Origin of the sequence: Segetibacter aerophilus, from assembly GCF_007991655.1 — a bacterium.
Lineage (GTDB): Bacteria > Bacteroidota > Bacteroidia > Chitinophagales > Chitinophagaceae > Segetibacter > Segetibacter aerophilus.
Genome location: NZ_BJYT01000008.1, coordinates 57672 through 173014 on the forward strand (window position 1 = coordinate 57672; position 115343 = coordinate 173014).

100 protein-coding genes, 3 tRNA genes, 1 pseudogene and 1 riboswitch (2 of these 105 cut by a window edge) are annotated in these 115343 nt (G+C 38.6%); of the genes and pseudogenes, 77 read left to right on the forward strand and 27 right to left on the reverse strand.

The window, feature by feature from the left end:
- The 4 genes from SAE01_RS11720 to accC form a co-directional block, all read left to right on the forward strand.
- Positions 1-180 carry the end of a DUF6766 family protein gene (locus SAE01_RS11720; protein WP_147203957.1) on the forward strand. 480 nt of this gene lie to the left of the window's left edge, so 180 of the gene's 660 nt are visible here — the last part of the coding sequence; its start codon lies off the left edge, out of view; the stop codon is at positions 178-180.
- Between the two features lie 243 nt (positions 181-423).
- Complete coding sequence (accB, locus tag SAE01_RS11725) at positions 424-921, forward strand: acetyl-CoA carboxylase biotin carboxyl carrier protein (RefSeq protein WP_147203958.1); 498 nt, start codon at positions 424-426, stop codon at positions 919-921.
- 113 nt (positions 922-1034) lie between these two features.
- Positions 1035-1529, forward strand: a complete 495-nt coding sequence (locus SAE01_RS11730; RefSeq protein ID WP_147203959.1) for a four helix bundle protein — start codon at positions 1035-1037, stop codon at positions 1527-1529.
- Positions 1511-2848, forward strand: a complete 1338-nt coding sequence (gene accC, locus SAE01_RS11735; RefSeq protein WP_147203960.1) for an acetyl-CoA carboxylase biotin carboxylase subunit — start codon at positions 1511-1513, stop codon at positions 2846-2848. The genes SAE01_RS11730 and accC overlap by 19 nt, the downstream gene beginning before the upstream one ends.
- A 245-nt stretch (positions 2849-3093) precedes the next feature.
- Here accC and SAE01_RS11740 read toward each other — a convergent pair whose 3' ends face one another.
- The 7 genes from SAE01_RS11740 to SAE01_RS11770 all read right to left on the reverse strand — a co-directional run bounded on the left by SAE01_RS11740 (position 3094) and on the right by SAE01_RS11770 (position 9772).
- Entirely contained in the window at positions 3094-3390 is a 297-nt protein-coding gene (locus SAE01_RS11740) for a hypothetical protein (protein ID WP_147203961.1), read from the reverse strand.
- A gap of 170 nt (positions 3391-3560) precedes the next feature.
- Positions 3561-5753: a glutamine synthetase III family protein gene (locus SAE01_RS11745; protein WP_147203962.1), complete on the reverse strand. Its 2193-nt coding sequence runs from the start codon at positions 5751-5753 to the stop codon at positions 3561-3563.
- A gap of 128 nt (positions 5754-5881) precedes the next feature.
- On the reverse strand, positions 5882-6802 hold the full coding sequence (locus SAE01_RS11750) for a hypothetical protein (protein WP_147203963.1): 921 nt from the start codon (positions 6800-6802) through the stop codon (positions 5882-5884).
- A 337-nt stretch (positions 6803-7139) separates the two neighbouring features.
- Positions 7140-7790 (reverse strand): response regulator transcription factor, encoded by a 651-nt coding sequence (locus SAE01_RS11755; protein WP_147203964.1) that lies wholly within the window; start codon positions 7788-7790, stop codon positions 7140-7142.
- A gap of 39 nt (positions 7791-7829) precedes the next feature.
- Positions 7830-8648: a sensor histidine kinase gene (locus tag SAE01_RS11760; protein ID WP_147203965.1), complete on the reverse strand. Its 819-nt coding sequence runs from the start codon at positions 8646-8648 to the stop codon at positions 7830-7832.
- Positions 8649-8662: 14 nt separating this feature from the next.
- Positions 8663-9202 carry a hypothetical protein gene (locus SAE01_RS11765; RefSeq protein WP_147203966.1) on the reverse strand — a complete coding sequence of 180 codons (540 nt, stop codon included), beginning with the start codon at positions 9200-9202 and terminating at the stop codon, positions 8663-8665.
- 177 nt (positions 9203-9379) lie between these two features.
- Positions 9380-9772, reverse strand: a complete 393-nt coding sequence (locus SAE01_RS11770; RefSeq protein ID WP_147203967.1) for a hypothetical protein — start codon at positions 9770-9772, stop codon at positions 9380-9382.
- Between the two features lie 311 nt (positions 9773-10083).
- On the opposite strand from SAE01_RS11770, the gene SAE01_RS11775 reads away from it, so the two are divergent.
- The 5 genes from SAE01_RS11775 to SAE01_RS11795 all read left to right on the forward strand — a co-directional run bounded on the left by SAE01_RS11775 (position 10084) and on the right by SAE01_RS11795 (position 14820).
- Positions 10084-10737, forward strand: coding sequence for a response regulator transcription factor (locus tag SAE01_RS11775; RefSeq protein WP_147203968.1), 654 nt, complete (start codon positions 10084-10086; stop codon positions 10735-10737).
- A gap of 224 nt (positions 10738-10961) precedes the next feature.
- Positions 10962-11630 (forward strand): response regulator transcription factor, encoded by a 669-nt coding sequence (locus tag SAE01_RS11780; protein WP_147203969.1) that lies wholly within the window; start codon positions 10962-10964, stop codon positions 11628-11630.
- A gap of 104 nt (positions 11631-11734) precedes the next feature.
- Positions 11735-12592, forward strand: coding sequence for an aminotransferase class IV (locus SAE01_RS11785; RefSeq protein WP_147203970.1), 858 nt, complete (start codon positions 11735-11737; stop codon positions 12590-12592).
- Positions 12593-12619: 27 nt separating this feature from the next.
- A complete protein-coding gene (locus SAE01_RS11790) occupies positions 12620-13930 on the forward strand; it encodes a cryptochrome/photolyase family protein (RefSeq protein WP_147203971.1) in 1311 nt (436 codons plus the stop codon).
- Between the two features lie 125 nt (positions 13931-14055).
- The gene (locus SAE01_RS11795; RefSeq protein ID WP_147203972.1) at positions 14056-14820 is read left to right on the forward strand and encodes an exodeoxyribonuclease III; all 765 of its coding nucleotides are present in this window, start codon (positions 14056-14058) and stop codon (positions 14818-14820) included.
- Positions 14821-14856: 36 nt separating this feature from the next.
- Here the strand turns inward: SAE01_RS11795 and SAE01_RS24490 are convergent, their stop codons facing one another.
- The 4 genes from SAE01_RS24490 to SAE01_RS11810 form a co-directional block, all read right to left on the reverse strand.
- A complete protein-coding gene (locus SAE01_RS24490; RefSeq protein ID WP_170234147.1) occupies positions 14857-15030 on the reverse strand; it encodes a hypothetical protein in 174 nt (57 codons plus the stop codon).
- A 215-nt stretch (positions 15031-15245) separates the two neighbouring features.
- Positions 15246-15665 (reverse strand): hypothetical protein, encoded by a 420-nt coding sequence (locus tag SAE01_RS11800; RefSeq protein ID WP_147203973.1) that lies wholly within the window; start codon positions 15663-15665, stop codon positions 15246-15248.
- Between the two features lie 206 nt (positions 15666-15871).
- Positions 15872-15943 (reverse strand) — tRNA-Met (locus tag SAE01_RS11805).
- 187 nt (positions 15944-16130) lie between these two features.
- Entirely contained in the window at positions 16131-16859 is a 729-nt protein-coding gene (locus tag SAE01_RS11810; protein WP_147203974.1) for a head GIN domain-containing protein, read from the reverse strand.
- A 93-nt stretch (positions 16860-16952) separates the two neighbouring features.
- A riboswitch (TPP riboswitch) is annotated at positions 16953-17053 on the forward strand.
- 59 nt (positions 17054-17112) lie between these two features.
- On the opposite strand from SAE01_RS11810, the gene SAE01_RS11815 reads away from it, so the two are divergent.
- A complete protein-coding gene (locus tag SAE01_RS11815; RefSeq protein ID WP_147203975.1) occupies positions 17113-19533 on the forward strand; it encodes a TonB-dependent receptor in 2421 nt (806 codons plus the stop codon).
- 349 nt (positions 19534-19882) lie between these two features.
- Here the strand turns inward: SAE01_RS11815 and SAE01_RS11820 are convergent, their stop codons facing one another.
- Genes SAE01_RS11820 through SAE01_RS11830 form a run of 3 tightly spaced genes read right to left on the reverse strand, consistent with a single transcriptional unit; the run spans position 19883 to position 22060 of the window.
- Positions 19883-20191 (reverse strand): rhodanese-like domain-containing protein, encoded by a 309-nt coding sequence (locus tag SAE01_RS11820; RefSeq protein ID WP_147203976.1) that lies wholly within the window; start codon positions 20189-20191, stop codon positions 19883-19885.
- Positions 20192-20208: 17 nt separating this feature from the next.
- Positions 20209-21039, reverse strand: a complete 831-nt coding sequence (locus SAE01_RS11825) for a PASTA domain-containing protein (protein WP_246113221.1) — start codon at positions 21037-21039, stop codon at positions 20209-20211.
- Between the two features lie 28 nt (positions 21040-21067).
- Positions 21068-22060 (reverse strand): D-alanine--D-alanine ligase, encoded by a 993-nt coding sequence (locus SAE01_RS11830; protein WP_147203977.1) that lies wholly within the window; start codon positions 22058-22060, stop codon positions 21068-21070.
- A gap of 239 nt (positions 22061-22299) precedes the next feature.
- Between SAE01_RS11830 and SAE01_RS11835 the strand changes: the two genes are divergently transcribed.
- Positions 22300-22626 (forward strand): hypothetical protein, encoded by a 327-nt coding sequence (locus SAE01_RS11835; RefSeq protein ID WP_147203978.1) that lies wholly within the window; start codon positions 22300-22302, stop codon positions 22624-22626.
- An 8-nt stretch (positions 22627-22634) separates the two neighbouring features.
- Positions 22635-22967: a hypothetical protein gene (locus SAE01_RS11840; RefSeq protein ID WP_147203979.1), complete on the forward strand. Its 333-nt coding sequence runs from the start codon at positions 22635-22637 to the stop codon at positions 22965-22967.
- A 137-nt stretch (positions 22968-23104) separates the two neighbouring features.
- Here the strand turns inward: SAE01_RS11840 and SAE01_RS11845 are convergent, their stop codons facing one another.
- Complete coding sequence (locus SAE01_RS11845; RefSeq protein WP_147203980.1) at positions 23105-23992, reverse strand: cyanophycinase; 888 nt, start codon at positions 23990-23992, stop codon at positions 23105-23107.
- 356 nt (positions 23993-24348) lie between these two features.
- Here SAE01_RS11845 and cphA point away from each other — a divergent pair, with 356 nt between their 5' ends.
- A complete protein-coding gene (gene cphA / locus SAE01_RS11850; protein WP_147203981.1) occupies positions 24349-26970 on the forward strand; it encodes a cyanophycin synthetase in 2622 nt (873 codons plus the stop codon).
- Between the two features lie 101 nt (positions 26971-27071).
- Positions 27072-27142, forward strand: a tRNA-Gln gene (locus tag SAE01_RS11855).
- Between the two features lie 45 nt (positions 27143-27187).
- On the opposite strand, the gene SAE01_RS11860 is transcribed toward SAE01_RS11855, so the two are convergent.
- The 5 genes and pseudogenes from SAE01_RS11860 to secA all read right to left on the reverse strand — a co-directional run bounded on the left by SAE01_RS11860 (position 27188) and on the right by secA (position 33386).
- The gene (locus SAE01_RS11860; RefSeq protein WP_147203982.1) at positions 27188-28375 is read right to left on the reverse strand and encodes a M20 metallopeptidase family protein; all 1188 of its coding nucleotides are present in this window, start codon (positions 28373-28375) and stop codon (positions 27188-27190) included.
- Positions 28376-28406: 31 nt separating this feature from the next.
- On the reverse strand, positions 28407-28856 hold the full coding sequence (locus tag SAE01_RS11865) for an SPOR domain-containing protein (RefSeq protein WP_170234148.1): 450 nt from the start codon (positions 28854-28856) through the stop codon (positions 28407-28409).
- Positions 28857-28866: 10 nt separating this feature from the next.
- Positions 28867-29535 (reverse strand): deoxyribose-phosphate aldolase, encoded by a 669-nt coding sequence (gene deoC, locus SAE01_RS11870; protein ID WP_147203984.1) that lies wholly within the window; start codon positions 29533-29535, stop codon positions 28867-28869.
- 61 nt (positions 29536-29596) lie between these two features.
- Positions 29597-29953: pseudogene (locus SAE01_RS24930) on the reverse strand (four helix bundle protein).
- A 100-nt stretch (positions 29954-30053) separates the two neighbouring features.
- Complete coding sequence (secA, locus tag SAE01_RS11880) at positions 30054-33386, reverse strand: preprotein translocase subunit SecA (RefSeq protein ID WP_147203985.1); 3333 nt, start codon at positions 33384-33386, stop codon at positions 30054-30056.
- A gap of 469 nt (positions 33387-33855) precedes the next feature.
- Here secA and SAE01_RS11885 point away from each other — a divergent pair, with 469 nt between their 5' ends.
- The gene (locus SAE01_RS11885; protein WP_147203986.1) at positions 33856-35487 is read left to right on the forward strand and encodes a carboxylesterase/lipase family protein; all 1632 of its coding nucleotides are present in this window, start codon (positions 33856-33858) and stop codon (positions 35485-35487) included.
- Between the two features lie 51 nt (positions 35488-35538).
- On the opposite strand, the gene SAE01_RS11890 is transcribed toward SAE01_RS11885, so the two are convergent.
- From SAE01_RS11890 to SAE01_RS11900, 3 genes are all read right to left on the reverse strand, one after another.
- Positions 35539-36051: a hypothetical protein gene (locus SAE01_RS11890; RefSeq protein ID WP_147203987.1), complete on the reverse strand. Its 513-nt coding sequence runs from the start codon at positions 36049-36051 to the stop codon at positions 35539-35541.
- A gap of 215 nt (positions 36052-36266) precedes the next feature.
- Complete coding sequence (locus tag SAE01_RS11895) at positions 36267-36464, reverse strand: cold-shock protein (protein ID WP_147203988.1); 198 nt, start codon at positions 36462-36464, stop codon at positions 36267-36269.
- 304 nt (positions 36465-36768) lie between these two features.
- The gene (locus tag SAE01_RS11900) at positions 36769-39198 is read right to left on the reverse strand and encodes a TonB-dependent receptor (protein WP_147203989.1); all 2430 of its coding nucleotides are present in this window, start codon (positions 39196-39198) and stop codon (positions 36769-36771) included.
- A 177-nt stretch (positions 39199-39375) separates the two neighbouring features.
- Here SAE01_RS11900 and SAE01_RS11905 point away from each other — a divergent pair, with 177 nt between their 5' ends.
- From SAE01_RS11905 to SAE01_RS11925, 5 genes are all read left to right on the forward strand, one after another.
- On the forward strand, positions 39376-39993 hold the full coding sequence (locus SAE01_RS11905; protein WP_147203990.1) for a polysaccharide deacetylase family protein: 618 nt from the start codon (positions 39376-39378) through the stop codon (positions 39991-39993).
- Between the two features lie 555 nt (positions 39994-40548).
- Positions 40549-43704 carry a SusC/RagA family TonB-linked outer membrane protein gene (locus tag SAE01_RS11910; protein ID WP_147203991.1) on the forward strand — a complete coding sequence of 1052 codons (3156 nt, stop codon included), beginning with the start codon at positions 40549-40551 and terminating at the stop codon, positions 43702-43704.
- Positions 43705-43731: 27 nt separating this feature from the next.
- Positions 43732-45282 carry a RagB/SusD family nutrient uptake outer membrane protein gene (locus tag SAE01_RS11915; RefSeq protein ID WP_246113222.1) on the forward strand — a complete coding sequence of 517 codons (1551 nt, stop codon included), beginning with the start codon at positions 43732-43734 and terminating at the stop codon, positions 45280-45282.
- Between the two features lie 288 nt (positions 45283-45570).
- Positions 45571-46365, forward strand: coding sequence for a TatD family hydrolase (locus SAE01_RS11920; RefSeq protein WP_246113223.1), 795 nt, complete (start codon positions 45571-45573; stop codon positions 46363-46365).
- 92 nt (positions 46366-46457) lie between these two features.
- Positions 46458-46544 (forward strand) — tRNA-Ser (locus tag SAE01_RS11925).
- A gap of 124 nt (positions 46545-46668) precedes the next feature.
- On the opposite strand, the gene SAE01_RS11930 is transcribed toward SAE01_RS11925, so the two are convergent.
- The gene (locus SAE01_RS11930; protein ID WP_147203992.1) at positions 46669-46854 is read right to left on the reverse strand and encodes a hypothetical protein; all 186 of its coding nucleotides are present in this window, start codon (positions 46852-46854) and stop codon (positions 46669-46671) included.
- A 759-nt stretch (positions 46855-47613) separates the two neighbouring features.
- On the opposite strand from SAE01_RS11930, the gene SAE01_RS11935 reads away from it, so the two are divergent.
- From SAE01_RS11935 to SAE01_RS12010, 17 genes are all read left to right on the forward strand, one after another.
- Positions 47614-48426 (forward strand): polysaccharide biosynthesis/export family protein, encoded by an 813-nt coding sequence (locus SAE01_RS11935; protein WP_147203993.1) that lies wholly within the window; start codon positions 47614-47616, stop codon positions 48424-48426.
- 12 nt (positions 48427-48438) lie between these two features.
- Positions 48439-50784, forward strand: a complete 2346-nt coding sequence (locus tag SAE01_RS11940; protein WP_147203994.1) for a GumC family protein — start codon at positions 48439-48441, stop codon at positions 50782-50784.
- 103 nt (positions 50785-50887) lie between these two features.
- Positions 50888-52249 (forward strand): lipopolysaccharide biosynthesis protein, encoded by a 1362-nt coding sequence (locus SAE01_RS11945; RefSeq protein WP_147203995.1) that lies wholly within the window; start codon positions 50888-50890, stop codon positions 52247-52249.
- 9 nt (positions 52250-52258) lie between these two features.
- On the forward strand, positions 52259-52909 hold the full coding sequence (locus tag SAE01_RS11950) for a CatB-related O-acetyltransferase (protein WP_147203996.1): 651 nt from the start codon (positions 52259-52261) through the stop codon (positions 52907-52909).
- Positions 52910-52926: 17 nt separating this feature from the next.
- The gene (locus tag SAE01_RS25145; RefSeq protein ID WP_307725114.1) at positions 52927-53538 is read left to right on the forward strand and encodes an acyltransferase; all 612 of its coding nucleotides are present in this window, start codon (positions 52927-52929) and stop codon (positions 53536-53538) included.
- Between the two features lie 843 nt (positions 53539-54381).
- Positions 54382-55014 (forward strand): hypothetical protein, encoded by a 633-nt coding sequence (locus SAE01_RS11960; protein WP_147203997.1) that lies wholly within the window; start codon positions 54382-54384, stop codon positions 55012-55014.
- Positions 55015-55044: 30 nt separating this feature from the next.
- The gene (locus SAE01_RS11965) at positions 55045-55830 is read left to right on the forward strand and encodes a glycosyltransferase family 2 protein (protein WP_147203998.1); all 786 of its coding nucleotides are present in this window, start codon (positions 55045-55047) and stop codon (positions 55828-55830) included.
- Between the two features lie 23 nt (positions 55831-55853).
- On the forward strand, positions 55854-56882 hold the full coding sequence (locus tag SAE01_RS11970) for a glycosyltransferase (RefSeq protein ID WP_262713367.1): 1029 nt from the start codon (positions 55854-55856) through the stop codon (positions 56880-56882).
- Between the two features lie 18 nt (positions 56883-56900).
- On the forward strand, positions 56901-57419 hold the full coding sequence (locus SAE01_RS11975; RefSeq protein WP_147204000.1) for a serine O-acetyltransferase: 519 nt from the start codon (positions 56901-56903) through the stop codon (positions 57417-57419).
- Positions 57420-57436: 17 nt separating this feature from the next.
- Positions 57437-58552 (forward strand): glycosyltransferase family 4 protein, encoded by a 1116-nt coding sequence (locus SAE01_RS11980; RefSeq protein WP_147204001.1) that lies wholly within the window; start codon positions 57437-57439, stop codon positions 58550-58552.
- Positions 58553-59188: 636 nt separating this feature from the next.
- Entirely contained in the window at positions 59189-59632 is a 444-nt protein-coding gene (locus SAE01_RS11985) for a glycosyltransferase family protein (RefSeq protein ID WP_147204002.1), read from the forward strand.
- On the forward strand, positions 59629-60111 hold the full coding sequence (locus tag SAE01_RS11990) for a glycosyltransferase (RefSeq protein WP_147204003.1): 483 nt from the start codon (positions 59629-59631) through the stop codon (positions 60109-60111). Before SAE01_RS11985 ends, SAE01_RS11990 begins: the two co-directional genes overlap by 4 nt.
- A gap of 276 nt (positions 60112-60387) precedes the next feature.
- Positions 60388-61443 carry a dTDP-glucose 4,6-dehydratase gene (gene rfbB / locus SAE01_RS11995; protein WP_147204004.1) on the forward strand — a complete coding sequence of 352 codons (1056 nt, stop codon included), beginning with the start codon at positions 60388-60390 and terminating at the stop codon, positions 61441-61443.
- A 685-nt stretch (positions 61444-62128) separates the two neighbouring features.
- Entirely contained in the window at positions 62129-64051 is a 1923-nt protein-coding gene (locus tag SAE01_RS12000) for an NIDO-like domain-containing protein (RefSeq protein WP_147204005.1), read from the forward strand.
- Positions 64052-64119: 68 nt separating this feature from the next.
- Complete coding sequence (locus tag SAE01_RS12005) at positions 64120-65199, forward strand: T9SS type A sorting domain-containing protein (RefSeq protein WP_147204006.1); 1080 nt, start codon at positions 64120-64122, stop codon at positions 65197-65199.
- A gap of 33 nt (positions 65200-65232) precedes the next feature.
- Positions 65233-65406, forward strand: a complete 174-nt coding sequence (locus SAE01_RS24495; RefSeq protein WP_170234149.1) for a hypothetical protein — start codon at positions 65233-65235, stop codon at positions 65404-65406.
- Between the two features lie 45 nt (positions 65407-65451).
- On the forward strand, positions 65452-66426 hold the full coding sequence (locus tag SAE01_RS12010; protein ID WP_147204007.1) for a hypothetical protein: 975 nt from the start codon (positions 65452-65454) through the stop codon (positions 66424-66426).
- A 315-nt stretch (positions 66427-66741) separates the two neighbouring features.
- Here the strand turns inward: SAE01_RS12010 and SAE01_RS12015 are convergent, their stop codons facing one another.
- Entirely contained in the window at positions 66742-67143 is a 402-nt protein-coding gene (locus SAE01_RS12015; RefSeq protein WP_147204008.1) for a hypothetical protein, read from the reverse strand.
- Positions 67136-67699: an archaeosortase/exosortase family protein gene (locus SAE01_RS12020; protein WP_147204009.1), complete on the reverse strand. Its 564-nt coding sequence runs from the start codon at positions 67697-67699 to the stop codon at positions 67136-67138. Before SAE01_RS12020 ends, SAE01_RS12015 begins: the two co-directional genes overlap by 8 nt.
- A gap of 728 nt (positions 67700-68427) precedes the next feature.
- On the opposite strand from SAE01_RS12020, the gene SAE01_RS12025 reads away from it, so the two are divergent.
- The 21 genes from SAE01_RS12025 to rfbA all read left to right on the forward strand — a co-directional run bounded on the left by SAE01_RS12025 (position 68428) and on the right by rfbA (position 92344).
- Positions 68428-69717, forward strand: a complete 1290-nt coding sequence (locus SAE01_RS12025; protein WP_147204010.1) for a nucleotide sugar dehydrogenase — start codon at positions 68428-68430, stop codon at positions 69715-69717.
- A gap of 118 nt (positions 69718-69835) precedes the next feature.
- Positions 69836-70618: a polysaccharide biosynthesis/export family protein gene (locus tag SAE01_RS12030; RefSeq protein ID WP_218029143.1), complete on the forward strand. Its 783-nt coding sequence runs from the start codon at positions 69836-69838 to the stop codon at positions 70616-70618.
- A 77-nt stretch (positions 70619-70695) separates the two neighbouring features.
- On the forward strand, positions 70696-73044 hold the full coding sequence (locus tag SAE01_RS12035) for a GumC family protein (protein ID WP_147204011.1): 2349 nt from the start codon (positions 70696-70698) through the stop codon (positions 73042-73044).
- A 67-nt stretch (positions 73045-73111) separates the two neighbouring features.
- Positions 73112-74239 carry a DegT/DnrJ/EryC1/StrS family aminotransferase gene (locus tag SAE01_RS12040; RefSeq protein ID WP_246113225.1) on the forward strand — a complete coding sequence of 376 codons (1128 nt, stop codon included), beginning with the start codon at positions 73112-73114 and terminating at the stop codon, positions 74237-74239.
- Positions 74239-74820, forward strand: a complete 582-nt coding sequence (locus SAE01_RS12045) for an acyltransferase (RefSeq protein ID WP_246113226.1) — start codon at positions 74239-74241, stop codon at positions 74818-74820. The genes SAE01_RS12040 and SAE01_RS12045 overlap by 1 nt, the downstream gene beginning before the upstream one ends.
- Positions 74817-75839 (forward strand): Gfo/Idh/MocA family protein, encoded by a 1023-nt coding sequence (locus tag SAE01_RS12050; RefSeq protein WP_147204013.1) that lies wholly within the window; start codon positions 74817-74819, stop codon positions 75837-75839. Before SAE01_RS12045 ends, SAE01_RS12050 begins: the two co-directional genes overlap by 4 nt.
- An 18-nt stretch (positions 75840-75857) precedes the next feature.
- Positions 75858-77186, forward strand: a complete 1329-nt coding sequence (locus SAE01_RS12055; protein WP_147204014.1) for an O-antigen ligase family protein — start codon at positions 75858-75860, stop codon at positions 77184-77186.
- Positions 77187-77216: 30 nt separating this feature from the next.
- Complete coding sequence (locus SAE01_RS12060; RefSeq protein ID WP_147204015.1) at positions 77217-78497, forward strand: lipopolysaccharide biosynthesis protein; 1281 nt, start codon at positions 77217-77219, stop codon at positions 78495-78497.
- A gap of 14 nt (positions 78498-78511) precedes the next feature.
- Positions 78512-80317, forward strand: coding sequence for an asparagine synthase (glutamine-hydrolyzing) (asnB, locus tag SAE01_RS12065; protein WP_147204016.1), 1806 nt, complete (start codon positions 78512-78514; stop codon positions 80315-80317).
- Positions 80318-80387: 70 nt separating this feature from the next.
- Complete coding sequence (locus tag SAE01_RS12070; protein WP_147204017.1) at positions 80388-81551, forward strand: glycosyltransferase family 4 protein; 1164 nt, start codon at positions 80388-80390, stop codon at positions 81549-81551.
- Positions 81551-82156 (forward strand): acyltransferase, encoded by a 606-nt coding sequence (locus SAE01_RS12075; RefSeq protein WP_147204018.1) that lies wholly within the window; start codon positions 81551-81553, stop codon positions 82154-82156. The genes SAE01_RS12070 and SAE01_RS12075 overlap by 1 nt, the downstream gene beginning before the upstream one ends.
- 1 nt (position 82157) lies before the next feature.
- The gene (locus tag SAE01_RS12080) at positions 82158-82979 is read left to right on the forward strand and encodes a class I SAM-dependent methyltransferase (protein ID WP_246113232.1); all 822 of its coding nucleotides are present in this window, start codon (positions 82158-82160) and stop codon (positions 82977-82979) included.
- The gene (locus SAE01_RS12085) at positions 82976-83875 is read left to right on the forward strand and encodes an NAD-dependent epimerase/dehydratase family protein (protein WP_147204020.1); all 900 of its coding nucleotides are present in this window, start codon (positions 82976-82978) and stop codon (positions 83873-83875) included. The genes SAE01_RS12080 and SAE01_RS12085 overlap by 4 nt, the downstream gene beginning before the upstream one ends.
- Complete coding sequence (locus tag SAE01_RS12090; protein ID WP_147204021.1) at positions 83851-84999, forward strand: glycosyltransferase family 4 protein; 1149 nt, start codon at positions 83851-83853, stop codon at positions 84997-84999. Before SAE01_RS12085 ends, SAE01_RS12090 begins: the two co-directional genes overlap by 25 nt.
- 262 nt (positions 85000-85261) lie before the next feature.
- Positions 85262-86002, forward strand: a complete 741-nt coding sequence (locus SAE01_RS12095; RefSeq protein WP_147204022.1) for a glycosyltransferase family 2 protein — start codon at positions 85262-85264, stop codon at positions 86000-86002.
- A 2-nt stretch (positions 86003-86004) separates the two neighbouring features.
- Positions 86005-86988 (forward strand): NAD-dependent epimerase/dehydratase family protein, encoded by a 984-nt coding sequence (locus tag SAE01_RS12100; RefSeq protein ID WP_147204023.1) that lies wholly within the window; start codon positions 86005-86007, stop codon positions 86986-86988.
- A 279-nt stretch (positions 86989-87267) separates the two neighbouring features.
- Positions 87268-88290 carry an MraY family glycosyltransferase gene (locus SAE01_RS12105; RefSeq protein ID WP_246113228.1) on the forward strand — a complete coding sequence of 341 codons (1023 nt, stop codon included), beginning with the start codon at positions 87268-87270 and terminating at the stop codon, positions 88288-88290.
- Positions 88291-88546: 256 nt separating this feature from the next.
- The gene (gmd, locus tag SAE01_RS12110) at positions 88547-89656 is read left to right on the forward strand and encodes a GDP-mannose 4,6-dehydratase (RefSeq protein WP_147204025.1); all 1110 of its coding nucleotides are present in this window, start codon (positions 88547-88549) and stop codon (positions 89654-89656) included.
- Between the two features lie 142 nt (positions 89657-89798).
- A complete protein-coding gene (locus SAE01_RS12115; RefSeq protein WP_147204026.1) occupies positions 89799-90734 on the forward strand; it encodes a GDP-L-fucose synthase family protein in 936 nt (311 codons plus the stop codon).
- A 124-nt stretch (positions 90735-90858) separates the two neighbouring features.
- Positions 90859-91416, forward strand: coding sequence for a dTDP-4-dehydrorhamnose 3,5-epimerase (gene rfbC / locus SAE01_RS12120; protein WP_147204027.1), 558 nt, complete (start codon positions 90859-90861; stop codon positions 91414-91416).
- 70 nt (positions 91417-91486) lie between these two features.
- On the forward strand, positions 91487-92344 hold the full coding sequence (gene rfbA, locus SAE01_RS12125; RefSeq protein WP_147204028.1) for a glucose-1-phosphate thymidylyltransferase RfbA: 858 nt from the start codon (positions 91487-91489) through the stop codon (positions 92342-92344).
- Positions 92345-92487: 143 nt separating this feature from the next.
- On the opposite strand, the gene SAE01_RS12130 is transcribed toward rfbA, so the two are convergent.
- On the reverse strand, positions 92488-93519 hold the full coding sequence (locus SAE01_RS12130; protein WP_147204029.1) for an ARPP-1 family domain-containing protein: 1032 nt from the start codon (positions 93517-93519) through the stop codon (positions 92488-92490).
- Between the two features lie 66 nt (positions 93520-93585).
- Between SAE01_RS12130 and gltX the strand changes: the two genes are divergently transcribed.
- From gltX to SAE01_RS12225, 19 genes are all read left to right on the forward strand, one after another.
- Positions 93586-95115, forward strand: coding sequence for a glutamate--tRNA ligase (gltX, locus tag SAE01_RS12135; RefSeq protein ID WP_147204030.1), 1530 nt, complete (start codon positions 93586-93588; stop codon positions 95113-95115).
- 116 nt (positions 95116-95231) lie between these two features.
- On the forward strand, positions 95232-95648 hold the full coding sequence (locus tag SAE01_RS12140; RefSeq protein WP_147204031.1) for a cobalamin B12-binding domain-containing protein: 417 nt from the start codon (positions 95232-95234) through the stop codon (positions 95646-95648).
- A gap of 37 nt (positions 95649-95685) precedes the next feature.
- Positions 95686-96462: an enoyl-CoA hydratase/isomerase family protein gene (locus SAE01_RS12145; RefSeq protein ID WP_147204032.1), complete on the forward strand. Its 777-nt coding sequence runs from the start codon at positions 95686-95688 to the stop codon at positions 96460-96462.
- Between the two features lie 144 nt (positions 96463-96606).
- Complete coding sequence (fumC, locus tag SAE01_RS12150; protein ID WP_147204033.1) at positions 96607-98007, forward strand: class II fumarate hydratase; 1401 nt, start codon at positions 96607-96609, stop codon at positions 98005-98007.
- 457 nt (positions 98008-98464) lie between these two features.
- Positions 98465-100435, forward strand: a complete 1971-nt coding sequence (locus SAE01_RS12155) for a KUP/HAK/KT family potassium transporter (protein ID WP_147204034.1) — start codon at positions 98465-98467, stop codon at positions 100433-100435.
- Between the two features lie 267 nt (positions 100436-100702).
- On the forward strand, positions 100703-101521 hold the full coding sequence (locus tag SAE01_RS12160) for a polysaccharide biosynthesis/export family protein (protein WP_147204035.1): 819 nt from the start codon (positions 100703-100705) through the stop codon (positions 101519-101521).
- Between the two features lie 41 nt (positions 101522-101562).
- Positions 101563-103965: a GumC family protein gene (locus SAE01_RS12165; protein ID WP_147204036.1), complete on the forward strand. Its 2403-nt coding sequence runs from the start codon at positions 101563-101565 to the stop codon at positions 103963-103965.
- Positions 103966-104067: 102 nt separating this feature from the next.
- Entirely contained in the window at positions 104068-104574 is a 507-nt protein-coding gene (locus SAE01_RS12170) for a UpxY family transcription antiterminator (protein WP_147204037.1), read from the forward strand.
- 21 nt (positions 104575-104595) lie between these two features.
- Positions 104596-105594, forward strand: a complete 999-nt coding sequence (locus SAE01_RS12175; RefSeq protein ID WP_147204038.1) for a Gfo/Idh/MocA family protein — start codon at positions 104596-104598, stop codon at positions 105592-105594.
- Positions 105594-106289 (forward strand): acylneuraminate cytidylyltransferase family protein, encoded by a 696-nt coding sequence (locus tag SAE01_RS12180; RefSeq protein WP_218029144.1) that lies wholly within the window; start codon positions 105594-105596, stop codon positions 106287-106289. Before SAE01_RS12175 ends, SAE01_RS12180 begins: the two co-directional genes overlap by 1 nt.
- Positions 106286-107086 carry an SDR family oxidoreductase gene (locus SAE01_RS12185; protein ID WP_147204040.1) on the forward strand — a complete coding sequence of 267 codons (801 nt, stop codon included), beginning with the start codon at positions 106286-106288 and terminating at the stop codon, positions 107084-107086. The genes SAE01_RS12180 and SAE01_RS12185 overlap by 4 nt, the downstream gene beginning before the upstream one ends.
- A gap of 49 nt (positions 107087-107135) precedes the next feature.
- Positions 107136-108305, forward strand: a complete 1170-nt coding sequence (locus SAE01_RS12190; protein WP_147204041.1) for a glycosyltransferase family protein — start codon at positions 107136-107138, stop codon at positions 108303-108305.
- A 178-nt stretch (positions 108306-108483) separates the two neighbouring features.
- Positions 108484-109233, forward strand: coding sequence for an FkbM family methyltransferase (locus tag SAE01_RS12195; RefSeq protein WP_147204042.1), 750 nt, complete (start codon positions 108484-108486; stop codon positions 109231-109233).
- Between the two features lie 45 nt (positions 109234-109278).
- The gene (locus SAE01_RS12200) at positions 109279-110319 is read left to right on the forward strand and encodes an N-acetylneuraminate synthase family protein (RefSeq protein ID WP_147204043.1); all 1041 of its coding nucleotides are present in this window, start codon (positions 109279-109281) and stop codon (positions 110317-110319) included.
- Positions 110320-110358: 39 nt separating this feature from the next.
- Positions 110359-111291, forward strand: coding sequence for an alpha-1,2-fucosyltransferase (locus tag SAE01_RS12205; protein WP_170234151.1), 933 nt, complete (start codon positions 110359-110361; stop codon positions 111289-111291).
- A gap of 28 nt (positions 111292-111319) precedes the next feature.
- A complete protein-coding gene (locus SAE01_RS12210; RefSeq protein WP_147204045.1) occupies positions 111320-112135 on the forward strand; it encodes a formyltransferase family protein in 816 nt (271 codons plus the stop codon).
- A complete protein-coding gene (locus SAE01_RS12215) occupies positions 112135-113091 on the forward strand; it encodes a polysaccharide deacetylase family protein (RefSeq protein WP_147204046.1) in 957 nt (318 codons plus the stop codon). The genes SAE01_RS12210 and SAE01_RS12215 overlap by 1 nt, the downstream gene beginning before the upstream one ends.
- A complete protein-coding gene (neuC, locus tag SAE01_RS12220) occupies positions 113078-114214 on the forward strand; it encodes a UDP-N-acetylglucosamine 2-epimerase (protein ID WP_147204047.1) in 1137 nt (378 codons plus the stop codon). The genes SAE01_RS12215 and neuC overlap by 14 nt, the downstream gene beginning before the upstream one ends.
- Before the next feature lie 31 nt (positions 114215-114245).
- Positions 114246-115343 carry the 5' portion of an ABC transporter ATP-binding protein gene (locus SAE01_RS12225; protein ID WP_147204048.1) on the forward strand. Its footprint extends 687 nt past the window's final position, so the window shows 1098 of its 1785 coding nt (coding positions 1-1098); its start codon is at positions 114246-114248; its stop codon lies off the right edge, out of view.

Consider the following 115343-nt stretch of genomic DNA (forward strand, 5'->3'; position numbering starts at 1 on the left):
GCAACTGAAACAGTTTGGCAATATTTATCGGGCTCGAGGCTTTGGTTTGAGTCTTTTCAAAATTGGCAGAGTGAGTTTTTATCGATCGTCGCGATTGTTCTGTTAAGCATTTATTTGCGTCAACAAGGATCACCACAATCTAAACCGGTTGATGCGCCTTTTTCTGAAACGGGTGAGTAATTAGTAAGTGGGTAGGCGCGATTTATCAAGGCCAGGATACAAGGTTGTTACAGATAGCGATGAAGCAATGATAGAATGTGCAGTATCCAATATTTGTGCCTTGTGTGTAAGCCTTGATTATTAAGGTTTAAAACAGATTGTTTTATCTTTTCAGTTGTATTATTTTAAAAATGGCTATTTTGCCTCCCGTTTCTTTAGAAAAAATATTGCGTTTACAATCTCAAAAACCATCAAACCGATTGTATGGACTTTAAACAAATCCAGGAATTAATTAAGATAGTTAATAGAAGTACTATAGGTGAGTTAAGTATCGAAGAAGGTGATTTCAAAATAACCATAAAGCAGAAGGAAGAACCTGTACCCGTGTACACGTCAGCACCCACTCAAAATTTCCAGCCTGCACCTCCCCCTGCACAACTATCTGCACCAACACAAACACCATCATCGCCTGCTGGTAATGGTTCAACAGGAGGACAGGAAGCCGCAACCAAACAAGCAGACAACCTGGTAACCATCAAAAGCCCAATGATCGGAACTTTCTATAGAAGCGCCGGTCCGGATAAACCTGCTTTTGTGAACATCGGCGATGAGGTAACAGTAGGTAAAACAGTTTGCATAATTGAGGCAATGAAACTCTTCAATGAAATTGAAAGTGAAATAAAAGGAACCATCGTAAAAGTATTGGTTGAAGATGCAAGTCCTGTAGAGTACGACCAGCCATTGTTCCTGGTAGAACCCTAATTGCAATGTCAAAATGAGTTGATGGCTCAATGTGAAAATTTGAGGGAGCAAAAAATGAGACTCTGCAAGCAACACTTCATCTACAATCGCCTTTATACGTACTAGCTCTCAACATGAAGAAGGAATTATTTGATAATAATCCTATTTTAAAATTGTCATTTGACTTTGCTCTTATGGTCATTGAATATTGTGAAGGCCTCGATAGCGCAAAAAAATATGTTATTGCACGGCAACTATTAAAATCGGGAACTTCGATGGGTGCAAATGCAATGGAAGCTCAAAATGCAGAAAGCAAAGCTGATTTTGTTCACAAAATGAAAATTGCTGCTAAAGAAGCGGAGGAATCACAATATTGGTTATGGCTTTGTCAGTATTCCAACGGTTACCCAGACTCTACCTTATTACAAAATAAGTTAGAAGATATAAATAAAGTTTTAGGAAAAATATTAGCAACATCTAAGGGAAAAAGTCCTTTTAGCTATTTTCTAAGTTTTTCCATTTTTTTAAAATTTGCTTCTTTGATTTACTCAATTCATCCATGGTGCAAATTGAGCCATTTTCAAATTAAGCCATTTTCAAATTTGCCTACATGTTTAAAAAGATTTTGATAGCAAATCGCGGAGAAATTGCTCTTCGCGTTATTCGTACCTGCCGTGAAATGGGAATTAAAACAGTAGCCGTTTACTCAACTGCTGATAAAGATAGCCTGCACGTAAAGTTTGCTAATGAAGCGGTTTGTATAGGAAAGCCACAAAGTGCAGATTCTTATTTAAATATTCCGCACATAATGGCAGCAGCAGAAATTACGAATGCTGATGCGATACACCCCGGTTATGGTTTTTTAGCCGAAAATGCAAAATTCTCTCAAATATGTGCAGACCACGGAATTAAATTTATTGGCCCTACACCTGCTATGATTAATGGCATGGGTGACAAAATAACGGCGAAGGAAACTATGATTAAAGCGGGGGTTCCCGTTGTTCCTGGTGGTGAGAGTTTACTGGAAAGTGTGGCAGAAGCTAAAAGTCTTGCAAAAGAAATAGGTTACCCGGTAATACTTAAGGCTACTGCAGGTGGTGGCGGTAAGGGTATGCGTGTGGTATTTGAGGAAAGCGAAATAGAAAAAGCCTATACAAACGCTCGTGCCGAAGCAGGTGCATCTTTTAAAAACGATGGTGTGTATATGGAGAAGTTCGTCGAAGAACCTCGCCATATCGAAATCCAAATTGCCGGTGATCAATACGGTACTGTGGCTCACTTAAGCGAGCGTGATTGTTCAATACAACGCCGACATCAGAAGCTGGTCGAGGAAAGCCCTTCTCCGTTTATGGATCCTGAACTTAGGCGCAAGATGGGTGAAGCTGCCATTAAAGCTGCCAGCGCCATTAACTATGAAAGTGTAGGAACAATCGAGTTTTTGGTTGATAAGCATAAAAACTTCTACTTCATGGAGATGAATACCCGCATCCAGGTAGAACATTGCGTGACCGAAGAAGTGATCAATTTCGATCTTATAAAAGAGCAAATAAAAATAGCTGCAGGTCATCCAATTAGTGGTCGCAACTATGAACCGCAGTTACACGCAATAGAGTGTCGCATTAATGCTGAAGATCCGTACAACGATTTTCGTCCAAGCCCCGGTAGAATTACAGTTTTACATCAGCCAGGGGGGCACGGAGTAAGGGTCGACAGTCATGCATACGCCGGCTATGTTATTCCTCCTTATTATGACAGCATGATAGGTAAATTAATCACGATGGCACAGACCCGTGAAGAGGCTATCGATACAATGCACCGTGCGCTCAGTGAATATATTATCGAAGGCATTAAAACAACCATTCCTTTTCACCTGCAGCTAATGAAGAATGAAGATTTCCGTAAAGGAAACTTCACCACTAAATTTCTTGAAGGCTTTACAATGGAGTAGGGGTTGCGAGTGTTATTTGTTATTGAACAAGCATCAGTTGTTAAATCAACATCGTTGTGTCACTCACTTGTACTTTGAAACAATTTGCGGCAATTATTGATATTATTAAAAAAGGAGACCAAATAGTCTCCTTTTCTAATAATTGTTTATTGTTAACTGCTACGCCTGTTTAGCAACCCTCATCGTATTTACTTCTCTTGTAACTTCATCGACTTTAATAATTTGTTCATCAGTAAGAATCTTTTTCAGCTTTTGATTTCTCTCTTCTTCAATAGGCTGTAGTTTTTTTTTTTCTCTTTATCTGTTGTCTGGGTATCAATTTTTACTGACCTACTTTTCAACTGGTAATCCTGTTGAATTACTACAACAGCGTTGGCCTCGTCGTCTGTTAACTTAAGTTCTGATTTAAGTTTTTCTGCCAATTTCTGTTTATCCACGGGGCTTGTACCACCACGATGCACCCCTCCAATAGTAAATTTTTGTGCAAATGAAGCACAAGCGCAGAAAGCTACAATTAGCAAAGTCAGAAAAGCTTTTTTCATAACGGGTGGGTTTTCTGTAACATCTTAAAAAGTCGTGCCGTTTTGATTGAATTACTGCCAGTAGGTTTAACGGAAATAAGCAGAATAGAAAAAGGCCTTTTTAGGGCCTTTTTCTATTTCGATCTAAAGAGCTTTACAAAGCTTGAAAAAATTAGCTAGGAACGAATCACTTATCTCAGAAATAGCAATTCGCGGTACTTTGGCAGAGTCCATTCTTCGTCCGCGACTAGTAGTTCTAATTTATCTACGTGATAGCGGATGACATCGAAATATTTATCTTTCACATCGGCATTATACGCAATTGCTTTTTCTCTTGTGTTTGTCATGTTGTTGCAAACTTTACGTGCTTCTACCATCGCATCTACATTTTCACGGATCGTTGAAATATGGTCGCAAATCTTCTGAAGCATATCTATCTGCGTTGCGTAGTTTTTTTCATCTACTCCGATATCTTTTAGTCCTTTAATGTTTGTAATAAGGGTGTTCTGGTATTTTATGGCGGCTGGCAAAATATGGTTTCCCGCAAGGTCACCTATCAAACGGGCTTCAATCTGAACAATCTTTATATATTTCTCCAGTTCAATTTCGTGCCTTGCTTCAAGCTCAGTGTGATTATAAACGCCGTTTTTTTGAAACAGACTTTTTGCTCTATCTGTCAGCATCGCATCCAGCGCAAGGGGAGTCGTTTTTACATTTGGCAATCCACGATTTGCTGCTTCTTTTTCCCACTCATCGCTGTAGCCATCACCTTCAAACAACACCTTTTTACTTTCAACAATATACTTTTGAATAACATGCATTAATGCAACTTCCTTCTTGTCACCTTTTTCAATCAGGCCGTCGACTTCTTTTCTAAAGTTGCGAAGTGTTTCAGCTATAATTGTATTTAATGTGGTCATTGCATTAGCACAGTTTGCCGAAGAGCCAACTGCACGAAACTCAAATTTATTTCCGGTGAAGGCAAAAGGAGACGTTCTGTTTCTATCAGTATTATCTAAAAGTAGTTCGGGAATGCTACGATGAAGGTCAAGCTTAAGGATGGCTTCATCCTGCTCGTCAAATTTCTCACCCACACGGCCTTCAATCTCTCCAAGCACGCGGCTCAGGTATTCGCCCGCGAAAACAGAGATGATAGCAGGAGGGGCCTCATTAGCGCCAAGGCGGAAGTCATTACCCGCACTTGCTATAGAAGCGCGTAATAAGTCAGCATAATCGTGTACCGCCTTAATCGTATTAACAAAGAAGGTCAGAAACATTAGGTTTGTCTTAGGCGTTTTTCCAGGAGACAAGAGGTTTACTCCTGTGTCGGTTGCAAGACTCCAGTTATTATGCTTGCCACTTCCATTGATGCCGGCAAATGGTTTTTCATGCAACAACACTTTTAGTCTGTGACGTTTTGCAACACGCAACATAACATCCATTAAAAGAGTATTGTGATCAACTGCAAGATTTACTTCTTCGAAGATCGGAGCACATTCAAATTGAGATGGCGCTACCTCATTGTGACGAGTGCGTAAAGGAATGCCTAGTTTATAGCTCTCTGTTTCGAAGTCTCTCATGAAAGCATACACGCGTTCAGGAATAGATCCGAAATAATGATCTTCCAACTGTTGCCCTTTAGCGGGAGAAGCACCGAAAACTGTTCTGTCAGAAAGTATTAAATCGGGACGTGCATTCGCGATAGCTTCATCGATGACGAAGTATTCCTGTTCCCACCCGAGGGTTGGAGTTACTTTAGTTATGTTCTTATCAAAGTAGTTACACACATCCACCGCAGCCTTGTCGATAGCAGCGAGCGCTTTCAATAATGGTGCTTTGTAATCAAGACTTTCGCCTGTGTAAGCAACAAAGATGGTAGGAATGCAAAGGGTTTTGCCGTTACCTATCTCCATTACAAATGCCGGGGAAGATGGGTCCCAGGCAGTATAACCACGGGCTTCAAACGTCGCCCTGATTCCTCCGCTAGGGAAAGATGAAGCATCAGGTTCCTGTTGAATTAAAGCCCCTCCATCAAATTCCTCAATCGCCGTTCCGTCACTTTTTAACGTGAAGAAACTATCATGCTTTTCAGCTGTCGTTCCAGTTAAAGGCTGAAACCAGTGAGTAAAATGAGTAACACCTTTGCTTTCCGCCCATGCCCTTATTCCGTTTGCTATCTGGCTGGCAACAGCTCTGTCAATCTTTCTTCCACCCCTAATACTTGTAACAAGGCTTTTATAGGCTTCGTCACTCAGGTACTCTCTCGCCGTTTTAATTGTAAAAACATTTTCACCAAAAATGGCGGTAACCTTAGTGCTTTGGTTCACCACCACTTCCGGAGCAGTGTTTTGGAGGCTTTTTATAGCATGAAATCGTAGGGACATGTTTAATATTTTTAATGCGCTGACAAAAAAACGCTTAATGCATAGAAAAAAAAATTTTTATTTTAAAGCGTTTCGGCTCGAAACTTAATTGCAATTATTGATTACAGTGAAAACCTGAGTAACAGGCTTTAATCCTTTTTCTTCGAGAAAGAGAAATTCGTGATACATAATAGAGGTGTTATGAGCAAGGGCAACACAACACTTCGATACCGTACAATGGCACCGGTAAAAGGGATGGTGTAGCCACAAATAAGTAAGACGGAAACGGAAAAAGCAAATAACCCAATTACAATGGGCGGAACTTTAAACGTTTTTGATAGGGATATAACAGAAACTAAAATTAGTACAGCGAGAAGAATAGTTTCAATGATGGCAGGTATATAACTGAGATTGGCAAACTCAGTTGGATGCGGTCTTAAAAAGGCCATATCCAAAGCACGAGGCAAGAACGAAATGAAACCCTGGATGGTTGGCTGTAAAGGATCGGTTGTTATTTGAGAACCAGCAGTCAACTGTAAAAATTCTTGTTGTTTAAGCGCCAGGTAAAGAGGCGGATTGATTGAAGGGAAAATGAGGGGAATAATAAAAAAACAGGCTAGCCCGGAAACATAAATGCCGGCAAAGATTTTCTTTTTATGGGTTGGATGTTTTTCGGCAATAATCCAGCAAAATATAAATGGCAACAATGCAAATAGTATGTAGTTCCTCAAAGAAAAAATAAGCAGGAATGAGAGTAGAATAAAGACGAGGTATTTTAGTGCGAAAGTTTCTTTGAGAAGTTTATAAAAGCAGTAAATGCAAACACCAATTGCAGAAAGAATAAGGCCGTCTTTATGAATGCCGCTGCACCAGAATAGTGTTGATGGCAGTAGGAAGAGACTACAAGTGATAACCCATTTCTTATTCGGATAAATAGAAAACAACACTTTAAATAGTGCTACAAGCCCAAACAAAAAGACAAAGTTGAAAAAGATAATATTGACGTAATAACTGTTGTTGCTTAGTACGTTAAACAATGCCATCATCTTTACCGGAAGATTACTCTTCAAATCATTCCAGTAAGTATTTTGCCCGCTAAAAATATTTCCACTATTGCTGTATCCATGCCGGAACAAATCATTAATAAAAGTGCGAGGTGATTTAAGTAGTAAACGTGTTTCCTCTAAGCTTAGCCTGTAAAATCTCCATGTGTCAGAAGTCGGATAGTATTTCGGTAAAGTATAAAATTTGGCATAAGCGATACCGGCCAGTATTTTAATTACAAAAAGAGTTATTAGTACGCCTTTCCCAATCTTTGAATTTCGGAAAAATGGAATGTAACAGATTATTAAAGAAAAAAGTAGAAGGTAGAATATGAATAGTGCAGTTTGCAATTAGTGGCGGCAATTATTCTATAAGGTTATTCTTGACTGCAAAGAAAACAAGACCAGCTGTATTTTTTAATCCAAACCTTTCCATTAATCGCTCTTTTATGCTTTCAACAGTCCGTGAACTGATATTCATTTTTTCTCCAATTTCCTGGCTTGTATATTCGAGGCAGATTAGTTCTAAAACTCCTTTCTCCCGTTCGCTAACTTCAACCTCATTGCTTAGAGAAGGGATAGACCTATTTTTGCTTTGCGATCTTTTTATTAGTATCCTGTTTACAAAATGGTTTAAGTAAAAACCTTTGTCAACTACATCTGTAATTGCCTTTTTAATTTCCACAGGGTCGGTGCTTTTTAATAAGTATCCATTTGCACCATTTTCCATTAGATGAATAACAAATTTTTCTTCTTCATGCATTGTAAGAACTATAACAAAAATATCAGGGTAGTGGAGACTTATGTATTTCGTTGTTTCAATTCCATCTTTTACTGGCATTCGCAGGTCCATCAGAATTACATCAGGTTTCGCTTCTCTGATGCCATCAAGTAGTTGCTGACCATTTTCTGCTTCTAAAACAAACTTTATATTACTATAGTGCCTTAGGGAAAGGATTACTCCTTTCCTGAAAATTTTGTGGTCGTCTGCTATCGCAACTTTTATTTCACCCATATTAATAAGATGTAACAACAAAAATGAAATAAGGGATACTTATTTCTCATCATATTCTTTAGGAATATCGATAGTTGCTTTATAAAATGATTTGGATGGATCCTGTTCAAATAGTATATCTCCATGTATAACCTTCAACCTGCTCTGAATATTCTTTAAACCCAAACCTGTATTGCTTTTTGACATCTTAATAAAGTCTTCATGCGTCAACCCTCTGCCATCATGATGCAGTCGTATAATCATATTATCTTCTCCATTGTGTTGGGTAAGATGAATAAAGCTCGAGTTGCTATGTTTTAATATATTATTTATCAGTTCCTGTATCACCCTAAATACTATCAACTCTTTTTCAGCTTTTAAACGAACCTTATAATCATGGAATCGGCAATTTACATTAATTGCTCCGGCTCCGTTTATCTTTTGGAAAAAATCGTTTACTGCACTTTCAAGACCAAAGTTTTTTAAGGTGGGCGGCATTAGACTATGGGAAATATTACGAACGAGTTGAATAGCTTCGTCGATTATTTGTTTAGCGCTAAAAATAGATTGTAACTGGGTCGCCTTGTCAAGATTGACCATATTTTCGGTGAGGTATAATCTTGCAGTAGCTAATAGAGGGCCCGCATCATCATGTAAATCGGCAGCAATTCTCTGACGTTCTTCTTCCTGCAGTTTTATTGACGCCCTAAGCAAAATTTTCTGTTGCTCAGATTCCATCTGCTGCATCTTCAATTGAAAACGGATGACCTTTCTTTGATGAAAAATAATGAAAGTGATAAGAGCAATTGCTAAGAAGAGCATCCCTATAGTACCTAAAAGCAGTGGAGTAGCGGTTACATCAGATTGTAAAAAGGTCATTTACTAGAGCCGCTTTAAGTTAGTATAAACTTTTGTTTTTCGATATTATCGTTTTTTCTGAAAAAAGCAATGCAAAGCAAAATACTTCTGATGATAGTAAATAAGTAATTGATGACATAGTAATTTTCCCGAACATCTGGCGGCAATGAAGAAAGGTATAATAAAAGGAAAAAGGTGCCTGCTGCGTTAACAAAAAAAGCTGCAACTATCCAAAAATTTGTGTAACGGTAGATAAACGCTTTATTCAATACAAATATTTGCTCGTAATAATAATAAATGGCAGTAGCCATAATGAAAATATTTTCTACTGTTACGCAGATCCAAAGAAATTCTTTTGGGGTATAGATGAAAATTTCAATAAACCAGAAAACGGTAAAAAATGCAATAAATGCGAGTAAAAGAGTTTTTACAATATTATTGGGTATGATCTTTCTGTAGAAGACGCAAAGAAAGACTGTTTCAATTAACGTGTAAATATTAAAAGAATAGGAATTTGGCTTGTGCGTCCATAGAAGATAAATGCCGTATAAATCAACAATTAAATTAATGATCAAAAGAAAAAAAATAACCCGTAAGCTTTTATCACTCTTCTTATTAAGAACAAGATAAAAGATTACGGGAAATATTTCTGAGATTACAGAAGCGTGTGTTATGAGTTGAGTTAGGCTGATCTTTTGGAGATTTGGTTCAAATATAAAAATATTTCTGAACCTTTAGCCCATTTCCTTAGACTACCATCCCTCTTGCTGAGGAACTCCTGTACTAAGCACTCCACCACCGGCTACAATACCTTTTTGTTTGTTCATTTCGCCGTTTGCACCAACAGATGTTACATTTAATATGTAATCGCCTTTCGAATTAACTCCTACAACCACTGGCTTAGGAAGGCCTAACTCATTAATGCCGTAAAGAATTGTTATTCCAACAGCGCCTGGTTGAGCTAGAATAGCTTCAATAATGTTGCGACCAAGGAAATGAGCGGATACCTCTTCCTGATTTTGATCGAAATAATTTTTCACCATCTTAGCGCCTTTTTCATAACCAATGTTTTCACCAGAATGAGCGGAAAAGCCTTTTTTCTGCTCGGCGATTTGGTTTGGGGCATAAGTTTTTGTGTTCATCATAGTTTGACTTTTTATGGGGTTCGGTTAAAAGAATTGAAGTACAATTTCCCAATTTGAAATTTTTCCACAAAGGGGATACTTTGTCAAGAAATCAGTAGTTTGCTAGAAGAGATTGAAAATTAAGTCTTTACAAGAAGGCCTTTTATAAAAAATGTAGTAAAAATACCTTTAGTTACCGTAAAAATACGGTAACAAGAAGCGTAGAACTTTCAATTAGTTAGAAACATCTACTCGCTATATTTGCGGTTATTCACCGAATCGCCGTCCGTATATAGGATCCAATTCCGTTAAAAGCATTAATAGTCTCAGTTGTGGAAAAAATAATTCAACTCGCCCTTGCCGACGATCACAAAATATTTCGAGATGGCATTCGAATGTCAATGAAGAACCGTGAGTTCATCCGGATCTTGTGGGAAGCTGAGGACGGCAAGGATATGATGCACAAACTGAAGCTTAAGAAACCTGACGTTTTAATAATGGATATCAAGATGCCTGAAACAGATGGGATCAGGGCGCTACAATTAATTAGGAAAGAATACGAAGATCTTAAGGTTATTATCCTTAGCATGTACGATGATAAGGAGACTATAACAAGGATGATGGAGTATGGTGCCAATGCCTATTTAACAAAAACGGCGGATGCCGACGAAATTTACAAGGCTATTATTTCATGCATGAATAGTGATTTCTATTTTAATGAACTGGTAAATTCGGTAGTACTGCTCAAGCTTCAGCAGAAGAAATCGGTAAGAACATTTTATCCAAGCGTGGTCAAATTCAACGAAAAAGAGCTAAAAATTTTAAAACTAATAAGTGAAGACAAAACTACAGAAGAGATATCGGAAGATGTTTTTTTGAGTCCGAGAACAGTTGAAACAATCAGGCAAAACATGAAAACTAAGGTGGGCGTAAAAACAATTGCCGGTCTTCTTATGTATGGAATGCGCAATCACCTCCTTGACTAAGATTACTACAAGGCGTTACTTTTTCAATAATAAGAATTGCTTTTTGACGTTTCAAAAAAAGTAGGTAGTCTTCTGTATTTTTTCTAACATTGCAAGTAGTATTATTACGATTAAATGACGGACAGATACTATAATCTCAAAGTTAATCGTTAGTAGTAAGTGCAATACCGCCCCAAGGTTTTTCTTAATTTCAAAATTTACTAATAAGATTATTTTCCCCATCGATGACTACAGACAGCAAGGATAAAATAAAAGTATTGATAACTGATGATCATGCTTTATTTAGAACCGGTGTAAAAGCTTCATTATCTCACTACCCTGATATAGAATTTATTGGAGAGGCGGAAAATGGAATGCAGCTACTTAATCTTGTAAAATTTCTTCAGCCAGACGTTATACTCCTGGACATACAAATGCCGATTATGGACGGCATTGCTACCTTGCCCGAATTAAAGAAAGTTTTACCTAATTCCAGAATCATTATGCTTACAATGAATGACGATGTAAGTATGATTAGTAAATTAATGGAGATTGGAGCGAACAGTTACCTTACAAAGAATAGTGACAGTGAGACTATTTATGAGGCAATAAAAACAGTACATGCTAAGGAGTATTTTTTTAACGAGTACACAAACAAGGCAATTCTTTCAGGTTTACGAAGCAGGAGAGTCGTTGAAATTCCAATGACTGATGATGCAGAACTGAGCGAAAAGGAAATGCAAGTCTTAAAACTAATGTGCGATGAAAAAAGCACAAAAGAAATTGCTGATATTGTAGAAATTAGTCCAAGAACTGTCGAAGCTATACGCGATAGGCTAAAAATAAAAACAGGCGCAAAAAGTACGGCCGGCCTAATTCTCTATGCTGTAAAGCATGGAATAGTAGAAGGATAATTTTGATTAACGAGCACTTTTAAGTAGGATTTTCTTTGCAAACCTTATTGCGACTTTTGTAACTTCCTTCTGTTCCACTCAAATAAATTTTTCCAACTCAATCGATGTCTCTTTTCTCAATTTGGAACGGAACAGTTGTAAAGGATGAGGAAATTTGTATTTCTGCGAACAATCGTTCCTTTAAATACGGCGACGGCTGTTTCGAGACAATGAAAGTGGTGGAAGGACAAATTTTATTATCTGACTTACATTTTCAACGGCTTTTTACTTCGCTAAAGCTTCTTCAATTCACCAGTAGTCAAGAATTTACCGCCCCCGAGCTCACTTCTCAGATTATTTACCTTTTAGAGAAAAATGGCCATCAAAAGTTTGCAAGGGTAAGACTAATGGTTTATAGGGGGAGCGGTGGATTATATGATGTAGAAGACCGAAATGCTTATTATATTATTCAAAGCTGGGCCGGTGATACAAGTTCTGATGTGTACAACGAGAAAGGACTTAAGGTCGCTGTTTTTTACGATGCGAAAAAAGCTGCTGATTTTTTTTCTGCTATTAAAAGCAATAACTATTTGGGTTATGCAATGGCAGCCATGTGGGCAAAAGACAATAGGTGCGATGATGCTGTAATAATGAATGGCTCTAACCGGGTTGCTGATGCGACCATCGCTAATGTATTTATTGTAGATGACGGTGTTATAAAAACACCATCTTTAAATGAAGGGTGCGTCGATGGTGTCATGCGTAGATACCTACTTAATTGTTTTCAAAAAGACTCTTTGCCTTATTCTCAAACTGAAATAACTCAAGAAAATCTTTTAAATGCGTCGGAAGTTTTTTTAACTAACGCAAACTTCGGCATAAGGTGGGTTCAGATGGTAAACCATACCAATTATAAGAACACCTTATCATCTTATCTGCATCAAAAGTTTATTGCACCTCTGTTTAAGAATGCAACTTTTTAAAGTAAAAGTTGTTGCTTAATCAAAAAAATGAAGCCGAGGGTAAACATTTTTTGGTTTAGAAGAGATTTGCGTCTCCATGATAATGCTGCTCTATATTACTCCCTAAAGGAAGGTACTCCTGTTTTGCCCATATTTATTTTTGATAAGTACATATTAGATAAGTTGGAGGATAAAGCAGACAGAAGAGTCGCTTTCATTCATTCAGCTTTAGAGGAGCTTCAGCAACAACTTTCGTCTCTTGGTTCAAGTCTTCTTGTATTGTACGGTTTTCCTAAAGACGTTTTTAATCAATTAATTTCTACATACACTATTGAAAAAGTGTATACTAACCACGACTATGAACCGTATGCTGGTGAACGGGATGGGGAAATCGACAATCTTTTACAAAGCAACAGTATTCCGCTGCTTACAAGTAAAGACCAGGTGATATTTGAGAAGGGTGAGATATTAAAAGACGACGGCTCGCCTTATACTGTTTTCACGCCTTATAGCCGAAAATGGAAAGCTGCTCTAAACAATTTTTTTCTGTCTTCTTATCCGAACGAAAAATACTTTCAAAATTTTTACAAAACCGAGCCTCACGCTGTTCCTAAACTTGAAACTTTTGGATTTAAAAAACTGACTCATCCTTTTCCCTCCAAAAGTCTTGTTGAAGAAATTTTAAAGAAGTATAGCGATACGCGAGATTTTCCGGGAGTTGAAAATGGCACGTCCAGACTAGGAGTTCATTTGCGATTCGGTACGGTAAGTATTCGAGAACTAGCAAAAACGGCAATAAGTCTTAATGATACTTACTTAAACGAACTGATTTGGCGGGAGTTTTATCAAATGATACTCTGGCATTTTCCTGAAGTTGGGCAAGGACGTGCCTTTAAGGAAGAATATGACAAAATAGAGTGGCGTAATAATGAAGCCGAATTTGAAAAGTGGTGTAAGGGAATGACCGGATATCCAATTGTAGATGCAGGAATTCGGGAACTTAATGCAACCGGGTTTATGCATAACCGTGTTAGAATGGTTGTCGCTTCTTTCTTAACCAAACATCTTTTAATAGATTGGAGATGGGGCGAAGCATATTTTGCCGCAAAACTATTAGACTATGAATTAGCTTCAAACAACGGCGGCTGGCAATGGGCAGCAGGAAGTGGTTGTGATGCAGCTCCTTTCTTTCGAATTTTCAATCCTCATTTACAAACAATAAAGTTTGATAAAGGTCTTGATTATATTAAAAAGTGGATACCGGAATTAAATGAGTTTACATATCCGCAACCAATAGTCGATCACGAATTTGCACGGAAAAGGGCGCTGGAAGTTTATGGAAAAGCATTAAAAAAGTAAAGCTAGAATTGTAAATATTTGTATTTGATGTTGAAGGGTCAATGGCTTAAAACACCAAAAATTTTTTCAATACCTCGTCATTTTGACTATTGCTTCCTCTAACTTTCACAATCATAAATAACGACATGCGGATACTGACTTATAACGTAAACGGAATTCGGAGTGCAATGCGAAAGGGTTTTATAGAATGGTTGGAAACTGACCCCGCAGATGTTATCTGCCTACAGGAAGTGAAAGCCCACAAGGGCGATATTGATATAGCCCGGATAGAGGCGTTAGGATTCGAAACGTATTGGTTTCTTGCTCAGAAAAAAGGATATAGCGGGGTGGGAATTCTGACCAAGATAAAGCCAGACAACGTTGTATACGGAAGCAAAATAGAACAAAGTGATTTTGAAGGCAGGGTGATAGGGGCTGACTTCGGCGACATCTCACTCTTCAGTGTATATTTTCCATCCGGTACCAGTGGCGAAGTTAGACAGGCTTACAAATACTGCTGGCTCGACGAATTTTTAGACTTTCTAAATGAACTCAAAAAAACAAGAAGCCAAATCATAATCTGTGGTGACTATAATATTGCCCATAAGGAAATTGACTTGCATAATCCAAAATCAAGTAAAAAAACTACGGGTTTCCTTCCTGATGAAAGAGCTTGGTTTGATAAGTTTTTAGCAAACGGATTTGTCGACGGTTTCAGGCATTTAAACAAGGAGCCCAACCAGTATTCGTGGTGGAATGTTTTAAGGCCTAGTAACAGGACTGAAAACAAAGGCTGGCGGATCGATTACATTAGCGTGACCGAAATTCTTAAAGATCGTATTGTTGATGTAAAAATTCTTCCTGAGGTCAAGCACAGCGATCACTGCCCTGTTTATCTCGAACTGAAATAGAAACCAGGTGTAAAAACCAAACCTACTTTAAAACTTTTACTGCGCTTTTTCCTTTATTGGCTTAATTACAAAAATGGTAGAGAAAACAAAGAACCCTAAGGCCAAAGCAGTGCTGCTAAATTTATACGCAGCGCCTATTCTTAGATTTGCAACTATTGCTACAATGCTACCCACGCAAAGGGACAAAACGATGTTTCTTATGGTATTCATACTAAAGGATATTGTGATCGAGTAAAATCTATAATTACTCTTTCTTCAAACGCTTTTCTCCTTTTAGTTATTGCGGCTATTCCGACACCCTTGCCTTCCTTTTTTATTGTTGCGGAAAAGAATTATTAACAGCAAAAAGAATTGAAGTAGCTGGGAATGGTGAGCTAAAGATTAGGACTATTTATTGTTGAAATAGCTAATTCTTTTTTAAGAAACTACTCAGCAGTAAAATATTCAGTATAGACCTTTCCGGTGCCTTTTTCGGTTTCTACTAAAACAAGCTTGTTATCAACAGCCGAATTTATAGTATAAAACTGTTCCTTAGAATAAGTCCCATTTCTATCCCATATATAAATTTTATTAGGGCTTTCGTAGGAGAAGCTTTTGTATACAGTTGGGTTGGAGTAGATTTCAAGGTCCGCATAAATCCCAAACATTCTGTCCCATCCTTTCCCTTTGCCTAGCACCTGTTTGGTCGTAATTCCGTTGATCGTTGTTTTTACGCTATCGCATACCAGGTATTTGCCTTGTAATTTTACCATTGCATCCTTAATAGGGTCTGCGCCGGTATCATCTTTCTTACAAGAAACAAGAACTATTGCTGATACTAATATTGAAACTAGAACTTTCTGCATTGATTGTTTTTTTGGTTCTTTTTGATTTTGAGATAATTTTTATCGAAAGCTTGCTATCGCAATTATCTTTCCAATTTCGGCCAAAATTAAAATAACCGTGGTAATAAGGTTGGAAAAAATTGAAGTACAACTACTGAGTAAAGGTGTTCTATTCGAGAGGTAGGTACATAAAAAAAGGCCTCGAAAAAAGGCCTTGATTTTTTATGTTGCGAAGGGAGGGTTCGAACCTCCGACCTTCGGGTTATGAGCCCGACGAGCTACCGCTGCTCTACTTCGCGATCTGGGTGCAAAAGTAATAGGCGGAAGATTACGAACCAAAATTTTCTTTCTTTAACCCGTTAAAATTTTTAAGAAAATTTGCAAGAAAGCCTGCAGATGCGAATGGACTTGTAGATGAAGTGATTGCGACGCAACAACGATGCTATGCAAACTGCTGCTGGAATAACAACCACCTTTTTTAGCAATTTAATCATCGGAGCCGCTGCGGTTTTTAATACTTGCTCCGGCATTTGCATTTAGCACTTTGCCTATTCCTTGCCCTTTATAATAAATATTTGAACCTCCACTTGCATTAGCGTTTAATTCGCCCGTTACAGTAACTTTTATATTAGAAGCGCCTGAAGAAGAAGCTTTACAGGTTTCAATGCTAAGCTCGTAACTATTTACTTTACATGCGCCGCTTGCATCGATCAAGCCATCCTTAGCTGTTCCTGATAACCTTGCTACGGAAGCGCCACTAATGTCAAGATTTAGCCTGGATACGTTAATGATACCTTTTACCTCACTTGCTCCCGAGATATCAAGTTTCAACTCATCGCTTTTAATCGGACCACTGAAGCTGGCGTAAGATGCGCCTGATACATCTAAACGATTTAGGTCGGTTGCTGTAACATAAGCTTTCAATTTGCGATTGGTCCAGTTAAAGCCGTTCCAAACACCGCCGTCAACTGAAATACGCAACACACCGTTTTTTACTTCCGTCTTTATTTTACTGTTATACTTAGCTTCTCCTGCACTAATCGCGACTCCTTGGGTAGGTCCTTGAGAAAGATATAATGATACTGCGCCAGACACCTCAATGCTACTAAATTTCTCTACAGTTCGAACTTCAGCATTTTCATCATACACAATGTTTTGAGCATTACTTACAAAGCCGGCAGCGGTCAATAGTATCAACAAAATAGCGTTCTTCATTCCTTGCGTTTTTTAAATAGAACGGTGTGGTGAAAAAAAAGTTACAGGGAAATCCAAATTTTCGCTGTTATTTTTGCAGCATAGAAACGCATACGTTTCTTCCCGGGGTGCTGAGGCTGATGGCCGATGCTGAGATCAAACCCGTTGAACCTGAACAGGGTAATTCCTGCGAAGGGAAGGTGCTACTTTTTTACTGCCCTCTCCTGTCTGCATTTCCCTGTTCCCAAATTTTTTAACCACTTAAAAAGTGAAAATGAAACATTTTTTGGGAACAATCTCTGCCTTTTGTATTACGCTTATTACAAGTGCGCAGTACTCAATTAAAGGTCATATTGTAAATGAACAAAACAACCAGGCTGTTGAAGCCGCAACGGTTTCCATTGAGAAAGATGGAACGAGCATTTCGAGCACTATAACCGATAACCGGGGTGACTACGAGTTTAAAGGTTTAAAGAATAAAGGAGCTTATTTGTTAATTGTCGAACATGTAAGTCTCCAGAAACGAACAGTGAATGTGGAAGTGTCGAGCGATATAACTGTCGCTAACCTCACGTTGGCAAACAATGCTTACTTTCTTGAGCCACTTGAGGTGAAGTCATTAAGAGCTTCAGAGAAAGCGCCTTTTGCAAAAACAAATATCAGCAAACAGGAAATTGCAAAAAATAATCTCGGGCAAGACCTTCCATTCTTGCTTAGCCAGACACCGGGAGTGGTAATTAACTCCGACGCAGGTAATGGTATTGGTTATACGGGTATTCGTATCCGCGGCAGTGATGCTACGCGTATCAACGTAACTATCAATGGCATTCCTTACAATGATGCTGAAAGCCAGGGAAGCTATTTTGTCGACCTTCCAGATATTGCTTCTTCAGTTAATTCGATTCAGATACAACGAGGAGTAGGTTCAAGCAGCAATGGAGCCGGCGCTTTCGGCGCAAGTTTAAACCTGAGCACGAACGAATTTAATGAGAAGGCGTATGGTGAAATTAATAATAGCTATGGATCGTTTAACTCCTGGAAGAATACGGTTAAAGCCGGCAGCGGATTAATCAACGGTCACTTTACTGTTGATGCAAGACTTAGTCGTATTAGCAGCAACGGATTTATAGACAGGGCAGCTACCGATCTTAAATCGGCCTATTTTTCAGCTGCTTATATCGGTAAAAAATCTACCGTCAGGTTTAACTACTTCTCGGGACTTGAAAGAACTTACCAGGCTTGGAACGGCGTTCCTGAGAGTCTCATTAAGACCAATCGGATCTACAACTCAGCCGGTACAGAGCGGCCGGGGGATCCATATAATAACGAGACAGATAATTACCAGCAAGATCATTTCCAGTTGTTTTTCAACCACTCGTTTAGTGATCATGTCAGCTTTAACACCGGTATTTTTCTTATAAAAGGCAAAGGTTACTACGAGCAATACAAGGGTGTAGTAGCGGAGCAGGCAGCTGGAAGCACCTCTTCAACTAAGTTCTCCAAGTATGGCTTGCCTAATGCAATTTTTGGAAGAGACACAATTAAGAACACCGACCTTGTAAGACAACTCTGGCTGGATAATGATTACTACGGGCAAATATTTTCTCTACTGTACAAGAAAGACAGGAACCAGGTTACGTTTGGCGGAGGATGGAACCAATATGATGGGAATCATTACGGGCAAATTATTTGGGCTGCGATCGGCATCCCAAAAGACTACCGTTATTACGATTTAGAGGCCGTAAAGACCGACATAAATATGTATGCAAAATGGGAGCGTTCGCTTAGTAACAAATTCAATTTGTATGCTGACTTACAATACAGAAAGGTGCATTACAATATGGAGGGCTTTAAAGACAACCCGACCATATTTGTTACCAGGAACTTTAATTTTTTAAATCCCAAAGCCGGTATTAGCTACAACTTTAATGGCGTGAATGCTTTTGCAAGTTATGCTTTGGCCAATAAAGAGCCGAACCGCGATGACTTCGAAGCCGGAGTTGCCAACCAACCTAAAGCCGAAACTTTGCATGATTTTGAAGCAGGTTTTGAAAAAAGGGCAACATTATTAAGTTATGGTGTAACGGGCTATTACATGTTGTACAAAAACCAATTGATCTTAACAGGGCAAATCAACGACGTAGGCTCCTATACAAGGGTAAATGTTCCTAACAGTTACCGGCTTGGTATAGAGTTGCAGGGTAAGGTGGTCGTTGCTCCGTGGTTAAATGCAGGTGCAAATCTTGCTCTAAGCAGAAACAAAATCACGAATTCACAAGAGTACCTTGATGACTATGACAACGGCGGGCAGGTTTTGATATCACATAAAAATGCAGACATTTCGTTTTCACCTTCTGTAGTTGGTGGTGCTACCATCAACTTGCTGCCAATTAAGAACGGAGAGATTAGCTTGTTAAGTAAATATGTAAGCAGACAGTACCTCGATAATACTTCTAACGTTTCGCGCAGTTTAAATGCTTACTTCGTGCAGGATGTAAGAGCTAGTTATACAATTAAAAATAGGTTGTTTAAAGAGCTGAACCTGGTGGCAGCTGTTTACAATGTTTTAAACAGAAAGTACGAGCCGAACGGTTATACGTTCAGCTATATTTATGGAGGCAAAACAGCTACCGAAAACTACTATTTCCCGATGGCTGGAACCAATTTTATGGCAGGGGTAAACATTAAGTTGTAGAGCCAGGATTGAAGGTTTTTTCAACACTTTTTGAAAATTGATATAAATGAAAATCTTCGAAACTGTAGGCTAAACAAAATTTTTTGATGGTCTCGCATTTATTCTGTTCTGAACATTGTTGTTTCACTCACTTGTACTGCAACAAAGATTTGGGCTAAAGCTTTGGAGGTTTTCGAATGCTTTTTATAAAAAGTAGAAATTGTATCTGAAAAGATTAAAAGCAATAAGGGCGGCATTCATGCCGCCCTTATTGCTTTTAATGAAGTAAAGAATGTTCAATAGAAATATTCAAAGTGCAAGAGTGCGACGCAAGAAAAGCTAGATCAATGGTTTACTGCTTGTACAAAAATTATCTTCCAAATTTCTGTTCCCAGTTTAGCATTCCTCCGGCGACATTTACTGTATTTTTAAAGCCCATATGTTCAAGCATCAGGCAGGCTTGCTGGCTGCGGTTGCCACTTCTGCAGTAGATAATCACTTCCTCGTCTTTCAAATCTTCTATATCATCGATCATCATGCTTTGTATGCGGCCCAAAGGAATATGGGTTCCGCCAATGTTGAAATCTGCTCTTTCGATATCTTCTCTTACGTCAAGTACATGTAGTTTCTCACCCGCTTCCATTCGGGCTTTTAGTTGTTCGACTGTTATCTGTTGCATGAGTGCATGTATTTTTATTATTGTGGAGTAGACTCGGCCGCGACCTTGGTGCTATCAGTTAATACAGGCAGAGGTTGGGTGCTGAGCCAGATGTCTATTGTCTGCCCCGGTTTAATTCTGTTATAGCGCCTGGAGCCATCGCTTGCCTCACCATACTTTGTTGGGTTTTGCCGCGTCACGTATGCATGTGCAGAGTCGGTAACATCTGCATCGAAGACCGGGGTAAAATTAATATCCATGCTTCGTAATAACGACCTTGCCTGGCTGTATTGTTTACCCATTAAGTCCGGAACTCCAATTTCGAGGTCTCCGATTCCGTTTCCAAGAATGAAGCTGATCGTGCTGCCCATAAAGATTTTTGTTCCTGCTTTTATCGGTTCGTTATTGTACAATTGTTCGAGCACCGAATTTTTGGCAATGTCAGGTCTAAAGGTCGTATCACCTAAATGAAGGCCCAGGTTTTCGAGATACATCTGCGCGTTGCGAAGTGAAAAACCAACAAGGTTTGGCATCTCAACCAAAGGTGGCTGGGCGCGATTGATGGTTAAGTAAATGGTACGATTAACTTTTACGGTTGCATCCCCACCGGGAGTTTGTTTTATAACTGCAAGCTTTGGGAAAGTATCAATGTATAGACTATCCTGAATTTCGACTTCAAATCCTTTATCTTCAAGAAGCTTTCTTGCGGCATCCACGCTTTTGCCTACAACTGAAGGCACTTTCTGGTAATCTCCATGCTTGGTAAGAAAATCAAGTGAACCAAAAAAGAGCAGGATAAGTAACGTAGTTAATATGAGAACAACCAGTATACTTATCCAGAGAGGTCGCCGCGTGATAAATTTAAACACGAAATATTTTTATAAAAGTTGAAAAAAATTAATAATTAAAGCATTCTTCCAAAAGTGCTGAATAAAACTCTTTTAAAGTCCAGCCCATTGCTTTTACCTGTTGCGGAACAATGCTTGCTTCACTTTGTCCCGGTACTGTATTCACCTCTAACATGTAAGGCTGCTCTTTCGCTTCATTATAAATAAAATCTATTCGCACAACTCCACGACAATTGAGGAGCTCGTATATTTTCGCAGCATTTGTTCTTATTTTCTCCGCAATTGAATCATCAACCTGGGCAGGAGTAATTTCTTCACTCATTCCCTTTACATATTTTGCTTCGTAGTCAAAAAAGTCTTTTTTACTGATTACTTCAGTGATCGGCATTGTAATGATCTTACCATTGGTTTTAAAAACACCAATAGTAAATTCTCTTCCCTGTATAAATTCTTCAATTAGAACCTGGTCGTCTTCTTTAAAAGCTTTTTCGATTGCCAGTCCCAATTCTTCTGACGGCTCATTTACTTTCGACATACCAATGCTAGATCCGCCATTATTTGGCTTAATAAAAACAGGGAACGTTAGCTGACCAGCTATTTCATCTGCATTTATAAAACTGTTTTTTATTAGGTGAACAGATTTGGCAACGTTAATTCCACCAAAAGCTGCTACCGCTACCGTATAGCGCTTATTGAAAGTCAACGCAGATGTAGCAGCATTGCAACTCGTGTAGGGAATTTTAAGAAGATCGAAATAGCCTTGTAATTTTCCGTCTTCTCCTGGCGTTCCATGGATGCCTATTAAGACAGCATCGAAAGTAACTTTATCGCCTTTGATGCTTATTGAGAAATCGTTTTTGTCCACCGCAATTTCCTCTCCCTCCTCAGACTCAAACCACCATCCTGTAGCATGAATGTCTATCTTATAAACATCATATTTTTCTGTATCAAGGTTATTTTCAATAGTAACAGCACTCTTATAACTGATTACAGATTCTCCACTGTAGCCGCCTGTAACAAATGCAATTTTCTTTTTGCTCATAGCCCTAATTGTGACGCAAAGAAAGTAAAAAAATCGCCAAGGAAGATGTAAAAGGAAATTGAGGATTTTTTTAAAAAGATTGATTTTTCAAACGAGGGATAAAAACATTTTGCAACATTGTATAAATAATAATATAGAAATAGTAAAAGGAGCGGGTGTATTGTCAATAGTATATTTACATGATAAATGTGGGTTTTATTCAACTAGAGAAATTGCTATAAAATTTAATAAAACTAAAAATGCTTAAGCTAAAATTGTTTTTACCAGTTGCATCATTGGCGATAGTAGTTGTTGCCTGTAACGATAAAAATGAAGATGTCACAGATGCAGTAAATAAATCAGGTTCAGTTGAAACTGCGGTTCATATATCTCATATAGATACCGCAAACGATGAGCTTGTAACAACGCACAAGATTTGGGTAAAAAACAATGTATATAAAACGGTGGAGTACAGGGATACTATTCCCTCATTAGGAACTGAAAACACGGTGGCTGAAAACGAGGATGGAGATAAAAAAAGTGTATCAGTTAAAAAGGATTATGAAATTTATATAACAGTCAAGTAAGGATAGAAATGAAAAAGTCAAAATATGTTGAACTGGTATTAATAACAGCGGTGCTTGCCTCGTGTAATCAACCGAACAAAGAGTGGGAGAGTGGCAACAAAGTTTACATGAGGAGCGACACTACTGCGCCTTATAGCAGAGCGCATCATTCAGGTATCGGGACTGCTTTGTTATGGTACTATGCGTTTAGACCTTACGGCAATTTTAATAATGGCAATTACCGTAGAGCGGGTTACTATTCTAGAGGATTATCGGAAAGATCAAATATTGGCAGTAATACCTTTAAAGGTGCAGTAACCCGCGGTGGATTTGGAAGAGGTGGGTATAGTGTTTCTTCTTAAGCAGAAGTTGTGGTAATTGAACGAAGATTAATTGTACTACAATTGGAAGATGAATATAGATTTGACGTAAAAGGGTGCGACGCAACATTGATAAGAAAAGAGGAAATGTTGACTACAAAACTTGCTCAAAAATCCGCTTAGTCCCAATCCTGCATAATAGGAGTTGTATCCTTAGCCATTTTTTCTACAAACTTCCGCTCATGCACGAGGAAACCGTTTCCTTTGGCGCATAAATGCACACGAATGTTTTCAACACTCATTGGATTGCCCTCAGGAATGTCGGCAATGTTGCTGTGGCGTATATCGTGTCCATCGATAATAACTACCATTCCGCTTCCGATCGCTTCCATCTTATTTCCTTCGGTTATTAGCATCCCCGTATCTTCTCCTAATCCAATGCCGATACAAGAAGGGTTTGCGCCAACAGCTTGGGAAAGCCTCCCGAAACGTCCACGCTTTTCAAAATGGGAGTCGAAGATTACGTTCTGCATAAAGCCAAGGCCGGTAGTTATTTTTACTTCTCCTTTTAGGTGCGCTTTAGAAGCGTCACCTTCATAGATCATCGTATTGCTCATTGCCATTGCTCCAGCCGATGTGCCGGCAACAACAAATGGTTCATTCTTATACCTGTTTTGAATAATTCGTAAAAACTTAGTTCCCCCGAAGGTCGAAGTAAGGCGCATTTGGTTTCCGCCGGTAAACATAACGGCATCGCACTCTTGAATTCGGTCGATGTAGTCCTGGTCCTGTGCATCTTCCCGGTTCCTGATGTGCATCACGTCTACATTGGTACATCCTATTCTTCCAAACGCTTCCAGGTAGTTATTACCTACCTCAAATGGAATCATGGAGGCGGTAGTCACTACTTCAATCCGCGCCAGTATTCCGCCCGCTTCATGAACTATGCGACGAAGAATTCCCAACCCAAAAAAGTTTAAGTTGTGATGGATGGCGAGGGCCTTTTCTAAAACAGTCCCTTTATCTTCTGCGCCACCGATTGCAATAAGTTTTCCTTTTTCCGACATTTTTAGTGTTTAGACAATGTTGCAAATGTAATCTATACAATCGTTTTCATAGTAACAGAAGCAATCATTTAACTATACAACTATAAAACTTTACATCTTTCTTTAGTAGCAGTGCTGATCGCAATTTGTTTTTAGATGTAAGAGAAGCTTTACAATTGTCGGCTACCAAATATAAATAAAAAAGTAAGGTCACCAATGCAGAACTTTAGCTGCTTGGTCGATCGTTAGTGAGCTAGATTATCGAGTTGGATGGGATAGAAACAGGGTGGTAAGCAATTTGATAAATTAGTTATACATGATTTATTGGGGATCAGGGTTTTTAAACACTTCAGAGCCAACCATCAACAAAAAACTTTATGAAAATTGTCGAAACAAAAGTATTGCAAGGTCCAAATTATTGGAGTGTTCGTAGGAACAAGCTAATCCAGATAAAGCTTGACCTGGAGGAGATGGAACAACATCCAACCAATAAAATTCCCGGTTTCACTAACCGGCTAAGAGAATTACTTCCATCTATGTATTCTCACCGTTGCAGTGTTGGAACGCCCGGGGGATTCTTTGAAAGAGTAGAAGAAGGAACATGGATGGGACACGTAATTGAGCACATTGCTTTAGAATTGCAAACCCTTGCCGGTATGAACACGGGGTTTGGACGTACGCGGGGAACTGGTAAAGAAGGAGAGTATTACGTAGTGTTTAGCTATGTGGAAGAAGACGCCGGAGTGTTTGCAGGAAATGCAGCAGTAAGAATTGCGGAAGCGTTGGCTGAGGGTACTGAATACAACCTTGAAGCAGACATACAAACTCTGCGGGAAATTCGTGAAAACACTGCTATGGGACCTTCAACCGGTGGAATAGTTAAAGAGGCTGCTAAACGGGGTATTCCGTTTATCAGGCTAAATAAACATAGCCTTGTTCAATTGGGTTACGGCGTACACCAAAAGAGAATACGGGCAACAATCGCCAGTACAACTTCTAATATTGCAGTAGACATTGCAGGCGATAAGGAGGAAACAAAAAACCTTTTAGGAGCAGCAGAGATCCCCGTTCCAAATGGAACGATTGTACGAACCGAGGAAGGGCTAAAGGAAGCAATCGAAGATATGGGATACCCTGTGGTGTTGAAACCTATTGATGGTAATCATGGCAAAGGAGCAACTACCAATATAACGACTTGGGAACAGGCGGTGAAAGCATTGCAGGAAGCCCAGATGTACGGTAGAAGCGTTATTTGCGAGAGGTTCGTCACCGGCTTCGATTTTAGAGTTCTGGTAATCAATCACAAGTTCATTTGTGCAGCGTTACGCACGCCTGCAAGTGTGGTAGGCGATGGCGAACATACCATTCAATGGCTCGTAGATGAAGTCAATAAAGATCCTCGACGAGGTTTCGGTCACGAGTTGGTGTTAACCAAAATAACAGTAGACAATTTTACTCAAAAAATGTTAGCTGATGTTGGCTATACCCTTGAGACTATTCCGGCCAAGGGTGAATTAGTCCTTCTAAAACCGACGGCAAACTTAAGCACCGGCGGTACAAGTACGGACATAACAGATGAGGTGCATTCAGCCAACATCTTCATGTGCGAAAGGATCTCGAAGATCATAGGTCTTGATATTTGCGGAATCGACATCATGGCGCCGGACCTGAAAGAACCTGTAACAGAAAACGGAGGTGCCGTTTTAGAAGTAAATGCTGCCCCAGGTTTCCGAATGCATATAGAGCCAACGGTTGGTTTGCCCAGAAATGTATCTGAGCCGGTTATCAATATGCTTTTTCCTAAGGCAAGCAGCGGCAGGATACCTATTGTAGCCGTTACCGGAACAAATGGTAAGACAACTACCACCAGGCTCATTGCGCATATTTGTAAGTCGGTTGGTTATAAAGTAGGCTTTACCACTTCTGATGGAATTTATATTCAGAATAACCTAATGATGAGAGGCGATTGTACAGGCCCTGTCAGTGCCCAGTTTGTGTTGAAAGATCCTACGGTTGATTTTGCCGTTTTGGAGTGTGCGCGTGGAGGTATATTGAAGGCCGGTCTTGCTTTCGAACATTGCGACATTGCTATTGTAACCAATGTTAGCGCTGATCATATTGGTCTCGGCGGAATTGACAACCTGGAGCAAATGGCTAAAGTGAAAGCAGTTGTTCCGGAAACAGTTTTTCCGCACGGCTATGCGATTCTAAATGCTGATGACGACCTTGTTTATGGAATGAGAAAAGGTTTGGAGTGTAATGTGGCCTTTTTTAGTATGGATGAAAATAACCCAAGAATTAAAGAACACTGTGAGGACGGAGGGTATGCGGCGGTGTTTGAAAACGGGTACGTTTCTATTTTAAAAGGCACATGGAAAATAAGGGTTCAGAAAGTAACAGACATTCCTATTACCTATGGAGGACGCGCTGTTCACAACATTATGAATGCACTTCCCGCAGTATTGGCTTCGTACCTGTACACCAACATTACTATTGACGATATCAAACAGTCGCTCCGAACTTTTATACCGTCCGATGTACAAACTCCAGGCAGGTTGAATCTGTTTCAATTTAAGAGATTTCAAATGCTGCTTGATTTTGCTCATAACCCTGCAGGGCTTAAATTATTAGGTGAGTTCATTAAGAAAATAGACGCAACTCCAAAGGTTGGTATTATTTCAGGAACGGGTGATCGCAGAGATGAAGACATCAGGGATATTGGAAGGATTTCTGCTACGTTCTTTGACGAGATCATCATCCGGCAGGATAAATACTTAAGAGGTCGCACAGCTGAAGAAATTATTGATCTACTTAGGGAAGGCATAAATGAAACAAAGCCAAAAGATCTTCCTGTAACAATTATCTTAAGTGAAAAAGAGGCCGTTTTGCATGCCTACAAAAATGCTAAACCTGGTTCTCTCATTACGCTTCTTGCAGACAAGGTTGATGCGTCGCTTGAACTTATTAAAAGGCTAAGAGAAGAAGAGGAAGAGCTATAACCAGAAAAGTGAGCAATAAAAAAGGGGTTAAAGCTTTGGTTTTTTTAAAAAAATATTTGTTCAAATATCTTGAACCCTTATTTTTGCACTCCATTTATGATTGCCCGATAGTATAATGGTAGTACGACAGTTTTTGGTACTGTTTGTCGTGGTTCGAGTCCATGTCGGGCAACAAAAAAGCGAATTGTTATAATGCAATTCGCTTTTTATTTATACTCTAGTTTGTCGTTCCTGCCTTGGCCCCAAACCAGGCCATCATCTGTATTCCATTTGTGATAGCCTCTTCATCAATATTAAATTTTGGCGTATGCACATTATGAATAATTCCTTTTTCTTCATTTCCCACTCCTAAACGATAAAAGCACCCGGGTACGACATGGGTGTAGTAGCCAAAATCTTCCGCCCCCATTCTAAGCTCAGTCTCCTCTACATTTTCTTTCCCCCAATATTCCTCTGCTAACTTCCAACCAACTTCCGTCAGCGAAGGGTCGTTGTCAACAAAAGGATATCCTACATCCACCAGTACATCTGCTTCCGCGCCCATTGCAGTCACAAGGCCCACCGTTTGTTTTTTAATCAATTCGTGGGCTTTTCTTCGCCATACTTCATCCATAGCTCTAAAAGTACCTTTTAGCTTTACTTCACTTGGAATTACGTTTGTTGTGTGTCCGCCTTCGATTGAACAGATAGAAAGGACAGAAGGCGATGTTGGATTGTTGTTACGACTAATAATCTGTTGCAAACTGACAATTAGGTGGGAGGCAATTAAAATGGTGTCGGCAGTGAGATGTGGCGCTGCCGCATGGCCGCCTTTACTCCTTATTGTAATAAATATTTCGTCTGCACTCGCCATTACTCTCCCTTTGCGAAAACTAAACTTGCCAAGAGGCAGGCCGGGGTGAACATGCATTCCGAAAATTCCGTGAGGCTTTGGATTTTCCAGCCCGCCATCTCTTATCATATAACTCGCACCGCCGGGATTTCTTTCTTCCCCAGGTTGAAACAACAGTTTTATCGTTCCTTCCCAATCATCTTTTAGTTCGTTAAGAATTTTTGCAGCACCTAAAAGACAGGTCGTGTGTACATCGTGACCACAGGCATGCATCAAACCTTCGTTAACGGACTTATATTCTACTTCGTTTTCTTCTTTTATAGGGAGTGCATCCATATCTGCACGAAGGGCAATAACACGGCTTCCAGGATTTTTTCCTTTGATTAGACCTACTACGCCGGTGGTTGCTTTTATTTCAAAAGGAATATCAAATTCACTTAGTTTCTGCTGGATGTATTTTGAGGTTTCAAACTCCTGGTAACTTATTTCTGGATGAGCATGAAGATGGTGTCTGACTTTTATAAACTCTTGCTGGTATTGTAAAGCAAGTCCTTTTATTTTCTCCTTTAGCATACATCAAAGATACTTGCTAGAGCTTCAATTTTTACTGGCTGTCGTCTTCGGGCGGTGGAGTGTATTCAATAATATCCGGAACAATGTAAATCCCTTTTTTAGGATATAATGCTGAAATCATCTTTCGGAGTTGAAGTGCTTCTCTTTGGGTTAAGAAGTTTCCAATACGTACCCGGAAATTCGGCGCCTGGTATAACAGGTACGATTTTTCATTAGGAAAACGACTTAACAGTTCTGCTTTCACCGCATTGGCTTCATCGCGGTTTTGGGTGTTTGCTGCTTGTATGCGAAAACCGCTTACTCGTCGTGGCCCACTTCTAAGTGACTTCTTGTTGATTTCTGCTTGTTTAGCCGCCATCTCATCAAAACGGGGGTCTTTATTGACGATAACAGAAGAAAAAGTATCGCTGTTACTTACCTGGCTTTTAACGATTATTGGGCAAATAATGAAAATTGAAATAATTATTAGTATTGCTTTCATCTCTGTTTGATTAATATTTTGTTTCGGCTGCCTGCCCATTAACGATAGCCACACTTGCACTACAACCTAAACGTGTTGCGCCGGCCTCAATTAGTTCTTTGGCAAATTCATAAGTTCTTATTCCACCGGATGCTTTGATTTGAACGTTTTTAGGCAAATTTTCTCTCATGGTCTTAACCGCTTCTATGGTGGCTCCTTTTTCTGCGTAGCCCGTTGATGTTTTTAAATAATCTATTCCTGCGGGACCAAATAAATGGCAACATTTAATCAATTCATCTTCCGTCAAGACACCACTTTCGATGATGACCTTAATCACCTTCCCTTTGCTTTTAATTACCGGCATTATATGGTTGATTTCGTTTGAAATTAACTGCCAGTCATTATTTTTAATTGCAACAATATTTGCTACCACATCCAGTTCATCTGCGCCGTCGACCATTGCCAGCAGTATTTCTGCAAGCTTCGCTTCTACAGCAGAGTAGCCAAAGGGGAACCCTATGACCGTGGCTACTTTAACGTCTGATCCCAATAAAAGTGCTTTGGATATTTTTACAAAAGGCGGAGGAACGCACACAGCCGCAAACCCGTATTCCTTTGCTTCTGCGCACAGTTTTTCGACGTCTGCTATCAGAGTGGTTGGTTTGAGGACGGTGTGATCTATGTGTTTGTTTAAGTTCATTCAGATTAATTAGGAATTAAGAATTAGGAATTTGATAATTAGGAATGATAGAGCTAGCTCATTAACAGTCACTTTTAATTGTCTTAAGAATTGAGCCAAGTATTCTTAAAATTTCTTCACAATCAAGAATTAAAGAGTCCGCCAATTTTTTTTCAAGTGAATTGCTATCTCGCAGTAATCGCAGCCAATACTTTGTTTCTCTCGCTTCCCTTTAAGAAATATCTAGTCTGGATTTAAAGTCTCTCCGCGAAGATCCTCCCATCGCTTCTTCAATGTTGGCTCCTACTGAAGTGCCTGAAGATAATACCTGGCCTGAAAGTCTATATTCTTTTTTACTTTCTACCAAGTGCCAGTAGAGTTTTACGATTGGCAAAGCAAAGGCGTAAGACTTTTCTACTACTATATTATTTTCTTTCATAAAAAAAGCATTTATACAATGTAATAAATGCTTTTTTATTAGTCAGCTTTTTAAATTTCAATTCCTAATTCTCCAATTCCTAATTCCTAATTTATAGCAACTACAAATCCTTTCCATGGCAGTTCTTAAACTTCTTGCCGCTTCCACAAGGGCAAGGATCATTTCTGCCGACTTTTGGTCCTACAACAATTGGCTGTTGTTTTACCACCGTAGGAGTAGGATCGAAATAATCGTTTTCGTTCGCAGCATAGTCCTGGCCGGCAACATCTATCTCATCTTTGTTGACGCTCATTTTGCTCATATCGGTCTTTTGCTGCCTTCCTTCATGGATCACTCTTTCCGGTTCGTTTTGCTCCACAGGTATACCTGCATGACATAAGAAGGAAACAATATCGCGGTTGACCTGCTCATCCAGTTTTTTAAACAATCCGAAAGCTTCCATTTTGTAGATGACTAAAGGATCTTTTTGCTCGTAAGACGCAGTTTGCACACTTTGCTTCAGGTCATCCATTGCACGCAAATGCTCTTTCCATGCGTCGTCTATAAGGTTTAGGGCTACGTTACGCTCAACCGCTTGCGTTAATTCAACACCTTTGGTTTCAAGCGTTTTATCAAGATTTGCCAATACCTGTATTCCGCGACGACCGTCGGTAAAAGGAACTACCACGTTTTCAATATGTTTTCCTTGTTGCTGACGAATGTTCTCGAAAACAGGTAAAGCATTCTGCGCTATTTCGAGTTTTTTATGGTGGTAGTTATTGATCGCCTCTTGGTACAGCCTTTCAGCCAGCTGTTTTTCGTTCGCTTTTGTAAGTTCATCCTCAGTAATAGAGGTGTCAATACCAAAGTTTACAATTACAGACATTTTAAATCCTTCAAAATCTGATTGCTCCCTAAAGCCTGCTATCAATCCTTCAGCAACCGAATAAAAACCATTGTCAAGATCTAAAGCAAGCCTTTCTCCAAACAAGGCGTGACTACGTTTCGTATAAATCACGGTACGCTGCTTGTTCATTACGTCATCATACTCAAGCAAACGCTTACGGATACCAAAGTTGTTTTCCTCTACTTTCCGTTGAGCTCTTTCAATGCTCTTGGTTATCATACTATGTTGGATAACTTCACCTTCTTTATATCCTGCAAAGTCCATCACCTTAGCAATACGCTCGCTACCAAACATCCGCATCAAATCATCTTCAAGAGACACGAAGAACATAGAAGATCCCGGATCCCCCTGACGACCCGCACGACCTCTTAGCTGTCTGTCCACACGGCGGCTCTCGTGTCGCTCAGTACCTAAGATTGCTAGTCCACCGGCTTCTTTCACGCCGGGGCCAAGCTTAATATCGGTACCACGTCCAGCCATGTTGGTTGCAATAGTTACATTACCGGGAAGACCTGCTTCAGCAACTACCTGCGCTTCTCTCGCATGTTGCTTTGCGTTCAAAACGTTGTGTGGAATTTGCTTTTGCTTCAACATACGACTAAGTAATTCACTCACCTCCACACTTGTTGTACCTACCAGCGAAGGCCGGCCTAAGTTCCGCTGCTTTTCAATTTCCTCAATAACCGCCTTGTATTTTTCGCGCTTTGTTTTAAAGACCAAATCCTGTTCATCTTTACGAATTGCAGGAATATTAGTTGGAATGGTAACTACGTCCAATTTGTAAATGCTCCAGAATTCTGCTGCTTCCGTTTCGGCAGTACCAGTCATGCCTGCCAGCTTGTGGTACATACGGAAATAGTTCTGAAGGGTAACTGTAGCATAGGTTTGAGTAGCGGCTTCGATCTTCACATTTTCTTTTGCTTCAATAGCCTGGTGCAAACCGTCACTGTAACGGCGACCCTCCATAATACGACCGGTCTGCTCATCTACAATTTTTACAGCACCTTCGATCACCACATATTCTACGTCATTTTCAAAAAGCGTATAAGCTTTTAATAGTTGTTGTACTGTATGAATACGATCGGCCTTAAGGGAATAGTCGTTTAGGATTGCTTCTTTTTGATGCAATTTTTCCTCCGGAGATAAATTTTGATCAATGTCAATTGCATTAAGCTGAACACTTATATCGGGAAGGATGAAGAAGTTGGGGTCTTCACCGCTTTTGGTAATCATCTGAATACCCTTATCCGTTAAGTCAACCTGGTTATTTTTTTCATCTATGTGGAAGAATAACTCTTCATCCACTTTGGGCATTTCGCGCTGCTGATCTGCCAGGTAATAGTTTTCTGTTTTTTGAAGTTTAGTACGAACTCCCGGTTCGCTTAAAAATTTGATCAAAGCGCCACTTTTTGGCAAACCACGAAATGCCCGCATTAAAGCAAGTCCGCCATCTTTAGGATCGTCGTTGCCTTCAGTGAATTTTTTCTTTGCCTCATTTAAAAACTGGTTTGTAACTCTTTTTTGAGCTTCTACTAATTGTTGTACTCTTGGCTTCAAAATGTGGTATTCCTGTTCGTCCCCACGAGGTACCGGTCCGCTGATAATTAAAGGTGTTCTGGCATCGTCAATCAATACACTATCCACCTCATCCACCATTGCATAGTGATGCCGGCGCTGCACCATTTCATCCGGTGTATGCACCATGTTGTCTCTCAAATAGTCGAAACCAAATTCGTTGTTGGTGCCATAAGTAATATCAGCATGGTAAGCGTTCCTGCGTTCCTGCGTATTAGGTTGATGTTTGTCTATACAATCTACACGTAGTCCTAAAAATTCAAAGATGGGCCCGTTCCATTCAGAGTCACGTTTAGCGAGGTAATCATTTACAGTAACAATGTGCACGCCTTCACCGGCAAGGGCATTGAGGTAAGCAGGCAAGGTAGAAACCAACGTTTTACCCTCACCCGTTGCCATTTCGGCAATTTTTCCTTCATGCAAAACAGATCCACCTATCAACTGCACATCGTAGTGAATCATATTCCATGTTACAGGTATTCCTGCAGCAAGCCATGTGCTGTTAAAGGTTACTGTGTCGCCCTCAATCTTTATATGTTGTCTCGAAACACTTAATGCACGATCGTGCTCTGTAGCGGTAGCTTGCAATTCAGGATTTTGCGTGAAACGTCGAGCCGTTTCTTTTACTACAGCAAAAGCCTCTGGTTGTATTTCTTTCAAGGCTTCCTCTATCTTCTCGTTGCGTTGCTTCTTCAACTTATCAATTACCTGGAAAATGGTATCACGACCAGCAATATCATCTGTCGACAACGCTTCAGCATCATTTGAAAGTTTTTCAATTTCGTTATCTATTTCACTTAAATGATTTTTTATCCTTTGCTTAAATTCTACTGTTTTAGAACGGAGCTCATCATTGGATAACGACTGGTATTGCTGGTAATATTGGTTTGTCTTTTCTACAATGGGCAGCAACAGTTTCACATCTTTCTGTGATTTGCTTCCTCCAAATAATTTTGATATAAAACCTAACATAATTTATGCGTTGCGTAAGAGTATAATTCTTTTGAGAATTTGTTTATTTGTCAAATTTGATGCTAATCAATTCAATTGGTCAATTTGACAGGGTAGCAAAGGTAACAAATGCCGTTGAGACGACCGAAAAGAGGAAAGTCGGGTAGTGTTAATATTTGGAGTTAGGTAAGAGCGAAATAGCAGACTTTGTGTCGCTGTGAGAATTGTTAAGTTTTGCTTTTTGAGTTTTTTGTTCTAGGTGAAAGTTACTTGCCAAAAGTTCTTGCAAGTGAGGAACAAGGTTTGAAGGTTTTTATCGATGATTTGTAAAATTTAGATAAGACCGGGTAATGTAATTGCATCCTCCATTAGGTTAAGTTCAGCAACCAGACCTGTTTTAAAAGTATTTGATCTTCACGAAAATTGCATTTGCATTACTAACTTCGACTTGTTACCTATCAATCGACTTCCAAATCTTAATCTTGCATATATGAAACAACTTTTCATTTTTTCAACGCTGGTCGTACTGCTGATAACTACAGCTTCGGGCCAAACTACTAATGACGTGACAGCTCCACAGGTAAAAACAGCAAATGGCGTGTTAGAGGGAACTTATGAGTCAGGTATCCGATCATTTAAGGGAGTTCCGTTTGGTCAACCTCCCGTTGGAAACTTGCGGTGGAGAGAACCTCAACCAGTAAAGAACTGGACGGGTGTAAGAAAAGCAGATAAGTTTGGTCCTCGTGCTATGCAGCGTGCTCTCTTTGGCGATATGGGATTTCGTAGTAATGGCATGAGTGAAGATTGTTTGTATTTGAATGTTTGGACACCTGCTACAACTTCCGCCCAAAAGCTGCCTGTACTGGTTTATTTTTATGGTGGAGGATTAGTTGCAGGGGATGGGTCGGAGTGGAGATATGATGGCGAGAGTATGGCGAGAAAGGGGATTGTTACAATCACTGTTAACTATAGACTGACTGTATTTGGCTTCTTTTCACATCCTGAGTTGACGAAGGAATCCCCACATCATGCATCCGGTAATTATGGTTTCTTAGACCAGGCAGCTGCCCTGCAATGGGTTCAACAAAACATAGCAGCTTTTGGCGGCGATCCAAAACGAGTCACTATTGCAGGAGAGTCTGCAGGGTCGTATTCTGTAAGTGCTCAAATGGCATCTCCACTTTCTAAAAATTTAATCGCAGGAGCTATAGGAGAAAGCGGCTCTTTGCTCAGTACTACCCCCACGACACCTCGTGCAGATGCCGAACAAAGCGGGGTACAATTTGCAACGACATTAGGTGCCTCTTCCCTGGCTGCTCTTCGTGCCATTCCGGCGGAAGAATTGTTGCAGTCAACAGCTAAACAAGGTACCCCTCGTTTTGGTCCTACGGTAGATGGATACTTTTTCCCTAAAGCTCCTGTGCAGATTTATGCGGCAGGTGAACAAGCACATGTTCCCTTGCTCGTTGGTTGGAACTCTGAAGAGAGTAATTACAAGGCAATTTTAGGGCAAAACAAGCCGACTGTTCAGAATTATACGGAGGCAGTCCTGAAGCTCTATGGAAGCCGGGCGGCTGATGCTTTAAAAGCGTACCAGGCATCTTCAGATGATGAAGCAGAGAAAATGGCGACTTTGTTAGCCGGAGATCGCTTTATTGGCTACAGTACCTGGAAGTGGTCAGACCTGCAAAGCAAGACGGGAGGCAAATCCGTGTATCGTTATTTTTATTTGCGTCCCCGACCAGCTATGCGTGCAGAAATGGGTAATGCAGTAGCGGGTCTGGCAGGAGGGATCATCAAGAGTGACTCAGTAGTTCCAAAACCGAAGCCCGCAACAGGTGCAGTGCATTCGGCAGAAATAGAATATGCAATGGGCAACTTGCCGACAAACAGGGTATATGACTGGCAGCCGGAAGATTTTAAGGTTTCAGAAATTATGCAGGGATATTTTGCAAACTTTATAAAGACTGGCGATCCAAATGGTCTTGGGTTGCCGGTGTGGCCAGCGGTAAAAAGCAACAATGTACAGGTGATGAATATAGATGTAAACACGAGGGTAGAGCCGGAATTCCGGAGGGAGAGGTATGTATTTTTAGATACACCAGCTCCAAAAGGAATCTAGTTTTTATCGGAAAAATAATTCAGGAGAAAGGCTAACGTAACAACGCACTCATTAAGGGTGCGTTTTGTCTTTATCGTTCAGATTGATAACATCTACGTCACCATTTTCATTTACCATGTATACTTTAAAATACAAGTCATTTGAAGTGAAGTAATCCTGTACCGTTTCAATGATCGCTTTGTACCTGTAAACATTTGGGAGCGCCATTGCGCCGTCGGCATTTTCATCCGAGTAGTATTTCCCAAAATTGATAAATGAGTTGAACAAAGACTCGTGAAACCAGCTTTTAGCCTGGGACGAGTCGTTTTTATCGAGCACCTTCAATAAACTGTTCCGCTCATTGGAAGGTTTTAATCCTTTTATGCCAATAATCTCTTTTGTAAAAAACTTCGAAACAGTTACAATTTTTTCGCTTTTACCAGTCAGATTTTTAGGTTTTTCTTCGTGGATTTTATAACCGTTTTTCTTCAGAAAGGAGATAAGACTGTTACAAATAAATTCTTCTGAATACCATTCTGTGCTTTCTCCCTGCTTAGTGAGATTGAGATACTTATCGCTCTCCATAGTTACATTCTTCGTTTTGGTTGCTATGAATACACGAATCTAATAGTAATAGCGAATACTATAGAATTGACTTTTCCACAAAAAATAGAATAATGATGATAAGTCTTAAAGGGGACTTAAGACCTCTAATTAGAGAGGGAAACGGTATATAAAACAATATCTGCCCGGCGCATACCGGGCAGATATTGTAGCTTGATTAACTTGATTAATATATATTAACCTAGAACCTTCACATTGAAAGCTTCCATTCCTTTCTTGCCTTCCCTGGTTTCAAATTCTACGCGTTCGCCTTCATTAAGAGTACCGCCTTTGAGTACTGATACGTGGACAAAAAAGTCTTTTCCTTGTTCGTTTTTGATAAATCCAAAACCTTTTGCCTCGTTAAAAAATTTAACTGTTCCTGTTTCTTTCATGGTAATTTCAATTAATAAAGTTTAAAGGTATATTTTTTTTGTTACGAAAACACTTTCTTGTAAAAGGGCCTTTTTAAATTTTAATTCTTCTAATTTTTGGAGCAGCAATAACATAGGCATTTATTATGAAACGTGTAGTTTGTTTAACACAAGAAATTTCGCTTCGATTTGTAGTCCGCTCACAATTTGAGATAAGTCGCTTTTCCAACGCAATTATAGAGTAGCTTTCTTTCACACGTCAATAAAAAGGGCCACGTATAGAAATACTGTGGCCTCACCTTTAAACACCCAGCTAACCTAGAATTTATAGTCTTTTTGCTTCAGATTCGAGGCTTGTCTTTCTTTCTCTTGCTGCTTTTACTTCGTTGCTTCCAAATCGATATTGGAAGGTTAGGCGTGCCTGCCGGCTATCGTAACCACCTTTGATATGTAAGTTTATTCCCGCGTAATTGCTCGTTGCATTCCACTTATTTGTTTTAAACAAATCGGTTACAGAAAGCTTTAAAGTAGCTCGTTTATCAAACAACGTTTTTTGTAATCCTGCATCGGCGGACCACATAAAATCTGTTTTAAAGGTTCCTCCCCATATAGAAGGTGTATTGAACCAACCACTTGCTTCTGCAGTATAACCCTTGCCCAAAGTGAAAGTGTGCTGGTTATAATAGTTGACGGTAGTAACAGAGAGGTCGATCGTTTTGCCATCTTCAAACTTTGCTTTGTACCTGCTTTGGTTAGCACTTAAGTTGGCATATACATTCCACCATTTAGTGATCTTAACGGGTGCACTTATGTTGATGCCGTATACATCTTGTGAAGCGAGGTTTTTATTGGTAATAAAAGTGGCGTTTTTACGAGTGGTATCATTTACTACTGTTATATAGTCTGAGATATGGCTATAGCTAACACTGGTAGTTAAAAACGATTTATAGGTGTGGCTTAAGCTAAAGCTGTTTGTGTACTGAGGACGAAGAAACGCGTTTCCTTTTTTGTAAGTAAGCTCATCCAATTTGTCTTCAAAAGGATTTAAGTCCTGGTAACGTGGCCGATCTATTCTGCGACTATAATTTATATTAAACTGGTGAGTTGGATTTAAAGTATAGCTGACGGCAGCACTTGGAAAGAAATCAAGATAACTTCTCTTGACAGCTTCCGTTGTATCATGCATAGTTTCTTTATTTTTGGCTTTCAGTATGCCTTCACTATTGGTTTGCTCCGCACGAACTCCGGCCTGAATGCTGAACTTTTTAAAAGAGCGATTATAGTTTACGTAAGCAGCGCTAACGGTTTCAGTATAAGCGAACTTATTGCTCTTCTCCCAATCCTGCTGTTTTACATTGTTCCATACATTATAGAAGTCAAACGTATTGCGTGTCTTTACTGATGAAAATTTGGCCCCAACGCCAAGTTTTCCTTTTTTAAAGTTTTGCTCGTAATCTGCTTTTGCTGTGTAGATATCTATATCTGTCGGTGTATTGTTGGCAAAAATCCTTTCGCGAAGTACCGCGCCGGTAGAAGCATTTATATAGACGTTAGGCTGCAGACTTTCTCCCCTTTGCGTAAAAAAACCCCTGTCAGCATCAATGTTTAACTCATGCCCTGAAGTATCAGCAAAGCGGTAATTAATATTTATGTTTTGATTGTTTCTGCGGTTAGGTTGTTTATTTCCCGACTGTAAAATTTCTGCCGGAAGTTTACTCGTTTGTGGAGAAATAACGGTTTGCCCGATAGCCTGCCAATCACCTTTATTGAAGTTGCCATTATACATTACCCCGATAGTATTTTTATCGTTGATAAAGTAGTCCGCACCTGCTTTTAAGTTTCCACCGTTGTACTTGTTTAGGTTTATATTCTTTTGATCATAAATGCTATCGTTTTGGGTTCTGTATAAATCATTCCAATTCTCTCCTCGGCCCTTATATCCACTTAAATTGCTAAAGAGGTTTACCTTCTTATTACGATAGTTCAGGCTCACACTCGAATTATAAGATGAATAAATACCCTGGTTGTAGCCCACGGATGCAGATCCGTTGGTACCAAATTTTTTATTCTTTTTGAATTTGATATTGATAATACCCGCATTGCCACTTGCGTCATATTTCGCAGATGGGTTTTCAATAATCTCAATCGATTCAATATCGCTGCTTTGTACAGACTTCAGGTAGGCCGCGAGGTCAGAGCCGGCCATTGGAGTTGGCTTTCCATCTATATAAATCCGCACGCCATTTTTACTCTTCATGCTGATATTATCATCTTTGTCAACCGTTACTCCGGGGCTTTTTTGTAATAATTCCAATGCGTTGCTACCAGTCGCGTTAATGCTGCTTTCAACGTTAAACACAGTGCGGTCTGCCCTTACTTCGATCATTGGTTTTTTTGCGGCAACAACTGTCACATCCTTTAGTTTCTTGTCCGCTGTCACAAGCGATGCTACGGGTACTGTGTAAGCAACCCCCTCTTTTAATTCAAACTTTGGCGAGTACCAGTTATTGTGACTTACGGTGCTGATCTTAACCATGTAACTTCCTGGTTTAACTTTTTCAAAAAGATAAGCTCCCGTATTGTCGCTCACTGCTGCCTTGTATAGAGCGCTGTCTTGAGTGAGCAGGCTCACTGTAGCCGCTACTAAAGGTTTAGAAGTATTGTCGATTACACTGCCTTTAATTGTGGATGTTGTCTGCGCAAAAACTGCGAGGTTGATTAATAGTGCAGTAATGGTAGATAAAATTGTTCTCATAACTTTTGATTGTGCGGCAAAATTACCAGCCGGGTATTCCGTAAAGAAGTTCAATAAGTATGAGTGGTTATAAAAGTATGATGAAAGTATAAGCGGTTAAAAATGAAGATGAGTGATGGATAGTCTTGGAGCAAAGAATTTTGGGATGGAACATTTCCTTTTTTGTTCTTTTGCAGCATGTATTTAGTCAAGACCCCGTGGTGGCTGAGAGCCTTGTATCCTTCTAAAGTGACCTGGAAAATGCCGGCAGATAAAAATGAAGTTTATCTCACTTTTGACGATGGTCCGCATCCAACAATTACGCCTTTTGTTTTGCGATATTTACGGCAGTACAATGCGAAGGCTACCTTTTTTTGTATTGGAAAAAATGTAAAGCAATACCCTCATATCTACGAGCAGATTATTAACGAAGGACATAAGGTTGGCAACCATACGTACAACCACCTCAACGGGTGGAAGACGGGTGATATAATTTATCTAAAGGACGTGGTATTGGCTCAGCAAGTGATTGACAGTAATTTGTTTCGCCCTCCTTATGGACGAATAACAAAGTCGCAGGTAAGAGAACTCTGCCCAATCTTCAAAATCATTCTATGGGATGTTTTAAGCGGGGATTTTGATGTATCTCTTTCACCCCAAAAGTGTGCTGACAACGTTATTAAAAATACTACCTCCGGATCCATTATAGTTTTTCATGATAGCGAAAAAGCTTTCCCCCGTTTAGAGTTCGCTTTGCCGAAAGCACTAGAATTTTTATCCGAAAAAGGATTTGCTATGAAGGCAATGGAAGGGTAGACGGAGTTTATCGAAATTGCTGTCGACCCACAGGCATGTGCCACACCTTTCCATGCATTGCACTGTTTAGAACTTTATGTCAATTTATTATTTCCCCCTAAAAAATGTTGAAAGTATTCAGACAGCACCGGCATAATCATTACAAATAGTTGGATCAATTTAGCATAAAAAAAATTTGGGCCTGGGGTAGAAACCCCGGCCCTCTTTTAATCCGTACCCTATGAAAACTTAGTTTTGGTTGCCTTTAATAATTTTTTAATATTTCTCTTTTTTTAAGCAACAAATCGGCAGATGCTGTTGTCTCGATTATAAACGCACATCATGCAAACTTTATTTTCGGGACCATAGGAAAAATAAATTTGTGGCTACTTGTGGCAGATGCGTGCCAAAAATTCATACTTTAAAACTATCTGTTAGTTAATCCCTTAAACGAAAAAATTTCCTTTTAAAAAAATTTTTTGCCTGATAATTTTGAAAAAAATCTTTTTCTAAATTGCAGCGATTTTTGTTTTTACCCTAGCTCTTCTAATATTTTATTAAGCAAAATTAAACCGTATGAAAAAAAGCTATTCTTATTCAATTAAGGTGAGTTTCTTAAGCCTTATTATGGTACTCGCTACCTTTTACGGCTTTTCTCAAGGTCGAACTGTAAATGGTACCATTATCGGTTCGCAAGACAACGCACCGCTATCAGGTGTTTCGGTCCTGGTCAAAGGTTCTAACCAGGGAACAGCAACCGATGCCGCTGGTAAATTTTCTATCGCAGTTCCTTCAAACTCCGCCGTGTTGGTGTTCAGTTCTACCGGCTTTGAAGCTAAAGAGGTAAGAGTAGGCAACCAGGCCGAAGTAAATGTTACACTACAGGCTGCAGCCAGCAACATTGGTGAAGTTGTGGTAATTGGTTATGGAACGCAGCGGAAATCTGACCTTACAGGTTCTGTAGGATCGGTGAAAGCATCTCAATTGCAGGAAAGACCCGCAGCATCACTCAACCAGGCGCTGGCAGGTAGAATTGCAGGTGTGCAGGTTAACACAAACTCAGGTCGTCCCGGTGGCCAGACGAATATCAGGATCAGGGGCTTTAGTTCAATTAGTTCTTCCAACAATCCTTTGTACGTTATTGACGGGGTTTTCTTACCTACCGGTACGCAGACTCAAAATAGTAACGTCATCGATTACATCAATCCAAATGACATTGCTTCCATCGAAGTTTTGAAAGATGCATCTGCAACAGCGATCTATGGCGCAAGAGGTGCAAACGGTGTAATCCTTATTACCACTAAACGTGGAACTTCAGGTGTTCCAAGGGTTACATACGATGCTGACTTTAGTGTTCCTACGATCGGACCACATAGGGTTAAAATGTTAAATGCACAGCAGTTTCTCCAGGTTGAAAACCTGGCTTACGACAACATTAAGGTGTACGATCCTGCTGGTTGGGCTGCAGGCAACTACTCCAACGTCGTAGATCCAAGAGTTAAAAGAAAAAGCCTGCCATTGCTTTTTGATGCCAATGGTAACCCGCTTTATGATACAGATTGGTTAAAGGAATCAACCCAAAATAAACTTTCCCAAAATCATCAGCTGGGCATTACCGGCGGAAATGAGAATACAACTTATGGCGCTTTTGTAGGCTGGAGAAATGACAACGGCTTATTGATCAACTCCTACCTTAAACGTTATTCAGGCAGATTTACTGTAGACAGTAAAGTGAAAGATTGGCTGAGAATCGGTGGAAGCCTCAGCTATAACAACCAACAGGAAAACCTGGTTGATATTGGTACAGGTGGTTTGAACTCAGTACGTATGATTACTGAAGGACTTCCAATTTTACCTGTAAAATATCCTGATGGCAGTTGGGGCGAGAACTGGCAATATCCTGGTATGGAAGGTGGATCTAATCCCGTACATATCATGACAGAGCGTAAGTATATTGTAAACACTCAAACTACTCTAGGTAACCTGTATACTTCCATAAATCTTGCTAAAGGCCTCGAGTTTAGAAGCCAGTTTGGTGCGAGCATTATTAACAGGGGAACAAATCAATACAGCGGTCGTACACTCGACCAGCTTTCAAGAGACCAGTCTGGTATCGCAAACGTTGCTAACAGCAATGAAACCTATTGGTCTTCTGAGAACTATTTCACTTATAACACAAGTTTCAGCGACAAGCATAAGCTGACCGCCCTGTTAGGTTTATCATGGCAGGCAACAAACTTTTTTAGCTTAGGTGCAGAGTCGAGGAACTTTTCAACAGACTACTTAGAGTTTAATAACCTAGGTGCAGGTAGCTTGTTACAATCCCTTTCTTCTAACAAAAGCGGTTTTGCATTTAACTCATATTTCGGAAGACTGAATTACAGTCTGAATGAGAAGTATCTGTTTACTGTGACTGCGCGTGCGGACGGTTCATCAAAGTTCGGTGCAAACAACTTGTATTCACTGTTCCCTTCTGCAGCCTTTGCATGGAGAGCATCTGATGAAAACTTCTTTAAGAACAATAACACAATCTCTAATCTGAAGTTCAGAACAAGTTATGGTCTTACCGGTAACTCTGAAATAGCAGCGTATTCTTCTGACGCGTTGTTAGGATCTTACACTGCAGTGATCAATAACTTAAGGGTAACAGGCGTTGGAACAAACAGGCTGGCAAATCCTGATTTACGTTGGGAGAAAACAGCACAATACGATGCAGGCTTTGAATTAGGTCTCTTCAAAAACCGTGTAAGTCTCGAAGCTGACTATTATTATCGCAAAACAACAGACATGCTGTTAGCTGCTCCAGTTCCAAGAACGAGCGGATTTTCTTCTATTCAAAAGAACATTGGTAGCATGGAGAACAAGGGGATTGAGTTGACTTTAAACACAGTTAACATCAGCAACAGGGATTTCTCATGGAACTCTACTTTCAATATTTCTATGAATAGAAACAAGGTGCTTTCTCTTGCTACACCGGCACCAATTTTCTCAGGTAATCCTAACTTCTTATCTAATACAGGTATCATCCAGGTTGGACAACCCGTTGGTTCTTTCTGGGGACTTGTTCGCCTTGGTGTATGGACAGAAGCTGAAAGAGCAGAAGCTGCCAAATTCGCAAGCTATCGTGGTGGTAAGCCAATCTTACCTGGTGACCTGAAATACCTCGATGTTGACGGAAACTATGCTATTAACGACGCCGACAGGGTTATTCTCGGAAACGGTAATCCTAAGGGCTGGGGAACTTTTGCAAACAGCTTCAAATACAAGCAGTTCAATTTGTTGGTCGAGTTACAATTTGTGTATGGTAATAGTGTGCTTAACCAAACCAAACACTCTGCAGAAGACAGGGTAGCTATTGCAAACAGTTATACAACCGTGTTAGACGCATATGATCCAAGCAAGAGCAACAACACCAACACAATGATTGCTGCGATTCGTGATACAAGAGCAGGTTACGTAACTAACGTGGATAGTCACTGGATTGAAGATGGAGGTTTCCTTCGCGGAAGAAACGCTTTGTTAAGCTATACTTTCCCTGCCTCAACAGCTCAAAGCATGCATTTGAGCAGACTGAGAGCATATGTATCAGTGCAGAATTTCTTCCTTAAAACCAAGTTCTCAGGAAACGATCCGGAAGTAACCACTTACGGTAATGCTTTTGCTCAAGGGCAAACATTCTTCGATTATCCTAAACCAACCATCTATATGCTTGGTATAAACGTAGGCCTGTAATTAATTACTTATCCTGAAAAATTGAAAATGATGCTAAACAAAATAAAAAAATATACAACGTTCATCTTACTTGCGACAATCGTATTGTCGGCAAGTTCCTGTAAGAAATGGCTCGCCGAGCAAGACGTAGATCCGTCCAACCTGTCGCCTGAAACCTACTATACAATACCTGCTCACGCCGAAGCTGCAATTGCATCAGCTTACGCACAGACCAGGTTTATTAATGGTGGTGCCGGAATTTTCGCCAATAACTTTTCTCTTTTGGAGATGCTGACAGGTACGGCCAAAACCGAGACCGGTCAAAATACCGACCTCAACAACCTCATCGGTTTATCTTATAACGGAGACAACGTTTTCGTCAACAACTGGTGGAATGGAGCTTACAGTGTAATTGCACAGGCAAATCTTGTTTTGCAGAAAGTTCCCGGTATTAACCCAATGGATGCTGCACAAAAGAAAAGGATTTTGGGCGAAGCGCAGTTCCTTCGTGCCTGGTCATACTTTTACCTTGTAAGGTTATTTGGCGATGTTCCACTGATTACAGAACCTGTTGATGCTGCATCTCCCCAGCTTACTCCCGCCCGTGTATCAAGGGATTCTGTTTACAGCTTAATTGTTTCTGACCTTACTTCCGCAGAGGCTTCCGGTTTACCATGGATGGATGCGACAGGACGAGCTTCACTGGGTGCAGTAAAAGCCGAATTAGCCGAAGTGTATTTAACGATGGCAGGCTTTCCTTTAAATAAAGGCGCAGCTTATTATAAGCTGGCTGCTGATAAAGCAAACGAAGTAATAACCAGCTCAGGTTATGGATTGTTTTCTAATTATTTCGACTTGCACAACCAGGCACAGGAAAACAGGGTTGAACATATCTTTCAAATCCAATATTCTGCGGGTATAGCAGATAATCCTAACCAGGGTATCTTATTACCAAACTTTAAAGCCGTTTCGGCTTATGGTACCGAGATCGGCTCTACAGTTCCTACCCGCTCGTTCTATAATTCATTCGAACCTGGTGATCTTCGGGCGGTGGATAGACAAGGGTTCTTCTATACATCTTATTATAACGAGGGTAGCGGAGCTTTAAAGGATTTAGCGGCACCTTATATTTATAAGCATTTTGACGTAGTGGCACATGGTACCGCAGGCGTAGCGGGAACTGCTATCAGTGGCCTTAACTGGATGAATATTCGTTACGCACAAGTATTGCTTACTTACGCAGAAGCTCAAAACGAAGTGGGTGGACCAACACAGGCCGCATGGAATGCCCTAAACGCCATTAGAACAAGAGCAAGGTTAACTACTCCTGCGCTAGGCACTTTCACACAGGCAACCTTTAGAGAAGCAGTTTGGAGAGAGCGCTGGCACGAGCTATGTTACGAAGGCATTACCTGGTTCGATATGTTGCGTACACGTAAAGTGTATGTAGATGCCACCAACAGCTTCGATAATTTTGTGGGCCACAAGTTCCCTGAAAACGGAGCTACTCTAACCGAGAAACATTTGTTATTGCCGCTTCCTACTTCAGAGATGCAGAACAATCCTAATTTAACACCCAATAATCCAGGTTACCAATAAATACGTGACCAATAAATAATAGCCGTTGTGAAACCGCTTCTGTTTAGGGGCGGTTTTTTTTTGTCATAGCATCGGTAATGTTACTCAGCATTGTTGTGTCACTCCCTTGTACAGGTATTTCTCTATTCGCCCTGGCACTGCAAAGCCTGACATCCTCCCTGAATGCAAGAGGCTTGAAAAGAGATCTGCAATTGTTATCAAAATAAATATTTCATCGGTTCTTTTAACCTTTTAGGCTGCTTTTTTAAAAATGGGCAAAAACAAATTTCACTAGGCGAATCCGGGGTAATGATCAAAAAAGAAGAAATTTGCGAAATGAGGTTAATCGATAGTCACACACATCTATATTCTAAAGAGTTTGAAAAAGATTTTGACCAGGTATTACAAAGGGCGCGGGCAGCAGGCGTAACAAAATTTTTTCTTCCCGCCATAGACAGTGAAGTGATAGAAGATATGTTACGACTAGAGGAAAAGTATCCAAACGAGTTTTTTCCAATGATGGGTTTACACCCTTGCTCGGTCAAAGAAAACTACGGGCAGGAATTACAGATTGTAGAGAAATACCTGTCAGAAAGATCGTTTGTAGCAGTGGGAGAAATCGGCCTCGACTTTTATTGGGATACGACTTTCAAGCAACAACAATTCGACGCTTTCCACAAACAAATGGAACTGGCATTACAGTACCATTCTCCTATTGTCATCCACACACGCAACGGCATGCAGGAAACCATTGAAGCAGTAAAACCCTTCGCATCGAGAGGACTAACCGGCATTTTTCACTGCTTTGGTGACAATAGCGAAACAGCTAAACAAATTATAGATCTTGGTTTTTTACTTGGAATAGGAGGGGTGCTAACCTACAAAAACGCTAACCTTGGCGAGACGTTACGAGATATCTCCCTCGAACATATTGTCCTCGAGACGGACGCTCCTTATCTTTCCCCCGTACCTTACAGAGGCAAACGAAACGAGTCAAGCTATCTAACTTTTATTGTACAAAAGCTAGCCGAAGTAAAAGGAGTAACCGTAGAAGAAGTAGCCGAAATAACTTCCGCCAATGCAGAAAAAATATTCGGGCAATAATTTTCAACCCCTATTTTTGCAACCCCTGAAAAGGCAGACTTGCAGCAAAAAAACTGCAAGACAAGTAATAGCTATTTGAATAAATTGTAATAGGAGACGTGTCCGAGTGGTTTAAGGAGCACGCCTGGAAAGTGTGTATACGGGAAACTGTATCGCGAGTTCGAATCTCGCCGTCTCCGCTAAATTCCTCTTTTGTCTGAACCTTTATACTTTGAAGGTTTTTATTGCACTTTTAGGATGCCGAAACAATAATGGACGTGTGTTTTCACCAAAACAATCGGCAACAGAAAACGTGTGAGTATCCTAACAAGCTTCTAAAAGAATAGGCTCTTCCAATTCATCAACTGCTTTTTGAAACTCTTTACTACTAGCAGTTCTTCCTTTAAAGTTTTTAATTTCCTCATAGTGTTGACGGCTCAAATTGTTCAAATAAATAATATTGAAAACACCGGAGACAACAAGTGCCAAGCAGAAGTAAAGTAGGATCATAATAGTAGTTTTACTAGTTGGATTAGTGTTTAAAATAGTTAAAAATTGCTCCTTCTTGAAGGTGGAATTACTAGTTCACACCTTTTATTTAAAATAATAATTCAACCTCTTGTATAAGGATTAAATTTAATTTTAAAGGCAGATTTCTGCAAGCACCCAAGCATGATAGCGTATTAAATTTTAATTAAAACGTCGTCATTTATTTTATTATTGTTACTACGTCCTTTTCATTCTGTAAAAAGATATTAGGCTCACTACTACAAATTTTTATTATTAGGTTTTAACTATCGCATCTCAAATTCTACTAATACTTTTATGATTTAGTCAGATCAATTCAGGTAATGCTTTCCGATTGCGTAAATAGCTCTCCAACTCTTAATATTTCACCTGTTTATTAAATAGTCCGTTCATCTGCGTTTTAGCGAGGTGTATTTACGCCTACTTTCTCTCTTGTTCCTATTATAGTATCCTACTCTGTGGACAGACAGTTTCTTTTGGCACTTGTCCTTTGTCCCTATTTTAAAACATTTGTCTCTTTTTGGGAAAAAAATAAAATAAATACAACTTCTCGTCGTTTCATAGTGCAGTGTAGGGCTTTTCTTGTTGCAACATTATCTGGTTTCCATTCCAGAGATCTTCTATGTTTCAACCCTTTGAAATAAGTCAACAATACCTAAGTAATAAAAGCCCATCTTTTTGGGTTGATGGGAGTAAGGTGGCGAAGCTTTGTACAAATTTTATCTAAAGAAATTCTTTTTAATGAAATACTATTTGGTTAGAGGTTTTAGACTTGAAATGGTAGTGTTTATCATCTCAGGCCTGTCTTTGTTTGCTTCGTGTATTGATGCAAAAAAAGCCATTTATTTTAATAATGTGCAGGACAGCAGCTTCACCTCTATAGGCGAAGATTTACAACCAGTTATTCAAAAAAACGATCTGCTTAGTATTACCGTTAGCAGTTTAAACCCTGAAGCAACCCTCATCTTCAATACCTCAAATACTGCTGTATCAGCCTCCTCAAATTCCCCATCAGGTGCTTCATCTAGCACGAGTCAAAGTGGCGGTTACTTAGTAAGCCAGGAAGGAACTGTCCTTTTTCCAATACTGGGAAATGTTACGGCTGCGGGACTAACAAAGAAAGCACTAACAGATAAGATCGCGAAGATGCTTGTAGATAAAAAACTCTTGATAGATCCTATTGTAAATATTCGTTTTTTAAACTTTAGGGTAACTGTACTAGGCGAAGTAGCCCGGCCAACAGTAGTTAATGTAGCAAATGAAAAAATTTCCGTTTTAGAAGCGATAGGTCTCGCAGGTGATCTCACCATATATTCTAAACGAGACAATGTTTTATTGATAAGAGAAGAAGGGGGCAGAAAAGTAACTAAACGACTAAACCTAAATGGGTCTGAAATACTAAGTTCTCCTTATTATTATCTAAAAACAAACGATATTATATATGCAGAGCCGAATAACTCGAAGATTGCCTCCGTGAGTAGTTCAAGGCAAATCCTTCCCATTGTTCTTAGTGCTTTATCCTTAGTATCTATCATTCTTACCAGAATATTTTAAAATCCAATTTCTATGCAAACCACAAGCAATAATAAAATTCACAAAGATGATGCTGAAGAAGATGTAGATTTTTCGGCTATCATCTTTAAATATATCGTCTACTGGCCAATATTTCTTGTATTGATCGTTGTAACCTCCATCACAGCTTTTATCTACTTACGCTATACTGTACCTATTTATGAAGTATCTGCTTCTATACTGGTAAAAGATGAGAAAAAAGGAATTGATGGTTCTAGTATAATGGAGTCGCTAGACATGTTTGGGTCGAAGAAGATTGTAGAGAATGAGTTGGAAGTCTTGCAGTCAAAAGACCTGCTGATGCAGGTGGTGAACAACCTTAAGTTATATGCACCGGTTTACGAGGAAGGACGGATAAAAGATCGTCCTGCTTATATTATTTCTCCGGTTACAGTAGAACTAAAACATCCTGAGAGTGTCAGGCAAGTTCAAAAAATAAAGTTTGTATTCAGTAAGGGTAGTACTATTAAAGTTACAAATAAAAAATATGCACTTAATCAATGGTTAACAATAGGAAAAGACACACTTAGGTTTATACAAAACAAAAATTACGAAGCGCCGGAAATCGAAAAACCATTGTATGTATCTATATCCAACGCTAAAGCGGTAGTAGAAAGCTTACATCAGCAGATCCTGGTGTCTTCCGTTAACAAACAAGCTACTGTTATTCATTTTGAATTAAAAGATGCTATCCCTAAAAGGGGAGAAGATATCATAAACGAATTAATTACGGTTTACAATAAAGCAGCTCTTACTGATAAAAATATTCTAGCTGCCAACACACTTGCTTTTGTCGAAAACAGGTTAGGAAGCGTCGTTAAAGAGTTGAGCCAGGTAGAAGGTGATATTGAAAAATTTAAAAGCAAGAAAGGTATTGTTGATATTAGCCAACAAGGCAAAATGTTTCTTGACAACGTAGGAACCAATGATCAGAAAGTTGTTGAGATCAATATGCAGTTAGCTGTACTCGACCAGGTTGAAAAGTACGTGGTTTCAAGAAATGAACAGGCCGGCATCGTTCCTTCAACGCTTGGCATTAATGATCCTGTTCTTACACAATTGTTGCAAACACTTTATGAGTTACAACTGCAAAATGAAAAACTGCGGAAGACAACAGGAGAAAATAATCCAGCTCTGATAGGACTGCAAGACCAAATAGAAAAAGTTCGACCAAATATTTTGGAAAATGTGCGGAACCAACGTAACAGTCTTATAGCGGGCAAAAATACTTTGACAATAAATAGTAACAAGTACACTTCTCAGTTAAAGAATGTACCACAAAATGAGAAAGAGTTATTGGAAATCAGCAGGGAACAGGCAATAAAAAATAACATCTATACTTTCTTGTTACAAAAACGCGAGGAGACAGCCCTTTCGTTTGCTTCCGCGGTTGCTGATAGCAGGGTGATCGACATAGCAAAATCTTCTCTTTTGCCTGTTAGTCCAAAAAAGTTTATAGTTTATCTCATTGCTATTGCTGCTGCTATAGCTCTTGGTTCTGGGTTTTTATTTGCAAAAGAAATGTTGAATCAAAATATTTTGTTCAGAGGCGAAATAGAAAAAGCAGTATCGTGGCCAATAATAGGAGAACTGTCATTAAACGACACGGCAGAACCAATCGTTATCGGCGAGGGAAACAGAAATGCAATTTCAGAACAACTAAGGCAAATGAGAACAAGCCTTGACTTTTTGGGAATAAACGAAACAAAGAAAAAAATACTGGTTACGTCTACCATTTCAGGAGAAGGGAAAAGTTTTGTATCACTTAATCTAGCGGTGAGTTTGTCACTTACTGGCAAGAAGGTAGTGTTGTTGGAGATGGATCTTCGTAAGCCGAAGTTGAGTCCTGTCTTAAATATCAGCTCAGACAAAGGCATCAGTAATTACCTAATCGGCAAGGCGGAAGTAGAAGAGATTATCAAGACGACAACAGTGAACGAAAACCTTTATTTTATTTCTTCAGGACCTATACCTCCAAATCCTTCTGAGTTGATATTGAATGGAAGGATTCACGATTTGTTGGAGTATCTATCACAAGCCTTTGATTACATTATCATTGATACGGCCCCCGTTGCACCGGTGGCAGACGCACATATCTTATCCAAGTTTTGCGATGCTACCTTGTATATTATTCGTCATGGGTACACACCTAAAATACACGTAAAAAGATTGGAAGAAAACAACAAGGTACGAGGCTTAAAAAATGTTGCTATTATTTTCAATGGATTGAAAGGAAGGGGTTTTGGGAAGTATAGTAATAATTATGGATACGGATACGCCTACGGATACGGATATGGAGAGATCGAAGTGAACAGCAAGAAAGTTAAGACGACAGCTTAAGGCTTTGCTATCGGATTAGAAAGAAATAGTGAAATTAATGTTTTGTAATAACCCGGGCTGAGATTGAATTATTATCAGCTAATTAAAGAGAATAAAGACGGAGATGTATTCATATTTGACCATTAAATTTAGCCGCTTTTTCAAAACGGGGAATGAGAGGTCTCGAGTTATCAGGAATAATTTGCTTATTTCATTTGCAGTAAAAGGAGGAAGTATACTTATCGGATTAATACTTATACCGCTAACGATAAATTATATTAACGCAGAGCAGTACGGCATCTGGCTAACAATAAGCTCCATTATTAGTTGGATGAGTTTTTTTGATATAGGAATGGGTAACGGGCTTAGAAATAAATTGACTCAATGCCTGGCTTTAGAAGACTATGAGGAGGCTAACAAATTTGTAAGTACTGCCTACGTAACATTTTCGATTATTGGTTTTGTGGTTTTTATAGTTTTTTATACTCTTAGCGCTTTTTTTGACTGGAGTTCAATATTAAATATTCATTCTCAAGCCCCAGATATAGTTCGCAATTGTATAGTAGTTGTGCTAGGGGGCTTTTGTATTCAGTTCACTATACAAACAATAAACACAGTCTTATTAGCGATACATCAAAATGCTAAATCATCTGTTATAACCTTTATAGGGCAAGTTATTATCCTAATTACTATTTACATTCTAACTCATTGCGTACCGGGAAGTTTAATAATATTAGTAACAGTACTAACGGTCATACCAATCATCGTAATGATGTTTGCAAGTCTGTTTCTTTACAGACACAGGCTGCGGAGCTTTCGTCCTAGATGGAAGAACATACATGTAAATTATGTTAGAAGCCTATTAAATCTTGGTGGAGTTTTCTTCGTTATACAAATAGGAGCCCTAATACTTTTTCAAACTGACAATATTATCATAACCCGTATTCTTGGTCCAAAGGCAGTTACAACCTTCAACGTATCTTATAAATTATTTTCCGCTTTTACTATGGTTTTTTCTATAATAGTTACTCCTTATTGGAGCGCATTTACGGATGCATATGCAAAACAAGATTTTAGCTGGATGAGTAAAAGTATCAAAAGCTTAAGACAAATATGGTTGGTGCTATCATTGGCAACGCTGGTGTTGCTAACATTTTCTAAGGTTATTTATGGAACGTGGTTAGGTAACACTGTTGCTATACCTATTTCGCTTTCTTTTGCTATGGCTGCCTATGTAATTGTCTTTGTATGGCAAACATTGCATGTATATATGCTGAATGGAATAGGCAAGGTAAGACTTCAGTTAATTTTAGTAGTAGCAAGCGCTATAATTAATATACCGTTAGCTGTTTTTTTGGGCAAGAAATTTGGGCTAGCAGGAATAATTAGCGCAAATACAATTGTTTTTATAGTTATGGGCGTTGTATTTTCTATACAAGTTCAAAAAATACTTACCCAAAAGGCAGAAGGAATCTGGAACCGTTAATTAAGGAACATGAAATTGTTGAAAAACCTGTATCATTTATTTAAAGTTTTGTATAAAAAGGATATCCATTGGAACTACTATGCGAGTAAGGAAGATCAAACTACTATCGATAAAAATGCCCGCGTGCATAAAGTTCATTTTTTTTATGACGTTGTTGTAGAAAAAGGAACAGCTATAGGACCTAATGCCCGAATATCTTTTGCAACTATAGGCAAGTTTTGTTCCTTGGGGCCTAACCTGGTTTGTGGCTGGGGTATTCATCCATTACATGGAATCTCAACTTCTCCAGTGTTTTATTCAACGTTAAAACAGGCTGGTTTTACCTATAGTCAAACGGACAAAATTCAAGAAAGAAAACCTGTGAGAATTGGGAACGATGTATTTATAGGTGCGAATGTAACCATCCTAGATGGAGTAACTATAGGCGATGGCGCAGTAATCGGTGCTGGAGCAGTAGTTTCAAAGGATATTCCCCCTTACGCTATTGCAGTTGGATGCCCTATTAAAATTTTAAGGTACCGGTTTTCTCCCCTGCTAATTGAACAGCTGTTGGTTATTAAATGGTGGGATAAGGATGATGCAGTATTGAGAAGTGTTGAGAAAAATTTCTTTGAGGTTCAAGGTTTCGTTGACAGCTTTAAAAGCGCTGCAATGGTTTAAACGAATATAAGATTGAAATGAAAAAGATATTAATCTTTCCTTTTTTGGTAGTACGCAAGTTGTCTACTTACATCGTTTTAATGTTTAGCACTATTCACAACCTCATACAAATTTTTAAAAATAATGTTGAATATATTTCTTATCCAAAAATAACAGGGCGTATCGAGCTCAAGAATAAAGGAGAATTTAAGATAGGTAGGAGTGTTCACTTTCAGTGTTCTTCTACTTCAAACTTTGTGGGACTATTCAAGACTTGTACAGTTTCTGTTACGAAAGGAGCCAAACTTTTTATTGATGACTTCTCGGGATTTTCAGGTATTTCGATTTTTTGTTCTAATAGTATAAGAATTGGAAAATATGTGAATTGCGGGGGTAACGTAGCGATTTGGGATACTGATTTCCACCCTTTAGAAATGGAAGCAAGAAGAAAACATGATATAAAGAAAATCGTAACTAGACCAGTTATTATTGAAGACGAAGTTTTTATTGGGGCTAATAGTATAATCTTAAAAGGTGTACATATTGGCAAAGGCGCAATCATTGGTGCAGGAAGCGTTGTTTCAAAAAGCATCCCCGGTTTGGAAGTGTGGGGCGGAAATCCAGCCAGATACATTAGAAAAACAAGTTAGATAAACAATAGAAAAGAAATTAAGTGTAATAAAAATTTTAATAAGAAACCTTCATCCCTTTTATTAGAATGTAGAAATGCTTTCTTATCAAGGTAAAGGATTACAATAATGTTAGGAGCAATAATCTTTTTTTTAGCAACGATATTTTACAAAACAAAGGAAAGGCGTTTTATCTCTATTTTTCTTTTGTTTGTTTTGTTGACTTCCTGTTTTCAATTTATACCGGAAGAGTGGATGGTGATACCTTTATTTGGCATTAGAAAAGTGTATGATTGGCTTTTGATTTTCGCCGCGGTTATCTTTATTTTCAAACCTTCACTATTTTTAAAGTCCGCACTTTGGAAAAGCTTAAAAGGACTTAAAGTATTTTTAGGATTTCTCATTATCATACTTTTTTACAGTATTTTTTTTCGTGGGGTAGAAGCCGATGTAAGTATACGGGTTTTTAGAAATTATCTTTTTTTCTTTACGTTATTTATATTTGTTCCTATTTCAGAGTCTGATTCTATAAAGGTGTTTAAATATATTGTCTATGGTACCTCGATATCTGCGTTTATTTATTGTTTACAGCCTCTGATTGGACATGCGTTGCTTAACAATCATGCTGAAGCAAAGTTTGGAGAGGCTGGTATAGCGAGGTACTATAATCTGCCAATTTTTATAGTGCCTGTCGCATTTTTCTTTTTTCTTCGTAAAAGCTTTTTTTCCATCCAATTTTCAAAGTTGTTTGCATTTGTTTCCTTTTCTGCCATTATTCTTTCTCAACATAGAAGTTTTCTTTTAGCTATAGGTGCTTGTTTTTTTATTTATTTATTTCTAAGTAAAAGGATTAAGCTCTCATATATGCTTCTGTATGTAACACTGTCGATTTCAATATTCTTAAGCGTGGATGTACTTCTAGGCAGTCGTTTTTCAAACGGCTTCAACGAGTTGTCATCCTCCTCCATGAAAACATCTTCAGAAAATTTAAACTCATTAAAAGTTTCAGACCTTTCAACAAGCGAGTTTAGGTGGTATCATTTCCTAGAGAGATTTCTATTTGTAACTAACAAAACTGAAACAGCATTTTTGGGTATCGGATTAATAACAGAAGACTCGCGGTTCACCAGCAAGTTGCCTTTCAATATCGGCCTTAGTGATGAGTATGGTAGTACTTATCAAGTTGACACTGGAGACATTGCTTGGTCACCGTTAATTCTTCAATTTGGTATATTTGGAACAATAGTGCTTGTATTTGTTTATTCTGGTTTTTTTAAAAAGTTTATGTTGCTGAAGGAATATCCGTTAATGCAAACTGGAATATTATATATTGTTGCTCTTTTTATTACATCTTTTTATTCAGTTTTAATTTTCCTACCTCAAACAATATGTCTATTAATGCTTTTTGTTGCTTATGCTATTAACGTAGCAAGAAATAAACGAATGAACGTAGAGGTAACCATGCTGGAAGACCAGGATGAGATTGCTTTTATATAAATGTCAAAACAATACAAATAAACACCTAGTTTGGATAACAACATTTTGGTTTCGATTATAACTCCTTCATATAATCAAGGACAATTCATTGAAGAAACAATTCTTTCGGTGATAGGTCAAACTTATAAAAGAATTCAGTATATATTAGTGGACGGCTGTTCTAGCGATGATACCATGAAAGTAGTCGAAAAGTATCGAGATAAAATAGATATTGTTATTCATGAAAAAGATAAAGGCCAGTCTGATGCTATTAATAAGGGATTTAAACTGGCAACAGGTGAGTTAGCTGGGTGGATAAACTCCGATGATATTTTGGAGCCTAATTGCATAGAGGAAATTGTGAGACTATTTAAACAAAAAAATGATGGCGCTATTTACTATGGCAGCTTGTTAAAAAGGATTGATGGAAAAGGAGAGCTAATAACTACAAAAAAGTTAAAAGTGCCTAATAAAGGTTTTTTGCTAAACCGTAATTATGATGTTATTCAGCAAGGTTCTTTTTACCCATTACATTTGCTAAAGAAGATAAATTATCTCGATGAGGATATACATTATTGTATGGATTTGGATCTTTGGCTTAGACTACTAAACCATGGTCCTATCTACTCTTTTGATCAAACCCCTATTGCCGCTTTTAGAACCTGGGAAGGTACAAAGACAACAACGGGAATGCTTAAATTTTTAAGGGATATTAAAAGAGTCTTATTACTCAACGGATCTACCGGTATAACCCGTAATATAATAAAAATATATTATTATAGTTTTAAAAGCAGGGTGAGAAAGGCTCTAATTCCCGTAATCGAATATTCATCATGAAAGTAGCGCACTGTTTTTTTACTATGCATATAGGCGGTTCTCAAATACTAGCAATAGATCTAATTAATAAAATGTGTAGAGAACATGAAGTTTTTCTTTTAATAGTTAATGATCAATGGAACCAGCAACTTTTAGATAAGGTTGATAAAAGGGTTGTAGTTCGTTGTATCAATCGTAAGGAGGGAAGTCGAAACCCGCTGCCAGTACTTCGATTTAATTTACTCCTAAAAAAAATAAAGCCCGACGTCATACATTGTCACGAGAATAAGATAATAAACCTAATAAAAATTGGAAAATATAAGACGATTTATACTGTGCACGATGTAGGCGTAAAAAATATTGAAGTGAAAAAGTATTCAGTCTTGGTAGCGATTTCAAAATCAGTTAAGGCTGATGTTACGGAACGCTTTGGAGTTAAAGCAAAGGTTATACATAACGGAATTTCTATGGAAACTTTCGCGAAGCGAAAACAGTATGCCTTATCAAATGATAAACCTTTTAAAATAGTTCAAGTAAGCCGCCTCGTTCACGAAAAAAAAGGTCAGGATATTTTAATAAAAGCCATCGATAAATTGGTAAAGAACAGCGAAATTCAAATTACCTTAGATATCATTGGCAACGGCCCTTCTTACAATTATTTGCAATCACTTATTAAGTCTTATTCACTGGAAAGGAGTATTAAGTTGATCGGGGCGAAAGACAGAAAATGGATTTCTCAAAACCTACTAGATTATCACGTCCTTGTACAACCTTCGAGATTTGAGGGGTTCGGTTTGACTTTGATAGAAGGGATTGCTGCTGGTGTGCCAGTAATTGCATCGGACATAGATGGACCGGCCGAAATAATGACTAGTTTAAATAGTAAGTTCACTTTTGAAAGTGAAAACATAGACGCCTGTGCGAACAAACTAATGGAAGTGATAACTCTCTATCAAAGAAATAAAATCGAATCTATTATGGAAGTTACATATAGGGAGATCGCTGCTCAGTTCTCACTAGCATCCGCTGTTGACAATTATTTACGACTTTATGAAGAAGTGGTAAGAGCCTAATAAATCATTTTTTCTCGAATGAATTATATTTCCTTCATTACACAAGATTGGAGTACTAATCGCAAAAATACCAAAGGACGTATTATAGCTATATTTTTTAGAACAGCTAATTATTGCAAGGAAAGAAGATTAGCCAGCATAATTTTATTCCCTTACCTCGCTTTTTATAGATTAATAGTCGAGTGGGTTTTGGGTATAGAAGTGCCTTACCTAACGAGTATAGATACAGGTCTCAAAATCTATCATGGGCAGGCACTAGTCATTAACAAAGATGTTGTAATAGGCAAAAATTGCACCTTAAGGCAGTCGACAACCATAGGCAATTCTAAGCAATTTGGGAGATGCCCTGTTATAGGAAACAACGTGGAAATTGGTTCTAACGTTTGCATCTTAGGCGACATTACAATAGGCGATAATGTAATTATTGGAGCTGGATCTGTAGTGGTGAAGAACGTTCCGTCAAATTCTATTGTAGTTGGTAATCCTGCCAAAGTAATTAAAACGTTTAATTCTTCATTAAAGCTAAAAGCTTCTTAAAAAAGCACATACTACAAATGATTGCTTTCAATGTATCTAGGCATATATTAACTGTTGGCGAAGAATATAGAGACCATAGGGGAGGAATAGCGGGCGTCATCAATACTTATTCAAAGTATCTTGCTGATTTCAAATTCATCTCTACATATAAACCCCAGCCAAACAAATTGCTCGGTATTCCTTATTATTTAAAGGCGGTTATAGTTTTAATCGTAAAATTAACTAGAGATAAAGAAATTCGAATAGTACACATTCATGGAGCCGCTAAGGGAAGTTTCTTTAGAAAACTTATTATTTTTCTTATTGCTAAAAAGCTATTTAAGCGACAAGTTATCTACCACATCCACGGGTCAGAATTTCAAGTTTTTTTCAATAAAGGGGGTGTTGTAAAAACCCTTATTAAAAAGTTGATTAATAACGTTGACATGGTAATTTGTCTTTCCAGGAAATGGGAAACATTTTTCCAGGAAAATTTTGAACAAAAGAATTTAGTGGTTCTGGAAAATATCATTGAACGTCCGCGACAAGTTGAAAAGTTGAATTCTTCTTTCTCTATTAAAATTTTGTTTCTTGGACGTATTGGGGTCAGAAAAGGAATATTCGATCTGTTAGATGTGATAAAAGAAAATAAACAGGCGCTAGATGGTAAACTTCAGTTAATTGTTGGTGGTGACGGAGAGGTTGAAAAATTACTGCATTTTGTAGCAGCAAATGATCTTGAATCTATTGTCAGGTACGAAGGTTGGGTCTCTGGTTCAAAAAAGACTGAACTGCTATGTGAAAGCGATATTTATATCCTTCCTTCTTACAACGAAGGCTTGCCTCTTTCTATTCTCGAAGCAATGAGTTACGAGCTTCCAGTTATTTCAACGCCTGTCGGTGGTATTACGGAAATAGTGCATCACATGATAAACGGTTTCATAGTTAACCCAGGTGATAAACTATCCTTATATAGCGCTTTGGAGATGTTTATAAATAAGCCGGAGTTAATTAAGTCAATGGGAGTATTATCACATTCCATCGTATCGCCATATTACGCGGATGCCGTTATTCCGAAGCTATCTTCTATATATGAGAAACTCCTAAAAAAGGAATTGTCACCCGTAGATTTAATGCCTAGTCCTGTTTGTTAGTTTCAACCTTTTTGATAGGTTAATTTGCTAGTAACTTTTTTCCGCCACAATTGGTGATTGGAATGTTTTTAAGTAAGACAACTTATTTGTTGATTTCTGCATCTTGTAATTAATAGAAATCTTAGTAAGTGTAGCAATACATTTGCTAACATTACAAGCTAAAAAAATTACAGAGATGGTACTATTTTATCTAATACTAAGTCTAATCTTTGGAATAAGTCTTACGCTAAGTATTTTGCCTTCAAATACTAGTGCCGTCCTAAACAACAAATCATCCTTTTTAATCTCGTTCGTATTCTTCTTTTTGCTGTGGCCGCTGCATCTATATTTTGGTACAGTTAAGTTTCTAAAATCGTAATTTCTATTGTCGTCATTTTTGTCCTGTACTGAAGGTGTCCTAATCCCAAAACGTCCCTCTGTCAAGCTAGCTCTTCTTCAATTTTCCACCGTCTTCACCGGTTTCTTGCTTAAGCAATTGATACTTTCTCCTCGACCGGCACAACATCTCCAATCCCAATTAATGTCTTGTGTCTCAATAACTTTTCAGCCTAACTCAACCATTTTTTTTAGTTGACATAATAAATCATCTGTTTCTACGTCTATAGTAAAGAAGTTTTAAAATCTAATATTCTATAAATGAAAGTTCTTGCAATCGCCTCAGCAGGAGGACATTGGATTCAACTATTACGATTAACTCCCGCCTTTAAAAATCACGAGATGATTTTCATGTCTACAAATGAAAGTTTTGCAGACACGGTTGAGGGATATAAATTTTTTAAAGTTCCAGATTCAAATAGAAAAAATAAGCTACAATTAATTAAATCAGCTTTATTAGTAGCCAAACACGTACTCTCTCTTAAGCCAGATGTAATTGTTACAACAGGAGCTGCCCCAGGATTGATGGGAATTTTAGTAGGCAAGCTAATGGGCGCAAAAACAATTTGGATTGATAGCATTGCTAATGTTGAAAAAATTTCAATGAGCGGTAATATTGCTCTTAAGATAGCAGATAGAGTGTATACGCAGTGGGAGCATTTGTCAAACAACAAAATTCTTTTTAACGGAAACGTGCTATCATGATCTTTATAACGATAGGAACACAGGAGCCTTTTGACCGTTTAATTAAAGCAATGGATGAGATTGCACCATTGCTTGGCGATATAGAAATTGTAGCGCAGGTATCAGACAGCGGTTACAAGGTAAATAACATGAAAGTTTTAAATTTTGTTTCGCCAATTGAATTTAATAAATACTTTAATACAGCTTCCCTTATCATAAGTCATGCTGGCATGGGCACCATAATATCTGCCTTGGAAAAGGAAAAGCCAATTATAGTTATGCCAAGACTAGTTCGATATGGTGAGCATAGAAGCGATCATCAATTAGCGACAGCCGATAAATTTAAGCAGCTTAATTATGTTCACGTGGCAAGTGACGAGTTCGAATTAAAAAACAAGGTACTATCGCTACTTCACTCAATGCCTAAACCTCTATATAAACTAGGAAAATACGCCTCTAATCAACTTATTGGTTCTCTAGAAAGTTTTTTGTTGCAATAAGTAAACCTTGTTTTAAAGTTTATAAAAGCGAGCTTAATAAGTCAAGCTCGCTTTTCCAATTTGAATAACTGGAAATAGATTAAGGGATAAAGAAACGTGAGCGAGAATTTTATAGGAAACGAGTAAAGCTTCTTTATCAACTCCCAAGTTGGAATGAACAATAATGATAACAATAGCGCCATAATTGATATTTTTGTTGAAATCTACTTCAAAACCTACCTCTTTTATAAGTTAATTAAAGAGCTATTCAATTCCTTTAGTAAACAATTTTGAATAATGAAAAACATCATCATCACAGGAGGCGCCGGTTTCATAGGCTCACAGGTAGTAAGACTTTTTGTAACAAAATACCCTGCATATAAAATAATAAATCTGGATGCACTGACCTACGCGGGCAACCTTGAAAATTTGAGCGACATCGATAATGCACCCAATTATATATTTGAAAAAATAAATATTTTGGATGTTGAGGAACTTGAAAGAGTTTTTATGGAACACGAGGTTACAGATGTAATACACCTCGCAGCTGAGTCTCATGTTGACAGATCAATAGAGTCTCCGCTAGATTTTGTTTATACTAATGTAGTAGGTACGGTAAACTTGTTGAATGCTGCTAAAAAACATTGGGCCGCTGATTTAGATCAACGCTTGTTTTATCATGTTTCTACTGACGAGGTGTATGGCGCCCTTGGTAGTACCGGTTTCTTTACTGAAGATACTCCTTACCATCCTAACTCTCCGTACAGTGCCAGTAAAGCTTCTTCGGATCATTTTGTAAGAGCTTACGGTGAAACCTATCACCTTCCCTTTGTAATCTCAAATTGTTCTAACAATTATGGTCCTTATCATTTTCCCGAAAAACTAATACCTCTTTTCATTAACAACATTATTACTAAGAAACCGCTACCGGTATATGGGGATGGCTTGTACACTCGCGACTGGCTGTACGTTAAAGATCACGCTATTGCAATAGATACTGTCTTTCATAAAGGAGTTGTTGGTGAAACATACAACATCGGCGGTTTTAATGAGTGGAAAAATATAGACTTAGTGAAGTTGTTGTGCAAGCAAATGGACGAAAAATTAGGCAATAGCCCTGGAACCAGTGAGGCATTGATAACTTATATAAAAGACAGGCCGGGGCATGACCGTAGGTACGCAATAGATGCAACAAAAATTAATAAAGAGTTAGGCTGGAAGCCTTCAGTAACTTTCGAGCAGGGATTGAGCGAGACCATTGACTGGTTCCTGGATAACAAGGAATGGTTGAACCACGTAACCAGCGGGGCATACAAGGAGTATTATACTAAAATGTACTCAGGGCAGGACTAACTATTACTTGTGGTACAATTTATTGTTTAGAAAATAAAAGTTTTCATCGCAGCTTTGATTGTTTTTTGGTCTATAATGGTATAAAGAGAAACAGTGTTTATATACTTAATCTCGATGTGCATCAGCTACTTTTTATAACCGAATCTAGAACTTCTCACGTTACCTATTCAGTAATAAAGGCGCTTCAAAAATCAACTGGCAGTTCTTTCTGGACTGCCTTTTTCATTTGTTTTTATTTGAAGCAATACTTAGTCTTCTGGTATCAGTAGGAAGGTTATTTCTGTTTTATTATCCAAATAAAATTTACTTATACTTCTACTTAAAAAAACTTTGCTATCGAGTCTTCAAAGAATTTGAGCAATCTCTCTTGCAACGTTTATTCATTTATTTCAATCTTCTAAATAACCATTTTCGGAATTTCATCATTAATCGAAATCATTTCATAATTGTTTCAAAGGGTTTGGAAATTTTAGAAGAATAAAATATTTGTTGTTTTTGGAAGTTGTAAAGAAGAGGCTTTCACTAGCTAAAATCTTTACAGTAGAAAAAGAATAAGTATAGTCTAGAAATAAAATAACTAAAAAATCGTTAGAGAGTATTAAGTATTAAAAACCCGCACTTTTTTTCCGCTACGACTAAAATTATTCAATTATTCTAAAAACACCAATCGGTTAAAACCATTACTATGAGTAAAATTCCACTCTCCTTATTTTTTTGTTTCGTATGTTTTTTTAGCACGAATGCACAATTAAATTATTCTTTTACACCAACATCCGGTTCTTACATTCCTTTAGCCAGAACTAACACAAGTGTAACCCAGGTAAATGCCGGTTATACTGCTCACGATGAGGGCTATGCTAATAATATACCCTTGGGTTTCTCATTTAACTATAATGGAACAGTTTACACATCCATCAATGCAAACACAAATGGTTTTGCTTCTTTCAAGCCTTTTACATCTATTTCTAATCCAGCCGATAATAATTACTGGCTCTCCGATTTACACTCAGGTGCTCATGGTCAGAGCAGCGCACTTGCAAGCAGGCCTCTTCTTGCACCACTTTGGGATGACCTGGACTTGTATTCAGTAGGCGATTTGAAATATGTAACGACGGGTTCTGCCCCTAACCGTGTATTTACTCTTCAATGGGGTAGAGTATACTGGACTCTTTCTGCCGCACAATTGGGGATAGAGTTTCAAATAAAATTATATGAAGGTAGCAACCAGGTTGAGTTCCATTACAATCAACTAGGCGGTGCCGTTCAGGGAACAACAGATGCACCACCCTCTGCCTCTATCGGTATTACTGCAGAAGGCACAGGGGATGGAAAGTTTTTATCTCTTAACAATACATCGACAAATCCTACTGCAAGTTCAACTGTCAATACATTTACGATCAGCACAAAACCAGCAACAGGGCAGATTTATCGTTTCACCCCTGGTGCAACACTTGATCCTAATTCATTAAATTATAGTTTCACTGCAGTTCAAGGTACCTACCAAGCAATTGAAGGCGGCGCGCCGGCCCTTCTTGTAAATGCAAAAGCAGGTGCTGCTACAGAAGACGAAGGTATTGCTGATTCCATTGCTCTTTTTATGCCTTTCAAATATAATGGCAGCAATGTTTCTTTTGTTAGTGTGCATACAAACGGCTTTCTTTCTTTTCAGTCACTAAGGCCGGTTACCGATGGTGCTACGCAAAATTTCTCTACTCCGGATTTGTCCGGCGGTCCTTTTGGCCCTGCTGTCGGTCCTAGTGGTCCAAATAACGGAAGACCTGTTCTTGCGCCTCTTTGGGATGATAACGCGCTGGCTACAACAGCAGATATCAGGTATCAATTGTCAGGCACTGCACCTAATCGTGTTTTCACTATCGAATGGTCTCGAGTCTCTTGGAACAAAAATGCAGCAGCACCCGCAATAGAATTTCAGGTGAGGCTTTATGAAACCTCTAATGTTATTGAATACCATTACAACAGGTTAGCAGGTGCAGTAGGTGCTGCGTCAGGTGCGGCTATTGGCCTAACTGGTACAAGTACAGGTGCAGGTAATTTTATGTCTTTGAGTGATGCTTCTGCAAGTCCCTCTATTAGTAGCACAGTAAGCACTAACAATATATCTACAAAGCCCGCAACTGGTCAGATATATCGCTTTACTCCATTAGCTCCACCAGTTGTTAGCACATGTACTCCGGTAAAAGCTACCACAGATCTGTCAGTAACGGCTTCGGCTGCCGACAATTTCTTTAGTGCAGTAAGTGATACGCGCCAGGTGTTGGTGACAGTACGTGAATTAGGTGGTATTGCTGCCGACTCTGCGGTGATAAGAATAGCAAAAGGGCAAGCTTCGGGATATACGTTTACGATGGGATCGGGCTCAGACAATGCCAATTGGATCAGAAGAGAAGACGTTTCCTTTGTGTACTTTGATAGAATAGGGGGATTAGGCTGTAGCAGAAATTCTACGCTTGCCATTAATATGACTCGCAACACGTCAGCTGGTCAACAGTTTAATGTTACTTTCAGAGCACTCACATCTGTTGCGCAATCGGCTAACTTCCGCTACAACGATTCATTCTCTGTACTATTTGTATCTGATAGTCAATAAACTTAAGAAAATCCGGAAAGGCACTCTTTCCGGATTTTCTAAATAAAATTTCAAACCAATAAACCACCATGAAATCTATTTACTTTCTTCTTTTACTGGGTTTCTCCTTTCAGGCATCAGCACAAGTAGTAACCGCTGATCCGGCTGTAGGCGCCTTAAACCTTACAGATAATATCACAAAGCTGGACCGGTCAAGAACAATATCCTCCTTACCGGTAACACTTACGGTGCCTGTTCTTAATCTAAGTCCTTATAATAGTATTCCCAATAACAGTACTACGATCATCATCGGGTTGGGAAGTAGGTTATCTCTCTCTCCATCTTTTAACCTTGCCACAGCAAGACTTAGTAATTATTTTTCTTTTGTATACAACACCTCTGCAAGTCAACCAAGAATAATAGGTACACAGATAGCAGCTATACCAAAAGATTTCATCGATAGTACTTCATTTGAGGTAGTTGGTAAGAGTTCCGGATCTTCTGCAGCTTCTGTTAATTTTTCAATTAATGCAACTGCAAATGTAGATGACGAAGATGGTAGCAATAATGCGGGTTCGATATCATACACCGTACTGATAACGCTGCCTGTTACCCTTTCACAGTTCAATGCGTTGAAGACAGGCTGCAATATTGATGTTTCATTTAATTCTGAAGAAGAAAAGAACGCAAGCAGCTACGATATAGAGGTCAGCAAAGATGGCAATTCTTTTGTCTCAATAGGAGAAATACCAGCAGCTAATGCTGGAAAATATGCCAGGAGCTTTCCTATAACTGAAAGCATGAAAGCGCCTTCTCTCTACGTCAGAGTAAAATCGATTGACAAAGACTCAAGGTTTGTTTACAGTGCCGTAAGGAAGGTTGCGGGAAATTGTGATGCACCTAAAACCTTTGGCCTAAGTCTGTTTCCAAACCCTGTTACGGTAACAAAAGAAATTACCATAGTTGCAACGGAAGGACTTTTCGCTGGCAAGTATGACGTTTCTTTAATAGATATGAACGGACGTACACTACAGACGAGACAACTTCAGTTGAACAACACATCTAACTTCCAATTTAACCTCGGTAATATTTCTTCGGGCCATTATTTAATAAAAGTTATCAATACTGCTGGTGGTAAATCATCTGCAATACATTTTCAGAAGAACTAATAATCATCCATAAAACATTCAAACTACCATAAAATGAAGTACGTCATTCTCTCTGTTATTGCGCTCACTTTTACTATAAGCAATGTCGATGCTCAGGCAAGACCGGCTAAAGCAAGAAAGCCAAAAAAGCATATTGGTAAACATCCGAACGGAAATCCTCCCGCTGTTGCTGTTTATTTAAAAAAGAAGAGTTTTAATCATTCGTAGTTCAAAACGTAATAAATCTAATATCATTAACTAAAAACGCAACACATGAAACATTTTTTATGCTTAACGCTAGTCGTTTTACTGGCTTTCGGTACTGCTAATGCCCAAGGCCGTAAGCCACCTAATACACCATTGCCACCTAAAGGTCCACGCGGCAATCACTCTAACGGTAACGGGCCAAACAATCCACCCCCAGGTCATAGTGGACAAACTTCTGTAATATTTAGTGCCGTTGGATTTGATGATCAGTCCCCGACGCTTGAAGGTGTTGCTGCAACTAGAGAAACAAGCATAAATACAGCTAATAACCAGTCTCTGATAAGCGAAATGAGAAAGAACGTTGCTCCTCTTGTAATGGGAAGCAATTTCATGACTCCTTCAGGTTGGGGTTCTACCGGAACGTTTGCTTTCGGTGCTATTTCTGGTACGCCTTATCAAACTTACGCAAGTACGCAAAGACAAAACAGCGACTTTCTTGCTCAGGTAGGATTTGGAGCTGGTAATGCTCAAAAATCTGTAAGTGTTGTAGGCATTGTAAACGTAAATGACGTTTCAAAGGTCGACAACTTTTCTTATAGCTTTATTGCAAGTCGCCAGTTAGGTAAATTTAGCAGTATCAGTGCGGGTGCTTTACACTTGTTTGCTGATCCTAATAAGACTGATGCCGGTGAAAGTTTTTATGTAGCATTTAGCCAGGCGATTAAGAAAACTAAATTCAGCTATTCTGTTGGTATTGGAACAGGCAGATTTTATGACAACAATGAAATTGATAAAGAAGAAGGTAAAGCAGATCATGGTACTGCCGTATTTGCAAACCTTTCTTACAATATCTTAAAGAATGTAGCTGTAAGTACAGAGTGGACAGGTCGTAATATTGCGTTCTCCAGTACTTTGATGATCAAGCCTAATTTACCTGTTCTTGCAATCGGTGTGTCAGATGTTACCAGGCTTTCTGGCGATCATCCAACCTTTTTCGCAAGCATAGGAAAAGCGATCTCTTTTCATAGAGGAAGAAGATAGTTTAGATAACCACTTACATAATTCTTACAAAAACCCCGTCAGCTTTTGACGGGGTTTTTGGTTTTTGTGCATTTGAGAAGTTACGGTGTTCTTTTTCCTGATTTCCTTATTAACACAAAAGTCAAAACGGAATAATTTAGCGAGGTTTTTCTGATCTTCCGTTAATAATAAGGTGTGAGCAATTGTCTATTTGCTCATCGCCGCTACTACCTTTATTTCAGAAAATCTAAACACGTTGGAAAGCCAACGAGCGTGCCAAACAAAAGTGAGACTAAATACTCCTCCCCAGAATCGTGGTGACTTTACATATTAAAGTTACCGGTAAAAAGTTTTACCACCCGTTGACCTTTTTGCTAAATACATAAGTACACCATAGGGAACTGGACTGGTAAAGAAAAGCCTGAGGCTACTCAGCATGCTACGAAAACTACTGTTTTCAAAACGTGCCAACACATCAACGACGCCCAACAAAACTACAAGAATGATGACGCATGAGTAGATAAACAACCACAAGTTCTTTGTCCACTGCTGATGATGTTTGCTCCATCCATACCAACCTGCAAGCGCAACGGCGAGTAACAAACCGAAGTTAAGTCCGTGCCGTAGTAGGGGGTTTGTTTTGTAGTTCATGTCTGGATTGTCATGATAGCCATGCCAGGTTGCCCAGTACAATAAGCAGATAATAATGGCAACTATCCATACCCTGTGCTTAAACATGAAGGTGTCGTTTGGAGTACTTTAGCCAGATCGTAAAGACTATTCCATAGATCGCCATCTTAAAAATATATTTATGAAAGAAGTCTGCTAGGGGAAAGTTGTGCATGTACATCCAGGTTAGACCATAACATCTGAAAGCATTTAGTACAACGACAGCAATGGTACCAAACATTATGTAAGGCAATTGCCGTTTTAAGTTAGGTGGAAAACAGCAAAGAAAACCAATGTAAAGCACGATCAGTTCTAAGCCGTTGCAAGAGTCAGCTATTGCTACCAGCTTTTTTCCCTCTGCGTGCACTGCTATATAACTCATACCTTGCTTGTTTACCTTCTCTTCCGTGATAATCATTTTTTCATCCATAAGATTAGAATACAAAAAAGCTGCGGCACTAGCGGTAGCAAACGTTAACTGCTGGTCGGGAATACGTACGGGAAATAAAACAAGGTGATACAGCAGCTTCCAGGCTAAGAAGATGATCAACGCTTTTACAAGAAAAGCTCGGGTATCTGCAGGCATCTGCTTAATAAAACTGGTCGGTGCTATGTTCTTTATCATCCGCTTTTTTGATAATTAAGTTAGGCGAATATAATGTAGTGAGACAGGTGACAGCTTTTTCTAATAATTCTTCAATGCCACCGGCCTCGAAATTCTCTATTTAAGGAGAATGTCAACCGTCAATCGGGCAATAGCAACAGTCTCTCTTACTATTGTAATAGAGCCTTGGGATGCAAAAGGCTTTGGATCCCTTATTGTTTAATCCTAGTGCCTCTAGCACCAATAGTGCCTTAAACAACCTGTAGTTTTGCTATTTTCTGGCATTATAGACTTTCTTGCTACCATAGCCTCCACCTGCAGCCTCTTTTTCTTCCTAAGTATAGGTAGAGTAAATTGACGGTAATGTTTAGATAGCGATATTTGATCAAGTTATGCTGAAAGGATAACAAACATCTAAAAGTTTTCTCTCTTCATCAGCGCCACTTAGCTTCAATAACAGTGTTTTCTAATAAATTAATGTCTACAATAGAAGTTAAAACTTTAAGGTTCTAAACTATCAATCTTGCTATTTCAAATCTTAAGCACCTTTTAATATATATTCGCACCTCGAAAATAAAGACCGCCGATGGGGCTGAGATGGCGAAGCTATGGGTAAAATGCAAAGAGTTGACATCGAAAAAAGCATAAAAAGAAATAATAGGTCAGAGAAAAGAAATATAGTTGGGAGGTGAAAGTTCTAAAATAGCACATTTTATTCATTAAATAATAGTTCTCGTAAATTCTAAAAAATGTATTCTCGGTTAGTAGAAAAACAAGAAAGTTTGGCAGTATTAGGACTGGGATACGTCGGACTGCCTATCGCTTTGGCTTTTGCCAAAAAAATAAAAGTAATCGGTTTTGATATTAGCGAAAAAAGAGTTCAAATGATGAGTAATTCAATTGACCCGAGCGGTGAATTGACCAGGGAAGCTTTTGAAGGGACTGATATTACATTTACTACTTCTTTAGATCTTTTAAAACAAGCAAAATTTTTTATTGTTGCTGTTCCAACACCTGTTGACGCTCACAATGTGCCCGATCTTAAACCAGTTAAAAGTGCGTCTGAAACTATTGGCCAAGTGTTAAAGAGAGGAGATTATGTTGTTTTTGAATCGACTGTATACCCGGGCTGTACAGAGGAAGATTGTCTGCCTATTATTGAAACGTTGAGCGGTTTAAAAATGGGTGAAGATTTTAAACTCGGTTATTCACCAGAGCGTATTAACCCCGGTGATAAACAACATACTCTTGAAACCGTGGTAAAAGTTGTTTCAGGTTGCGACGCTGAGAGCCTTGAGGAAATTTCGAAAGTATATGAATTAGTAGTTAAACCAGGGGTACACAGGGCATCTTCTATAAAGGTGGCGGAAGCTTGTAAGATTATTGAGAATGTACAACGCGATGTAAACATCGCGTTAATGAATGAACTTTCGATTATTTTCGACAAAATGAATATCAATACGTATGAAGTATTGGAAGCTGCAGGAACAAAATGGAATTTTCTTAAGTTTTCACCCGGTCTTGTTGGAGGGCATTGTATTGGAGTAGATCCTTATTATCTAACGTATAAGGCTGCTGAGTTGGGTTTTAATTCTAGAGTAATTTTGTCTGGCAGGTATATCAATGACAACATGGGCAATTATTTATCAAAAAAAATTCTTCAACATCTTATTGCCAATACAGAGAACGTTAAACAAGCAAAGGTATTAGTGCTAGGCGCCACATTCAAAGAAAATGTAAGTGATATACGTAATTCGAAAGTATTGGAGGTCGTTAAAACACTTCGGTCTTATTATATAAATGTATTTATTTCTGACCCATATGCGATGTCGCACGAATTGAATACCGAATATGGATTTGATCTGCTTGACACTCCGGAAAATGATTACAATGCAGTTATTATCACTGTTCCGCATCAAACTTATCTTTCTTATGATGATGCTTATTTTCGTTCGATTACTGTCGAAAACGCTCTAATTGCCGATTTAAAAGGAACTTTTAAGGACAAAATTAAGAGCAGGAAATACTGGAGTTTTTAAGCAATACAAAGAAAAATAAATGATAACCGTATTTTTGTTTGCAAAAAATTTTCATCCTATTTTTTCCAGAAAAGGTCGCCTTTGGGTTGTTAAAGTTGAAGGCTCTTAAACGTATTCCATGAAAATATTTTTTAGTGCTTTTCTTTTAATCTTGATGTTCTCGTCGTGTTCTAACTCCAGGCAGTTCACCTATTTTAAAGATTTAGCAGATACAATAACAAGCTATTCAATTTCTGATACAGGTTATAAATCTCTTACGATCCAAGCCGACGATGTTCTGCAAATAAATGTATCTAGCCCAAATCCTGAGGCAACTAGTTTTTTCGTAATTCCCGGTACTAACGGAGCAAACACAGCAGGGGGAGTAACAACTAATTCCGCAACACCCAACACTTATCTGGTCGACAAAGAAGGCGGTATAGACATACCTTTAATTGGCAGAGTAGAGTTAAAAGGACTAACTACGTCGGAGGCGAAAGTTGTTATCAGAGACAAGTTAAGTTTGTATCTAAAAGAACCTATTGTAACAATTCGCCTGCAAAATTTTAAAGTTACAGTACTAGGTGAAGTAACCAGGCCCGCAAATTATATAGTGCCTAACGAACGTGTGTCTGTGTTAGATGCGGTCGGGATGGCAGGCGATCTTACAATTTTTGGTCGTAGAGAAAATGTTTTATTGATAAGAGAGCAACAAGGAAAAAAAACACTTACTAGGCTTAACCTCAATAGTAGTGCCTTGTTCCAATCCCCTTATTATTACTTGCAACAAAACGATATTATTTATGTCGAGCCCAATAAACAACGGGCAGCCAGCAGCGACATGACGACAATTAGGAATGTATCAATCATTACATCATTGGCTGGTCTTGCTACAATTGTTGTAACTCAATTGTTTAGATAAATTTCTTCCCAGTTCTAATTATTCTTGTGATACATCTACAAAACCATACTTGACAACTTATAATTCCCTAAAACTTCTTGGACACTCTTCAAATAAATAACTCAACCCGAAAACAAAAGGTTGATGATGATATTAATTTACAAAAAACATTAGGACATGCGTTGCATTTCTGGTGGTTGTTTCTAATATTTTTAGTAATCGCCGTCTTTTTCGCTTTTCTGTACCTAAGGTATAGTACTGCCCAATACCGAGTAGCGGCTAAAATATTAGTAAAAGACTCTAAAAAAGGCGGCGGCGCACCCGGGATGGCGATGTTTGAAGAACTAGGGCTACTTGGCGGAGAAAATTCAGTAGACAATGAAGTAGAGCTTTTAAAAAGTAGAACTTTAATGGAGAATACTGTAAATGCCTTACAACTAAACGCACGATACTATGTGCAGGGCAACGTAAAACAGTCAGAAGCTTTTGTTAAGCGACTTCCTTTCGCGCTTCGAATTACAGATTTAAAAGAAGATAGTATTCAAAAACCAATCGACTTACTATTTAGCGGTCTAAATAATAACGAATTTAAACTTGTCTATAATAAAATAGAAAGGAAACACAACTATCAGGATACCATTGCTTGTTCATTTGGCAATTTATGTTTCTCAAAACTTCCGGAAAAAAGTAGTGGGATTTTAGAAGAATACCATATTGTCATAAACCGTCCTGATAATACTGTCGCAGAGTTTCAGCAAAAATTAAGTATCGCACCCACTAGTAAGACAGTAAGTACAATAGACCTTACACTTGAAGACGCGGTTCCTGAAAGGGCAGAATTACTTCTTAATACACTAATAAGTATTTATAACCAAATGAATACTGAGGATAAAAACAAAGTTGCTGATAGTACAATTAAATTCATTGACAACCGGCTGGTTTTTGTGACAAGAGAATTAGGGGATGTAGAGCAAAACATACAACAATTTAAACAGCGTAATCAGTTAACAGATCTTTCAGTTCAAGGAAAGCTCCTATTAGAAAATTCCAGTGATTATTTTAAAGATTTGTCTAAGATTGAAGTGCAAATATCAATTATCCAGTCCCTACAAAAGTATTTGGAAAATGAACAAAATACTAGCCGTACGATACCGGCAGGTTTGGTGATCGAAGATCCAACTTTTGCTTCGCTTATTGAAAAGTATAACACTTTACAGTTAGAAAAAGACCGACAACTGCAAACGACCACAGAAACTAATCCAGTGGTCCAAAGGTTGGTAGTAGGAATTGCCAACTTGAGGGCTGATATTGTCGCAAATCTGGGTACAGTAAAAAGGTCTATGGAAATTTCCCGCGCCCAGTTAAAAAACCGAACAAACAGTTTTGAAAGCGAGATACAACAGGTACCACGAAAAGAAAGGGCTTTTTTGGAAATATCACGTCAGCAAGCTATAAAGCAGGAGCTATACTTGTATTTATTAAAAAAGCGTGAAGAAACGGCCGTAACTAAGGCTGCTAATTTAAATAATGCGCGAATAGTTGATAGTGCAAAAACTCAACCTGTTCCGTTTTCGCCGAAGCGACAAATGATCTACCTCGCTGCCTTGCTCGTAGGCCTGGTTGTGCCAACCTGCCTCCTGTATGGCCGAAGCTTGCTAAATAACAAAATAGAAACAAAAAAAGATATTACTGCTGTTAGCTCAATACCTATTCTCGGCGAAATAGGTAGAAGTCCTTATGCTAATGCACTGGTTGTTAAAGATAATCCTCGAGATCCGGTTGCAGAACAATTTCGTCTGTTACGTACAAATCTTGATTATATTTTACATGCTAAATCAGGTGGAAGGGTAATTATGGTGACATCAAGTGTAAGTGGTGAAGGGAAGTCGTTCTTATCACTTAACCTTGCTGCTATGCTTAGCCTCGGTGGTAAAAAAGTGGCCCTACTTGAATTCGACTTGCGGAAACCTAAATTATCTAAATATTTAGGATTGGAAGATAGCTTTGGCTTAAGTAGTTATCTTATAAAGAGAACCAATGATATAAATACCCTTGCTCAAATTATTCCGGGAATGGAAAGTCTTTATTTATTAGGTTCTGGTGCGATACCTCCTAATCCCGCAGAACTTATAACGGGTACCCAAACAGTAGAACTATTTAAACAGTTAAAAGAAAATTTTGACCATATTGTAGTTGATGTGCCGCCCGTTGGAGTTGTAGCAGATGCTTTATTGCTTGCAGTATATGCCGACATTTGTCTTTACGTAGTCAGGCAGAATTATACTTTCAAAAACGTACTTGAATTCGTTGATGAATTATACCAGCAAAAGAAACTTCCAAATCTTGGTATTATCGTTAACGATATTAAAAAGCAAAAAGGCTATGGTTATGGTTACGGTTATGGCTATGGTTATGGTTACGGGAGTTACGGGCAGGAAAAGAGTTAATCTGTAGGATACTGAACTTATATTATTGCAAATTTTATGTTAGAAATATATATATAGGAGAATGAACATGGCTAAAGAAAAAATAGTAATGGTTGACTTAGTTAGGCAATATGAAAAATTAGAAGATGAGATTAATTCTACTGTCATACGTTGCCTAAAAGAATCAGCTTTTATTAATGGACCTGAAGTAAAAGAGTTTGAAAAAAGTTTAGCTAATTATTTAGATGTCGATCATGTTATCGCTTGCGCAAACGGAACTGATGCTTTACAGATAGCTTTAATGGCGCTTGATTTAAAACCTGGAGCGGAGATACTTGTTCCTGCTTTTACTTATGTGGCTACTGCTGAAGTAATTGCTTTATTGGGTCTGACACCTGTTTTGGTAGACGTGAACATTGACGATTTTAATATAGATACGGAAAGTCTTACTAGATACATTACGAAGAAAACAAAAGCAATCGTACCTGTTCATCTTTTTGGCCAATCTGCGAACATGGAAAAATTGATGTTGATTGCTAAGGAAAACAATCTTTTTATAATTGAGGACAATGCGCAAGCTATTGGGAGTGATTATACATTTAGCAATTGTACAAAGAAAAAGTCGGGAACAATCGGCCATATTGGTTGTACCTCTTTTTTTCCTTCTAAAAATTTAGGCTGCTTTGGTGATGGTGGTGCACTGATGACAAACGATGACGCTTTAGCAGCAAAAATCAGGATGATTGCAAATCATGGCCAGAAAAAGAAATACTACCATTCGATTATAGGAGTTAATTCCAGGCTTGACACTTTACAGGCAGCGATACTTTCAATAAAACTAAGACACCTCGATGAGTATATAAGGGCACGAAATGATGCAGCTGAGCTATATGATTCATTATTAAAAGACATCAGCGACGTGGAAATACCTAAAAGACTCCTTTATAGTACTCATGTCTTTCACCAGTATACCTTGAAGATTAAAAAAGGTAAAAGAGATCTTTTGCAAAAAGTGCTGCAAGAGCAAGATATCCCATCTATGATTTATTATCCTGTTCCCTTATATAAACAACAAGCCTTCAGTAAATATTTTGGGGGTGCAGCGCTGCCAAATACAGAAACGTTATGTACGGAAGTACTATCATTGCCTATGCATACGGAACTAAAGAAAGAAGCCATTACTCACATTTCTGAAATCATTAAAAGTAATATTTAGTGGAACCGGCGAAATACTTTGTTCATCCTTCAGCTATAATTGATGAACCTAGCGAAATTGGTGAGAGTACCAAAATTTGGCATTTTAGCCACATAATGGCAAACTGTATCATTGGAAGTAATTGCAATATTGGACAAAATGTTGTAGTCTCTCCTGGGGTCGTGCTTGGAAATAATGTGAAAATTCAAAATAACGTTTCCATCTACACAGGTGTAACGTGCGATGATGATGTCTTTCTTGGTCCTTCCTGTGTATTTACAAATGTAATTAATCCACGAAGCGCAGTAAACCGGCGGAGCCAATACGCGAAGACGCACGTAGGCAAGGGAGCTAGCATTGGGGCAAACGCAACCATAGTTTGTGGTCATAACATCGGTCAATTTGCGTTTATTGGCGCTGGGGCTGTTGTAACAAGAAAGGTTAGTGAATATGCACTGGTAGTTGGAAATCCGGCCAGGCAAGTAGGATGGATGAGCGAGTACGGGCATAGGTTAAATTTCGATCTAAACGGGATAGCGGTTTGTGAAGAAAGTCAGCAACAATACCAGTTAAGAGAATCAACCGTAAAAAGAATAGTATGACATTAAATAGCAAAGTTAAGTTTGCAGTTATAGGGTGCGGGCATATTGGAAAGCGGCACGCTGAAATGATTGTAAAAAACCCGGAATCTCAGTTAGTTGCGCTTGTAGATGTAAAGAGTGTTGACGAATTAGCAATTGAGCATTTCAATGTGCCTTTTTACACTTCTCTAGAAGAGTTATTAAATTCTGAAAATGGAAAGGATGTTGATGTTATAAATATAGCTTCGCCCAATGGCTTCCATACCGCGCAAGCCTCGTTGGCTTTGGATGCTAAGAAGCACGTAGTTATAGAAAAACCTATTGCACTGAACAAAGCGGACGCAGAGAAAGTGATTTATAAAGCATTACACGTACATAAACACGTATTTGCAGTGATGCAAAACCGTTACTCACCGCCTTCTGTTTGGATAAAAGAATTAATTGAAACAAGAAAGCTAGGAAACATTTATATGGTTCAGCTAAATTGTTATTGGAACAGGGATGATCGTTACTACAAACCCAATAGCTGGCATGGTAAAAAAGACTTAGATGGAGGTACACTTTTCACTCAGTTTTCCCATTTTATTGACATTATGTACTGGCTATTTGGAGATATTGAAAATATTAAAGCAAAATTCAAAGATTTTAATCATCAAAATCTCACTGATTTTGAGGATAGCGGGTTTGTAAGTTTTGATTTTGTGAATGGTGGAATGGGTTCGCTAAATTTCTCAACGGCAGTCTGGAATACAAATCTTGAAAGCTCGATGACAATTATTGCAGAAAATGGCTCTGTAAAGATTGGTGGTCAATATATGGATAAGGTAGAAGTTTGTAATGTAAAAGACTATCAATTGCCGCAGTTGGCGCCTACAAACCCAGGCAATGATTACGGAGCTTATAAAGGTTCTGCCGCTAATCACCATTACGTTATTGAAAATGTTGTGGATGTTTTAAACAATAGAGCAGCGATTACAACTAATGTTTTAGAGGGATTAAAAGTTGTAGAAATCATAGAAAGAATTTACAGCGGTAACTAGAAGTAGGATCACGGTTGCATGATAAACATCGATAATAAGCTGCCACAGCATATAGACCCTCTAGCGGAGAGCAGTCTTATTTATTCGACATCGCTTCAAGAAGTAAAGCAACAAACCTTTCTCTCTAAGGTGTTGTTGCTGCTGGTATGTTTTGGTTATCCTATACAAGCTTTTATTATTATTATTAGTGGAAGTAATTCAAATAATTTAAACATTGGCTTTAGAATTATCTATGTATTGATAAGTGTATTTATAATATTTAGTAGTTTTAAGAGAGGTATTAAGATTTCAAAACCTGTTTTGGCTTTCCTGTGCTTTTGGATTATATATACTGCGAGATTATTTTACGACTTAAGTATAAGGGAGATAAGATTTTTAGACAAACCTCCATTTTATGTTTATTCGTTTGCACTTGGTAACTGCCTACTTCCTGCATTAGCTATTTATTTAAGCAAAGCGGCTTGGAATACGAAAAATCTTAGTATCGGATTATATTACATATTACTTCTTAGTAACATTTGTATTATTATAAATTATTTGTTTCTCACACCTGCTTCTCTCACCGATTTGCTGGTGACGCGTGTAGGTTGGGGTGAGGAACAAATTATTAATCCGATAACGATATCTTTAAGCGGTGCATTATTAAGTATAGCTGCTTTTTCCCTTATTTATTATACTGGCTTAAAACTAAAGCTTTGGTTTAGAGTTCTGGTAATTTCAAGCATCTTTATTGGATTTTTAAATTTAGTCTTAGGAGCCTCTCGTGGCCCTTTAATAGCCTTTATTTTTATATGCTTGATAGTAATCTTATTCTATTGGAAATCCAGAAAGCTTGTTGGTAAAACTTTCATATTTCTCTTATTTTTGTCTTCTTTCATTTGGGTTTCAGGAATTGCGCTCAATCGTCATAACACTGGAGACATTTACCTAATTGAGCGTTTAAAAACACAAAAGGATAAAACAGAAAAGGAAGATCGTGAGTATGAATGGGCAAGTGCTTGGGAACAATTTTCAAAAAGCCCTTTTCTAGGTGATAGTTTTGTCAATGATTACGATAAAAGCTACGCTCACAATCTAATTCTTGACTCATTAAGAGCTACAGGAGTAATTGGAACGTTCTTTTTACTTTATTTAATCTTCCTTACCATTAAAAAGGTTTTTCACATACTTTCAAACCTTTCCGAGTATAAAGATAGCGCCGCAATTTGCCTCATATTTTTATGTACTTTTATTGTTGATATGGTGTCTGGGGGAATATTTGTTGCTATCTACTTTTGGAGTTTGTCAGCTTTTATTTGCACTATTCCGATTTATAAGGAGATCAAGAGTTCGCCGTCTCTGTTCTGACCCACTTATTACATTTCTTTAAGATAAGTTCTGAAAAACGTATTAATTTTATCTTTCGGTTCAGCCTTAAGTCAGTTGATAATTGTTGCTTGTACCCCATTACTAAGTAGATTATATGGGACGGCTGATTTCGGTAACTTTTATCTTTTTGTAAGTATCTCATCAATTCTTACTTGTGTCTCGACCCTTAAATATGAACTGGCGATATTTTTACCTAAAGATGTCGAAGATTCTCTTAAGGTAGTTAACGTGTCTTTTTTGTTTATTATATTTTTTGCAGTTCTATCTTTTTTATGTTTCTCAATCATATGGCTCGGCAGTTGGTTTGAAAGTGCTTTATTTTCTTCTTCAATAGTATTTTTAGTTCCATTTACTATTTTAGTAGCTGGAGCTGTCTCTGTTTTTAATCTTTGGTTTAACAGGGAAAAAAAATACAAAACTCTAATTTTTATTGCTATTCTACAATCTGCCCTTAATGTAGCAATATGTTTAACTTATCCTCATTTCTTTTCTTCAACATTTGTTGGGCTAATATTGGGATATGTGGGCTCTCTTATAATTTCTCTTATGATTTATTGTACCTTATTTTTCAATTTCTTGAAAGGGTACTTAATCAGCTATTCTTCTCTTTTTAGAAATTTTTTTAAGCTATCGGCTCTCAGAGCTACCATTCGTAAATATTCCAGTTTTCCAAAATTTACCTTGTGGAGCGAATTGTTTATGATATTTTCTCAACAATTTCTACCATTTTTCTTCTCTCTTTTCTTTTTGCCATCAATTGTTGGTCTTATTTCTATGGCGAATAGACTTCTCAGGTTGCCGGTTATAATGATCTCAAATTCTTTCTGGAGTATTTTTAGAAATAGCGCTATGGAAAACGTTCACAGCGGACTCGGGCTGGAAATATTTTTCTTAAAAACTTTAAGAAAGTTATGTCTTCTTGCTTTGTTTGGGTCGATAACCTCAATTTTTTTCTTACCATATCTTTTTCAATTTTTTCTTGGTGAAGAATGGCGAATGGCTGGAAGATTTGCACAGATAAGTTTGATTGCTGTTGCATTAGAATTCGTTTCATTTCCTTTAACAAATGTCTTTGTGATGACAAAAAAACAGCATTTGTTATTTAAAATTCAATCTGGAGGTTTTCTGGTTGCTATCGTCGGTATTTTTGCCACCTATCAACTGACCAAAAACCCTTTTTGTTGTCTTGTTTCTTATTCGTCGTGTGTTTCGCTTCAACACTTGTTTTTAATATTTGCCTCTTACAAGATTGTAAAACGTTCCAACACTTCCGATTTTATTTTCACATAAATGAACAAAAAAACATGTGCGGTATTTCCGGGATAATTAATAAGTCAAATAAGGCCGTCGATTATGAGAGAATTAAAAATATCAATGATCTTGTCTCTCATAGGGGACCCAATGGTGAAGGGTTTTTCCTTGCAGAAAACATTGCTTTTGGGCATCGTCGATTATCTATAATTGATCTCTCCGATGCAGGGAAGCAACCTATGACTTACAATGAGAGGTATACAATAACTTTTAATGGTGAGATATATAACTACATTGAGATAAGGGAGCAGTTAGAGCTACTCGGTTACATCTTTACCTCTCATACAGATACGGAGGTAATATTGGCTGCATGGGATAAATGGAAAGAAGATTGCTTTACAATGTTTAATGGTATGTGGTCTTTTGCTATCTATGATAAAATAGAAAGGACAGTAATATGTTGCAGGGACAGGTTTGGCGTAAAACCTTTCTATTACGTGAACAATGACGAATACTTTGTATTTGGTTCGGAAATTAAACAGTGTTTGCCTTTTTTGAAAGCTAATGAAGTTAACCTTCCAATACTGATTGACTACTTGGCTCTTAATATCACCGACCACTCCACTGAAACTTTTTTTAAAAACGTATTAACATTGAAAGGAGGACACTATTTAAAATATTCGCTTGTCAACAATGAATATTTGATCAAACAGTTCTATTGCATATCAATTAATAATGATTTAAGTAACATTAAGTATAACGAGGCAAGCGCTCAGTTTAAAAAGGAATTTGAACGATCGATTAATTGGAGACTTCGTAGTGATGTAACAGTAGGTACATGTTTAAGCGGAGGATTAGATAGCTCTTTTATAGCAGCAGTCGCAGCTAAAAAACATTATTCTGTTACTAATACATCTTTTAAAGCCATCACTGCTGAAGCCATAGACGACGAAGTAAATGAAGTAAATTACGCTAAGATTGTTTCTACGACCGCTAATCTTGACCTGCATGTAACTAAACCATCTTCCGACGATTTCTGGAGTGAAATTGACAATATTATACGATTACACGAGGAGCCTTTTGGAGGACCTTCAATCGCCATGCAATATTTCGTAATGAAAGAAGCTAAATACGCCGGAATTACAGTCCTATTAGACGGACAAGGAGGCGATGAGACTTTATTAGGTTATCCACGGTATGTTGCAGCTATGATGAAAGGCAAAGGATTATTAGGTAAAATAAAGATTTTAAGAAGTGCCTCATCAAACTATAATACTTCTATTAAAGATTTATTTCGCATTTACTTTTATTTTACCAGTTCATTAGTAAGAAAAAGACGAATTAAGTTAAAATACAAGAATATAAAAGCGGAATATTTGAAATGTGCAAATTGGAGTTTTATTGACCAATTAGCAGCTAAGTTTGCAAACATTAATGATTTACAAAAATTTGAAATAACAGTTTCTCAAATTCCCCAATTGCTGAAATGGGAAGATAAGAATTCGATGTATTACTCGATTGAAACACGTTTGCCTTTTTTAGATTGGCAACTTTTGGAATTTAATCTTTCTTTGCCGCCGCAGCACAAAATAAAAGAGGGGTGGTCAAAATATTTGATAAGAGAAAATATGCAAGGTCTTTTGCCAGAAGAAATTGCATGGCGGAGGAAAAAATTAGGATTTAATGCCCCTATTCGATCTTGGCTTCAAAAAAAAGAAGAGATGCTAACGTACATTAAAAAATCTGAGATAGCTAACGCTATTATGGATGTTAATCAATTAAAAATTCAGGATACTAACTATTTATGGAGAACTTATAACCTTGCGAAATGGGGTGAATTCTTCAATGTGAAAATCTAAGATTTTAAGATTTGCTTATTAATAAAAAGCAGTACGTACTAGCTTTAGCAAAACAAGTTATTATTCAAAAATGAGGATTGTAAGTGTTAACGTGCATTACCAGGATAAGCTAGGTTACCAGGACTATTATTTAGGTAAGGCGTGGAAAAAAATGGGGCATGAGGTACATTTTATAAGTTCTGATGTTCATTTTGACTTTCCAGATTATGATAATACAATTAAACATATAATTGGTGAAAAGTATGTGGGTTTGGGCTTGTATCTAAATGATTATGGTGTACCTGTTCATCGTTTGAAAGGCACTTCAAAAAAAAGAACAGGGTTTATTTGGTTAAAGGGATTCAAAGAAAAAGTTTTTGAACTGAAACCTGATATCCTTGTGCTCCATGGAATTTTAAGTTATCAAACTATGAGAGCTACTTTTTGGGCCAGTAAACTGAATTGCAGGATAATAGTAGATGATCATACAACATCTTTTCTTTTAGGAAAAGACATGAAACGACGACTCCTTTACTCAGTATTTAGGAGGTTGTTTGCTACTCGTATTGAAAAAATGAGTGAAAAAGTGATCGGGGTGTCAACTACCATTGTAGACGTGATAAAAGATCATTTTGGTATTCACGGTCCAAAGGTTCAAATGATTCCGTTAGGTGCAGACGTAGATCTTTTTCATAAATCAGCAGAAGTTAGAAATGAGGGTAGAAAGCTCGTAGAGGCGTTACCTAATGAGTTGGTCGTATTGTATACAGGAAAAATGTACGAGGACAAAAAAGTACATTTAATTATTGATGCCTTAAATGATGATACGATAACAATAGACAAAAGTATTGTGATAGTATTAGTAGGAAATGCGAGTGCCTCATACAAATTAATACTTGATAAATCAATCAGTAAATCAAAGTGGAGAGTAGAACAAATTTCCACTGTACCTCAGGAAAAGCTTCCCTTATTTTATAATGCAGCAGATATTGCAGTCTGGCCTGGTTCACTAACCACTAGCACAATAGATGCGTCCGCCTGTGGTTGCCCAATTATAATAAGTAACCAAATGCCTGAAAGAACTAAGTATGAAAACGGCTTCATGATAGAAGATGGAAATTTGGAGCAGTTAAAAGAAGCATTACTCAAATTATTGCACTCTCCAATTTTAAGAAGAGAAATGGGTGATAACGGAGTGAGGTATGTGGAAAGTGAATTAAGTTGGCATATAATTGCAAAAAAGTTTATTGCTTAATGATTAATAAGGCGATCAATTTTATTTTAAATAAAATTATAACACCAAGAAAAAGATATTCAGGTTGTTTAGTTTCAGCCAACTCATCTATTTTCTTAAGTAACTTTTCAATAACTAATTTTAAAAATAATAAGGTTAAAATAGGAGAAGAGTGTGTTTTAGGCGCAAATATAATTTTTGAAGAAAAAGATGGAATTGTAGAGTTTGGTGATAGGGTTTATGTAGGATCAAGTAAAATTATATGTAAAAATAAAATTGTCTTTGAGAATGACATCTTAGTAGCATGGGGAGTCACTTTCTATGACCACAATTCTCACTCGCTCGACTATAGAGATCGGCAGAAGGATATTAGACAAGTTTTTGCCGATTTTAAAAGTAGTGGAGGAAATTATTTGCGAAATAAAAATTGGACAAATGTCGCATCCTCCCCTATAATAATCAAAAGTAACGCTTGGATTGGTATGGATGCATTAATTCTTAAGGGAGTAACCATTGGTGAAGGAGCAGTTGTAGCGGCGAGAAGTGTCGTTACAAAAGATGTTCTACCTTTTACAGTTGTAGCGGGAAATCCTGCAAAAGTTATTAAAACATTACGTATTGAGTAAGATGTCTTGGGAAGAATCGGTGATTAATTTGAGATCACAGCCGCATTTCGCACGGTTAATGGAAGATGCTTATTTAACAGAGGATCTTAAAAGCAATGTAGAACGTTTTTTAAGTAGCATTGAGTGGTATACAACGACCCAAATCGTGCGCGAGCAATTTAATAATACTAAGCTTAAAGTACTTGATGTAGGTGCTGGAAATGGAATAGCTAGTATAGGATTTGCACTACAGGGACATAATGTAACTTCTCTTGAACCAGATACTAGCAAGGTAGTAGGGTCAGGGGCTATTAGGACTCTTGCAGAAATATATAATTTGCAGAACTTGAGAGTTGTGGAAGGGTTTGGAGAGACATTACCATTCGAAAATAACAGTTTTGACATTGTTTACTGCCGCCAGGTTCTTCACCACGCTCTTGATCTTAGCGGTTTTCTTAAAGAGACTTTCCGTGTATCTAAGAATAATGCACTTCTCTTAACCCTCCGAGATCATGTGATAAAGAACGAAGTAGATAAACAAGCTTTTTTAAAGCGTCACCCCTTGCATAAAATGTATGGGGGAGAAAATGCATTCACTTTGGAAGAATATAACAATGCGATTTCTTCTTCAGGATTTACTATTAAAAAAGCAATGAATGCTGCTTCATCAGCATTAAATTATTCCCCTTGGACTAAAGAAAAATTTTTTCAAGAGGTTAAACGTAAGATTCCGTTTTTACCAAATTTAGGGGTGATTAAGACAGCACTATGGAATTGGAACCTTTATCGTTTAAAAAAGATACCAGGAACACTTTACTCATTCATTGCTATAAAAAATAAATGAACATAGCTATTATCGGAGCTGCTGGTTTTATAGGACGGAGTTGTGTAGAATATTTTATTTCTCAGGGACATGAAGTAACAGCAGCAGATGTAATACCTGTAGATGAACTTGGAGATTTTTATTTGCTAAGTAGTGCAAATACCTCTTTTATTGAGCTTTTCCAACATCGAGTTTTTGATTTTTGTATTAATGCCTCCGGTGCCGCAAGCGTGCCACTGTCGGTTCAGTATCCGCAGCGGGATTTTGAACTTAACTCGTACAATGTTCTAAAAATGCTTGATGCGATACGCCAGTATAATCCTCGGTGTATTTTTATTAATTTTTCAAGTGCTGCCGTGTATGGTAACCCAACAGGATTGCCTATATGCGAAGATGCAGCATTACAACCGCTCTCGCCTTATGGTCATCATAAACTTATCGCGGAGCAGATATGTAAAGAGTATCGCGATTTTTTTGGGGTAACCAGTCATTCTTTAAGGGTGTTTAGTGCTTACGGTCCAGGTCTTAAAAAACAATTCTTTTGGGATCTTCAAAACAAGATTAAGGAGGGCGGCTTCGTTGAACTTTTTGGAACGGGAAAGGAAAGCCGCGATTTTATTTTTATAGAAGACATTTTAGAAGCTGTCGATATTGTTATTAAACATTCCTCCCAACTTCCAAATGCCATTAACATAGCTTCAGGTATAGAGAAAACAATAGAGGAGGCAACATCAATCTTCATTAAATGTTCCGGGTTTAAGGGGGATGTGAGGTTTGGAGGACAACAAAGAGAGGGGGATCCAATTAATTGGAGAGCTGATATAAGTATACTAAAACAGTTTGGCTTCGAGCCAAAGTACCAGTTGGAAGTGGGCCTTAAAAAGTATATACAATGGTTAATAGGAGAAAAAGGATAGGTTTTCTATTTACTTCGATTGGTCGCGAGTCGATGGGAGTTTTGAATTACTTTATTAGCATTATAAAAGCAGTGGATTCCCTCCCGGACAACGAAAAGCCTCAGTTTGTTGTGATCTACGATGAACATATAAAAAAATGGGTTGAAGCAATTCAATACTCTCACCTAGAGCTTCACCTCGTCAAGAAGCAGAGTTTGATTAAAACTCTCTTGAAATCTTTTATCACCGGTATTAATTTTTTCGTAGGAAATATTATCAAGGAATACAGCTTAGACGGCCTGTATCCCATGAACGACTACGTTGGTAAGATTAAATATGCAGCTAGTTGCAAAATAATTTCATGGTACCCTGATTTTCAACACAAATTTTATCCTCAATATTTTACTAAATCGAATCTTATAATAAAGGAATGGAGATTAAAACAAATCATAAAAAAAGGAAGACACCTCGTATTGTCAAGCAATCATTCTAAGTCACATTTGATGACGTTTTATAAACCTACGCAGCTTTTGCAAATACATATTTTACCGTTTGTTTCAATACTCAGCCAATACCAATTACCGGCTTTTCAGGAAATGAAAATAAAATATGACGTCAACGAACCCTATTTTTTCTTAGCCAATCAATTCTACAAACATAAAAACCATATCCTCGTTTTTGAGGCTGTAAAGCTCTTACGTGAGAAAGGGATTTTTATAAAATTGGTATGCTCTGGTAAACTCGAGGATTATCGAAATCCTGATTACATAGAACAAGTGAAAACATATGTAATTGATAATAATCTTCAAAATGATATAAAGATGTTGGGTATTATTCCTCGCGAAGATCAGCTGTGTTTGATGAAGAACTGCTTGGCCGTCATACAACCAAGCAAGTTTGAAGGTTGGAGTACAGTAATTGAAGATGCTAAAACATTACAGATGCCAATACTTGCATCTACGTTTGGCGTACACAAAGAACAACTTGAAGACAAAGGACTATATTTTGACGAAGACTCTTCCCAGTCTCTTGCAACACTTTTAGAAGGATATTTAAATGGTTCAGTAAAGAGGCCTTTGCCTTTTGATAACTATGAGCAAAGGGTGGCGAAATTTGCTCGTTTATTTATTGATTTGTATAAATAGCATTGTTTTTTATAATACATTTTTGCAAGAAATTAATGGACAGTAGAGGTGAAAAGATACCTTATCGCGTCAATTATATTTCAAGTACCACCTTTTGCAACCTTGAAAATTATCTTCGGATTATTAGCGGCCTATATAGCTTTTTTTGAGATTTCCTATATATCCAACTCCTCTAGAGGAAAGTTATTAGCAATAAAAACAATTATTGAACCCTTTTGGCCAATAACAGGGCCTTAGTTATAATAAAATAATTGTAACCGATTTGAAAGTATCTATTATTACTGTTTGCTACAATAGCGTCAACTCAATTAAAGGAACAATAGAAAGTGTGCTTAATCAAACGTATGGGGACATAGAATATATAATTATTGATGGAGGGTCATTAGACGGCACCTTGGAAGTTATAAATCAATATAAGGATCAAATATCTTTAATTATCTCCGAAGCAGATGCAGGCATATATGATGCAATGAATAAGGGAATAGTAAATGCAACGGGTGAAATAGTTGGAATACTAAATTCTGATGATATTTATTTTAGTAATAATGTTATTGAAAATCTGGTTAATACTTTCAAAACTCTTGCGGTGGACGCAGTTTATGGTAACGTTATATTGTCAAAACTTGACAACCTTGACAACCATGTAAGAAAGTGGGTTGCTGGGAAGAGAAAAACTTTTATTTGGGGATGGCATCCTCCTCATCCAAGCCTCTTCATAAAAAGAGATTGCTATAGGATGCTTGGTTTATATAAAACTGAATATCAGATTTCTGCTGATTTTGAATTAATGTTACGCTTTTTTGAGGTTCACAAAATAACATCAGCATATTTAGATGAAGTAATTGTAAATATGAGAATGGGAGGGGCAAGTACAGGGTCAATTAAAAACATGCTGATTGGTAATATTAACATTAGAAGAGCATTTAAAGAAAACGGGCTTCCTTATTTCTGGATTTACCCGGGAATTCGTATAATAAAAAAAATACTTCAATTCGTTAATTAAATATGAATATTAATATAATAGGTGGCAGTGGTTTTATTGGTAGAAACTTCATGAATTTATATAAAAACTTTAGTTCAATTGTAAATTTGGATAAGAACGAACCAACAGAAGCACTGTGCGAATTTAGAAAAGTGGATGTAAGAGATAAGGGTCAGTTGAGAAACTTAATGCCAGTAACTGAATGGGTAGTTTTATTAGCCGCGGAACATAGAGACGATGTTAGTCCAGTTAGTTTATATTACGATGTGAACGTTGAAGGCACAAGCAATGTGTTAGACGTAATGAAAGAAAAGGGAATGAATAAAATAGTTTTCACCAGCTCTGTAGCAGTCTATGGGCTGAATAGAAGTAATCCGACGGAAAATTCTGACCTCAATCCCTTCAATCACTATGGCAAAAGTAAAGAACAGGCGGAACAACTTCTTCTAAAATGGTACAAGGAAGACGAAACCAATAGAACACTTGTCATTATTCGACCTACTGTTGTTTTCGGGCCAGGCAACAGAGGAAATGTTTATAATCTCCTTAAGCAAATAGCATCTGGTAGATTTCTAATGATTGGTAATGGACAAAATATAAAATCCATGGCATATGTAGGCAATATAGTTTCCTTTATTAAGCACTGCATTGATAGTAATTTACAGGGATATCACTTGTTCAATTATGTTGATAAGCCTGACCTAACGACTAATCAACTAATTGAAATTTCTGAAACAGCTATCGGCAAGAAAATTTCTTCTCTTAAAATCCCTTATAGTTTAGGGTTAACTGCCGGATATTTATTCGATATCAGCAGCAAGATAATGAAGAAAAAACTCGAGATAAGCAGTATAAGAGTAAGGAAGTTTTGTGCGACAACCCAGTTTTCATCAATTAGAGTTCAGGATATGAACTTTGTTCCGCCTTATACTTTAAAAGAAGGGCTAAATTTTACTATTAAAGATATTTTAAATGAAGGTGGGAGTATTGAGGACAGTAATTTTTAATTTAAGGTGTCATTTTAATACCCTGATTATTCCCTTTGGAAATTCCTGATTCTTTATAAGTTAATAATAATGCGAAAAACATTATTTATTCTATTAACCTTTATAAAGAATAATTCCTATAACTAATCATAAAGTCTTTTATTTGCAAATGTCTCTTTTTTTTGATCGGGATAATTAAATATTTTTTTGATGCTTTACCTGATTTTCGGCGTCACGTTAGCCTTTCTTCTAACTTTCTTTAGTATTCCTGTTGTTATAAAAATAGCAAAGGCGAAGAATTTGTATGATGAGCCTGATAACGTTCGCAAGCTTCATATTAAACCAATCCCTTCTTTGGGGGGTCTCGGTATTTTTATTGGGTTTATATTCTGTTTACTTTTTGGAGTTAACTTATCCAATGCCCCCGAATTTCAGTATTATTTTGCTTCTTTTCTTATTCTTTTTTTTATTGGTTTGAAAGACGATATATTAGTACTATCGGCTACGAAAAAATTTATAGGCCAGATTTTGGTAGCTCTCATCCTTATTTTTAAAAGTAATTTATTAATAACAAATATTCATGGCTTCCTTGGTTTGTCTGAAATCGATAATACTCTAAGTTTTCTCCTTACCCTTTTTACTATTGTCGTCATTACAAATGCATTCAATTTAATTGATGGCATCGATGGGTTGGCGGGAAGTGTAGGGACGGTAAGTTCTTTGATTTTTGGGATATTTTTTATTGTCAATGGAAACTATTCATATGCTGTTGTTGGTTTTGGTATGGCGGCTAGCATTTCTGCTTTCCTTTTTTATAATTTTCAGCCTGCTAAAATTTTTATGGGAGATACTGGCTCCCTGTTAATTGGCTTAGTTAATAGCATTCTGGTCATCAAGTTTATCCAAGCTGCACCTTATTATAAGTTTAGTGCTATATCTGCCTCCCCGGCTGTAGGTTTTTGTATATTGTTGCTTCCTCTCATGGATACTTTACGTGTTTTTGGTATAAGAATATTAAGAGGCCGTTCTCCTTTCAGCCCCGATAGAAATCATATTCATCATCTTTTACTAGACAAGGGTCTAAGTCACAAAAATGTTACCCTAACTTGTACCGCATCTGCTATATTCTTTGCTGTTTCTGGTTTTTTACTTCAACGTGTAGGAACAACGTGGCTGATACTAGGCTCAAGTTCTGTTTTTTTTGGAGTAATTTATTGCCTTCACAAAACTAGGCGAAGGTCTCCTATCCAAATTGTAAGACGAGAGGTGGTGCGGAGTCGGGAAACGAAAGAAGAAAAATTAGTAAGAGTTAATTCTTTGTAAGAAAGTTCGAAAGTTAGGCTGGTCCCTAATCATCGTGAAAATTACTATTGCAACCCAGCGTTGCTTTTTTCATGTTAAATACAACTTCTCTTGGAGTTAAACTTTGCATCAGTAGCTGGATTTCAACAACATGGCAACGTTCGAAAGCTAAAAAAAAATAGCGACAGTACAAGTTTTACTATAATATTCTGTTCCTGTTTTCGTTCAATCTAGTTAAATCTATACGATTACAAAAAATTAAACATTTAATATTTCAATGAAAGTCGCCCTTATTACCGGTATCACCGGCCAGGACGGAGCTTATCTTACTGAGCTTCTTTTACAGAAAGGATATATGGTTCATGGCATCAAGCGCAGAGCCTCACTCTTCAATACTGATCGTATAGATCACCTTTATCAGGACCCACATACACCGCACAAAAACCTCGTACTTCATTATGGAGATTTAACTGACTCTACCAATCTTATAAGAATTATCCAGGAAATACAACCGGACGAGATATATAATCTTGCGGCGATGAGTCATGTGCAGGTTAGCTTTGAGGCGCCTGAATATACTGCTAATGCGGATGGGATTGGTACGCTTAGAATTCTTGAAGCGGTTAGACTATTAGGCCTTATCAAAAAAACAAAAGTTTACCAGGCGTCTACCTCAGAATTATATGGGTTGGTTCAGGCGATTCCTCAAAGCGAAACAACTCCTTTTTATCCTCGTTCACCCTACGCTGTAGCAAAAATGTACGCGTACTGGATTACGGTGAACTATCGGGAAGCATATAACATGTTCGCTTGTAATGGTATTCTATTCAATCATGAGTCTCCATTAAGAGGTGAAACTTTTGTTACCCGTAAAATTACCCGGGCAGCAGCAAAGATTGCATTGGGTCTTCAGGACGTTTTATACTTGGGTAACCTAAACTCAAAGCGTGATTGGGGCCATGCGAAAGATTATGTTGAAGGCATGTGGCGAATACTGCAACATGATGTTGCCGAAGATTTTGTGTTAGCAACAGGTGTTACCACATCTATTCGTGATTTTGTGAAAATAGCCTTTAGAAATGTCGGAATTGAACTGGAATTTAGGGGCACCGATGAAGGAGAAACTGCGGTAGTTTCAGCTTGTACAGGTGAATGCCAGACAGCCGTTGGAACGACAGTCGTTAAAGTAGATCCAAGATATTATAGACCGACTGAAGTTGAGTTATTAATAGGGGATTCAACAAAGGCAAGAGAGAAGTTAGGATGGACTCCGACATATACAATGGAAAAACTTGCTGAAGAAATGGTTGCTGCAGACCTAGAGCTGTTTAAAAGAGAGGTGCTGCTAAAGCAAAGCGGTTATAAGATCATGAACCAGTTTGAGTAGGGAGGTTGTAAGAAATGTAGGTTGAAAGTAATCTAAGTCGCGGATGATCGTAAATCGTTAGTTATCGCAAGCGCTAAAGCGACGAAGGAATAAACTGGTGATTAACGGCTTTCGATTAATGACTGCCGAAAACAATAAACAAATGGATAAAGAGTCTAAAATATATATAGCAGGGCATAGGGGCATGGTCGGAAGTGCCATTATGCGAAAATTACGGTCAGAAGGTTACAATAATATTGTTACCAGAATTTCATCTGAGTTAGATTTAAGAAACCAGGCTGCTGTAAAAGAATTCTTTGAGCAGGAGCAACCGGAATATATTTTTTTAGCTGCTGCTAAAGTTGGCGGTATTCATGCCAACAATATTTACCGTGCTGAGTTTTTGTACGACAATTTAATGATCGAGGCGAATGTTATTCATGCTGCTTATGAACATAAGATCAAAAAGTTAATGTTCCTAGGCTCTTCGTGCATTTACCCAAAGTTTGCTCCACAACCGTTAAAGGAAGAGTCCCTTCTCACTGGCTTATTGGAAGAAACAAATGAGCCCTATGCTATTGCAAAAATTACTGGAATTAAGTTATGCGAGGCCTACAGATCTCAATATGGTTGCAACTTCATCTCCGTTATGCCTACAAATTTGTACGGACCTAATGATAATTATGATCTCAATGGTAGTCATGTTCTACCGGCCTTAATGCGAAAGATGATTGTTGCAAAAAAAACAAATGCACCTTTTGTAGAAATATGGGGCTCAGGAGCTCCTAAACGAGAGTTTCTACATGCAGATGATCTTGCAGAGGCTTGCTTCTTCTTGATGCAAAATTACAATGAAGCTGGTTTTGTAAACATTGGTACAGGGGAGGATTTAACGATTAAAGAGCTTGTTTTGTTAATTAAGGATGTGGTTGGTTACAATGGTGAAGTGAAGCACGACACTACTAAACCGGACGGCACACCTCGTAAGTTAATGGACGTCTCCAAGCTGAATGCTTTGGGTTGGAAGGCTTCGATTTCCCTGGAAGAAGGAATTAAAAGGGTATACGATGAGGTAAAAGATAGCAACTGGGATAAGTAGTTTAAACAAGAGCTTTTTTCCAATTCAAATACTGTCTCGTTAAATCATCGATGACTATAAAGTATACTGTACCCTCACTCCATTTCGCTCCCCAATTTAAAATCAACTAACTGCTACTAACAAAATGAAAATTGAAGAAACGCCGTTAAAAGATTGTGTGCTAATTCACAACACTGTTTTTAATGACGATCGGGGTTATTTCTTTGAAAGTTTCAATGCAGAGCGTTTTTGTAACCTTACCGGTAAGTTTGTCAATTTCGTGCAGGATAATCAAAGTCATAGTGTAAGAGGTGTTTTGAGAGGTATTCACTTTCAGAAGGGAGAGCATGCACAATCCAAATTGGTGCGGGTTATAAGGGGGGAAGTGTTAGACGTAGCAGTTGATTTACGGCCTGCTTCTCCAACTTTTGGTCAATACTTTTCTGTAATTCTTTCAGACACTTCAAATACTCAACTTTTTGTTCCCAGGGGCTTTGGTCATGGTTTTATTGTTTTAAGCAAGGAAGTTAATTTCTTCTATAAATGCGACAACTTCTACAACAAGGCCTCGGAAGGCGGGTTGATGTACAGTGACCCGGAGCTAAATATCGACTGGAAAATGGATGCTTCAGAAATCCTGGTTAGTAAGAAGGACGAACAGAACCTTTCTTTTTCTTCGTACAAGGAATCGATGGGGTTATAGCATACAGTATTCTGCTGCAACCCTCCACAGGTTGCGTAGGGGGCAAATAATAATAACTGAATTAATTATAATGAAAGGAATTATCCTGGCTGGCGGATCTGGTACTCGTTTATATCCTATTACGCAGGCTATCAGCAAACAACTAATGCCGATTTATGATAAGCCAATGATATATTACCCAATATCTGTTTTGCTTTTTGCAGGTATCAGGCAGATTTTGATTATTACTACTCCTGAAGATAGCACTCAGTTCAAGAGATTGTTGGGAGATGGAAAAGCAATAGGTTGCGCTTTTTCTTACGCAGTGCAGCACGAACCGAATGGTTTGGCGCAGGCATTCGTAATAGGCGAAGAATTTATTGGCAATGATAAAGTAGCCCTCATTTTGGGAGATAATATTTTTCATGGAAGTGGATTTAGTAGGTTAGTTCAATCTTTTTATGATGTGGAAGGGGCTGCTGTTTTTGCTTATGAGGTAGCAGATCCTGAAAGGTATGGGGTGGTGGAATTTGACGATAATTTCAATGCGATCAGTATTGAGGAAAAGCCTTCTAATCCAAAATCTAACTACGCAGTGCCAGGATTATATTTTTATGATAACACGGTAGTGGAAATTGCTAAAAATATACAGCCGTCACCGAGAGGTGAATATGAAATAACAGATGTTAACCGGGTGTATCTTGAAAACGGTACGCTTAAGGTGGGTGTGATGGACAGGGGAACAGCATGGCTTGACACAGGTACTTTTGACTCGCTAAGTGATGCGACAGAATTCGTGAGGGTGATAGAAAAAAGACAGGGCCAAAAAATCGGTTGTATAGAAGAAGTAGCCTTCCGGATGGGATTTTTAACGCGGGAAGAACTTAATGTTCTTGCTGATAAGTATAAGAAAAGTGGATACGGAGAGTATTTGAGAAAAGTGAAATAGAGTCGTCCCACTCCAAAGTAATAACAAGCTTAGAAAGCAGCTTTCGCCATATGTTTTTTGCCGAGAATAATTCCTACAAGTACAAGTGAGTGACACAACGAAGCTCAACGAAGAGCACATGTTAGCACCATGATACCTGCCTGCTACTCATCATAAGCGATAAGGTGTATCACTTTTCCTGCGCTTATTTGCAACTTACCGTGAGAGGTTACATAGGTTTTTTGTTCAGCCTCACTCATAAGTATTTTATCCATAAATGTTGTCACCTTCTGTTTAGTAACTTTAGGAGGTGCACCGGTAGACCTCGCAGTTTGCACGTGACTGCTCAACATGTTTCTAAAAGATATATCGGTCAATTCTGGTGTAGCAAACAGTTCTGTACTCATTATTTTGTTTCCCGTAAGAAAAATGTAGCCGGCATAATTGCTATCCGTGAGGCTATATCTACCTAAAAAATATCGCATGTAGTCGCTGTCATCGGCGGCAGTATTTTGAGCGAGATCTACATAAGATACAGTTTCACTCTTTTTTGTGCTTAAAGTAAATTGCCTATCAATTTCCTTCCAAACTGCAGATTGCCGACGCTTTGTATGCATTGTCTTTTGCAATTCACTGTTGGCCACGCCCGCCGATTTAAACTCCTTAGGCTTATTTTCCCACCGCCTTTTTTCTACACAATACACATTCACATAATCGGTTGATCCAGGTGTAATTATTTTTGTTTCAGCAACCATCCGGTCTTGCTTACCTCCGTCTAATATTTCCCCGCTCTGTATAACTACATCTTCCTTCGAATGATTGGTGACCTGGAGCCAGTTCACATCCGCCCCTTTTTCATATTGTATTTCCTGCAATTTTATTTTATGCTTCATTAGTGCCTCTGTCAGCATCATCGGCCTTGTGTTAGTTGGTAACTCGCCTATTAGCGCACCAACTCCCGCCTTATATCTTACAGGTATGATCTGTAGACTTTTGAATGTCCAGGCGGAGTCATATTCTACTCTTAATTCTTTGTAAGTAAGTTGAGCTGCTACTGAATTTGCACTAAAAAAAAGGATAATAATTGTGACTGCAAAGCACAGGCACCGCCTGCAGCTTTGACTATTTTTAATACCTTTTTGATGGAATCCTAAAGACCTCCATCTTCCTGATATGCACTTTAGACAACCGGACATTTCATACGTTTTTGTATTTAAAATGCTTTCTCGATAAGTATTCTCAAGGTTTATCTTTGCCACATTATGGAAAAGAAAGTAAGGGTTCGTTTTGCTCCATCTCCGACCGGCGGCTTACACCTTGGTGGAGTAAGAACGGTTTTATATAACTATTTATTTGCCAAGCAACATAACGGAACCTTTGTTCTGCGTATTGAAGATACAGATCAAACGAGATTTGTAGAGGGCGCGGAGGAGTATATACAAGAATGCCTGAAATGGTGCGGCCTGGAGCCAGACGAAAGCCCGCTCCACGGAGGGCCGTACGCGCCTTACCGGCAAAGTGAAAGAAAAGAGATGTACCAGCAATATGCCGAGCAATTAGTCAAACAGGGTCACGCTTACTATGCTTTTGATACGCCCCAAGAACTTGAGACGATGCGTGAAAAGTTTAAGACTGAAGAAAACACGTCGCCTCAATATGGTCACGGGATGCGTGAGAAAATGCGAAATTCGTTGAGTTTATCTGAAGGTGAGGTAGCCCAGTTATTAAGTGAAGGAGCACCGCATGTTATCAGGATAAAAATGCCGGAAGACGAAACAATTACTTTCACTGATATGATTCGCGGTGAGGTTTCCTTTAATTCTTCGCTGACTGATGACAAAGTTTTATTAAAAGCAGATGGAATGCCTACTTATCATTTGGCTGTGGTTGTAGACGATTACTCTATGACGATTACGCATGCTTTTCGGGGGGAAGAATGGTTGCCGAGTGCGCCCGTACATATCTTACTTTGGAAGTATTTAGGATGGTTTGACGAAATGCCGGAATGGGCTCATTTGCCGCTTATTTTGAAACCGGATGGTCATGGAAAGTTGAGCAAACGTGATGGCGATCGTCTCGGTTTCCCTGTGTTTGCAATGAACTGGAAGGACCCAAAGAGTCAAGAATTGATGACGGGGTTTCGTGAATTAGGATTTTTGCCCGAAGCTTTTATAAACCTCCTTGCGGTACTAGGATGGAACGACGGAACAGAACAGGAAGTGTTTACAATTGAAGAGTTGGTTGAAAGATTCTCGTTGCCACATGTACATAAGGGAGGAGCGAAATTCAATTATGAAAAAGCAAAGTGGTTTAATCATGAATGGATAAAAAGGTATAAGGTTGAAGGCTTGACGCAAAAGGTGAAAGAAGTGTTTGCAGAGAACGGCCTCGAGTCATACAATGATGAAAAGCTTGATGAAGTGATCGAATTGGTTAAAGATCGTTGTACCCTTTTAACTGATTTCTGGCAACATGCTTCCTTCTTTTTTATAGCACCTGAAACTATCGACGTCGCTTCTGTAAAACCAAAGTGGAACGAAGACAAGACAATGTTCTTTGATATTCTTTCTGAAAAAATTACGCTACTTGAGGATTGGAATGCTCAAAACATTGAAACCTTATTCAAAGAAACTGCAACTGAAAAAGGCATTAAGATGGGTGAACTGCAGCTGCCTTTCCGAATAATGTTAGTAGGTGGAAAGTTTGGACCGACGGTTTTTGATATTGCAGCTCTGATAGGTAAAAAGGAAACAATTGCGAGGATAAGAAAAGGACTGAGCCTTTTAAGTTAAGAGCTGAGGCCTTAGACCTTGCTTCGAGTTGGGTACGCAAATATCTCGTTGCTTTTTTGGCGCAGGTGCTAAAGTTCATTTCCTTCCTACTCACAATTCTAATTATTTGTTACATCATGTTTGAAAAGAAAAGACCGCTAAGAATTCTTATCGCGAAAGTGGGACTTGACGGACACGACCGTGGTGCAAAAGTGATTGCAACTGCCCTTCGTGATGCAGGTATGGAAGTGATCTATACAGGTCTTCGTCAAACTCCCGACATGGTTGTAAATGCCGCTCTGCAGGAAGACGTTGATGCTATCGGGATAAGCATTTTAAGCGGCGCTCATATGACAGTCTTTCCCAAAGTCATTCAACTAATGAAAGAAAAAGGAATGGATGACGTGCTGCTCACCGGCGGCGGAATCATACCTGATGACGATATGAAAACACTCAATGAGATGGGAGTCGGAAAACTTTTCCCTCCCGGTACAACCACATCTGATATTGCCGCTTATATCAGGGATTGGGTAAAAGAAAATCGTAGTTTTTAATGCAGATCTCAATAGCTCTTTAGTCTAAAAATATTGTATGTATCAAACCCTTCTTACTTCACTCGAAGATCAAATTCTTATCATAACCATCAATCGTCCTGATAAGATGAATGCCATAAACAATATGGTAATGTCAGAATTATCAGCAGTAATTGATGAAGTTTATAACAATTCTGAAATAAGGTCTGCAGTTATAACCGGTGCCGGTGCCAAAGCTTTCGTAGCCGGTGCCGACATCAGCCAGTTCCAGGGATTAACTATTGAAGAAGGCAAAAGCCTGGCAAAAAAAGGACAGGATGTATTTCAAAAAATAGAAGACTGTCCAAAACCTGTCGTCGCTGCAGTCAATGGTTTTGCATTAGGTGGAGGACACGAGCTAGCCATGGCGTGCCATTTTAGAATTGCAAGTGAGAACGCAAAGTTTGGCCAGCCGGAAGTGAACTTGGGCCTTATCCCTGGCTACGGTGGTACGCAAAGACTGGTTCAATTAGTTGGTAAAGGCCGTGCTATAGAAATGATGATAACCGGAAACATGATAGACGCACAAACGGCTTTGCAATTTGGGCTGGTGAATTATGTCGTTCCCCAGGAAGAATTACTGAATAAGACAAAGTCAATCTTAGCCATTGCAAACAGCAAAGCTCCATTAGCGATTGCAAAATGCATACAAGCAGCTAACGCAGTTTTCGACGAAACTAAGAACGGGTACCAAGCAGAGATGACAGGCTTTGGCGAATGTTTTGCCACAGAAGATATGAAGGAGGGAACAGCAGCGTTCCTGGAAAAGAGAAAAGCAGTTTTTAAGGGAAGGTAGGAGCGAAAATGGAGTATGAAGTTTTTCTAATCCTTTCAACTGCAATATTATAAAAGTTGCAAATTTGCACAAAAAACGCTCAAAGCTTGAAGCTCATGGCTTACAGCTTTAAGCTTTAACATCAACCACAAACACAACCACATTATGGACTACCGGATAGAAAAAGACACAATGGGCGAAGTAAAAGTTCCTTCACATGTTTATTGGGGTGCTCAAACCCAAAGAAGTATAGAGAACTTTCAGATCGCGCAGGATATTAATAAAATGCCGAAGGAAATAATTAAAGCTTTTGCCTACCTAAAAAAAGCTGCGGCTCTTACCAATTGCGATGCTGGTGTGCTTTCAAAAGAAAAGGCAGATTTAATCGGCCAGGTATGCGATGAAATTTTAGAAGGTAAACTAGATGACCAGTTTCCTTTGGTCGTATGGCAAACCGGTAGCGGAACACAAAGCAATATGAATGCAAACGAGGTGATCGCTTACCGCGGCCACGTTATAAAAGGTGGCCAGTTAACAGACAAAGAAAAGTTTCTTCATCCGAATGATGACGTAAATAAATCTCAGTCCTCAAACGATACTTTTCCCACGGCAATGCACATTGCTGCATACAAAATTTTGGTGGAAGTTACCATTCCGGGCATCGAAAAGCTAAGGAACACGTTGGCACAAAAAAGCAAGGATTTTATGCAGGTGGTTAAAATAGGCCGTACCCATTTTATGGACGCCACCCCTTTAACCCTCGGGCAAGAGATCAGCGGCTATGTCAGCCAGTTGGATCATGGGTTAAGAGCTATTAGAAATACTTTAGCCCACTTAACCGAACTTGCCTTAGGTGGAACTGCCGTTGGTACAGGTATCAACACTCCTAGTGGGTATTCTGAAAATGTAGCAAAGCACATTGCGAATCTTACCGGCCTTCCTTTTATAACCGCCGAAAATAAATTCGAGGCACTTGCTGCTCACGACGCAATAGTTGAAGCGCACGGCGCACTTAAAACCGTCGCTGTCAGTCTCATGAAAATAGCAAACGACATTCGTCTATTGTCTTCAGGTCCGCGCAGTGGTATTGGCGAAATCTTCATTCCTGATAACGAACCCGGTTCATCCATCATGCCCGGTAAGGTTAATCCTACTCAAAGCGAGGCGCTCACCATGATTGCGGCGCAGGTTTTAGGCAACGACGTGTCGGTAAACGTTGGTGGAGCAATGGGTCATTTTGAGCTCAACGTTTTTAAACCCGTAATGATATATAACTTCCTGCATAGCGCGAGGCTCATCGGCGACGGCTGTGTAAGCTTCAACGATAAATGTGCGGTTGGCATACAGGCAATCGAAGCAAACATTAAAAAGCACGTTGACAATAGCCTGATGCTTGTGACTTCTTTAAACACAAAAATCGGTTATTACAAAGCAGCAGAAATTGCACAAAAAGCCCATAAAGAGGGAACTACTTTAAAAGAAATGGCCGTAAAGCTTGGCTATGTAACTCCTGAGGAGTTTGATCAGTGGGTTGTTCCTGCGAATATGGTGGGAGAAATAAAATAGTAGACATATTATGTTACAAACAAATATCCCTGGTTGAGCATTGTTGCGTCGCAGTACGTTCATCAGCAGTAATCTAATTAATCTTCAGTTTCAATGTTTTAAAGCCACTTTTTCGAAAGTGGCTTTATTGTTTACAGAGGAAGTATGAACTTTCATTTCTTGTATAAAACAGCTTTCATCTTCTTACCGGAATTACAGCAGTTGAAATCTTTCCCTGCATAATATACATTTTGGTTGAATTGGAAAAAGCTCCATAGAAAAGCCCAAAGTACAAGTGAGTGACACAACAATGTTGAAAAAATTTGTGCCGCTTGTCCCGACAATAATCTTTCAATAAAACAGCTTACCAGGAAACACGGTAAGCCTTTCATGTTTCTAAAAATTATGTTATGAGAAGGGTGAATGGTTATACATTTGTTTTTACTTTCCTTGTTTTAAGGGGAAAACTTATTTAAACATGAGTTCTCATTCGAATAGTAAGATCTCTGCTGCCGGAATTTTAATAGCACTTGGAATAATATACGGCGACATTGGTACTTCTCCCCTCTACGTTTTAAACGCAATTCTTAAAGATAGGGCAGTAACAGATCTACTGATCCTGGGCTCTTTATCTTGTATCATCTGGACACTTACACTGCAAACAACCATCAAATATGTGATATTAACCTTGAGGGCAGACAACCGGGGAGAGGGCGGAATATTTTCGCTTTTTGCATTGGTACGAAGAAGGCGCAAATGGTTGGTATTTGCCGCAATGATAGGAGGGGCCGCGCTACTAGCCGACGGAATGATTACACCGCCAATCTCGGTAGCATCTGCGATAGAAGGGTTAAGAAATATTCCCGCTCTGGCTGCGATAACAGACACCACCATTATTGGGATTGTGCTGGCTATCATTGCTGCGTTATTCTTTGCGCAACAATTTGGTACGGCCTCCATAGGAAAACTGTTTGGACCGGTTATGACCTTATGGTTTCTCATGCTTGGTATTTTAGGTGCTAATCACATTGGTGATTACCTGCACGTCTTTAAAGCATTTAACCCGTTGTACGCAATTCGACTCCTTACCCGCTACCCCCAAGGGTTTTGGCTACTGGGTGCAGTGTTCCTTTGCACCACAGGTGCGGAGGCGTTGTATTCTGACTTGGGCCACTGCGGAAAAGGAAATATCAGGGCCTCGTGGGTGTTTGTAAAATCTTGCCTGATCATTAATTATCTAGGGCAAGGAGCATGGTTGCTTTCCAATTATAAAGGCATGGTGATTTCTGAAGAAATGATCACAAAAGGCTTCAATCCTTTCTATGGGGTAATGCCCGAATGGTTCGTTATAATTGGGATAGTAATAGCCACTACTGCCGCCATCATTGCCAGCCAGGCTTTAATTAGCGGATCGTTTACCTTGATCAGTGAAGCCATAAGGTTGAACCTCTGGCCCAAAATGAAAATAAAATATCCTTCGGAGGCGAAGGGCCAGCTCTTTGTTCCAGGCATTAATGCAGTGCTTTTTGTTGGCTGTTGCGGCATTGTACTCTATTTTAAAAAGGCAACGAATATGGAGGCCGCTTATGGCCTGGCCATTACCATGTGTATGATTGCGACAACTATTCTATTTGCAAATTTCCTCGTGCTACACAGAACTTTTAGGGTCTGGATTTATCTTTTCCTTGTTGTATATCTTTCTATTGAAATTTCTTTTTTGGCAGCCAACCTCGACAAGTTTCCACACGGCGGTTTTGTAACGCTGATTGTTGGGGGCGGTCTTTTTCTGATCATGTATGTGTGGTATCGCGCACGAAAAATTAAAAACCGGTACGTGGAATTCGTGCGGGTTGAACACTATATCTCTAACCTGCAGGAGTTAAGCAACGACAAGACAATTCCTAAATATGCAACCCACCTTGTTTACCTGACTAGCGCGGACAATCCAAATGAGATAGAACACAAAATCATTTACTCTATTCTCAACCGCAAACCCAAGCGGGCCGATATCTACTGGTTTATTCATGTAGATACTTTAGACGATCCCTATACGATGGAGTATAAGGTTGATCACATCATACCGAATGACATTATCCGGGTAGAATTCAGGCTTGGCTTTAGAGTGCAGCCGCGCATCAATCTCTTGTTCCGCAAAGTGGTCGAGGACCTTGTTGCAAATAAAGAGGTGAATGTTACCAGCCGGTACGAGAGCCTTGAACGTAATAATGTGATTGGAGATTTTCAGTTCATCAAAATGGAGAAGTACCTAAGCCAGGATAACGAACTTCCGTTTGCGGAAAAACTAATCATGCGATTTTACTTTTGGTTGAAGGAAGTCAGCTTATCCGAGGAACGCGGCTTTGGTCTTGATACCAGTAACGTAAATGTTGAAAAATTCCCTCTCATCGTGGCTCCTGTTACAAACGTAAAACTTAGACGACTTGAATAGGTAGGTGTCTCGCGCTTAAAAACATAAAAGCAGAAATAGCTACCGCCACTTAAAACATACTTGCTTCTTTGAACCTTTTAAAGGCAAGTTTATCGAAACCGCCAATTCCAACGATGGGATGATAAACTAGACTTTTTTACTTTACTTTGGTCATTCGTATCCAGAATGTATTGTTGAAATTGTTTCAGCCGATTTTCTTGTTTTCACAATGTTTGGTATTTAAAAACGTTTGAAACAAATCAACAAATAATATTTATACAGTATTTTATGATTAAAAGTCCAAGAGGAGGGCAGTTTATTGCTGCAACGAATCTTAAAGGTAAGTTTTCGTGTCTTACTGGCGTTTTGCTTTTTATTTGTCTTTATGGAACTTCCTGCATTCCTTCAAAAAATCTTAAATACTTCAATAATTTAAGTGACTCCCAGGTAGTACGTCTTCCTAAATTAGAAAAACCGCAGGCCAGAATTATGCCTGAAGATATATTAGACATTAGAATTGCAGGCGCCAACGAAGCCACCGCCGCTTTATTCAACACTTATTCAAGCACTACCAATGCAGCCTCCTCTTCCACAAATGCAAATACAGGCTACCTTGTAGATAACCAGGGCGATGTTGAATTTCCAATAATGGGAAAAATTCATGCAGCCGGCTTGTCAAGAGAAGAATTTAGAGACAGGCTAAAAGAACGCGTTTCAAAGTATTTGAAAGATCCTCTTATTTCCGTAAAATTTACAAATTTTCGATTCTCAGTTTTGGGTGAAGTGAAAGCGCCAGGAAGCTTTTTGGTACAACAAGAGCGGGTAACTGTTTTAGAGGCGCTGGGTCTTTCGGGAGATATGACTACTTATAGCCGCCGTAACAACGTAAGGATTATAAGAGATAGTAGTGGAAACCGTGAAGTGGGTCAACTTGATTTTACTGACAAGGCAATATTTACATCGAAGTATTACTATTTGCAAAGAAACGACATCGTGTATGTGGAAGCCGAGAAGAGTAAGAGCCAGTTTGAAGATTTCTCCCGCGTATCGTCAATCGTCGCGACCCTTGCAAGTATTATTGCCCTTACAATAACTATCTTAAGATAATTAAATTTGTATATGAAGTTTTACCGCTTTAAATCGAAATAATGAGTTACCCTATAAATCCATCAGAAAACGAATTTGCCATCCCGGCAGGTAGTCAGTTTGATGTAAAAAAGTTTATCTATAAAATCATTGGTGTATTGCCGTGGTTTATAGTAAGCATTGTGCTTTGTATAATTGCTTCTAAAATTTATTTACGGTACACCATGCCTGTAAGTAAAATTTCTGCTTTCTTATTAATTAAGAGCCAGGAAGATGGGGGAAACTCTGAGTACAAGACTTTGAAGGAAATGGGACTTGTTACGCAAAACAACGACGTTCAGAATGAAATGGACATTATCCGTTCTTATGCGTTGATGAGAAAAGTGGTGGACTCTCTACACCTTAATGTAAATATTTACAAAGAAGGGCGCGTGACCGCTTCTCCCATTTATGGCGAAAAGTCTCCTTTTTCAATCAAAGTAGTTGAGCCAAATCCAGGGGCAACGCCCAGTGGTTTCAAAATAGCTTTAAGAGAAAATGATTTTTTAGTAGGGGATAAGGGGTCAGAAAAAAGATATGCATATGGACAGGTTTTTGAAACAGACTTCGGTAAAATTAGCATTGAACGTAATCCTAATTTAAAACTTGATCCTAATGGTTTTAGGGTCTTTTTTAGTGATAAGGAAGGCGAAACAAAAAAGTATAAAAACGCAATAGATGTAAGGTTGACGCATGATATGGGAGGTATCATAGAAATATCGATGGCCGACGAAATCCCGGAGCGCGCAATTATGATTGTGAACAAGTTGATTGATGTTTATAACAATGCGGGTCTGGATGATAAAAACGTGGCGAGTATCAGAACCATCAAATTTTTGAATGATAGAATTGATACGGTAGCACGGGAGTTAAATGCAGTTGAGTTAAGTAGCGCGAGGTTTAAATCTTCAAACAAAATCAATTCTATATCTGCTGAAGCCACTTCATACTTAGGCCAGGCCGTAACCGTTGACAACAAGAAGGCCGACCAGATGGCCCAGATAAGAGTGTTAGAGTCGTTAGAGAACTACATTACCGCCTCCAGAGGAAGTAATGATGCCATCCCTTCAAGCTTAGGCATTGGTGAACCTACACTCATTTCGTTAATCACTACTCACAATACCCTCACCCAAGAAAGGCAGAGGATGGCTTTAAAGAGTACTGACTCGGACCCACTTGTCGCCAACTTGAACTCGCAGATAAGAGACATTAGGGAAAATATTATTAGCAACATAAAGGCGCTTAAAGGAGGATACAACAGTAATTTAAACCAGGTACAAAACACTTACGGAAACATTGAAAGTAAGATTTCGGGTTTGCCGACAAAAGAAAAACAATTGGTTAACCTTTCCCGCCAGGTTAATCTTAAAGAGTCATTGTATTTGTACCTACTTCAAAAGAAAGAAGAGTCACAGCTCTCACTTGCATCCAACATAAACAACACCCGTCTGGTGGATAGCGCTTTTAATACCGGTGTCATTAGGCCGGTAGCTTCACAAATACAGTTGTTTGCATTGCTTATTGGTCTAGCTATTCCAACGTTGATATTGGTCTTGCGTGATTTCTTCAACAATAAAATTAGCGACCGGAAAGAAATTGAAGAGGGAACTACTGTTCCGATTTTGGGTGAACTTTCGTACGAAAAGAATAAGAAAAACATTGTTATTGATAATAAAAGCCGTACGCCAATTTCTGAGCAGTTTAGACTTATTCGCACCAACATCCAGTATATGGGTGCGGAGAAATCGGTCAAGACTATCCTGTTATCTTCCTTTATGAGTGGCGAAGGAAAGAGTTTTGTATCGCTTAACCTGGCAAGTAGTATGGGTATTACGGGAGCAAAAACTGTCATCCTCGAGTTTGACCTGCGCAAACCAAAGCTGAGTAAATATCTAAATGTGCCCGGCGAATACGGTATTTCAAACTACATTATTAAAGACATACCGGTAGAAGACATTATCAAAAAAGTTCCAGGGCACGAACATATTCATGTAATTAGTTCAGGACCTATACCACCAAACCCCGCCGAGTTACTACTTAGTCCAAAGACGGAGTACCTGATGAAATACCTTCGAGAAAATTTCGATGTAATCATAATAGACACAGCTCCGGTTGGATTAGTGACGGACGCATTATTGCTAGAAAAATATGCAGACCTCACTATGTTTATCGTCAGGCATAAATATTCATCTAAAGCCGTTATTCCGTTTGTAGAAAAGCTGAACAGGGAGAAAAAAATTAAATCGCTTGCCCTTGTGGTAAATGGTATCAAAAATGATACTTCGTTTGGATATGGGTATGGAGGATACGGCTACGGCTATGGATATGGCTACGGTTATGGCTACGGTTACGGGTATTACGTGCAGGATAAGAAGAAGGGTTTTCTCGAAAACCTGCTGGGCGGATTTAGTAAAAAGGACGCTTAGAAATACGGGTTGCAATCATATTTTTATTTTACAAGTTACTCCTGTTGTAGAAGTACAATGGGAGTGAGGAAGCGAAGCTGTAAAGAAGAATGAAAGTTAAATATGGAAAACGATAAGAAGTGGTTTGCTATTTATACCAAACCAAGATGGGAAAAAAAGGTTAGCCGGGTTTTAGAACAAAAAGGGATTGTGTGCTGGTGTCCCCTTAGAAAAGTTGAAAAACAATGGAGCGACAGAAAGAAAATTATAGAAGAGCCATTGTTTACCTCTTATGTCTTTGTCAACATTGACGAGAAAGAGAAAACCCCGGTGTTGATGACCGACGGGGTTTTAAACTTTGTTTACTATGTGGGTAAACCGGCAGTAATAAGAGACGAGGAAATTGACATCATCAAAAAATATCTTTCAGAAAAAGATGCCTCAGTTTCTGTCCAGTCGCTTAACTCCCTAGACGAGAATACAAGAATTAAAGTAAATCATGGTGTCTTTATGGATACCACCGGCACGGTCTTAAAAGGCGGAAAGAAAAAAGTATTTGTAAAGCTTGAAAGCTTAGACCAGGTCATGATCGTCGAGTTTCCGATCGAGTACTTGTCGCCGCTTTTTTAATTTTTGTATTAATCCATCTTATTGAAAATCCTTCTCATTGGCCTTGGTTCTATAGGTCGTAGACATCTACGCAATCTTCTGACCCTTGGATACAACCAGATATCTGTTGTCAGCCGTTCTGCCACACTCCCTGCCGAGTTTGATTTTCTCAGGGTTTACTCTTCACTACAAGATGCTCTATCGTCTTCGGTTTTCGATACTGCCATCATTTGCACTCCCACATCGCTTCACCTCGCCTCAGCCAGCATCTTGCTACACGCGAAAATCCCGAACATATATCTCGAAAAGCCCGTAAGTCATTCTTATAATGGAATAGAGGATCTACTTGCCTTAGCCGCTTCTTACGAAAGTAATATTGTGGTTGGTTACGATCTTCATTTCGATCCGGGAATGCAAAAGGTTCACGAACTGCTTGCAGAAAATGTTATTGGTAAAGTAGTTTCTGTCAACGCTTTTGTGGGCCAGTTCTTACCAGATTGGCGGCCAGCTGAAGATTATACAAAAGGGATGAGTGCTAAGAAGGAAACGGGTGGCGGAGTTATGCTTGATTTAGTACATGAGTTTGACTATCTCCTATGGCTGTTAGGGCCAGTGGAAACTGTTGCATCCCAATACTCCAACACTGGTGCTTTGCAAATTGAAACTGAAGATGTATGCGACGTGCTACTAAAGTTTGACAATGGGGCTACAGGAACTTTGCATCTTGATTACCTTCAAAAAAAGCTGGTTAGAAATTGTACGATCACTGGCTTCAATGGCGCTATAACCTGCAACCTTGCCGAGAACAAGGTAAGTTGGATAAATAAAGACAAGCAGGAAGAAGAATTCGAATACAAAGGATTTGAAAGGAACGGTAGGTTTATACAAATAATGAAGGCTTTTTTAGAAAATAAGAAAGACGCACGATTAACCAGTTTGCAGCAAGGAATTGAAAGTTTGAAACTTGTGCTTGCAGCAAAACGCTCCTCTGAAAAAGCCCGATTTGTAACGCTTAACACATTCAATCCTTCAGCCAGCTGATGATACTAGCTACTATCTGTTGTCGCGGAGGATCGAAAGGCGTACCGGGAAAAAATATAAGACTGCTGAAAGACAAACCCCTCATCGCTTATACAATCGAAGCAGCCAGCGGTAGTTTGCACATAAATAACCTTATTATTTCAACTGACGATGAAAGCATTGCTTCCATCGCCAAACAATATGGTGCAGCAGTTCCTTTTATGCGTCCTGCTGACCTGGCAACTGATACAGCTTCTAAGTGGCCCGTATTTATTCACGCAGTGGAAACCTACGAAAAACTTTCAGGTAAATCAGTGGATTACCTGGTAGATCTTGATGTCACGGTACCTCTGAAAATAGCAGAAGATATAGATGGGGCAATTGAACTTGCCTTAAGCGATACAACAGCAGACGTTGTTATAACCGGGTACGAACCGGAACGCAATCCCTACTTCAACATGATGGAAGTTGATGACAACGGGTATGCACAGATTGTAAAAAAAGGCGACCGGCCAATTGTAAGAAGACAAGATGCTCCCAAGGTTTATAGCTTAACTCCGGCTGCTTATGTTGTTAAAAAAAGTGCCTTGTATGAGTACGAGCATTGGAGTAAAGCCAGGTGTAAAATTTACGAGATCCCTCGTGAAAGAGCGGTGGATATAGATACAGAGATTGACTTTAAAATTGTGGAGTTTTTAATGGATCACTATAAATGAACGAACTGAATTTATTTGACTTATCAGGAAGAGTTACAATCATAACAGGGGGCGCGGGACTTCTTGCTTCCGAACATGCCATCGCTTTACATGCGCACGGTGCCAAAGTCATACTCGCCGATTTCAACCAAGAAAAATGCACGCTGGCTGTTGAAGCACTTGCAAAAGATGGAGTAATTGCAAGCGCAAAATTTTGCGACGTCACGAAAAAAGAAAGCTGGGAAACACTACTAAAGGAAGTCTTAGATGAATTTGGGAAAGTTGACATTTTAGTTAATAATGCCGGGTTCACCAACCAAAGCAAATCCGCCAACTTTGATGCTTCCTTTGAAAACTTTCCTTTGGAAGATTGGAATGCCATCATGAACGTCAACCTCACCGGTTCGTTTTTAGGATGCCAGGTGGTTGGCAAACATTTGCTCGAAAATGGCAAAGGATCCATCATAAACATTGCCTCATTATACGGCGTCGTTAGTCCTAATCATAAAATTTATCCCGGTACGGGCATCTCTCAACCTGTTGCTTATAGCGTAAGCAAACATGGTGTTGTTGCCCTCACAAAATACCTTGCTACACTTTGGGCAGAAAAAGGTGTTAGGGTAAATTCTTTAACTCCTGGTGGAATTTTTAATGGCCACGAAGGGTTGTTCCTCGAGCGTTTCAAACAGCTCAACCCGATAGGGCGAATGAGCGATAAAACAGAACTACGTGGCGGAATTGTTTTTCTTGCAAGCGATGCGAGTAGTCATGTTGTTGGCCACAATCTCGTAATCGACGGCGGCTGGACGGCCTGGTAATAAAAGAGCCGGTTTTTTCGTTATTAGGTTTTCACTTTATCCCCTAATAATGTTAGCTACAGCCAGGCTCAAAGATCAGTTACTGTCGAAAAGTTCAGGTGCTAAAAATTTGTTTTTTTTCGTTCTTTTTGTAGCCGTTGTCGTTGTTTACATGGTGCATCTCAGCAAGCGTCCGTTGTATAACTCCGACATGTTGCCTTACATGGGAGTTGTTTTGCAATTGAACGGTCTCGATGCAAAACAGGTTCATCAATCGGTCTATGCGATAACAAAGGAAAGCGTACCCGCAAAAAACTTTGTTGAGTTAACTGCATTAAATAAGGGGCGGGTGGAACGCTACAATGACTACGCTTTGTTTTATGATTACCTGAGGTTCTTCCGTCTAAAACCTTTATACGTCTTTGTGATAAAAGCATTTTATAGCGTAGGAATTAACTTAGCTTTTGCCACAGTTCTTCCTTCCCTGATTTGTGCAGGCGGATTGTTGATTGCTTTTTATTTAGCCATCCAAAAGCTGTTTACTGGCGGTATCATTCCTTTTTTTCTTAGTACCGTTGTTCTATTGCTTGGTTTCACCAATGAACTAGCTGTCATTTCTACGCCTGATGCAATGTCCTCGTTACTTGTCTTTATCCTATTTCTAAACCTGTTCTTCAGCGGCAAGTTAGGTGTTTCTTACCTGCTTCTGGCGCTCGCCGTATTCACGCGAATTGACAACCTGACGTTCTTACCATTCATCTTATATTATTACAGAATGAATAATATAAACATCCGTTCTATAATAAAAGGAGTATCAGCACTAGCTGTTCTTAGCATTATAGTTATTGTCGTTCCTTACTTTTTCGGCAATCACTTAACCTGGTTCAAAGACTTCATTTTTAAACCTTCAGTCTATGCTTCCCTTGTTAGAAAAAGTGCCACATTAATGAGAACAGATTTCAATTTATTATTCGCGCTTGTCTTAGTGCTATTGTATTCGAGGCTATCTGTACGCAAAGACTTAAAGACACTTTTTACAGGCATTCTGCTTGCAATGTCGGTGAGGTTCTTATTATTTCCCTCTTACGAAGAAAGGTTCTATTACATTTTTAAACTCATGCTTCTTTTCATTGCAGTTGCACCTTTTTCTTATAACTTAACCACCAGCAAAACGTTGGTAATGGTTCCAAGAGGGCGTCGTATACAAGGTTCTGCACCCGGGTATTCTTTTTCAAACTAACAGGTACATACCCGCTCTCGTTGTAGTAGTATTTTTCAATTTTCTGGTACCGGCTTTTGATCTTTAATAAGCATTGTTGTGTCACTCACTTGTACAATTATATCTTCCGGCATCGCCACGCAGGCAAGCCATGAAATTCGAATAGCAGTCTGCATATAGCAGCAGTTTAAAACACCCTATGAACCTTCCCATTCTTGAGCCCATTCTTAAAAGAGTTCTTCATTCTCAAACAGCTAAAAACATACTGAGGAAACAGGGTAAAAGGATTGTTGATTATCCGACAGGAGAACATAAAAAAATTGTTGACCTTCTCAAGCTAAAAAAGATTGACCTCGTTTTAGACATTGGCGCAAATGAAGGTCAATATGCTTCATACCTTCGAACAATTGGTTATAAAGGTGCTATTATTTCCTTTGAACCTTTAAACGGTGTTTTTGAAAAACTGCAAATAAAAGCTTCAAAAGATCCTTTATGGAGTTGTCATCAACTTGCTTTGGGAGATAAAGAAGAGACGACCATTATCAACGTCTCAGAAAACTCTCAAAGCAGCTCGCTACTCGAGGTGAAGTCTTTTGACTATGGCGTCAAGAGTGGAATGAACTACGTCAGCGAGCAACAAGTGACCGTTAAAACACTTGACAGTTTATTCGCCGAAATAACAAAAGGCTACAATAACATTTATCTAAAACTTGACGTGCAGGGATTTGAAAAAAAGGTATTGGATGGTGCACAGGAGTCATTGCAATCTGTCACTGGTGTCCAGTTCGAAATGGCTTTTGAAGAGTTGTACAAAGGCGAATTTTTATTCAATGATGTGATTGATTATCTCAAAGAAAGAAGCTTTCACTTGTGCGCTTTAAAGAACGGCTTCCATAACCAGGAGACCGGCAAGTTGTATGAGGCCGACGGGATATTTTATAAAATGTGAGAAACAGTCGATAAAACATTAAAACAACAGAGCAGTATTAATAGCATGAATAATTACATCGAAATAGCCGGGCGAAAGATTGGAATAGATTTTCCGCCTTTGGTTATTGCTGAGATTGGAATAAATCACGAAGGCTCTCTTACCGTGGCCAAAGAAATCGTCGATGCTGCCAAGGCTGCCGGTGTAGAAGTAGTAAAGCACCAAACTCACATTGTAGAAGATGAGATGAGCAGTGCTGCAAAAAATACAATCCCTGGCAATGCTGATGTAAGCATTTACGAGATTATGCGTCGGTGTTCCCTGAACGAAGAAGACGAACTGCAGTTAAAAAACTATGTAGAAAGTCAGGGGATGATTTTCATAAGTACACCTTTTAGCCGTGCGGCTGCAGACAGGTTACATAAATGGAATGTTCCTGCTTATAAGATCGGGTCTGGTGAATGCAACAACTATCCTTTGCTTGAGCATATTGCTTCGTTCGGCAAGCCTGTCATCCTGAGCACCGGAATGAATACTATTGAAAGTGTTTCGAAAGCAGTGGCAATTTTTAAGAAGCAAAACATTCCTTATGCATTGCTACATACTACCAATTTATATCCAACCCCAAATCACCTCGTTAGATTAGGGGCAATGGTCGAAGTTCAAAACGCTTTCCCGGATGCTGTAGTGGGCTTGAGCGACCATACACTTACCAACCATGCTTGCTTTGGCGCCGTGGCTTTAGGTGCTTCCATTTTAGAAAGACATTTTACTGATAGAATGGATCGTCCCGGTCCTGATATTATTTGCTCTATGGATGTAAAAGCTTGTACTGAATTAATAGAAGGTGCTAAAGTTATAGCCCAACAACGTGGCGGCCAAAAAGGGCCTGCCAAGGAAGAGCAGGTAACTATTGATTTTGCATTCGCAACGGTTTGCACAATTAAACCGGTCGCAAAAGGAGAAGTATTTACCAAAGAGAACATTTGGGTAAAGCGGCCGGGAAAAGGCGGCATCATCGCTGAAGAATATGAAAATGTTTTAGGAAAAACTGCCGCTAAGGATCTAGCGTTTGACATGCAGGTGAATTACGAAGACATTCATTAATTCAATTTAGCCTGCACGATGGTCATCTCAAAAATATCAATGGGCCTTGGAAACCAAATGTTCCAGTATGCAGCGGGAAAAGCCCTTTCACTCCACAAAAATGTTCCTTTTAAATTGGATGTTTCCAGCTATGAGGGTTATCATCTTCGCAAATTTGAATTGGACTCTTTGTTCTCAATTCAAACTGAAAAAGTCACCAAAGAGGAAGCAGCAAAGTATAGAATATCACAACCTGTGAAAAGCGCGTGGAATAAATTCTTTCCTAACAACAAGATTTTTTTTTATCATTTGCCGTATGAAATGAGTGGTGTAAAACGAAAAGTTCTTGAGTGTTCTGAACTTGTTTCTCCGGCTCATAAAAAGAGAACTTTTATAGAACCACAATATTATTTCAACCCAAATTTCTTTCAAGCTCCTGATGACGTATTTCTGATTGGGTACTGGATGAGCTGGCGGTATTTCGAGAAATTTGATCACCAGGTAAGACGAGACTTTACAGTAAGGCCTGAACTTGTAAACCACCTCCGGAATATCGAGCAGGAAATTCGTGCGAACAACAGCGTAAGCATTCATATAAGACGAAGCGACTTTACCACGAGCAAGAACGCTTCACTTCATGGCGTGATTCCGATTACATTTTATCTGAGTGCTATTGAGGAAATGACAAGTAAAAATCCTTCTTCTCATTATTATGTTTTTTCAGATGACATAGCTTGGGCAAAGGAAAACTTGACAACAAAATATCCAATCACTTTTGTGAGTAATGAAATCACAAAAACAGCCTTTGAGGATTTTTACCTGATGACGATTTGCAAACACAATATCATTGCTAACAGTACATTCAGCTGGTGGGCCGCTTACTTAAACAACAATCCAGGCAAAACAGTTATCGCCCCGGAGAAGTGGTACAATCAGGCTCCCTACAATTACAAGGACGTCTATCCCTTGTCGTGGAAAATTCTAAGCTCTTGAAAATCATTTTAATAAATAGTAGAGGAGATTGAAGAAGATTGTAATTCTAACGGGCAACGAATTAAGGCACCAATTCTTTAGAAAAAAAATTGCGTTAAACAGCGAGATACAAGTGCTAAGCTCATTGTGTGAGTCGGAAGAGAACCTGGTTGAAAAAGGTGCAGCACAGGTTTCAACAACCAAAAGGCAACAGCATCTATTAGCACGAGAACAAAGTGAAAAAGACTTTTTTGAGTTATTTGTAAATACTGCCCGGGATGTTTCAAACCCGATAGTGATCAAGAGGGGCGAGATCAACGATCCTCTTTACTTTGAACAAATAAAGGCACTTAATCCTGATCTGGTAATTGTTTATGGAGCTTCCCTTTTAAAAGATCTACTGTTGTCGCATTTTGAAGGAAGAATATTAAATGTTCATCTCGGTTTGTCTCCTTACTACCGTGGTGCGGCAACTAACTTCTGGCCGCTTGTAGATCGCAATCCCGCTTGTGTTGGCGCCACCTTTATGTATATCGATGCAGGTATTGATACTGGAGAAATAATTCACCAGACAAGGGCTTCTTATAATTTTTTCGATACTCCCTCAACGATTGGCAATCGCTTAATAAAAGACATGACAGAAGTTTTTGCAGACATCATTTTAAAATTTGACGGTTTGGAAAAGCCGACAATTTCCAACTATAATGGTTTTAAAAAATTATATAAGAAGAAAGATTTTACCGAGGAAGCAGTTGATCAGCTATACGTAAATTTTAAAGGAGGAATGGTGGAGGAATATATATCGAACAAGGACAAGTATGATAGCGAGTTTCCTATTGTTCTTAATAAAGCAATTGCCAATTGATGAAGGCTGTGATGTACCATTATGTAAGAAAGGAAAATGAAGCGTTCCCTTTATTTAAGTTTCTGCATGTGGATGATTTTAAAAAGCAATTGGATTACCTCTCTAAAAACTTTGGTATTCTACATCCCAGTGTTTTAAAAGAATCTGTTATCACAGGCAAACCGGCTGATGGAGTTGTACTCACTTTTGATGACGGTGTTAAAGATCACTACGAGTTTGTTTTGCCTGAATTATTAGACCGCGGCTTATCTGCTATCTTCTATGTTTCAACAGGTGTTTATGAGAACAACAAAATTTTGGGAGTTCACAGGCTTCACCTGCTTCTTGGGAAATTTCCCTCTGAAAAAATTTATCACGCCCTGCTTGATCTGGTCAAAAATGAAATGCTTTCTCATGCCCACGTAAAGGAATTTCAAACCATCCCTTATTCGCTTCAAAACAACGATGAATACACCAACCAGGTAAAGCGAATGATGAATTATTTGATTGGTTATAAATATAGAGAACAGGTTTTAGACCAATTGATGGAAGATTTTTTTGGTGGTGATAAAAACATCTTTGGTTCTTTTTATCTAAGCATCGGTGAAATTAAAAAGATGCACGACTTAGGGATGGTGATGGGAAGCCACACCAGAACTCACCCGGTTTTAAGCAAACTTTCGCCTACGGAACAGAAAACTGAAATACAAACCTCGTTCGATTACCTCGAAAACATTTGCATAAAGTTGCCTTACAAAACGTTCTGTTATCCGTATGGAGGTTTTCATTCTTTTACAGACGAAACTGAAAATATTTTAAAAGAGGAGGGCTGTCTTTTTTCTTTCAACGTGGAGGAGCGAGATATTTCAGAAAAGGATTTAGTAGGCAGGTCACAAGCGCTGCCGAGGTATGATTGTAATTATTTCCCTCATGGAAAACTATGGGAGAATAAAAGGATACTGAATGAAGAAAAATAAAATTGTTTTCCTTACTGGTACCAGGGCCGATTTCGGTAAAATCAAATCTTTGATCGAAATCGTTCAAAGTACGGAGATGTTTGAGATACACATTTTTGCGACCGGTATGCACATGGATAACAAGTTTGGATACACGGTGCGTGAGATTGAGAAGTGCGGTTACCAGAACATTTACAAGTTCATCAATCATGATTCTGGATCGGCTATGGATATTACTCTGTCCCGTACGATTGAAGGATTTGCAAATTACATCCGGCTTATTCAGCCGGATCTTATTGTTGTTCATGGAGATCGAACAGAAGCACTAGCCGGTGCAACGGTTGGGGCACTTAATAATATTTTGGTAGCCCATATAGAAGGCGGCGAGTTGTCGGGAACCATTGATGAATTAATCCGGCATGCTGTCTCGAAACTCAGTCATACCCATTTTGTGGCCAACGATGAAGCTAAAGCCAGGTTGATGCAAATGGGAGAAATCAGTGAAAGTATTTTTGTTATAGGTTCTCCTGATATCGACGCGATGAAGAAAGAGGTGCTTCCTTCCATCAAGGAAGTGAAGGCGTATTACGAGGTGCCTTTTGACCACTATGCCATTTCCATGTTTCATCCGGTCACAACCGAGTTCAACAACATGGACAAGTATGCGGAAGAATATGTGAAGGCGCTCGATGAATCCGGTTGCAATTTTATTGTCATTTATCCTAATAATGATAGTGGCTCAGATTTCATTTTAGCACAAATAAGAAAGCTGGAACGCAATGAAAGGTTCCGCATATTTCCATCAGTTCGTTTTGAAGCATTTCTTTCCATGTTAGAAAATGCCTTGTTTATAGCAGGAAATTCAAGTGCGGGAATTCGCGAAGCACCTATCTATGGTATTCCTACGGTAAACGTTGGTACAAGGCAAAATGGAAGAACCAAAAACGCCAATATTGTTAACACGGGTTATGGTAAAAATGATATTATACAAGGAATAAAGAAAGCCCTTACGCTGGAACTGGAGCCAATAAGCCTCTTCGGCGATGGCAACAGCGACGAGCTGTTCAGGGAGATAATACTACAGGATAGTTTTTGGGATACGAGTAAGCAAAAAACTTTCGCAAATACAATGAGTGTTTACTAAGTAAGAGGTTTATAAAAATTTGTAGGCAGGGATGAAGTTTGAAAACAGTTTCATAGGATATTTTAAGTTTTATTACAGGTTGACAGGAAAAAGACTGCTGATCAATCTTGCTTTAAGTATCACTGTGAGCTTACTTGACGGCATCAGCCTTGCCATGTTTATGCCTCTACTTCAATCCGCCGGTGGAACCGTTGCAAAAAGTAACGAGACGCTTGGTAGCCTTCATTATATCACTGACTTTTTAGAAAGCCTTGGGCTTACTTTAAATATTACAACAGTACTTTCTATCCTCGTTGTTCTTTTTATTTTGAAAGGCAGTTTCAAATTTTTGCAGTTAACCTTCCAGGTTCAGACACGGCATTTATTCATGAAGAAAATCCGGTACTTATTGATCGATAGCTTACAGGATTTGAGCTATAAAGGTTTCCTAAAACTCGATGCGGGAAGGATACACAACACACTTACCGGGGAAGTTTCAAAGCTGTTCCAAAGTATGAGCTACTATTTTAATGCAGCTCAAAACACTGTGATGCTTAGCACCTATATACTGCTTGCGTTTCTTGCCAATTTTCAATTTGCAATCCTGGTTGCTTTGGGAGCCGGCCTATCAAATCTTGTATATCGTAAAATTTATAAAGCCTGTAAAAAGATCGCATTCGAACTATCTCTTAAAGGCAATAGTTTCAACAGCTTCCTGGTGCAGGCTATCCACAATTATAAATATTTAAAAAGCACCAATTACCTGCATACTTTTTCTAAAAAGATAAAAGCTGTTATTAATGATACAGAACATCTTAATAGAAAAATTGGAGTATACAATGCTATTACTGCAAGCGTAAAAGAGCCGTTAATTATAATAGTAGTTGCGGCAGTAATTCTAATCCAGCTAAGGTTTTCATCGGGAAATCTTACTTCTATACTGTTGAGCCTTTTATTGTTTTATCGTTCGCTTAATTTCTTAATGGTCCTGCAAAACGATTGGCAGCAATTTATACAAGTGTCTGCCAGCATTACAACAGTTAGTTCTATTGTAAACGAAATGGACACGATGAAAGAAGTAAAAGCGTCTACCCCTTTTCAGACTTTTACAAATCACATCCGGATAAAAAACCTTGTTTTTGCTTACGGC

What these genes read in the sequence shown, in the direction of transcription:
- SAE01_RS11820 (WP_147203976.1), bottom strand. Translation starts at nt 20,191, where the DNA reads ATGCAACAGATAACAGTCGAACAACTAAAAGCCCGAATGGAAGCGGGT.
- SAE01_RS11860 (WP_147203982.1), bottom strand. Translation starts at nt 28,375, where the DNA reads ATGCTAAAGGAGAAAATAAAAGGACTTGCTTTACAATACCAGCAAGAG.
- SAE01_RS12020 (WP_147204009.1), bottom strand. Translation starts at nt 67,699, where the DNA reads ATGATAAAGAACATAGCACCGACCAGTTTTATTAAGCAGATGCCTGCA.
- SAE01_RS11815 (WP_147203975.1), top strand. Translation starts at nt 17,113, where the DNA reads ATGAAACATTTTTTGGGAACAATCTCTGCCTTTTGTATTACGCTTATT.
- SAE01_RS11890 (WP_147203987.1), bottom strand. Translation starts at nt 36,051, where the DNA reads ATGGAGAGCGATAAGTATCTCAATCTCACTAAGCAGGGAGAAAGCACA.
- SAE01_RS12100 (WP_147204023.1), top strand. Translation starts at nt 86,005, where the DNA reads ATGAATATTAATATAATAGGTGGCAGTGGTTTTATTGGTAGAAACTTC.
- SAE01_RS12205 (WP_170234151.1), top strand. Translation starts at nt 110,359, where the DNA reads ATGGGCCTTGGAAACCAAATGTTCCAGTATGCAGCGGGAAAAGCCCTT.
- SAE01_RS12155 (WP_147204034.1), top strand. Translation starts at nt 98,465, where the DNA reads ATGAGTTCTCATTCGAATAGTAAGATCTCTGCTGCCGGAATTTTAATA.
- SAE01_RS12215 (WP_147204046.1), top strand. Translation starts at nt 112,135, where the DNA reads ATGAAGGCTGTGATGTACCATTATGTAAGAAAGGAAAATGAAGCGTTC.
- gltX (WP_147204030.1), top strand. Translation starts at nt 93,586, where the DNA reads ATGGAAAAGAAAGTAAGGGTTCGTTTTGCTCCATCTCCGACCGGCGGC.
- SAE01_RS11770 (WP_147203967.1), bottom strand. Translation starts at nt 9,772, where the DNA reads ATGATGAACACAAAAACTTATGCCCCAAACCAAATCGCCGAGCAGAAA.
- SAE01_RS11940 (WP_147203994.1), top strand. Translation starts at nt 48,439, where the DNA reads ATGCAAACCACAAGCAATAATAAAATTCACAAAGATGATGCTGAAGAA.
- SAE01_RS11780 (WP_147203969.1), top strand. Translation starts at nt 10,962, where the DNA reads ATGACTACAGACAGCAAGGATAAAATAAAAGTATTGATAACTGATGAT.
- SAE01_RS12090 (WP_147204021.1), top strand. Translation starts at nt 83,851, where the DNA reads ATGGTTAATAGGAGAAAAAGGATAGGTTTTCTATTTACTTCGATTGGT.
- neuC (WP_147204047.1), top strand. Translation starts at nt 113,078, where the DNA reads ATGAAGAAAAATAAAATTGTTTTCCTTACTGGTACCAGGGCCGATTTC.
- cphA (WP_147203981.1), top strand. Translation starts at nt 24,349, where the DNA reads ATGAAAATTGTCGAAACAAAAGTATTGCAAGGTCCAAATTATTGGAGT.
- SAE01_RS12195 (WP_147204042.1), top strand. Translation starts at nt 108,484, where the DNA reads ATGAACCTTCCCATTCTTGAGCCCATTCTTAAAAGAGTTCTTCATTCT.
- SAE01_RS12160 (WP_147204035.1), top strand. Translation starts at nt 100,703, where the DNA reads ATGATTAAAAGTCCAAGAGGAGGGCAGTTTATTGCTGCAACGAATCTT.
- SAE01_RS11895 (WP_147203988.1), bottom strand. Translation starts at nt 36,464, where the DNA reads ATGAAAGAAACAGGAACAGTTAAATTTTTTAACGAGGCAAAAGGTTTT.
- SAE01_RS11985 (WP_147204002.1), top strand. Translation starts at nt 59,189, where the DNA reads ATGAAAGTTCTTGCAATCGCCTCAGCAGGAGGACATTGGATTCAACTA.
- SAE01_RS12075 (WP_147204018.1), top strand. Translation starts at nt 81,551, where the DNA reads ATGATTAATAAGGCGATCAATTTTATTTTAAATAAAATTATAACACCA.
- SAE01_RS11840 (WP_147203979.1), top strand. Translation starts at nt 22,635, where the DNA reads ATGAAAAAGTCAAAATATGTTGAACTGGTATTAATAACAGCGGTGCTT.
- SAE01_RS11960 (WP_147203997.1), top strand. Translation starts at nt 54,382, where the DNA reads ATGCTTCTGTATGTAACACTGTCGATTTCAATATTCTTAAGCGTGGAT.
- SAE01_RS11900 (WP_147203989.1), bottom strand. Translation starts at nt 39,198, where the DNA reads ATGAGAACAATTTTATCTACCATTACTGCACTATTAATCAACCTCGCA.
- SAE01_RS12080 (WP_246113232.1), top strand. Translation starts at nt 82,158, where the DNA reads ATGTCTTGGGAAGAATCGGTGATTAATTTGAGATCACAGCCGCATTTC.
- SAE01_RS12140 (WP_147204031.1), top strand. Translation starts at nt 95,232, where the DNA reads ATGTTTGAAAAGAAAAGACCGCTAAGAATTCTTATCGCGAAAGTGGGA.
- SAE01_RS12055 (WP_147204014.1), top strand. Translation starts at nt 75,858, where the DNA reads ATGATAAACATCGATAATAAGCTGCCACAGCATATAGACCCTCTAGCG.
- SAE01_RS12000 (WP_147204005.1), top strand. Translation starts at nt 62,129, where the DNA reads ATGAGTAAAATTCCACTCTCCTTATTTTTTTGTTTCGTATGTTTTTTT.
- SAE01_RS11790 (WP_147203971.1), top strand. Translation starts at nt 12,620, where the DNA reads ATGAAGCCGAGGGTAAACATTTTTTGGTTTAGAAGAGATTTGCGTCTC.
- SAE01_RS12025 (WP_147204010.1), top strand. Translation starts at nt 68,428, where the DNA reads ATGTATTCTCGGTTAGTAGAAAAACAAGAAAGTTTGGCAGTATTAGGA.
- SAE01_RS12070 (WP_147204017.1), top strand. Translation starts at nt 80,388, where the DNA reads ATGAGGATTGTAAGTGTTAACGTGCATTACCAGGATAAGCTAGGTTAC.
- deoC (WP_147203984.1), bottom strand. Translation starts at nt 29,535, where the DNA reads ATGAACTTAAACAAACACATAGATCACACCGTCCTCAAACCAACCACT.
- SAE01_RS24490 (WP_170234147.1), bottom strand. Translation starts at nt 15,030, where the DNA reads ATGAATACCATAAGAAACATCGTTTTGTCCCTTTGCGTGGGTAGCATT.
- SAE01_RS12040 (WP_246113225.1), top strand. Translation starts at nt 73,112, where the DNA reads ATGGCTAAAGAAAAAATAGTAATGGTTGACTTAGTTAGGCAATATGAA.
- SAE01_RS11795 (WP_147203972.1), top strand. Translation starts at nt 14,056, where the DNA reads ATGCGGATACTGACTTATAACGTAAACGGAATTCGGAGTGCAATGCGA.
- SAE01_RS11935 (WP_147203993.1), top strand. Translation starts at nt 47,614, where the DNA reads ATGAAATACTATTTGGTTAGAGGTTTTAGACTTGAAATGGTAGTGTTT.
- accC (WP_147203960.1), top strand. Translation starts at nt 1,511, where the DNA reads ATGTTTAAAAAGATTTTGATAGCAAATCGCGGAGAAATTGCTCTTCGC.
- SAE01_RS12170 (WP_147204037.1), top strand. Translation starts at nt 104,068, where the DNA reads ATGGAAAACGATAAGAAGTGGTTTGCTATTTATACCAAACCAAGATGG.
- SAE01_RS12200 (WP_147204043.1), top strand. Translation starts at nt 109,279, where the DNA reads ATGAATAATTACATCGAAATAGCCGGGCGAAAGATTGGAATAGATTTT.
- SAE01_RS12085 (WP_147204020.1), top strand. Translation starts at nt 82,976, where the DNA reads ATGAACATAGCTATTATCGGAGCTGCTGGTTTTATAGGACGGAGTTGT.
- SAE01_RS11755 (WP_147203964.1), bottom strand. Translation starts at nt 7,790, where the DNA reads ATGGGTGAAATAAAAGTTGCGATAGCAGACGACCACAAAATTTTCAGG.
- SAE01_RS12015 (WP_147204008.1), bottom strand. Translation starts at nt 67,143, where the DNA reads ATGTTTAAGCACAGGGTATGGATAGTTGCCATTATTATCTGCTTATTG.
- SAE01_RS11950 (WP_147203996.1), top strand. Translation starts at nt 52,259, where the DNA reads ATGAAATTGTTGAAAAACCTGTATCATTTATTTAAAGTTTTGTATAAA.
- SAE01_RS11970 (WP_262713367.1), top strand. Translation starts at nt 55,854, where the DNA reads ATGCATATAGGCGGTTCTCAAATACTAGCAATAGATCTAATTAATAAA.
- SAE01_RS11835 (WP_147203978.1), top strand. Translation starts at nt 22,300, where the DNA reads ATGCTTAAGCTAAAATTGTTTTTACCAGTTGCATCATTGGCGATAGTA.
- SAE01_RS11920 (WP_246113223.1), top strand. Translation starts at nt 45,571, where the DNA reads ATGATCAAAAAAGAAGAAATTTGCGAAATGAGGTTAATCGATAGTCAC.
- SAE01_RS12185 (WP_147204040.1), top strand. Translation starts at nt 106,286, where the DNA reads ATGAACGAACTGAATTTATTTGACTTATCAGGAAGAGTTACAATCATA.
- SAE01_RS11915 (WP_246113222.1), top strand. Translation starts at nt 43,732, where the DNA reads ATGATGCTAAACAAAATAAAAAAATATACAACGTTCATCTTACTTGCG.
- SAE01_RS11785 (WP_147203970.1), top strand. Translation starts at nt 11,735, where the DNA reads ATGTCTCTTTTCTCAATTTGGAACGGAACAGTTGTAAAGGATGAGGAA.
- SAE01_RS24495 (WP_170234149.1), top strand. Translation starts at nt 65,233, where the DNA reads ATGAAGTACGTCATTCTCTCTGTTATTGCGCTCACTTTTACTATAAGC.
- SAE01_RS12180 (WP_218029144.1), top strand. Translation starts at nt 105,594, where the DNA reads ATGATACTAGCTACTATCTGTTGTCGCGGAGGATCGAAAGGCGTACCG.
- asnB (WP_147204016.1), top strand. Translation starts at nt 78,512, where the DNA reads ATGTGCGGTATTTCCGGGATAATTAATAAGTCAAATAAGGCCGTCGAT.
- SAE01_RS25145 (WP_307725114.1), top strand. Translation starts at nt 52,927, where the DNA reads ATGAAAAAGATATTAATCTTTCCTTTTTTGGTAGTACGCAAGTTGTCT.
- SAE01_RS12145 (WP_147204032.1), top strand. Translation starts at nt 95,686, where the DNA reads ATGTATCAAACCCTTCTTACTTCACTCGAAGATCAAATTCTTATCATA.
- SAE01_RS11910 (WP_147203991.1), top strand. Translation starts at nt 40,549, where the DNA reads ATGAAAAAAAGCTATTCTTATTCAATTAAGGTGAGTTTCTTAAGCCTT.
- SAE01_RS11745 (WP_147203962.1), bottom strand. Translation starts at nt 5,753, where the DNA reads ATGTCCCTACGATTTCATGCTATAAAAAGCCTCCAAAACACTGCTCCG.
- SAE01_RS11945 (WP_147203995.1), top strand. Translation starts at nt 50,888, where the DNA reads ATGTATTCATATTTGACCATTAAATTTAGCCGCTTTTTCAAAACGGGG.
- SAE01_RS11830 (WP_147203977.1), bottom strand. Translation starts at nt 22,060, where the DNA reads ATGAGCAAAAAGAAAATTGCATTTGTTACAGGCGGCTACAGTGGAGAA.
- SAE01_RS12005 (WP_147204006.1), top strand. Translation starts at nt 64,120, where the DNA reads ATGAAATCTATTTACTTTCTTCTTTTACTGGGTTTCTCCTTTCAGGCA.
- SAE01_RS11810 (WP_147203974.1), bottom strand. Translation starts at nt 16,859, where the DNA reads ATGAAGAACGCTATTTTGTTGATACTATTGACCGCTGCCGGCTTTGTA.
- SAE01_RS12115 (WP_147204026.1), top strand. Translation starts at nt 89,799, where the DNA reads ATGGATAAAGAGTCTAAAATATATATAGCAGGGCATAGGGGCATGGTC.
- fumC (WP_147204033.1), top strand. Translation starts at nt 96,607, where the DNA reads ATGGACTACCGGATAGAAAAAGACACAATGGGCGAAGTAAAAGTTCCT.
- SAE01_RS11905 (WP_147203990.1), top strand. Translation starts at nt 39,376, where the DNA reads ATGTATTTAGTCAAGACCCCGTGGTGGCTGAGAGCCTTGTATCCTTCT.
- SAE01_RS12190 (WP_147204041.1), top strand. Translation starts at nt 107,136, where the DNA reads ATGTTAGCTACAGCCAGGCTCAAAGATCAGTTACTGTCGAAAAGTTCA.
- accB (WP_147203958.1), top strand. Translation starts at nt 424, where the DNA reads ATGGACTTTAAACAAATCCAGGAATTAATTAAGATAGTTAATAGAAGT.
- SAE01_RS11975 (WP_147204000.1), top strand. Translation starts at nt 56,901, where the DNA reads ATGAATTATATTTCCTTCATTACACAAGATTGGAGTACTAATCGCAAA.
- SAE01_RS12030 (WP_218029143.1), top strand. Translation starts at nt 69,836, where the DNA reads ATGAAAATATTTTTTAGTGCTTTTCTTTTAATCTTGATGTTCTCGTCG.
- SAE01_RS11800 (WP_147203973.1), bottom strand. Translation starts at nt 15,665, where the DNA reads ATGCAGAAAGTTCTAGTTTCAATATTAGTATCAGCAATAGTTCTTGTT.
- SAE01_RS11990 (WP_147204003.1), top strand. Translation starts at nt 59,629, where the DNA reads ATGATCTTTATAACGATAGGAACACAGGAGCCTTTTGACCGTTTAATT.
- SAE01_RS11930 (WP_147203992.1), bottom strand. Translation starts at nt 46,854, where the DNA reads ATGATCCTACTTTACTTCTGCTTGGCACTTGTTGTCTCCGGTGTTTTC.
- SAE01_RS11980 (WP_147204001.1), top strand. Translation starts at nt 57,437, where the DNA reads ATGATTGCTTTCAATGTATCTAGGCATATATTAACTGTTGGCGAAGAA.
- SAE01_RS12165 (WP_147204036.1), top strand. Translation starts at nt 101,563, where the DNA reads ATGAGTTACCCTATAAATCCATCAGAAAACGAATTTGCCATCCCGGCA.
- secA (WP_147203985.1), bottom strand. Translation starts at nt 33,386, where the DNA reads ATGTTAGGTTTTATATCAAAATTATTTGGAGGAAGCAAATCACAGAAA.
- rfbB (WP_147204004.1), top strand. Translation starts at nt 60,388, where the DNA reads ATGAAAAACATCATCATCACAGGAGGCGCCGGTTTCATAGGCTCACAG.
- SAE01_RS12130 (WP_147204029.1), bottom strand. Translation starts at nt 93,519, where the DNA reads ATGTCCGGTTGTCTAAAGTGCATATCAGGAAGATGGAGGTCTTTAGGA.
- rfbA (WP_147204028.1), top strand. Translation starts at nt 91,487, where the DNA reads ATGAAAGGAATTATCCTGGCTGGCGGATCTGGTACTCGTTTATATCCT.
- SAE01_RS11865 (WP_170234148.1), bottom strand. Translation starts at nt 28,856, where the DNA reads ATGAAAGCAATACTAATAATTATTTCAATTTTCATTATTTGCCCAATA.
- SAE01_RS11760 (WP_147203965.1), bottom strand. Translation starts at nt 8,648, where the DNA reads ATGACCTTTTTACAATCTGATGTAACCGCTACTCCACTGCTTTTAGGT.
- gmd (WP_147204025.1), top strand. Translation starts at nt 88,547, where the DNA reads ATGAAAGTCGCCCTTATTACCGGTATCACCGGCCAGGACGGAGCTTAT.
- SAE01_RS12010 (WP_147204007.1), top strand. Translation starts at nt 65,452, where the DNA reads ATGAAACATTTTTTATGCTTAACGCTAGTCGTTTTACTGGCTTTCGGT.
- SAE01_RS11845 (WP_147203980.1), bottom strand. Translation starts at nt 23,992, where the DNA reads ATGTCGGAAAAAGGAAAACTTATTGCAATCGGTGGCGCAGAAGATAAA.
- rfbC (WP_147204027.1), top strand. Translation starts at nt 90,859, where the DNA reads ATGAAAATTGAAGAAACGCCGTTAAAAGATTGTGTGCTAATTCACAAC.
- SAE01_RS11885 (WP_147203986.1), top strand. Translation starts at nt 33,856, where the DNA reads ATGAAACAACTTTTCATTTTTTCAACGCTGGTCGTACTGCTGATAACT.
- SAE01_RS11740 (WP_147203961.1), bottom strand. Translation starts at nt 3,390, where the DNA reads ATGAAAAAAGCTTTTCTGACTTTGCTAATTGTAGCTTTCTGCGCTTGT.
- SAE01_RS12050 (WP_147204013.1), top strand. Translation starts at nt 74,817, where the DNA reads ATGACATTAAATAGCAAAGTTAAGTTTGCAGTTATAGGGTGCGGGCAT.
- SAE01_RS11730 (WP_147203959.1), top strand. Translation starts at nt 1,035, where the DNA reads ATGAAGAAGGAATTATTTGATAATAATCCTATTTTAAAATTGTCATTT.